Here is an 84,145-nt window from a genome sequence, read left to right as displayed (position 1 = left end):
GCCGCAGCGACCGCCGACGCGCAAGCCGAAGCGGCCACGCCCGCAGCTGCCCCCGTCGCCGAAGTGGTAGAGGCAGAAGCGACCCTTGCACCCGACGCCGAGGCCGAGCTGCAGCGCGAGCTGGCGCAGATCGAAGCCGAACGCGAAAGCCGCCGCGCCGAGCGCGAAGCGCGCCGTCAGCACATGAACAGCAACGATGTGGCCGAGGCCAGTGTCAGCCGCCTGTTCGACGCGACCGACAGCCGCCTGTCGACCGACGAAAACACCCGTCGTCGCGCCAATATCGAACATCTGAAAGCTGCCGTTGCGGCCCGTGCCGCCGAGGAACAACTGAACGGCCCGCAAGCGCCGCGCGATGATACCGGCCCCTATCGCGAAGATCTGGCCGAGGTTATGCGCCCGCGCCGGGTTCAGAATGATGGCCGCCGCCGGTCCGACCGCCCGGCCAGCGAACAGCCGCGCCAGACGCCGCTGGTTCTGGTCTCGGAACAGCGCGTGGACGAGGGCAACAACCAGCCCGCCCCGCGCGCCAGCGTCGTGCGCCCGCGCCGTATCACCCGTGGCAACACCGCTCTGGCCCGTGTGCAGCAGGACGATCTGGATGAAGATCAGGCCGCACCGCTGACCCTGGCCGCACAGAACCGCATCACCCGGATACCGGAGGCCGATGAAAACCTGTTCGATGCCGAGGACAATTTCCAGGAATTCCTGGACACGCATGACGCAACCGAGCTGGTGGACATTGCCGCCGCTGCCTGCGGATTTGCCGCACTCAAAAGCGATGGCCAGCTGTTCGGACGGGCCGAAGTGATCCGCCTGATTCAGAACGGAGCCAGCCCAAGCGCGTCACGGGAAGAGGCAATGCAAGCCTTTGGCGAGGTGCTGAATTCCGGTCACATCGAAAAGATAAGACGCGGCCATTTCCGCCTGACCGCGCAGTCGCCCTATTTCAACGGCTAAGCCGCCACCAATTGTAAGAGCTTCGCCCTGGCCCTAGTGGCCCGGGGTGTCGTCGTTTTCCGCGTCGGGGTCGGCCTGTCCTACGCCTTTGAACACGGCGCGGAACGGGATCGCCCACACGATGCCCAGGACCAGATAGATCCCCAGCTCCAGCAGGATCGAGGGCCGGTCAAACAGGCTCAGAAGAAACCAAGCCAGCCCGATATAAACCGGCAACCCGATCAGCAGGATGATCAGTGACCATCGACGGCGGGCTTTGTAGGACAGGGCCATCAGTCGGCAAACGGGTCGGTCACGAGAATCGTGTCGTCCCTCTCCGGGCTGGTGGACAAAAGTGCGACCGGGCACTGGATCAACTCCTCGACCCGGCGCACATATTTGATCGCGCCGGCAGGCAAATCGGCCCAGGACCGCGCCCCTTCGGTCGATTCTGACCAGCCAGGCATCTCTTCGTAGATCGGTTTGCATCGCGCCTGCTGATCAGCTGCGGTCGGCAGATAATCCAGAACTTCGCCGTCCAGCTCGTAGCCGGTGCAGATCTTCAGCGTTTCGAACCCATCCAGAACGTCCAGCTTGGTCAGTGATATGCCATTGATGCCGCTGGTGGCGCAGGTCTGACGCACAAGGCAGGCATCGAACCAGCCACAGCGGCGTTTGCGGCCCGTCGTGGTGCCAAATTCATGGCCGCGTTCGCCAAGACGCTGACCGTCATCATCCAGCAGTTCCGTCGGGAACGGCCCTTCGCCAACACGGGTGGTATAGGCCTTTACGATGCCCAGGACGAAATCAATCGCATTGGGGCCGATACCCACACCGGTGGCCGCCTGCCCGGCGATCACGTTCGAGGAGGTCACAAAGGGATAAGTGCCAAAGTCGATATCCAGCAGCGCGCCTTGCGCGCCTTCAAACAGGATCCGCTTACCAGCGCGGCGCTTTTCGTTCAGCACCTTCCACACCGGCGCGGCGAAGGGCAGGATCTGCGGCGCGATCTCTTTCAGGTCAGCGATAAGCGCATCGCGGTTCACCGGGTCGATGCCCAGACCACGACGAAGCGGGTCGTGATGCTGAAGCGCACGGTCGACCCGAGCGATCAAGGTCGCCTCATCCGCCAAGTCTGCCACGCGGATCGAACGGCGCCCGACCTTATCCTCGTATGCAGGGCCGATGCCGCGCCCGGTGGTGCCGATCTTGGTGCCCTTGCTGGCCGCTTCTTCACGGGCGCGGTCCAGCTCTCCGTGAATGGGCAGGATAAGCGGGGTATTTTCCGCGATCATCAGGGTTTCGGGTGTAATCTCTACCCCCTGGTCGCGCACGGTCGCGATCTCTTTCACAAGGTGCCACGGGTCCAGCACCACGCCGTTGCCGATGACCGACAGCTTGCCACCGCGTACCACACCCGAAGGCAGCGCGTGCAGTTTGTAGACCTTGGAATCGATAACCAGCGTATGGCCGGCATTGTGCCCGCCCTGGAACCGGGCGATCACATCGGCGCGCTCGCTCAGCCAGTCGACGATCTTGCCTTTGCCTTCGTCGCCCCATTGGGCGCCCACGACAACCACGTTGGCCATGTCCGAGGTTCCTTCCTGATCAAACCGTGGCGTGTATAGCGATGGCGTTAACGGGACGAAACAGGAAAGTGAGGCCCCAATGGACGCAGCTTGATGTGAAAGCTGCATATCGATTGCTCAAATAGGCCTAAACTTGCTGCACATGCACAATGAAGGCTCTTGCGGCGGCCTGTCGCATCCCATAAGTAGTCCGCAATGAACGCAAGGCCCGGGAAAGCTGCCATATGGAAAACGTCATCCTCGTCGTCCACCTGATCCTTGCCATCTGTCTGATCGGAGTCGTTCTGCTTCAACGGTCTGAAGGTGGCGGTCTTGGCATGGGCGGTGGTGGCGGTGGCGCTATGACCGGACGCCAGGCGGCAACGGCTCTGGGCAAGCTCACGTGGATCTTCGCGATCGCGTTCCTCGCGACCTCGATCACCCTGACGATCATCGCAGCGCAGAATTCATCGACCGGTTCGGTTCTTGACCGCATTGGCGCAGCCCCTGCCGAATCCACGGAAGACACCGTCGTTCCCACCCTTCCGGGTGAGGGTCCGCTGCTTCCGCCCGCTGAAACCGATGCGCCGCTGGTTCCGCCTCGCGCTGACTGACCTCAATAAATCTTGGGGTTACGGCCCTTATCTAAACATCATATAGCGGCCGGCTTGCCCTGCCCGTGCGAATCCTGTTATCCTCAAATCCCGTGGAATAGGGACTGAGCGACCGGGATTTGTCCTTTTTTGGGCAGCCGGTCCGGCACGGGGGATTGCACCACATGGCGCGATACATCTTCATCACCGGCGGGGTTGTGTCCTCGCTCGGGAAAGGTCTGGCTTCGGCGGCGCTTGGTTCGCTTCTTCAGGCCCGCGGCTTCACCGTCCGGTTGCGAAAGCTTGACCCCTATCTGAACGTCGATCCCGGCACGATGTCGCCCTTTGAACATGGCGAAGTGTTCGTGACCGATGACGGCGCTGAAACCGATCTCGACCTTGGCCATTACGAACGCTTCACCGGGGTTCCCGCCTGCAAGACCGATTCCGTCAGCTCGGGCCGAATCTATTCCAACGTTCTGGAAAAAGAGCGGCGTGGCGAATACCTGGGCAAAACCATCCAGGTGGTTCCGCACGTCACCAACGAGATCAAGGATTTCCTTGCCATTGGCGAAGACGACGTGGATTTCATGCTGTGCGAAATCGGCGGCACCGTGGGCGATATCGAGGGCCTGCCGTTTTTCGAAGCGATCCGCCAATTCAGCCATGACCAGCCCCGCGGGCAATGCATTTTCATGCACCTGACGCTGCTGCCCTATCTGGCCGCGTCGGGCGAGTTGAAGACCAAGCCGACCCAACACAGTGTCAAGGAACTGCAGTCGATCGGGATCGCGCCCGATGTGTTGGTCTGTCGGTCCGAACACCCAATTCCCGACAAGGAACGCGAAAAGATCGCGCTCTTCTGTAATGTCCGCAAAGAGGCGGTCGTGGCGGCCTATGACCTGAATTCGATCTACGAGGCCCCACTGGCCTATCATCGCGAAGGGCTGGATCAGGCGGTGCTGGACGCGTTCGGAATTTCCCCCGCCCCGCGCCCCGATCTGACGGTTTGGCACGATGTGGCGGACCGCATTCACAACACCGATGGTGAGGTGCGAGTCGCCATTGTTGGTAAATACGTGCAGCTTGAAGACGCCTACAAGTCGATCAAGGAGGCACTGACCCATGGCGGCATGGCCAACCGGGTGAAGGTCAAGGCAGAGTGGATTGACGCGGAGATCTTCGACCGTGAAGATCCGGTCCCCTATCTGGAAAGCTTTGACGCGATCCTCGTTCCCGGTGGATTTGGCGAGCGCGGAACCGAAGGCAAGATCAAGGCCGCGCAATTCGCCCGCGAACACAAGGTGCCCTATCTGGGCATCTGCCTGGGCATGCAAATGGCGGTGATCGAGGCGGCCCGCAACCTCGCCGATCTGGACGATGCAGGGTCGGAAGAGTTTGACCACGAATCCGGAAAGAAGCGCTTCACGCCAGTGGTTTATCACCTCAAAGAATGGGTGCAGGGAAACTACACCGTCAAACGCAAGGTCGATGACGACAAGGGCGGCACCATGCGGCTTGGCGCCTATGACGCGACGCTGAAAGAGGGTTCTCTGGTGTCGAAGGTTTATGGCTCCTGTGCCATCGAGGAGCGTCACCGCCACCGCTACGAGGTCGATATCAAGTATCGCGAGGCGCTTGAGGAGAAGGGGCTGATTTTTTCGGGCATGTCCCCCGACGGCGCGCTGCCAGAGATCGTCGAACACAAAGGCCACCCGTGGTTCATCGGCGTTCAGTTCCACCCCGAACTGAAGTCGAAACCGTTCGAACCACATCCGCTGTTTCGCGATTTCGTGCGCGCTGCGAAGGAAAACTCACGCCTCGTCTGACGCGCAGAAACCTGAAAAGAAACAAAAATTCATCCCCCGCCCGGATTTTCGGAGCGGGGGTAAACTTTTTCATTAACAATCATTGAACCGTACCCAGGCCCGGCGCGACCTATCCTTGAAAGCCATTTCAGCAGCTTCTCATCACCGCCATAGGCCATAACCGACCAAGGACTTTTATCATGACCAAAACCTTTACCCCCCTCGCCTCCGCCCTCGCTCTCGCCGCTGTTATGGCCGCTTCTTCGGCCCATGCGGATGCCACCAGCTTTGACGGCTTCTATGGCGGCCTCGCCATCAGCTCTGTCGGGCTCGACCCGAACTTTTCGGCCTCCTCGATCAGCAACGCCGTGGGCTATGACCTGTTCGCAGGGTACAACCATGCTCTGGACAGCAACTGGGTTGTCGGCGGCGAACTGAGCTTCGGTGCCTCCGGCGGTCACAATGTGTCCGGCGGGGCAACCATCGTTGATCTGGAAAACATGATGACGATCAGCGCCCGCGCTGGCTATGTCTTTGACAACACGATGATCTATGGCCGCTTGGGCTATCAGACCGGCGATCTCTCCATCTCGACCTCTGCTATCACGCCCGATCTGGACGGCGCTGTTTTCGGTTTGGGTGTCGAGCATATGTTCACCGACACGCTGTCTGGCCGCATCGAGCTGAGCCGCTCGGTTCTGGATCTGTCGGGCACAGGCGTTCCTGCCGGGGCAGAGCTTGACCGCACAGCCCTGTCGATCGGCGTCGCCTTTCATTTCTGATCACGGTTTTCCCTCGAACCGGCGGGCGGGTGCAGCAATGCCCCGCCCATTTTCTTTGGCTTGCATCCCTCACGGCTTTCTGGGCCAACTGATTGAACATTCCCCACGGAAAGGCCCGCCCGATGACTGCCCTGCCCTTCGCCACCTGCGATGTTTTCACCGACCGGCCCTATACCGGCAATCCGCTGGCCATCGTTGAGCAGGCCGATGCTTTGACCACAGAGCAAATGCAGACCATTGCGCGGGAGTTTAACCTCTCTGAAACCATTTTCGTGCAAACCCCGGATGATCCTGACCATACAGCCAAGGTGCGCATCTTTTTTCCGACGGCTGAGATTCCTTTTGCCGGTCACCCTACCATCGGCTGTGCGATTCATCTGGCAAAACAGCGCAACGCTGGTGCGGATTGGGACGATCTGATCACGTTGGAAGAAGTGGCGGGGCTGGTGCCTGTCACAGTGGCCTGTCGGAACGGTCAGATTCGCGCCGAATTCACCGCGCCGCAGCTGCCTGTGCCCCTTGGCGGCGATACCAGTACAGAGTTGATCGGCAAGGCGCTTGGGCTCTCTGCCGGGCAGATCGGCTATGGCAGCCATGTTCCGCGTGTCTGGAAGGCGGGGCCGGACTTCCTGTTCGTGCCGCTCGCAGGCCCACATGCGCTGGCCGCCGCCAAACCGGCAGGCGCAGCCTGGGCTGAGCTGTCGCGCAACACAAACGAATCGGTGTTTCTATATACGCCTGCGGGCGACCAGACCTTTCGAACCCGCATGTTCGCGCCGGACCATGGCGTGCCAGAGGATCCGGCCACCGGATCGGCCTCGGCCATCTTTGCGGCGCAGCTATTGGTGGGGGGCGATCTGGACCCGGATGGCACCACGGCCTTCACCCTCGTTCAGGGCGTCGAGATGGGCCGCCCTTCGGACATTGGACTAAGCGTCGATTGCGCGGCTGGAAAGATCACCGCCATACGCATCGCGGGAAGTGCCGTGCCGGTGATGTCCGGGCAGATCACCCCGCCGGACGCCTGACAGTTCGACCTTGGCAGCGCGGGTTTTGCGCCTTATCTCGAAAGGATGTTCGGAGAATTGCTGAAACGCCTCACGGCGACTGACCCCACCCGCCTGCCCGATCCCGATGCGCGTCTTGCCCTGGCCGCTTTGCTGGTACGGATCGCCCGCAGTGACGGATCTTATGATGCTGACGAGGTCGCGCATATCGACCGCGTACTGGCTGAACGCAACGGCATCGGCCCGTTCGAAGCTGCCAAGCTGCGCGCCGAAGCAGAAGCGTTGGAGGCAGAGGCGCCCGATACCGTCCGCTTTACCCGCGCCATCAAGGAGGCGGTTCCCTATGAAGACCGCGCCAGCGTAATCGAGGCATTATGGTCGGTGGTGTTGGCAGATGGCGTTCGTGACCACGAGGAAGACGCAATGCTGCGCCTGACCGCCAACCTTCTGGGCATCAATGACCGTGACAGCGCGCTGGCCCGCCAGCGGGTCGAAGCGCGGGGCTGAGCCAGTGCTGCGGGCGCTGCTGGCCGGTCTGGTGCTGGCTACGCCGCTGGATGCGCAGGGCATTGAAGCGGTGGACTACGACACCGTTCTGGCCGACGCCCAAAGACTGGTCACGTTCGAGATCCTGCCGCCCCGACCTGAACCGGGATACCCGCTCGATCACGGCATTGCCTTTGCCGGCGGCCGGATCGGCAGCGCCTTTGCCGGGCAGAGCCTTAGCGATGTGGACGGGTTCGACCGCTTGGGCGGCCCTCCGTCAGTGCCCTTATCGCTGATAACGGGACCGTCCGGGCAAGGGCTGTCGCTGGCCACGCATCGCGGCTTTGGCTCGCTTGCCATCTATCCCCTTGGTTCTGCTGGATTTCCCGCTTTGAACGCACGGGGTGAAGGCAGCGTAGCGATCCTGTTTGACGAAGATGTCTGTCAGGTTGGGCTGCGGGTTCATAGTGACTATCCCGATACGCTCGGCGCGAATGCTGCCCCACGCGGCGCAGTCACGCTGGCCGCTTTTGGCAGGGCGGGAGAGACGCTTGGCCAGATCAGTCTTGGATTGGCCTCTGGCATCACGTCCCACGGGCTGCGGAGCGTCGACAGCCTGTCGGCCATCGCCGGCTTGACTGTTGAGAACTCCGACCCCGGTGGCATTGCACTTGATGACCTTGCTTTCGGCCCCTGCGCACAGGCCCTAGGATGATGCCTATGCACGCCTCTCTGCCAATGTATGACCGCCCCGAAATGCGCGCCGAGACAGACCGTTTCTGGGCCCTGACCCGCGACGCCCTGCGCGATCGGGGTATTGCTGCTCCCGATGCGCTGACGCGAGAGTTCAACAGCCCATGGGAGCTTTGGCAATCACCCGATCTGCTTCTGTCCCAGACTTGCGGACTTCCCCTGCGCGCGGTTTTGCGTGACAAGGTGACGCTGGTTGCCACCCCCGATTTCGCCCTGCCCGGCTGTGCTACGGGCCACTACAATTCGGTGCTCATAACGCGTCCCGAGAACGCCGATACACCGATGGAAACACTGCTGCGGGGCCGAACCGTGATAAATGAAGGTCTGAGCCAATCAGGTTGGGGGGCACTTTGCCGATATGCTGACCGTCTCGGCATGATCCCGGCCAAACCAACACTCAGTGGCGGCCATGCCTTTTCCGCCCGTGCCGTGCTGGAGGGACATGCCGATCTTGCCGCCATTGACGCGCAGACTTGGCGACTGCTGCTGCGATATGAGCCGGACCTGCGCACGCTTGTGGAACGGGATCGTACCGTTCCCACCCCGGCGTTGCCGCTGATCACCGCGATTGGCTGCGATCCGGCCCCGCTGAACGCCGCTTTGGAAGACGCAATTGCTGCCCTGCCAGACGAGGACTGCAATACCCTTTGCCTCGCGGGCTTCACCCGCATTCCCCTGGACGATTACATGGCGCTGCCGGTGCCGCCAAATCCCGACGATCTGCCGCAATGACGGGCAAATACACGGGCGGACCCTAGGTCACCCGACAGATGCGCATTGCAATTGCGCAGTTTTTGCGCAGAAATCGCAGAGGTTCACAGGGAACAATAGCGTGACAGACCAAGCACCGCCCGTCATCGAAATCACGGGACTACACAAGAGTTTCGGAAATCTGCACGTTCTGAGGGGCGTCGACATGCGGGCCTGCGCGGGCGACGTGGTGTCTCTGATCGGATCATCGGGATCGGGCAAGTCGACCTTGTTGCGCTGCGCCAATCTGCTGGAGGACAGTCAGGATGGCCGCATCGTCTTCGAGGGCGAAGAGGTGCACTGGAAGGGCTCTGGCCCCAATCGCCATCCTGCCGATCGGGATCAGATCCGCCGCATCCGTACCAATCTCAGCATGGTGTTCCAGCAGTTCAACCTGTGGGCGCACATGACCATCCTTCAAAACGTGATGGAGGCGCCAGTCACCGTGCTTGGCCGTGACAAGGCCGAGGTGGAGAAAGACGCGCGGCTGTATCTCGAAAAGGTCGGCATTGGCGACAAATGCGACGCCTGGCCCGCACAGCTTTCGGGCGGTCAACAGCAGCGCGCGGCAATTGCCCGGGCGCTATGCATGCAGCCGCGGGCGCTGCTCTTTGACGAACCCACCTCCGCGCTGGACCCTGAACTTGAACAAGAGGTGGTAAAGGTCATCAAAGATCTTGCCGCGGAAGGCCGCACCATGATCCTTGTGACCCATGACATGCGGCTGGCCCGTGATGTATCGGACCATGTCGTGTTCCTGCATCAGGGCAAAATCGAAGAAGAAGGGCACCCGGAAGAGCTGTTTGGCAACCCCAAGACGGAACGCCTGCAACAATTCCTAAGCCACACCACGTCAATCTGACGTCAACAAACAACCAACTGGGAGTAAGACAATGAAAAAACTGGCATTTTCCGCCGCTATCCTGGCGCTGACAGCTGGCATGGCAATGGCTGACGGCCACGGCCGCACCATCCGCATGGGCACCGAAGGCGCCTACCCTCCGTATAACTTCATCAACGACAATGGCGAAGTTGACGGGTTCGAGCGGGTTCTGGGCGACGAGCTTTGCGCACGTGCCGGCCTGACCTGCGAGTGGGTCACCAATGACTGGGATTCGATCATCCCGAACCTGACCTCAGGCAACTACGACACCATCATCGCCGGCATGTCGATCACCGACGAGCGGGATGAGGTTATCGACTTCACCCAAGACTACATCCCGCCGACCCCGTCGATCTACGTGGCCCTGTCTGACGACGTGGACCTGGCAACCGGTGTGATTGCGGCGCAGGCCAACACCATCCAGTCGGGCTATATCGCGGAATCCGGCGCCACCTTGCTGGAATACGCCACCCCCGATGAAACCGTGGCCGCCGTGCGCAATGGCGAGGCAGACGCGGTCTTCGCCGATATCGACTTCCTGACCGACATCACCGACGAAGATGCAGAACTGATGGTCGTTGGTGACCCGGTGCCGCTTGGCGGTGGCGTGGGCATGGGCCTGCGGGAAACCGACGGCGAACTGCTTGAAATGTTCAACGCCGCCATCACCTCGATGAAGGAAGATGGCAGCCTGAACGCGCTGCTCGTTGAATGGTTCGGCGACGACATTCCGACCTACGAATAATCCGACCCCGGCGCGCGGCAGGCACGATCTGCCGCGCGCCAACCCTTGCGAGGTCCGATGTTCGAGTTTTGCGCCGACCCATCCACGCTGGACACGTTTCCATGGTTCGCCTGCTACCTGACGAACGGCGTCCACCTGCTGTTCTATCAAAGCTTCCTGACCGTGCTGACGCTGCTGGCCATCACCGCCCCCGTGGCGCTGGCCTTCGGCTTTGTGGGCGCGGCGGCCAGCCGATCGCATATCCTGCCGATCAGCTGGTTGGGCAAGCTCTACACCTCGATGGTGCGCGGCGTTCCGGACATCGCCTTTTTCCTGTTCTTCGTGATCGCACTGGATCAGGCACTGGAATGGATCAACCATCAGATCCAATGCCCCGACTGGGACGAACCCATCCGGCAGGGCGCGAATTTCATCGTCTGTCAGGCGGCGAAAATCCCCCTCAGTTCCGCCCCGCAATGGGTGCACGAGGTCTATAACTTCTTCATTGCGGTCTTCACCTTTTCGATCGTGTTCGGTGCGTTCGCCGCGAATGTGCTGTTCGGTGCCATGCGCGCCGTGCCGCGTGCGCAGCTGGAAACCGCCGAAGCCTATGGCATGACGCGCCGCCAGACCTTTTGGCGCATTCTCGTGCCGCAAATGTGGGTCTATGCGCTGCCGGGCCTGTCAAACCTGTGGATGATCCTGATAAAGGCCACGCCGCTGCTGTTCCTTCTGGGCGTCGAAGATATCGTTTACTGGGCGCGTGAACTTGGGGGCAGCCGCACGTCGCAGTTTGCCTACCCGCACCCCGACTGGCGGCTGTGGTACTTCCTCGCACTGCTGGTCTTCTATCTGGGCTTCACCCGCCTGTCAGAGATCGTTCTGGGGCGCATAACCCGCCGCCTCAGCCACGGACAGGCCACCGCAGGCGGTGAAGCACAAAGAAAGGCCGCGGCATGAGTTGCTGGGAAACCGTTCAGGCCTATGCCTTCCGCTCGCTCGGATATGGCGAACGGCTTTTGCCGCGCGGAGAGATCAGCCTATGCGAACAGGTGACGCTGATCGGCTCGGGCATGATCTGGAACATCTATTTCGGGGTGCTGGCTCTGTTCTTCGGTTTCTTTTTGGCCGTGACCCTGGCCGTGGCCAAGAACAGCCATCTGAAATGGGCGCGCAAACCGGCCGAATGGTTCATCTTTGTCTTTCGGGGATCTCCACTATTCATCCAGTTTTTCCTGGCCTATTTCGCGTTGGTGCGCCTGCCCGAAGAGATTGGCAGCCTCGATATCAGCTGGCTGACCGACCCGTTCGCAAAGGCGTGGCTCGGGGCTCTGATCGTTCTGTTCCTCAATACCGCCGCCTATGCCGGGGAAATTTTTTATGGCGCGCTCCGCTCGATCCCCAAGGGTGATCTGGAGGCTGCCGATGCTTATGGCATGTCGGGGTTCAAACGTTTCCGGCGCATCGTCTACCCGACCATGCTGCGGCTCGCCTGGCCCGCCTATACGAATGAGGCGATCTTCCTCTTTCATGCCACGACACTGGTCTATTTCTCGGGCTTTCCCGCGTTCCGCCAGCAAGGCGATGCACTGTACTACGCCAGCTATTTTGCCGACCGGACCTTCAACCCGTTCATTCCCTATCCGATCGTGGCCCTGTTCTTCATCGTGCTGACGCTGGTCGTGATCACCGTGTTCAGCCTGATCAACCGACGCCTTAACCGACACCTTCCCGCCGAACGCCGTGCCCGCGTGCGCTATCGGCCCAATCTGATCCGGTAAGCCCATGCGCATCGGCATCCTGCTGGCTGATGAATTTGACGACCCAACACAGGCCGCGATTGGCCCCTATCAGGGGCTTTTTGAACGGCTTCTGTCCGGACATGGGTTTACATATCATGCCTGGAAAGTCTCTGAGATGGAGCTTCCAGATAGCCCCGATGACGCGGAGGGCTGGCTGGTCACTGGGTCAAAAGCCGGGACTTATGAAGACCATCCGTGGATCACCCCATTGGAAGAGACGATCCGCAACATCCGCGCAAGCAGCAGGCCGCTTGTGGGCATTTGCTTTGGCCACCAGATTATCGCCCAAGCGCTTGGTGGACGGGTCGAAAAGTACGCAGGCGGTTGGTGCGTGGGACGCCATGTTTACCAGATCGACGGTCGCGACGTGCCGCTCAATGCCTGGCATCAGGATCAAGTCGTCGAACTGCCGCCCGACGGCCGTCGGCTTGGCCAGTCATCGTTTTGCGAAAACGCGGTGCTGGCCTATGGCGAAACTGTGCTGACCTATCAGCCCCATCCAGAATTCGACGCTGACGTGACCGGCCATTTCGCCCGGACGCTAAGGGGTGGCGCGGTCCCCGACGAAATACTGGACGCGGCCCAGTCCAAGCTGCATCAGCCGACCGACGGCGACCAGATCGGCCAGCAGATCGCCGCGCATTTCCTGCTTAACCGCAGGTAAATCTCACCATTTGCCCGCAGATTTCCGTCACTCATGCCGGTTCTGTCTTTGATCCGTTACGATTCCAATGTAAAGGAAATCGAAATGTAGATTTTCGAAAAGGTGAAATCATGACGCTCGCCCCCAATGTCTATGACGCCGAGCCGATCCCGGAAAGCGCCCGCGCTGAAGTGGAACGTCTGCTGCTGACGGGTGATCTTTTTCGCTACACCGCGCCTGAGGACGCACCGGTAAGCCTGCTCGAACGCGAATTCGCCGACATGATGGGAATGAAATACGCTCTGGCCGTGTCGTCCTGTTCGGCTGCGCTCTTTCTGTCGCTTTTGGGGCTCGGGCTGAAACCCGGCACCCGCGTGCTGATCCCCGCTTTCACCTTTGCAGCCGTTCCCTCCGCCGTGGTGCATGCCAATTGCCAGCCGGTGCTGGTCGAAGTTGGCGAGAACTACCGGGTGAACATCGAGGATTTCAAAGCCAAACTGACCGACGATATCGGCGCGGTGATCATCAGCCATATGCGCGGCCACACCTCTGACATGGACGCGATCATGGCGCTGTGCGATGCCGCAGGCATTCCCGTGGTCGAGGACGCTGCCCATTCGCTTGGCACAACCTGGCACGGGCGGAAAATTGGCACGATCGGGCGCGTCGGGTGTTTCAGCTTCCAATCCTATAAGCTGGTCAATTCCGGTGAGGGTGGCATTCTGATCACCGATGATGCCGATCTTGTTGCGCGCGCGGTGATCATGTCCGGGGCCTATGAACATAACTGGGCAAAGCACAAAGCGCCTGAAGGCGACAATACAGCCGAGCTCGCCGCCGCCTTTGCCCGCTGGCAGAACCAACTGCCGCTGTATAATCTGCGCCTGTCGAACCTGACAGCGGCGATTGTGCGCTCGCAGCTGCCAGAGGTCGCCCGGCGTGTCAGGGATGGCCGCGCCAATCATGACTATGTGGCGGGCCTGCTCAACAGCTCGCCTTGGCTTAGCGTGCCCCCAGCCCTTGCCCCTGAGGAACGGGCGCCGGACTCGATCCAGTTTAATCTTGTTGATTTCACCGATGATGCCGAGGCACGCGCCTTTGCCGATGCGGCGGCGGCCCGTGGGGTCAAGGTACAGATCTTTGGCTTATCGGCCGACAATGCGCGCGCCTTCTGGAATTGGCAATTCATCCCGGGCGATCAACCCGACTTACCGCAGACACGTGCCATGCTCATGCGCGCCTGCGATGTACGCCTGCCCGCGCGGCTGCAAAGGGACGATCTGGACTTCATTGCATCGGCTCTGCTCGCGGCAGCCGAAGACGTGAAGTCACATGCCCGCGCCTACGGGACCTGACAAAAACTTTTCAGGAAAAGTTTTGTGACACGGAAGATTTTTCCTGAAAAATCTTCCGGTTCGCAAAGCTGAAGGATTTTCGGGAAAATCCTTCTTTGGCCTCGGCTACAGCTTGGACAGCTTCGACTGAAGTTCCGCCAGTTGCTTCTTGATCTCTGACAGCTCATCCCCGGGTTCGCTGTCACCATCGTCATCCGATGCCGACGGCCCCGACCACTGACCTGAGATGCCCCCTGTCATAGCCTTCATAAAGGCCTCTTGCTGCGCGCGCATCGCCTCGAACCCTGGCATGCTGGCCATCGGATTCAATGCGGTCATGTTTTCAACCATCTTAGATTGCCCGTCCCGCAGCATCTCGAAGGACATGGCCAAAAACTCTGGCACCACGCTTTGCGCTTGTGTGGTGTAGCTGCGCACCAGATCGGTTAACACCCCGATCGGCAAGACGCTTTCCCCGCGGCTTTCATGTTCGGCAATGATCTGAAGCAGATACTGCCGCGTCAGGTCATCCCCCGATTTCAGGTCGACGATCTTCACCTCTCGGCCTTCGCGGATGAAACCCGCGATATCTTCAAGCGTCACATAGTCCGATGTCTCAGTATTATAGAGCCTGCGGCTGGCATAGCGCTTGATCAGTAGCGGTGCATTGGTGTCAGCCATAGCCATCTCCCTTGTCCCTTACACTGCATTGCAGCATGGAGAGCCTAGTAGGTTGCGCACAAAAAGCAATCACTTGCAGTCACAAAAGAAAAGGACGGGCCCGGGGCACGGGTCCGTCCTTCTGAAATTCGCGCGGAGTGGGAGGAAATCCGGGCGAAAATCTGGCTGGCGCCTTAGGCGGCAGCGGCAGCTTTCTTGGCAGCGGTAGTCACCTCGGCGGTGGCTTTCTTGACGGCTGCGGTGGCTTCTTCGGAAGCTTCCTTGCCGGCGGCCATCATCAGCTCGACGGTTTCCATCTGAACTTTCTTAGCGATCTCAGCGAAAGCAGCCAGGGTCTCGGCGGTCATTTCAGCCTGAGCGGAAGCGAAATCGGTCATCGCTTTGGTGTAGGCGGTCGGCTCGTCTTTGACCTTGGTCACGTCGCCAAGCTTGGACAGGGTGTCCTTGGTCCACTGGGTCGAAATCTCGGTCGACTTTTCAGCGGCTTCCAGAGCAACCTTGGAGAACTTCTCGCCCATTGCGGCGGAAGATTTGAAGGCGTCGTTATAGGCGGACATATCAACGGGGAAAGCAGCCATTGCTTCGTTGATGTATTTGGTGAAGTCGTTGGTCTTGGCCATCGGTTTATCTCCTGTTTGTCCCGCTTTGGGACGGTAGGGTTTGAATTCTGCGTCTGCGAAAGAATATGCATGCTGCGGCGCAGCAAATCAAGTCTTTTTCTGCACTGCAGCAAAAAATCCTCTAACCCTATGAAAATCAGCCTTTTGTCGTCACCAGAACATAGGTTCCGGGCGCATCCGCCAGGGTTTCATAGCCCGACTCACCCGGTTCGCGGGCGGGAACCTGCGCTCCGGACCGACGGCCAAGCCACTCTTCCCAGACCGGCCACCACGATCCTTCGTGGAACTCAGCGGCCTCCAGCCAATCATCGGCGGTGCCTTTGACCTTCGGATTCAGGAAGTGGCCGTATTTCTTCTTGGACGGCGGATTGATGATGCCGGCGATATGGCCCGACTCTGACATGATGAAGGTCTTGTCACGGCTGCCGAACTGCTCGAACCCGGCATAGCAGTTCTTCCAAGGTGCGATGTGATCGGTCTTGGTCCCCACGGAACAGACGGGCAGTTTGATATCCCGAATGCTGACTGTTTCGCCCAAGATCTTGAACCCACCCTCTGCCAGTTCATTGGCCTGGCACAAGTGACGCAGATATTGTTTGACCATTCGTCCCGGCAGATTGGTGCTGTCACCATTCCAATAGAGCAGATCGAAGGCAGGCGGCGCTTCGCCCATCATATAGCTGCGAACAGCGGGTCCGTAGACCAGATCGTTTGATCGCAGAAAGCTCATGGTCTTGGACATGAAGAAACTGTCCAAAATGCCCTTTTCCGTCACCTGCCGTTCAATGGCTTCGACGAAATCATCTTGCAGGAAGACCGTGAATTCCCCCTGATCGCTGAAATCGGTCAGCGTGGTAAAGAAGGTGGCGGATTTTATCGACTTGTCGCCGCGCTTTTGCATCAGCGCCAGGGTGGCCGACAGGGTCGTGCCCGCGATGCAGTAGCCCACGGCATTGACCTGCTTTTCGCCGGTGATCTCCTTGGCGACCTCAACAGCCCGCAAATAGCCTTCCTCGATATAGTCCTCCAACCCGACATCGGCATAGCTGGCATCGGGGTTGATCCAGCTCACCACGAACAGGGTGTAGCCCTGCTCGACAATCCAGCGGATCAGAGAGTTCTGGGGCTTGAGATCCATGATGTAGAACTTGTTGATCCAGGGCGGGAAGATCACCAAAGGGGTGCGGTGGACCGTCTCGGTCTTGGGCGCGTATTGGATAAGCTCCATCATCCGGTTGCGGAACACCACCTTGCCTTCTGCGGTGCCGATATTGCCCCCGACCTTGAAGGCATTGGGATCGGACAATGTCGGCAACAGCTCACCCTTGTTCGCCTCGATGTCGCGGACGAGGTTTTCCAGCCCGTCCACAAGACTCTGTCCATCCGTGTCGATGGCCTTTTGGAGCGCGTCCGGGTTGGTGGCGAGATAATTCGTAGGCGCAAACAGGTCGATGATCTGGCGGGAAAAGAACTCCACCCGGCTCTTTTCCTTGGGCGTCAGCCCCTCAAGTTCGGCCATGGATTGTTCGATGGCGTCCGAGTTCAGCTCATATTGCTTGCGGACGAATCGAAAATAGGGATGTGTGCGCCACATGGGGTTGGAGAAGCGCTTGTCCTTAGGGGCTTCCTCGTCATCTTCGGGCAGCTCGAACTGGCCTGACGCCAGCGCCTGCTGCGTTTCAATGAAGTTTTCTACCGCCTTGGACCAGTAGGCCACTTGCTGGCCCATCAGCTTGGTGGGGTTTGTCAGCATATCATTGAACAGCGCCGACCCAGCTTTAACATACAGATCCTGCCCTGGACCCGACATGCCGGGTTCAGTTGTCAGATCCTTCTTGCCAAGGGCGGCCACCATCCGTTTGGACAGCTCCTCCATCTTTGCAAGGTTCGCATTGAGGCGTTCAAGATTGTCCCCCATATCACCGTCTCCTTCGTCCGCGTGCTGTGCCATGACTTGATTTTGCCCTCTCAATGCTGCATGTGCATATAAGCCTTGCCAGGGTGAGGGGGCAAAGCGACGAAATGATCCGGGTCCGACTGGACCGGTCTTTGTCCAGTTTTGCAGGAGTCTTAACGCGATGAAACATCTTCTTACCTACGACATGATGGAATCGATCCGCGTGACCAACCAATGGCTTGGCTCCACCGCGAGAGCGATGTGCGGCTATCCCCAACTTGGGTTGATCCCGAATCCGATGATCAAGCTCACCGCCGCCTGGGGCGAGGTGATGGAGCGCAGCTTCGAACGCATGATCGCCAAGCCGGACTGGAACATTCACTCCATTCCTGGCACCGACGGGCGCGACCATCTGGTAGAGATCCAGACGGTGATGCCGCGCCCCTTTGGCGATCTGATCCGCTTCAAGGTGCAGGGCCGCGCGCCCACGGGCCGCAAGATACTGCTCGTCGCGCCCATGTCGGGCCACTACGCGACGCTTTTGCGGTCCACCGTGGTCAGCCTGCTGCCCGACTGTGATGTCTACATCACCGACTGGCACAATGCCCGCGATATCCCGGTCTCGGAAGGCAAGTTCGATATCGAGGACTATACGCTCTACCTCGTTGATTTCCTGCGTGAAATGGGGCCAGACACTCATGTTATCGCGGTTTGTCAACCTGCGCCCCTCGCGCTGGCCGCCACCGCCTATCTGGCCGAGGAAGACCCCGACGCACAGCCCCGCACGCTGACCCTGATCGGCGGCCCGATCGACCCGGATGCTGCCGCCACCGACGTCACCGATTTCGGCAATCGCATCACCATGGGCACGCTGGAACGCCACGTCGTTCAGCGCGTCGGCTTCAAGTACATGGGCGCTGGCCGCATGGTGTATCCCGGTCTTCAGCAGCTCAGCTCGTTCATGGCAATGAACGCGGAAAAGCACGCAAAGGCGTTTTCCAACCAGATCCTCGCCGTGGCCAAGGGCGAAGCGTCCGATCATGACAAGCACAACCGGTTCTACGACGAGTATCTTGCCGTGATGGACATGACGGCGGAATTCTACCTGTCCACCGTCGAGCGCATCTTCAAAGGACTGGAAATCGCACAGAATCGCTTCACCGTTGCGGGCAAAAAGGTCGATCTTGGCAAGATCACAACCGTTGCCGTGAAAACGGTCGAGGGCGGCAAGGACGATATCTCGGCCCCAGGTCAGTGTGTCGCTGCACTGCGGCTCTGCACCGGCCTGCCGGACTCCAAGAAAGCCAATTACCTGGAACCGAACGCGGGCCACTATGGCATCTTTGCCGGGAAAAGCTGGCGCACCAATATCCGCCCCTTGGTGTTGAACTTCATCGACGCCAATTGCGATGTGCCCAAAACCCCGGTAAGCGAAGCAACCGCCGCCGCGGAATAACCCCATGACGGCAGGCGCAGATATCTCCTTCGCCTGCCGCTGCGGCGCGGTGACCGGAACCCTTCATGATGTGCGCCCTTCCGAGGGCACCCATGTGGTCTGCCACTGCAACGCCTGTGCGCGGTCATTGGCCTTGTCTGGGCTGACAGAGGAGGCCACAGATGGCGTTGACCTGTGGCAAACCACCCCCGACCGCATCGACATAGCCACCGGCATCGATCATCTGGCGCCGGTTCGCCTGACGCCCAAGGGGATCTTTCGCTGGACTGCGCAGTGCTGCGATACGCCGATGTTCAATACCTTTGCCAGTCCGGGTATCCCGTTCACGGGTGTGCTGACCCGCAACCTGTCTGACCCTGCTCCGCTCGGACCCGTCATTGCCCATGGATTTGTCACCGGGCCTGACGGCAAGCAGCGCCACCAGAACGGCCACCGGGTCATATGGCGGATGCTGAAGCGCACGGTTGCCGCCAAGCTTGTCGGACGTGGCAAGCAAACACCGTTCTTCAAGGCTGATGGCAGCCCGATCGCCCCGGATAAGCTTGCACCGAAGGCTGGCTAACCCTCAGGTCGCCAACCACTGGTTCAGACACTCGGCCATCTGCTCGGGCTGTTCCAGCATCGGAATATGCCCTGCCTCTTCCAGCAGCACCATTCGCGCCTGCGGCAGCAGACCCGCCATGATTTCGTGGCGGCGCGGCGGAAACAGCCGATCATGCGCGCCACAAATGACAAGGGTCGGAACCATCAGGCGACGCAGCGTGCCCTGCTGATCGGGGCGTCGTTGCAACGCGCGGGATTGCGCCTGAAAACGATCCACCCCCGCCCGGGCTGCCATGTCAAGAATCGTGTCGATCACCGCAGCACGTCGCGCCCCCGGCGCAAGGGCAGCAGACGGCACCGCCTCGGCCATGGCGTGGTCCAGCCGCCCGGCCCGAGCCCGCGCAATCATCATGTCCCGCGTCGCCGCCACATTGGGCAATTCCGATAGGGCATCGGTTGCGATCAATGCCAACCGCGCCACCCTTTCCGGCGCTCGTCGCGCCAGCTCCATCGCCACCATGCCACCCAGTGAATGACCGACCAGCGCACACCGTTCCGGAAGGCTGTTCAGCACATGAGTGGCCATTTCTCGCACGCTATCCACACCGTCAAGCGACGCGACCTGAACCGACCTATGGAAAGACAGAGTTTCCAGCTGATTGCGGAATACCCGCGCGTCAGACATGAAACCGGGAATAAAAACAACGGGCTCCATTTACTCAACCCTATGAAAAATACCTACCCACCCTGCGCGCGCAGTGTCATGACGGTCTGTGCCGCATGTTGGGGCACCTGCACCCCCATGGCTGCCCAATGGCCATCGCAGAACCGAATGGCCTGCGCAAGATTGGCCGAAATCCCAGTGCCCGAAAGCTGCGCGATGCGCTGATCCCCGGCCCACAGCTCGCTTGGGCCGCCGGCCAGCAACGCGGTGATCAGCGGATCGCCCATGGAAATCACAACACCCCAATCACCAAGCATGTCGTTCCACTGAACCTGTGGAAACTGATACCCAAGACCGCCGATGGAAAAGATAATGTCCGACCGGCGTCCGGCGTCGGGTTGGCTCCAGTCAATCGGGCCGAGCGCCTCGGTCATCGAGACATGAATGATATAGGGATCATAGGGCCCGCCGCCCTCGCCATAGGACCAATCTGCGGTTGGGTAATGCCCGGCGCAATTGAAACTGATCGGTCCGCCATCAGTGCCGGTACCGGCAAAGAACCAGCCTTGTGAGAACTCGGACTCAATCCCCCAGTCCTGCGCCATAGAAGGCCCGGCAAGAGCCAGTGACATCAGCCCTATAGACACAGATTTGAGCAGGCTCATGAAATACCCCTGTCTGAAAATGACTTTTCAGCAGAGTTGCAGAGCCCCCTCTTCATGGCAACTGTTTTACATCTGCAAGGCCAGTCCAGCCGTGTCGAAGAAGTGGGTTCTGCCCTCTGAGAAGCAAAGTCCGACCTGATCGCCCACGCGAATGACTTCTTCACCATCGGCGCGAACAGTCAACTTGCCTGATGTGCCGCAATCGATCACCAGATAGTTGTCAGCGCCAAGATACTCAACAAGGTCGACCACGCCATCCAAATGACCGGTTCCCGGCTCTCCCAATTCGATGGCCTCGGGACGAATCCCAAGATTGACAGCGCCATCCGCGCCTTGTGCCGGTCCGCTGCGCCCATCCTGAATATGGAAAGCGCCCCCGCTGACCGTGCAGGGCAGGATGTTCATCTTGGGGCTGCCGATGAACTGCGCCACGAACAGATTTCCAGGCCGTTCATACAATTCCCTCGGGCTGCCCACCTGCTCGATCTTTCCCGCGCTCAGCACCACGATCCGGTCCGCCAGCGTCATGGCCTCGACCTGATCGTGGGTCACATAGATCATGGTGGAATCGAGCTGTTCATGCAGCTTGGCGATTTCGTACCGCATCTCGACCCGCAGCGCCGCGTCCAGATTGGATAGAGGTTCATCGAATAGAAACGCCGTGGGGTCACGCACGATGGATCTGCCGATGGCAACCCGCTGGCGCTGTCCGCCCGACAGGTCTTTTGGCCGGCGTTCCAGATACTCCTCCAGCCGCAGCGCACGGGCGGCCTCGGCCACTTTCTCTTCAATTTCTGCCTTTGGTGCGCCTGCGGTTTTCAGGGAAAACCCCATGTTTTCGGCCACCGACATATGCGGATAGAGTGCATAGCTCTGGAACACCATCGCCAGACCGCGTTTCGATGGCGGCTCTGCCGTGGCATCACGCCCGTCGATCATCACCTGACCCCGACTGGTTTCTTCCAGACCGGCGATCATCCGCAGCAAGGTCGATTTCCCGCAGCCCGACGGCCCCACGAAAATGACGAACTCCCCGTCATTGATCTCAAGATCCACACCCTTGATGACCTGAACGTCACCGTACCATTTCTCAACGGCATTCAACGTGATAGCGCCCATGGCTCACAGCTCCTCTGCATTGGGAGAGGCCCATCCGAGCCAGATTGCCGCCGTCCAGGTGAAGGTTCCTCCACCGGCAGGCGTTCCGTTATGTGGGTCGAAATATTCGGCAAATCCATGCTCGGAAATCAACCGAGCGGTGTCGCTGCGCACGCGCTCCGCCTCGGTTTTCAAGCCCGCTTCGGCCAACCCGACGCCCACCATCATGTTCATGACCCCCCAGACCGGCCCGCGCCAATAGCGCAGCCCCTCGAATTTCGGGCTCGTCGGGTCGTAGCTCGGCACCGAATAGGGGGCGGCGGCCAATATCCTGTGCAGGGTGTCCAGAGGCTGGCCATCGCGCAGCCCTCCCCACCAGCCAAGGAAAGAGGCATTGGTGACACAACCCGCCAGCCGTCCGGTCCGCAGGTTGCGGCTGTCGTAACAGGCGGTATCGGGATTCCACAATGTCTCGGCCCCGGCTTCCAACCGCGTGATCCAGCCGTCAATCTCTGTGCGGTCCTCGCCCAAGGCATCCGCGATCCGGGCCAGATCCCGGCAGGCCCGCATCAATGTAAAGGTCAGCGTCGGGTCGGCCACGCGGAACGGGCTCTCTGCCGCAATCGCCGCATCATCCCATTTGCGTTCGCGGCCAAACTGCACCAGCCAGATATAGCGATCGTAGTCGGCCTTTGTTGGCCGCATCTTGGGATCCACATGGCCCGTGTCTCGGCGGGTATAGGCGGCGACTCCCTCGGGTTCGAACCCTGCCATCGCCTCGTCCCAATCCGGTGCGTTGTCGCGCCCTGCTTCCCAAGGATGGCTGATCGCCACAGCGCCGGATTCCGCCCGTGCCGCGATGAACCATCGATGAAACGCCATCAGGCGCGGGAACATTCCCCGCAACCGCGCCATGCCCGCGCCCGGATCTTTTTGGTAGATCCGCCAGGCAAAGCTGGCTGCAACCGCGGGCTGGCTGATCCCCGAAGAGGCAACCCGGCCCTCACCTTTGCCGACAGCCCCGTCTGTGCCCCAGACATCCGCACCGGGAAAATAGCCCGGATCGGAAACGTGGAATTGGATATGCGGCACCATGCCGTTTTCCCACTGGCCCGCCATGAGGGTTTCCAGCTCAGTCCAGGCCCGGTCGATATCGAACGCGGCAAAGCCAAAAGCAGCAAAGGCGCTGTCCCAGTTCCATTGGTAGGGATAGAGCCCCGCCGTCGGCACGGTATACCCTCCGCGATCGTTCAGGCGCAGGATCCTGCGGGCCTCGGCATCCAGTTGATCAACCCGCTCTGTCGTCATATCGAACATACCCGTCATCCCTTGACCGACCCCGCGGTCAATCCGCGTGTCATGAATTTCTCCAGCCCCAGGAACAGGGCCATAACCGGCAGGGTGGCGATGACCGCCCCCGCCATAAGGTGCTGTCGCGGCACTTCCGAGCTGTTCAGCATCGCCACCCCGCGCGTCAGCGTGAAGCGTGACGGATCATCGAGCAGCATGAAGGCCAACAGGAACTCGTTCCACGCGATCATGAAAACATAGAGCGACACGCTCGCCAGCGCGGGCAACGACAGCGGCAGGGTGATCTTCCAGATCACTTTCAAGCGGCTTAGCCCGTCCATCAGGCCCGCTTCTTCAACCTCGGCAGGCAGCCCGCGGAAATAGCCCTGCAACATATAAAGCGCGACAGGGATCGTCGTGACCGGATAGATCATCACGATGCCCAGGATCGAGTTACGCAAACCCGTCATCGAGAAGACGATGTAGATCGGCAGCGCCAGCACGATCATCGGCACCATGTAGATCAGCAGGATCGACCGGCCCATGGTCTTCTGCCCCTTAAAGCGCAGTCGCGCGACCGCGTAGGCGCCGGGGATGCTGAAGGCCAGGGTAATGAACACCGTCAGCACCGAGACGAAAAAGCTGGTCCACATATAGCGGCCGAAATTGAAGTCTCGGAACAGCTCCACATAGGACCGGAAAAGGCCCCAGCCCTGGCTCAGGTCGATGGTGAAATCGAGTGGATTTGCAATCAATTCGCCCTGGCTTTTCAGGCTGGTCATCACCATCACGTAGAAAGGAATGGCCACAATCGCGGTGAAGAACACATAGCCAAACCCGGACAGAAACCGGATCTCAGCCTCTTCGAATTCATGCCGGGTCATCGCCCCTGCGGGGCTTTCGGCCAACATGGTGGAAAGCGGCCACCCCGTGAAAAGGCCGAACAGGGCCCCGGCCAACAGCTTCAGAGCAACTTCTGTGCCGTCCCCGAACAGGATCGGCGCCACAGGAGTGAACCCAAGCCCTACGCCCAGCGCGACCCCCAGAGCGACCAGCGCGGGCGCACCGGGTTGGCGAACACCAGCCAGACCCAGAACCGCGCCGCTGATCACAATGCCGAGCAGCCCCGGCCGAAAGGCACCGCCGGTCGTAAAGGACAGAAGAACCGAAACCGAGACCGAAATCACGAAGGCCCAGAGGATACCTATCTGCGGCCCGACGAAGGCCCCATGCCAAAGCCTGCTCATTGCGCCGCCTCCTTCAGATTTAGTGGAATGCTCCGGCGGGTGCCGCCACAGCCCGCGGATAGCGGTCCTGCGTATCCACGGGGGATGTATGGGGGGTGTACGCCCGGTGTACGGGCGGCAACGGCGGTTTCACGCCCGGAAAGCACACACGGATCGACGCCGAAAGCAGGAAAATAACCTGTCCTCATAGCCCCTCCTCCCGCGACATGAAGCGGAAGAAGCCCCAGGAAAATGCCAGCAGACACAACAGGATCACAACTGCCACAGCCGCGCCCGCGCCGATATTGGACAGCTCGAAGGCCTGCTCGTAGACATTGACCGTCAGCGTCCGCGTCCCGGCATTGCCGCCGGTCAGCAGGAAGATGTCGTCAAACTTGTTGAACGTCCAAATAAAGCGCAGCAAAAACAGTACGCTAAGGATGCCCATCAGTTGCGGCAGGCTGAGGTACCGGAACTTTTGAAAAGGGCTCGCCCCATCCATATCGGCAGCCTCGTACATATCCGTATCAATGGATTGCATCCGCGCGAGGATGAACAGGAAAGACAGTGGGAAATAGCGCCAGATCTCGAACACCGTCACCATGATCAGCGCCAGCGGGCGTTCCCCGAAGAAGTTGATGCTGCTCTCGGCCACGCCCATCTGCACCAAGAGCGCATTCACCGAGCCTGAGAACGGATCGAACAAAATCACCCACGAAAACGCCACCGCAATCACCGGCGCAACATAGGGGAACAAGAAGAACCCGCGCAGAATTCCCTGCCCCCGAAAGCTGCGGTTCAAGAGCAGTGCCGCAAACAGCCCGACGACAAGCGCACCGATTGTGCCCACGATGGTATAGAACATGGTCGCCCAGATCACCGCCCAGAAGTCTCGGCTATCAAACAAGCGGGCAAAGTTCTCGAAGGTGAATTCCGCATTGGTCAGGATGAAATCCGCTTCGCCAGTCAAAACCGGCTCGACATCGTCGACATCTGTTTCATTGTCGAAATAGTCTTGCGATACAGTGCCTTCGATCGCGATGGTTTCTCTCTGACCGCCGTCGAGATCGCCAAGATCGCAGAACAGGTCTGAACCGGACAAGGTGCAGCGCGGGTCAATCTCGCCCGGCATGAAGCCTAATGGCAATGCATCGCGCAGGGTAACTCCGGTGATCACCTCTTCGGGCGAGGAATTGCGGATCCGGAATTGCCATGTGGCGTCGTCGCCCGCGTCAGATGGGCGGCCTCGCATCTGTTCACTCGCAACCGGAGCAGGGGCGCGCAGGTCGGCCAGTTCCACCGGCTTCACGCTGATCCAGAAGATCGCGAGAAGCGGAAGGATCACCACCAACGCCACCGCCGAGAGGGTCGGCAACAGAAGGCCCCAGGCCAGTCGCGCTTCACGGCGCGCAAGGGGGCCGGTGCCCTTTGGGGGGACGGCAGAGGTCATTCATCCGCTCCGGTTAATAATAAGGAAAGGGGTGGCCCCGGTTGATTGAGGAAACCGGGGCCAGGAGGAAGCAGACCTATCAGAGGCCAGCTATTTCTTCGTTCATAAGCGCGACCGTCGCGGCGGCATCACGCTCGCCATCGATATATTCACGCACCAAGCGGTTGATGACCTGGCTGTTGATGATGCGGCTTGCCAGCGCCAGCTGGCCCTCTGCAACACCCCAACGCTGTGCGACATCCAGGCCGCCGACGATTTCGTCGATCATCTCCTGAGCGTAGAGCTCGCCAAGCGGTGCGCGGCGGTCGACGCCAACCTCAAGCTCGGCCCATGCATCTGCGAAGGCCGTGGGGTCTTCCGCAGTGCCGCGGCGGACCGGAAACTTGCCCTCGGGTGCGATGGCCAGCGTCGCGGTGTAGCCTTCGTTCATGGAGTATTCCACGAACTGCATCGCCGCATCGGTATCCGCATCAGCGGTGATCCCGAAGTAACGCACATCGCCCCAAGCTGCCCCATCGGGGTTCGAGGGACCAGCAAAGTTGGTCACGATGCCAGTCGCGGCAGCCAGATCCCGGCTGGTCGGATCATCGTTGATGGTGGGCGGGGCGCTGTCACGCAGACCGGCCAGTTCATCAAGGATAAAGGGCGACCAGATAATCATCGCCGCGCGGCCCGCGAAGTAAAGCTCGCGAGATTGCTGCCAGAAGAGTTCACCTTCCGGGCTTGCCTCCACGATGGCACGGTAGAATTCCAAAACCTCGGTGGTGGCGTCCACATCCAGTTCAGCAACACCGTCTTCGTCCACTGGCGACACGCCGTTGGCAAGGAAGACATGTTCCAGAACCTGGCTCATGAAGTTTTCGTCCACCTTGGTTGCGGCGACGAAGCCGAACATCTCTGGCGGATTGTGCAGAGCTTCGATGGCAGCCAGCACGTTTGCGTAGGTGTTGGGCGGCTCCAGCCCGTTTTCCGCAAACAGGTCGGCGCGATAGACGATCATCTGCGTCCAGCCATCCACCGGTACCGAGGCATAGCCGTCCGGCGTTGCAGCCATTTCCAGCGCGCCGGATGCGAAAGTCTCCATGCCGAGCACGTCGATCACATCAGATGCGGCGTCGGTGTCGAGAATGCCCGCCTCTGCCCAAGGCAGTGCGTATTGCAGCGGATGGTAGATCACGTCGGGCAGATCACCAGCCGCAAAGGCCGCCGTTGCGCGGGTGCCCAGATCGGATTCGGTGACCGGGATAACCTCCACTTCGATGCCGGTTTCTTCGGTGAAGTCCGCAGCCATTGCCTCTTGCCGGGCAAGACGTTCGGGTTGTTCTTCCGTGGTCCAGAAGCGGATCGTGTCCGCCCCGGCAGCGGCGCTGAGCGCCAGGGTCGAGGCAGCTGCCAGCAGCAAAGCCCGTCCTGTCTTGGTCATCAAAGTCATAGTTCACTCCCTTGGTTGGTCTCTTTCGCCGGGTTCACCCGGCACTCAGGTATTGGGTGCCCGTCCATCAGAACCGCGAGCGATCAGATGGGCCGGGACGGTTTCGCGTAGTTTGTCGGGGGCGGCCCCCCGGATCAGGGCAAACAGCATCTTTGCCAAACGCGCGCCTGCAGCGCGGGTATCGACCGCGTAAGTGGTCAGCGGAGGCGTTGCTGTGGCCGCCTCTGGAATGCCATCGTAGGACAGGACCGACAGGTCGCGACCGATGACAAGCCCCCGCGCCTCTGCTGCGCGGTAAACCCCAAGCGCTGCCAGATCCAATGCACAGACAATCGCCGTGGGTGGATTGGGCTGATCCAACAGCTCATGCCCCAGGGCCTCACCCGATGCGATGGTGGTTGCGCCGTCTCGGATCAGGTTGGCGTCAACCTGAAGGCCTGCTTTGGACAGCCCCTCTTTGAAACCGTCAAGGCGCAGCGTGGCGTAATTGTAGACTGTAAGACCGTTGATGAAGCCAATCCGCTGGTGTCCCATCCCCGCCATACGCAAGACCCCGTCCCGCATGGCATCTTCGCCCGAAATGTCGAACCAGGCACAGCCCTTGGGGTCACCTGTGCGGCCATAGAGCACAAACGGAACCTCCAATTTGCGCAGCAAGTCGATGCGCGCATCCTGGATCTTGGTACGTGGCAGGATGAACCCATCAACCTTCCGCTCCTCGACAAGTCGCGCCATTGTGGCGACCTCGTCTTCCTCGTCAAAGGCGGTGGCGACGGTCAGGGACCAGGCCTCTTCCGAAGCGGCGCGGCTGATCCCGTCGAGGAAATCGGTCAGGAAGGGCTTGTGTGCATTTCCCGGCCCCGCGTTCAGAACCAACCCAAGAGACCGGGACAGCCCGGTGCGGATCGCCTGCGCCTGCGCCATGGGCCGATACCCCATGCGCTCGGCCATGCGCGTTACCCTCAGGCGGGTCGCATCCGAGATATCAGGATAGCCATTGAGCGCCCGGCTGACCGTGCCCTTGGCAATCCCCAATTCCTGCGCCAGATCGTTGATCGTGACGCGGCCCCGATTGCCGGATTTGAACTGAACGACGGACATAGTTTTCCTTCTCCCGACTCAAACGCTCGGCTCCGAAACCGGTTTCGGCAAGGGGTTTTTCACCCCATCCACCGAAACCGCCCCGAAACAGGCGCTTGTCAGGGTAGGATTTCAGCCGTCCATTCGAGGATCGTTTCCGCCACTGGCGCGGTCATTGCGGGGCTCAGAATATCGCCCGCAATCACATGGAAATAAGGGTCAGCGCCGGTCTCGGGCAGGGTCTGTGGGGCCAGAGTCACAGGGCCGCCCCAGCCCGCGATAAACTCACGAGAGGCCGCTGCCGAAACCACCTGATCATTTTCTGAAAAAATCACCAGAACCGGTGCCGAAACACCGCTGTAGTCGCGGTTCCTTGCCTCTCGCATCAAGGTTCCAAGGCTTGTCAGGGCCCCGGTTCCATAGCGAGTCGTCCAGTAGCGACCATGGCCTTCGTTCAACGCCTCCCATGCTCGTTCCTCACCCGCCAAAAGCGGTACGAGACGGCGTGCAAAGGCCAGTTCGGTGATGGCGGCAGCGGGGTTCGCGACCCGGAAATTGGGCGACACCATTACCACGCCAGCCACGTTTTCAGCCATGTCGGGTTCCGTCATCGCGTAAGCCGCCAGCGTCGCACCTGTCGAGGTGCCCATGATCAGCACCCGTTCCCCGGCCATGCGTGCCAGATCGAGGAACAGCGCCGCGTCATCGGCCCATTCGCTTGCCGTAGACGCCGCCAGCGCATCACCATCGCGACCATGGCCAGACAGGCGCGCATAGATCAGGTTCGCGCCAAGTGCTTCGGCCACCGTGTCGGGAACCGGCCGGATTTCTTCAGATGTGGCCGAAAACCCGTGCAGGTAGAGGATCGACAGCGGCGTCTGTGTTTCGGGTGCACCGGCCCAGATCACCCGCGCCTCTGTACCGGGAGTAATGTCGGAAAAGGCCGCTTCTCGCGCCGCCAGCACCTCTGCGATGCCCCTGCCTTCAAGGGACGCAGGTGCGCCGCGTTCGATGCGTTCTCGCGGGCCAAGAAACAAAAGGCCAGCGGCAAGTGCAACCACCGCGATGGCAAGCAGGACGAGCCGTTTCAGAAATCTAAACATGGGTCAGAACATCCTCGATCGCCGCCTCGATGCGCGACAGGCAATAGTCATCGGAAAAGCGGTGATCGGCACCCTTCACCAGTTCCAGCCGGATATCCGGCCCCTCCACATGGGCAAGCAGGCGCAAGGCAACGGACATGTCCACATCCGCATCCGCCGTGCCTTGTAACAATCGCACGGGAGCATTGATCACAAGCGGGCTACGCAGGACCAGTTGATTGCGGCCATCCTCGATCATGCGTTTTGTGATGATGTAGGGCTCTCCATAGTCCGATGGCAAAGCAACCTGCCCTGTCGCAGCCATCTCGGCCTTCTGGGCATCAGACCAGCTGCCCCACATGCCGTCCTCGGTGAAATCGGGGGCAGCGGCGATACCCACCAGACCGGCCACCAGATCCGGGTGTTTTCGCGCAAAGAGCAGCGACTGCCAGCCACCCATGGACGATCCCACAAGGATTTGCGGGCCTTCGGTCAGCGTGATAATCGCGGCCTCGGCATCTTCGGCCCAATCGCCTATACACCCATCGGTGAACTGGCCAGAACTTTCGCCATGCCCGGAATAGTCAAACCGCAGAAAGGCCCGGCCCGTGCGCTTGGCCCAGGCCTCCAGATGCAGCGCCTTGCTGCCCTGCATGTCGGATTTCAGCCCGCCCAGAAACACCACGCCCGGTCCCGCGCCCGCGCTCTGGTGAAAGGCGATGGTGCGTCCCTGCCGTGTGGTCAGCGTCTGTGGGGTCATGGTCCGGTTGCCTCCTCTTTTTCCCATGGTTTTGCCCGTGGCACGGCTTGGGAACAAGAAATTATAGCCAGGCGCCCGAAAAATGGTGGCCTTTGATCGGGATGACATTGCGTCAAGCAAGGGCCTCCCCCGCCCTATTAACGTGGACAGACGGTGTTCAGGTGAATGGCAAGGGTACGGGATCAGGCCGGGCGGGTGCATCCACCCTTGACACAGGGCGCGCCAGGCGTCACCTCTGCCCCCCGAAACCATATACCCGCAACCGGGCGTTCCGTGGGCGCCAAACCGACGAGGAGCTTGTGCCAGATGGCCCAGATTTCCCTGACTTTCCCCGATGGCAATTCCCGTGACTACGCGGCTGGCGTGACGCCTGCCGATGTGGCCGCCGGCATTTCCAATTCCTTGGCCAAGAAGGCCATTTCCGCCACCGTGAACGGTGCCCATTGGGACATGCAATGGCCGATCGAGGACAATGCCTCCATCGCCATTCACACCATGCAGGACGACGCGCAGGCGCTGGAGCTGATCCGCCATGACTGCGCCCATATCATGGCCCGCGCCGTGCAGGAGATCTGGCCAGACGTGAAAGTCACCATCGGCCCGGTGATTGAAAACGGCTGGTACTACGATTTCGACCGGTCGGAGCCTTTCACCCCGGAAGACCTCGGCCAGATCGAAGCGAAGATGCGTGAGATCATCAACCGCCGCGATCCCGTGACCACCGAAATCTGGGATCGTGACCGCGCCGTGAAGTTCTATGAGGCCAATAACGAGCCCTACAAAGTGGAGCTGATCGAGGCCATTCCCGGCAACGAACCTCTGCGTATGTATTGGCACGGGCATTGGCAGGATCTGTGCCGAGGCCCGCATCTTCAGCATACCGGTCAGGTTCCGGCGGATGCCTTCAAACTGATGAACGTCGCGGGCGCCTATTGGCGCGGCGACAGCAAGCGCGCGATGTTGCAGCGCATCTACGGCGTCGCCTTCCGCAACAAGAACGATCTCAAGGCGCATCTGACGATGCTGGAGGAGGCCGCCAAGCGCGACCACCGCAAGCTTGGCCGCGAGATGAACCTCTTCCACATGCAGGAAGAAGCCCCCGGTCAGGTCTTCTGGCACCCCAATGGCTGGACCATCTACACCACGTTGCAGGACTACATGCGCCGCAAACAGCGCGCTGGCGGCTACCGCGAAATCAACACGCCTCAGGTCGTGGACCGCAAGCTGTGGGAAGCCTCTGGCCACTGGGAAAAGTACCAGCATCACATGTTCATTGTCGAAGTGGACGAAAGCCGCGACGGCGAGAATGACGATGCCAGCGCCAAAAACCGGGCCGAAACGCGGATCAATGCGCTCAAGCCGATGAACTGCCCCTGTCACGTTCAGGTATTCAACCAAGGTCAGAAAAGCTATCGCGACCTGCCCCTGCGACTGGCTGAATTCGGTTCCTGCGCGCGGTTCGAGCCGTCGGGTGCCCTGCATGGCATCATGCGGGTGCGTGGCTTTACCCAGGATGACGCGCACATCTTCTGCACCGAGGATCAGATCCAGGAAGAATGCGCCCGCTTCATCGACTTCCTGGCCAATGTCTATGCGGAACTTGGCTTCCCCGAATTTGAAATCCGCTTCGCCACCCGCCCCGAAAAGCGCGTGGGCAGCGATGAAAGCTGGGACTATGTCGAAGGCGCGCTGGAAAACGCGATCAAGGCCGTTGGCCGCAATTACACGCTGGAACCGGGCGACGGGGCGTTCTACGGACCCAAGCTCGACTTCTACCTGACCGACGCGATTGGCCGGGTCTGGCAATGCGGCACGTTCCAGGTGGACCCGAACCTGCCAGAGAGGCTGGATGCGAACTATACGGGTGAGGATGGGGCCAAGCACCGGCCCTTCATGCTGCACCGCGCCTGCCTTGGGTCGTTCGAACGCTTCATCGGCATCCTGATCGAGAACTGGGAAGGCAAGCTGCCCTTCTGGCTGGCCCCGCGCCAGGTGGTCGTGGCTTCCATCGTGTCCGAGGCCGATGAGTATGTGCAGGAGGTCGTCGCCGCCCTGACTGCGCAAGGTGTTCGGGCCGAGGCCGATATTCGCAACGAAAAGATCAACTACAAGGTCCGCGAGCACTCTGTGGGCAAGGTTCCGGTGATCCTCGCCATTGGCCGCAAAGAGGTGGAGGAGCGCACGGTTACGCTGCGCCGCCTTGGGGAAAAACAGACCTCGGTTCTGGGACTGAATGAGGTTGTGGCCTCTCTCGCCGCGGATGCGGTCGCGCCCGATCTCCGCTGATCTGTTATGTGATCAAACTCCAAGGCCGGTCCCGATAGGGGCCGGCCTTTTTCGTTGATCCAGATCATATCCTGCCGGAAGAAACACGGCATTAGTGAGTGAATGACAACGCCAAGCACCTTCTCTGATCGCAAAAGGACCATCCTCGTCACCGGCGGTGCCGGTTTCCTGGGGATCAACCTGATCCGGCACCTTCTGGCGCAGGGTCATTCCCTGCGCAGTTGGGATATCGCGCCCTTCACCTACCCGGAGGCGGACCTCATAGACGTTCTGCAAGGTGATATCCGCGACCAGACACTCCATGATCGCGCCTTCGACGGGGTCGATATCGTGGTGCACTGCGCCGCCGCTTTGCCCCTTGCAAGCCAAGAAGAGATTTATTCAACCAACGCCGATGGCACTCATTTGCTGCTGAAGTCGGCGCTGCGAAAGGGTATCGGGCGCTTCGTCCATATCTCTTCGACCGCGGTCTATGGCATCCCCGATCACCACCCGCTGGTGGAGGCCGACCCGATGCAGGGTGTGGGGCCCTATGGCGATTCCAAGGTGATGGCCGAACGGCTGTGCCGTCAATACCGCTCCGACGGCCTGGTGCTGCCGGTCCTCCGACCTAAAAGCTTCGTCGGGCCGGAACGGCTCGGGGCGTTTGAGCTGCTGTATGATTTCGCCTCCACAGGACATAACTTCCCTGTTTTGGGATCAGGGCAGAACCGCTATCAGCTCCTCGATGTGGATGATCTGAACGCGGCGATCTGTCTGACCGCTTTTGGCGAGGCCGACACGGTGAACGACACGTTCAACATTGGCGCGGCAGAGTTCGGCACCATGCGTGAGAGTTTTCAGGCGGTGCTGGACCGGGCGGGTTTTGGCAAGCATATCATCGGTTTTCCCGCAACGCCCGCCATCTGGACCCTGCGCGGGCTGGAGGCGGTGCATCTCTCGCCACTCTACAAATGGATCTATGAGACCGCGTCGAAGGACAGTTTCGTCAGCATCGACCGCGCCCGCGACAAGTTGGGCTACACCCCACGGTATTCCAACATCGACGCGCTGCTGCGCAACTTTGACTGGTATCTGGCGAACCGCGACCGGATCGCCAAGGGCGCGGGCGTCACGCACCGGGTGCCTTGGAAACGCGGCGCTTTGTCGGTGTTGCGCGCCGTGCTCTAGCGCTCAGAAGTGGCTCACTTCCTCATCCGGCCGTCCAGCCGCGATGGCCAGCAGGCCACCCAGACCACACAGCGCAATCGGGAACATGGTGAAAACACCAAAGCCAAAGGCATAATACATCCCCGCCGCCGACAGCAGCAGGAAGATCCCGCCCCACAGCGCCCGCGCCCGCGCCATGGCCCCACCAGCCAGTGCCAGAATGGGGGAAATGATACTGGCCGCCTTGATCAGATCGGGGTTTTCCACCTGGCTGGCAATGTCAGGCACCTCGCCGAATGTGTCGATAAAGGTCACGTAACCATAGCCGAAGAACCCGACGATCATTCCCAGAATGCCGCCTATGATTCCCAGAACGAGGGCTGCGTTGCGCATGAAGGCTCTCCGATACTGTCTTGCCTGTTCGGACCCCGAGATAGGCACGATCCGGCAGAGAGCCAAGCCCAAAGCACCACTTTCGGTTGAAACATTTCCCGGACCGTAGGTTACGGCAGGCAAAAATCCGTCACCTTCCCCTAGGAGGAATCTTTTATCCAATCCCCTGAATTCAATCGATAATCACACGTCTTGGCCCAATTAACCGGCCTCACGCCGCCCTGACAACAGGTCACGCACGCGTGGTTGACGGGCCTGTGACTGGCCAGTGATCGACCCGGCGACTTACCACTTTCCCATCACCCGATCGTCGGGTGGGACACGGAAATTATCAGTTTCAAGGGAGCTACCCAATGTCGACCCAAATCAAATCGCTGGCCCTGATGGGCGCCGTTGCCGCCGCGCTTGGTGCCGTTACCGCCACCTCCGCCTCGGCGCAGGCGATGGAAAAATGCTACGGCGTTTCGCTGGCCGGTGAGAACGGCTGCGCCGCTGGTCCCGGCACCACCTGCGCCGGTTCCTCCACCATCGATTATCAGGGCAACGCCTGGACGCTGGTCCCCGCCGGCACCTGCGCTGAGATCGAATTGCCCGACGGCCGCATGGGCGAATCCGAGGCCTCGCTGGAAGCCGACGGTTACATCGGCCTGGCCCGTGACCTTCCCGATGGTCTGGCCGAGGACGTTCTGGCCCAGTACCGCGATGTCATGATGATGGACGGCTGATCCAATCATGACCTGCCCCTGGCCACCAAGGGCCGGGGGTTTGTCTGCACAAGACCCAAGGGACACGCCATGTACGATCTCGCGCAGGATAACCGTTTGCCCAACCTTTCGGGCATCGGATACAAACCCCAGCATTTCCAATCGCTTATCTCCGCGCCCGGCGCAGTCAGCTGGTTGGAGATCCATGCAGAGAACTACATGGGCGATGGCGGCCGTCCGCTGGCACAGCTCCGCGCTTTGGCAGACCGCTTCCCGATTTCGGTCCACGGTGTGGGCCTCTCCATCGGTGGTGAAGGCCCGCTCGATCCCGATCACCTCTCCCGCCTCAAGCATCTTTGCGAGTGGCTGAACCCCGCCAGTTTCTCGGAACATCTCGCTTGGTCCACCCATGGCGACCACTACCTGAACGACCTGCTGCCCCTGCCCTATACCGAGGCCACATTGACCCGCGTCTGCGCCCATATCGATGAACTGCAAGAAGTTCTGGGGCGTCCGATGCTGCTGGAAAACCCCTCCACATACCTCGCCTTTGCCGAGTCCACGATGGATGAGGTCACGTTTCTTTCGGAAATCGCAAAGCGCACCGGCTGCGGGCTGCTCTTGGATGTGAACAATGTCTTCGTGTCCGCCACCAACCAGAACTGGGACCCGGTCGCCTATGTCGACGCGTTCCCACTGGCGCAGGTGGGTGAGATCCATCTGGGCGGCCATGATGAGGATGAAGACGAGCACGGCGCGCCGCTGCTGATCGACAGCCATGGGCGCGAAGTGGTCGATCCGGTCTGGACGCTCTACGCCCATACTATCGCCCGCGGCGGGGCCAAGCCCACGCTGGTAGAATGGGACAACAACGTCCCCGATTTCCCGGTGCTGGAGGCCGAGGCCGCCCGCGCCGCGGCGATCCTGCAAGTGGCTCTGGTGTGATCCGATGCAACAATCCGACTTCACCGCCGCAATCCTCGATCCCGCCGCCCCGGTCCCCGCCGGTATGGTTGACCCAAAGGGCCGCCCGGCGGGCAAACGCTTCAACGTCTACCGCAACAACCTTGCCGCCTCGCTGTCTGAGGCGCTGGAGACGGGCTTTCCGGTGCTCGCCAAGCTTCTGGGCGAGAAAAGCTTCAAGACGCTGGCGCTCATATTCTCTCGCACCCATCCGCCCACCAGCCGCGCCCTGTCACAATATGGGCAGGCGATGCCGGACTTTCTGGAAGGGTTTCAACCCCTTGCGGCCTACCCTTACCTCGCCGACATCGCCCGGCTGGAGCTGGCGATCCGCCGGTCTTACCACGCCGCCGATGCGGACCCGCTGAACACCGCTGGCCTGGACCCGGAAACGCTGATGGAACTGACCCCAACCCTCGCGCCCGCCACCCAGATCATCACGTCGCCCTATCCGATCCACGGGATCTGGCGCCGCAATACGCAACCCGATGCCCCCAAACCGCAGCCCGTGGCCGAAACCGTCATTGTCACGCGGCCCGACTTTGACCCGATCCCGCATCTGCTGCCCGCAGGTGGCATTGCCTTCGCTCAGGCGCTCGACGGGCGCACGACTATCGCCCTTGCGCTTGAGCGCGCCATCGAGGCCGCGCCGGGGCTCGACCTCGCCCCGCTCCTGACACTGTTCCTCACCTCCGGTGCGCTGACCAACCAGAAAGGACCCGACCAATGATGGCCCTCGTCTCCCTGCACAACCGTATCTTCACCGCGCTGGAAACCACCCTTGCGCCGATCCTGATGCCGACGCTTGCGCGCTTCGTCTTTGCCGCAACCCTGATGGTCTATTACTGGAATTCCGGACTGACCAAGCTTGGCGAGGGATTCACCGGCCTCTTCCAGCCCAATTTCAATGCCTATGTGCAGATCCTGCCCCGCATGTCCGAGGCCGTGGGCTATGACGCCAGCCAGCTTGGCACGTTCTGGCGGCTGGTGGTGGTCGCTGGCACCTGGGCCGAATTCATCCTTCCCGCGCTGATCGTGCTTGGCCTCTTCACCCGGCTGGCCTCACTTGGAATGATCGGCTTTGTCGTTGTGCAAAGCTATGTCGATATCGTCGGCCATGGGGTCAGTGCCGATGTAATCGGTGCATGGTTCGATGCGGGTTCCGATGCCCTGATCCTCGATCAGCGCGCCTTCTGGGTGTTCCTTCTGGCCTATATGGTGTTCCGGGGCGCCGGACCGGTGTCCGTTGACGCCGCCCTGCGCGCCCGCGCCTTGCCTCAGACCAGCGTGGCCTGAACATCCTTGCCCCAGCCTAAGTAGAGCGTCCCGTCATCCGCCCGGATCACGGGGCGCTTCATCAAGGCGGGGTTCGCGGCCAGCAGATCGGAAGGTGCGCCCTTGCGCTCCTCTTCCGACAAGCCACGCCATGTGGTCGACCGGGTATTGACCAGCGCATCCCCGAACGCGGCCAAAAACTCGGCCAGCTTATCCGCCCCCAAAGGCGCGGCCCGCACATCCACAAAATTTACCAGATGCCCCGCCCCTTCGAGTGTTTTCAGCGCCTTCCGGCAGGTATCGCAGGTTTTCAGACCGTAGAGTTCCATTCATGCCTCCTTGCCGTGCAACCCCATGACATTCCCATGACAGCCGCACGAAATTTCTTGCGTTTTTCTGAAATCACCCCATCTTTTCTGCCGTGACAACAGGTTTTCGCTGTCCCGCTCTCTAAAGGACGTCAGGCAGGGGTCGTCTGTCGGCACCACGCCGCCGCATCTCGTGGGTGGCACCAAGGAAGACTTGAGAAGGAAGAACGGACATGCCCACTGGCACCGTAAAATGGTTCAACACCACCAAAGGTTATGGCTTCATCGCGCCCGACGACGGCGGCAAGGATGTGTTTGTGCACATCTCGGCCGTGGAACGATCGGGGCTAACCGGCCTCGCCGATAACGAGAAAATCGGCTACGAGCTGCGCGAAGGCCGCGACGGCCGCGCCTCGGCGGTGGAGCTGCAAAAGCTCTGAACCATCCGGTGATCCGGAAAACGAAAGACGCCGCGAGGGGGACACCGCTCGCGGCGTTTTTTCATGGGGCGCGGAACGTCGTAGGGGCTACTCGCCGCGCCAGGAGGGGTCGAAATCGAGCAGAGTTTCCTGCCAGGCGTGCCAACGAGAACGGAAGTAACTCCAGCTAAGTTCATCATCTGCCCAGTGTTCCGGGCGCGCACGTTCAGGGACTTGCACCTTTCCATCAGCGAAAATATCTCCCCAATGGTCCCGCAACTGTGCAATGGTTGTTTCATTCACATACCTCACATCGGCACCTCGAAGAGTAGCCGCTGTGAGGTATGTGCACTCACTCATCTTCGCACCCCTGAAGTCAGCCCCCTGCATCTCCGCGCAAGTAAGGTCAGCCCCCAGAAGGTCTCCGGGCTGACCGGCAACGTCACTGTGTCACTCATTAACCACCCTCTCACGCATTGCGTTTTCCCTAACTCGCACCATATCCCCCATTATCCGGCCTTGGGGAGGGGCAATCGCCGCCAGCGCGCCTTGCGCTTCTCCTTTTGCGCCAGTAACGTGCCGCCGATTTCACGGGGGCGCACTCAGCTTTGGCCACCCGTGCCACGGACCAAAAAAGGACGCCCCAGAATGGAAGCCATCGGCAGCTTTATCCCGCTTATCCTGATCTTCGTGATCATGTATTTCCTGATGATCCGCCCGCAGCAGCAGCAGCGCAAGCAACATCAGGCGATGATCGAGGCCCTGCGCCGGGGCGATCAGGTGATCACCTCGGGCGGCTTCATCGGCAAGATCACCAAGGTCAAGGACGATGAGGAAATCGAGGTCGAATTGGCCGAAGGCGTCAAGGTCCGTGTCGTGCGCAGCACCATCGTGCGCGTTGTAAACAAGACCGAACCCGCAAGCGAATAATCAGACCTGAAGGCGCGACGATGCTCAATATCCCCCTCTGGAACCGGGTTCTGATCTGGGGCCTCGTCGCCCTCGGGCTCGCGTTTGCGATTCCCAATCTGTTCTACCCCCGGGTGGAACGCCATAACGACGCCGTTGCCGCCATCGAGGCCGGCCTCGCGACCGAGGAAGACGTGGCCGAAGACCTGGCGGGCTGGCCCGGCTTCCTGCCCTCCTCGCTTGTCAATCTCGGTCTCGACCTGCGCGGCGGCGCACATCTTTTGGCCGAGGTTCAGGTTGAAGACGTCTATGAGTCGCGGATGGATGCGCTCTGGCCTGCGGTTCGCGACATCCTGCGCGAAGAGCGTGAGACGGTCGGCACCATCCGCCGTCAGGACTCGCCCGCAGACGAGCTGCATGTGCGGATTTCCCAACCCGATGGAATGAACGCCGCACTGGCCGCCGTTCGAACGCTGTCCCAGCCGGTTAGCAGCGTAACAGCCGTTGGAGCGATGACGCTCGATATCCGGGCCGAGGGTGATACCATCATCGTCACCCTGTCCGAGGCCGAACGCGCCGCCACCAATGACCGCACCATGCGCCAGTCGATCGAGATCGTGCGCCGCCGCGTTGATGAGGTCGGCACCCGCGAACCCACCATTCAGCGGCAGGGCGAGCGGCGTATCCTGATCCAGGTGCCCGGCATCGGCAGCGCCGAGGAGCTGAAGCGACTGATCGGCACCACCGCACAGCTCACCTTCCATCCCGTCACCGGTCGCGGAAGCGAAGGCGATGTCGAAGCCGGATCCCGAGAGATCGTGGTGCCGGATGTGGAAGACGACTCCATCCTTTACCGGCTGGAACAATCCCCGGTTCTGTCGGGCGAGGATCTGTCGGATGCACAGCCTGCCTTTGACCAGAACGGCCAGCCGTCGGTCACGTTCCGTCTAACCACCTCGGGCGCGCAAACCTTCTGCCGCTACAGTCAGGAAAATGTCGGCGCACCCTTTGCCATCGTGCTGGATGACGAAGTGCTGTCCGCCCCAACCATCCGAGAGGCAATCTGCGGCGGCTCTGGCCAGATCAGCGGCAACTTCACCGTGGAGGAGTCGACCGAACTGGCGGTTCTGCTGCGCGCAGGCGCCCTGCCTGCCGAGATGAGCTTCCTCGAAGAACGCACCATCGGCCCGGAACTGGGCGCAGACAGCATCGCCGCAGGCGAAGTGGCGGCCATGGTTGCTGGCATTGCGGTGCTGATCTTCATGGTTGCAAGCTACGGCCTGTTCGGTGTCTTCGCGAATATCGCGCTGATCATCAACGTGGCGCTGATCTTTGGGCTGTTGTCGGCCATTGGGGCGACACTGACCTTGCCCGGTATCGCCGGGATCGTGCTGACCATCGGTATGGCCGTTGACGCCAACGTGCTGATTTTCGAGCGCATCCGAGAAGAGTTGAAAACGGCCAAAGGCCCGGCCCGGGCCATCGAGCTTGGCTACGAAAAAGCCCGCTCGGCGATCTATGACGCCAATATTACCACCTTCATCACGGCTGTGATCCTCTATGTCATGGGATCCGGTCCGGTGCGGGGTTTTGCCATCACCCTTGGGCTGGGGATCGTGACCTCGGTCTTTACCGCCATCTACGTTACCCGGCTTGTGATCCTGCTATGGTTCGAACGCCGTCGCCCCAAGAAAATCGAGGTGTAATCCGATGCGTCTGAAGCTTGTTCCGTCCGAGACGAACTGGAATTTCTTCCGCTTCGACACGATTACGCTTGGGGCGTCCTGCCTCGCCGTGATCGCCTCGATCGTGCTGTTTTTCGTCGTTGGCCTGAATTTCGGCATCGATTTCCGGGGCGGTACCACCATCCGGACCGATGCCCACTCCGCTGTCGATGTTGCGGCTTACCGAGAGGCCCTGCAAGAACTGAACCTTGGCGATATCTCCATCACCGAGGTCTTTGATCCGACCTTTGACGAAGATGAGCATGTGACGCTGATCAACGTGCAGGCCCAGGACGGCCAGGAATCGGTGACGGCTGAGACCATCGCCGCCATCGAGGCCGTTTTGCAGCAGGTCGATCCCACCATCACCTTCCCCTCGGTCGAGAGCGTCGGCCCAACCGTGTCGGGGGAACTGGTGCAGACCGCCATCATCGCAGTGGCGCTCGCGATAGGGGCGGTGCTTGTCTACATCTGGTTGCGCTTCGAATGGCAGTTTTCCCTTGGCGCGGTGGCGGCGCTTGTTCATGACGTGACGCTGACCATCGGTATCTTCTGCCTGCTTCAGATCCGCTTCGATCTGGCCATCATCGCGGCGCTGCTGACCATTGTCGGCTATTCGCTGAACGATACGGTGATTGTCTTTGACCGGGTCCGCGAGAACCTGCGCAAATACAAGAAGATGGAACTGAAAGACCTGCTGAATGTGTCGATCAACGACACGCTGAGCCGGACATTCATGACCTCGTTCACCACGCTGATTGCGCTGATCGCCCTGTTTGTACTTGGCGGCGACGTAATCCGTGGGTTCGTGTTCGCGATGATCTGGGGTATTATTGTCGGGACCTATAGCTCGGTCTTCGTGGCCTCGTCGCTGCTGATGCGCCTTGGGGTCAAGCGGGATTGGACCAAAACCGATGGCGGTGGTGGCGGCACTCAGTTTGCCAACATAGATGCCTGAGATCCTGGCCACAGCCCTGGAAACACCGGGGCTGGTCTGGCTTCTGCTGACCATCGCAGCCGCCGGAATTGTGCGCGGATTCACCGGCTTTGGAACGGCCCTGATCTTTGTCCCGGTGGCGGGCATCTTTCTGGAACCCGAGATCGTCATAGCCTTGATCACGCTGACCGGCGTGGCCAGCACCGCAGCCCTGCTGCCGCGGGCCTGGGGACAGGCGGACCGGCGCGAGGTGGGCACCATGGGGCTGGCGGCGCTCGTGACGGTGCCGCTTGGACTGTCGCTGCTGACCCAGCTGGACCGCGACGCTGTACGCTGGATCGTGGCTGGGGTGGCCATGATCACCCTGACAGCTTTGATCGCGGGCTGGCGCTATCGTGGGCAGGTTGCGCTTCCGGGACTTTTGGGCATCGGCGCAGCAGCAGGTGGGCTCGGCGGCCTGACCGGGCTGACCGGGCCTGCGGTCATCCTGTTCTATCTGGCCGGGCAAACCGGTGTGGCATCTGTCCGGGCCAACACGATCCTGTTCCTCGCCATGCTGGATGTGGTTGTTGTCGGCAATCTCTTGTTGCGCGGATCGGTGGGGTTCGGTGTGGTGGTTCTGGCGCTGCTCCTGTCGGTGCCCTACTTCCTGACCTCGCTGATGGGGCAGGCGCTGTTTGATCCGCGTCACGAAAAGCTTTATCGAGGGGCTGCCTACGGGGTGATCGGGGTGGCGCTGCTGACCGGGTTGCCGATCTGGGACTGAGAGGACGCGACAAGATGCAGTTGAACGAGATCAGCTTTGGTGAGGCGCGGCCGGTCGATGGCTATGGACCGGGGTTTTTTCGGGTTGGCGGAGAGGTCTTTCAGGGGCCGGTCCTGTGCCTGCCGGACGGTGTGCGCGCCTGGGGCGGGCTGACCGATACCGGCGCGCTAGTGGCGCTGGCCGGCGCGCTTGATGTGCTGCTGATCGGGACCGGCGCGGACATGAGCCCCCTGCCCGCCGATTTGCGCCGGGTGCTGGAGGCCGCTGAGCTGCCGCTGGAGCCGATGGGATCGCCCTCTGCTGCGCGGACCTATAACGTGTTGCTGGCCGAAGGCCGCCGCGTAGGCGCGGCGTTGCTGCCTGTCTGAGGGATTTCGCTGCGCGCTTCGCGCGCATCGACCCGCGCGCCCGGTTCGGGCGCGTTCCAGACGTCACGGGGCCGGGCCGCGCACAACGCTCTTGCAAGAGCGTTTCTGGGGCGCTGCCACCCCCGTCGCCTTCCAGCTCCCCCGAGACATTCGATCCAAGCTGAAAGCGTCAAGGCGTGAGCGCGCCAAGCACCATCACCCGCAGCTCTCGTTCCAGCTTGCGGCGCATGGCGTCCTCGAATTCCTGATGGTTCAGGGCATGTTCCACGAAGGATCCGGGACCGCGTATGATCTCTGCTGCGAAATATTCCTCGATCCGGCGGCTCGCCCCGCCAATCGCAAGACCGTTCACCGTGACTCCGTCGAGGGGGAAATGTTCATAGGCCAGCGCCGGGGCAAAGCCATCGTTGTTCTGGCCGTCCCCTGCCACGTCGAGCGTTTGGAAAAGACAGGGCGGCGCGCGTTCGAACATCGTGGCGGCGAAACCGATCGCATAGCCGATGGCCGTGGGAAACTCACCTGTGGTGCGCGGGGTGGTCTGCAGTTCTTCCACGATCTCCAGCACCTGCGCGCGCGAGGTGACCAAACGCCAATCCGAGATCACGTCCTGCTGAAACCGCCCCGACCATTCATAGATCGCCAACGCCACCGGGCCCGGACCGTTCAGAAGCGGGTCGAGCACTTCCGGCGCCAGCAGCGCCGCCGCCAATCCGTTGCGCTGGATCTGGTGCTCGGCCTCATCGACCGAGGCCGAGACATCAAGCGCCAGCAACAGCGCCAGCCTGCAGGTCTGCTGCGCGACAGCCGGACCCGAAAGCAGCGCCATCACAAGCGCCAGGAGGGCGGCTCGGATCACCAATGGCCGGTGCTTTCCATGCTGGCCCAGGGCTCTGCCGGGGGCAATGCCTCACCGTTTTGCAGAAACTCCACCGAGACATTGTCCGGCGAGCGTACGAAGGCCATGCGCCCTTCGCGGGGCGGACGATTGATCGTCACGCCATTGTCCATCAGGTGCTGGCACAGCTCGTAGATATTATCGACCCCATAGGCGAGATGCCCGAAATGGCGACTGTCCGAGGGCAGCCCCTCATCCCCATCCCAGTTATAGGTCAGCTCCAGTGGGCATTCGGGATGCTCTGGCGGGGCCATGAAGACATTGGTAAAGCGTCCAGCCTCGCTGTCATAGCGGCGGGTCTCGACGAGACCCAGAAGCGCATAGAAGGCCATGCTGGCCTCCAGATCCTTCACCCGGACCATGGTGTGGAGATATTTGAGTGCCATTCCGATTTCCCTGTTCGTTTCAGGGAATGGTAGCGCGGCTTGTGTCACTTGTCGCGTGGGGACCGCGATAAATTTCTCGTGGGGCGGGGCGAACCGGATGGGGCTTCAACTCGTCCCGCATGATGATCGTTACGGTCACGAAGCTGACATAGAGCAGCAGATACCACGACCCGAGCTTGCCGAGCGACACCATGTCGAACTGCCCCTGCCCCGCATAGGCCCATGTGCGCGTGACGGTGCCGATATTCTCGGCGATCCAGATGAAGACGGCCGCCAGCCCCGCGGCCACAGGCAACGGCATCCAGCGCGGGTCGGTGCCGGGGAAGAACCAGATGCGGGTGCGCCAAAACAGCAGCACCGTGGCCAGAAACAGCCCCACCCGGATATCGGGCAGGAAATGATGGGCGAAGAAATTGCCGTAGATCGCGCCCGCCAGCAGCACCGTGGTCCAGAAGGGCGGGTAAGGCGCGAACTCCATATGAAAGATGCGGATCACGCGGGCGATATAGCTGCCCACGCATGCATACATGAAGCCGGAAAAAAGCGGCACGCCGCCGATCTCGAAAATCCCCTGCTCCGGGTAATCCCATGATCCCTGCGCCAGCTTGAAGATTTCCATGATGGTGCCGGTGAGGTGGAAGAGCGCGATCACCTTCACCTCCTCCCACTCCTCCAGCCGCAGCCAGACAAACGCCACCTGCGTCACCACCGCAAACAGGAACAGCGCGTCGTATCGCGCCAGCGCCCATCCCTCCTGCCAGACCGCCTTGGTGCCGATGATCGCCACCAGGAACAGGATGCCGAACATCGCGGCCCATCCCTGTTTCAGGACGAACATTATGAATTCGGCCGCGTAAGGGTGCAACCTTGCCCGCGCCCAATCCCCCAAACGGCGTTCCAGAAAGGCGGTTCCGCGATCTGCCATGCTTAAAATGCCCCTTTATCTTGCGGTCCTGCGCCCCGGTGGGGCAAAATATGGGAAACGCGCGATTCCCCGAAGAAGAAAGAAAAACGATGCCGCTCAGCGACGATCAATTGGCCGATATCACCGCAGCCCGCGAAAATGCGCAACCCACTTTGCGCGCGGTGGCCCCGGGGATGGAAAAGCACCTCTACACCGCGCAGCCGGTTTTGGACCATGGCTTTGTGCGGGTGGTGGACTATATGGGCGACGATGCCGCCATCGTGCAGGCGGCCCGTGTCAGCTACGGCGCCGGAACGAAAAAAGCCCGCGATGACAGTGGCTTGATCCGCTACCTGATGCGCCACTGGCACTCCACCCCGTTTGAAATGTGCGAGGTCAAGCTGCATGTCAAACTGCCCGTTTTCGTGGCCCGCCAGTGGATTCGCCACCGCACGGCGAACGTCAACGAATATTCCGCCCGCTACTCGATCCTCGATCGCGAGTTCTACATCCCCGCCCCCGATGCGCTCGCCGCGCAGTCCGTGGTCAACAACCAGGGGCGCGGGGACGTGCTGCAGGGGGAGGAGGCCGAACGCGTCCTGCGCATCCTCAAGGACGATTCGACCCGCGCCTATGACAATTACCAGTCGATGCTGAGCCAGGACGGCCAGCAGGGCCTGGCGCGAGAGCTTGCGCGCATGAACCTGCCCGCCAATGTCTACACGCAATGGTATTGGAAGACCGACCTGCACAACCTCTTCCACTTCCTCCGCCTGCGCGCCGATTCCCATGCGCAGTATGAAATCCGCGTCTATGCGGAGGCGATTGCCGAGATGGTGCGGGACTGGGTCCCCGCCGCCTATGGCGCGTTCGAAGATTACCGGATGGGCGGGGTGAGCCTGAGCGGCAAGGGCGTCGAGGTGATCAGACGGCGGCTGGCCGGGGAAGCGGTGACGCAGGAGACCTCCGGCATGAGCGCCGGGGAATGGCGGGAGTTTGTGGAGGTGTTTGGGTGAGTAATAGGCCTTTGCTTGAAATCAGAAACCTGAAGTCGATACAACACCTAGAGTTTCCAATACCAAAATCCGGGACCTGGTTGTTGACCGGCGCAAATGGCGTAGGCAAATCTGCACTTCTGACTTGTCTTTATCGAATTAATTACAAAGATGCATTTAGAGATCACTTTCCATCCTCATCGATAAGTCGACGGTTGGTTAGCTTTGAAAATGCTCAGGTCTCGTATCAAGTCAACAAGAGCCGTGTGGCTTACAGGAGGAACAGGCATCGCTGGGTTCCACGTCCCAGGAGTCAGGCCTCGCTTCTAAGAAAAATTGGATTTAACGGCGTCGTGCACATTGGCGCTACAGCGGATCGGATTACACCCAAACCCGAAGACTTCAATCCAGCTCGGTCTCGCTCTGCCAATCAAAGAATAATTGACTTAGCAAATGAGGTTTTTAACACGAACCGATTCAGTAACCTTAGGGTTGTGAATGTGACACGTGGCGTAAACGAAGCATTTGTTATTAGGAAAGGTCATCAATCTCCATATGACTACTTTGGAGAAAAACTCCTGTCTGTTGGTGAGCTATGCGTATTGAAGTTGTTGAAGCGCGTTCTTGCTCTTCCATCTCAAAGCTTAATCCTAATAGATGAATTGGAGATTGCGTTACACCCCACGGCACAGGCTCGCCTTTTTTCAATCATTTCTAGATTAACCTCGGAGGGAAACCATACGGCTATTTTTTCGACGCACTCTGCTACATTGCTCAAGCTTTCCAAGCAAAATCAGATCTTGTGACTCAAGAAAGATGCCGAATCTCACTCGATCGTGATCGGGCCACAAAAATCTGTTGTTCTTGGTGCGATGGCTGGCAGCGAAGAGCGGGCAACAGACCGGATTTTCGTTGTTGAAGATGCGTCCGCAAGAGATTTCGTTGAAGCTGTATTTGAATGTGCGGCCGTTGATCTTCTTCCGGAAAAGCGCCCAAAGTATAAGGTAATAAGTGCTGGTAGCTGGACGTCTGCAATCGATTTGTTTCGCGCACTAAGAGCACAGAATGACACTATTTCAAGGGTCTCGCTACTTATGGATGGTGATGTCGAAGATACGATGCAGGAGCAGCGTCAAGTCAATCCGAATAATGAGCACGTATCTTTCTATTTTTCTGAGGGAGAAAGCAAGCTTGTCATTCCGTTCACTCCTGAGTGCTTTTTGGTGCTAATGGTTAGCCGGGACCGAGAAGCATATCTTAAGCATTTGCGTGGGGTTTGCGGTGATTTTCAAATTAACCTTCCTACCCAAATAGTTATTCCTCGGACAGACGGTAGGAGTGAGCGTGAACCGTGTAAGGCTTACTATAGGGCACTGTGTCGTGAATTGACGAATGCGGACATTTCTGACTGTTCGAGTAAGGTTTTTTCTGCGGCGATGCGTCTTGCAAAAGACCAGTATAGGAACGATTGGGGTCGCATTCGGATGCGGGTTCACTAGCAGATGTCAGAAGTCAATCACTAGATAGCAAACGTAGGATGGCCAAACTGCCCTCCCTACCACCCTCAATCCCCACCCCGCGCGGAGTAAAGGCGAAGCCGCCGCGCCATCGCCGACGCGCCCCCACGCGGAGGCGATTTGGCTGACACCTGCGCTGATGATTGAGGTCATCCGGGCTTGGCCGGGATAAAGCGCACCGTAGAGAGGCAGCATCGCCCCCGCGCGCGTCGTCGATGCCGCGGCTTACCCGGCCTCGGGGCTCCGCCCGGTCGTGGGCGCAGCTCCCCCGGAGCGTTTCTAGGTAGCCTGCTCACACCCGCGCGCGTCGTCGAGGGCGTTCCCCCTGTCACCCCCGCGCAGGCGGGGGCCTCCTCCTCCCCACCATCGCAACGAATTCTCTTCGCCCGCCCGCATCCCCGCGTTAATGTTTGTGCAAGTCAATCATGTGGAGGGACCATGAAGAAGCTACTGACCGCAACCGCCCTATCCGCCGCGCTGGCCAATCCGCTGGCTGCCAGCGGCTATGTCGAGCCGGTGCTCGAACCGCAGGTGATTGTCGAGGACACGTCCTCCAGCGCCGGGGGTATCCTTGTGCCTCTGCTGGCCCTCGTGATGTTCGCGCTCGCGATCAACGCGGGCGACGGGCAGACCGTCGCCATCAGCGATGCGCGGCTCAAGACCGATATCACCCCAGTGGGCACCGCCGCCAACGGGCTGACGCTCTATGAATACCGCTATGTCGGCTCGCCCACCGTGCATCGCGGTGTGATGGCGCAAGAGGTTCTGACCCATACGCCCGAGGCCGTGGTCACCCTGCCCGGCGGTTATCTGGCGGTGAACTACACGATGCTGGGTATCGAGCCCGCCATCGTCGCCCCCTGATCCGGCCAAATTTTTGCGACAGCCCCCCGCTGCCAGACCCGGCGCGGGGGGCTTTCTGTCTGTGCGGGGGCGTGTGAGGGTGGCGCCCCCCTCATTTCAGGGTTCAAACCCGCCCCGGTTTCGGGCATAGAACCTGCGAAACGCCCGCCGAAAGAGGCCCAAAATGCACGATATCCGCGCCATCCGCGACAACCCCGCAGCCTTTGATGCCGCCATGGCCCGCCGCGGCCTGCCTGCGCAATCGCCCGCCATTCTGGCGCTCGACGAAGAGCGCCGCGCCTGCATTTCCGCAGCCGAAAACGCGCAGGCCGAACGCAACGCCGCGTCCAAGGATGTAGGCCGGGCCAAGGCCTCTGGCGATGAGGCGGAATTTGAACGCCTGCGCGCGCTTGTTGCTGAAAAGAAAGACGAAATCGCGCGACTGGATGAAGATGCCAAGGCCAAGGACGCGGCGTTGAAGGCGCTGTTGGAGGCGCTGCCGAACTTGCCCCATGATGATGTGCCAGACGGGGCGGACGAGACCGACAACGTGGAGATCCGCCGTTGGGGCACGCCGAAGGAGTTCACGTTCGACCCCAAGGAGCATTACGAATTGGCCGCCACCCAGGACGGCATGGATTTCGAGACGGCGGCGAAGCTCTCTGGCTCCCGCTTCGTGATGCTGTCCGGGGGCGTCGCGCGCCTCCACCGGGCACTGGCGCAGTTTATGCTGGATATTCATACGGTTGAGAACGGGTTGACGGAAGTGAACCCGCCCGTTCTGGTGCTGTCGGAAACCATGTATGGCACCGGCCAGCTGCCGAAATTCGGCGAGGACAGCTATCAGACGCGTGAAGGCTGGTGGCTCATTCCAACCTCCGAAGTGCCGCTCACCAATATCGTTGCCGGTCACATCGTCGAGGAAAGCTACCTGCCCCGCCGCTACACCGCCCATTCGCTCTGCTTCCGATCGGAAGCCGGCAGCGCGGGCCGCGACACTGCGGGAATGCTGCGCCAGCACCAGTTCGAGAAGGTGGAGATGGTCTCGGTCACGCACCCCGATCTGTCCCGCGCAGAGCTGGATAGGATGACCGATTGCGCGCAAGGAATCCTTGAACGGCTGGGGCTTCCCTACCGCACCGTGGTGCTGTGCACCGGCGACATGGGCGCAGGCGCACGGCGAACCCATGATATCGAGGTCTGGCTGCCGGGTCAGAACACCTATCGCGAGATCAGCTCCTGTTCCGTCTGCGGCGACTACCAGGCGCGGCGGATGAATGCCCGGTTCCGGCCCGCAGGCGGCGGCAAGCCGGAGTTCGTCCACACGCTGAACGGCTCGGGCGTGGCCGTGGGCCGTTGCCTTATCGCTGTTCTGGAGAATGGCCAGCAAGAGGACGGTTCCGTTGACCTGCCAGAGGCGCTGCACCCCTACCTGGGCGGCAAAACCCGGCTGGCGGCGGATGGCACCCTTGTCTGATCCGACCGGCCCGGAAGACCGCGCCGACACAGCTCGGCTGAAGGCGATACTTCTGGTCTGCGCGGCGCTCGCCTTTGCGGTCGCCCCACTAATGAGCGAGCCTTTCACCGGGTGGTCCCCCGAAGACTTCCCGCGCGATGCATTGCCACAGCCGCTGCAACCGGCTGGCTATGCGTTCTCAATCTGGGGCGTCATCTATGCCTGGCTGGTATTGCACGCTGGCTTTGGGTTGATCAGGCGCGACACCGATGAGGGATGGGACGCAATGCGCTGGCCTCTCTTCCTGTCGCTCGCCATTGGCACGGGCTGGATCGGCGTTGCCTTGACCAGCCCGATCATGGCAACGCTCTTCATCTTCGTGATGCTTGTAGGCGCGGTTGTCGCAATGTTGCGTGCGCCGAAATCCCGCGACGGTTGGCTTACCGCTGGTCCCGTAGGGTTATATGCAGGATGGCTGACGGCTGCTGCCAGTGTTGCAGGCGCAACCAGCCTTGCCGGTTATTCTGTTATCACCCCGGACACGGCCAGCTATCTTGGGCTCGGGGTCGTCATTCTTATCGGCGGAACGCTTGCGACGCGGCATCCTCCGATCACCTACTATGTTGCTCTGGCTTGGGCGCTCATAGGCACGGCGATATCCAATGCGACAAGTCCGCAAGGTGATGTTGTCTTTACCGGTGCAATCGTATTGGCCCTTGCCGGCCTGCTATTGGCGATGATCCGGCAGGTCCGCTCGGAAGGCTGACTGATCTCTCGCCCCTTTACCGGGCCTGCCCCCTCAGCTAACAGGGCGTATAGGCAGGTTTTTCAGGGCGGGTCCATGCACATTCTCATCACCAACGACGACGGCATCAACGCCCCGGGCCTAAAGGTGATGGAAACCATCGCACGCGAGATCGCAGGCCCGGATGGTGAGGTCTGGATCGTGGCGCCTGCCTTCGAGCAATCGGGCGTTGGCCATTGCATCAGCTATGTGCACCCCACGATGATTTCCCGCCTCGGGGTCAATCGCTACGCGGCAGAAGGAACACCGGCCGATTGCGTCTTGGCGGGCCTTCATGACGTGATGAAGGACAGCCGCCCCGATCTGGTGCTATCGGGCGTTAACCGGGGCAACAATTCCGCCGAGAACGTGCTTTATTCCGGCACCATTGGTGCGGCGATGGAAGCGGCCCTGCAAGGCGTTCCGTCCATTGCGCTATCGCAGTATTTCGGGCCTGAAAACCTGCAGCTTGATGACCCGTTCGAAGCGGCCTTGCAGCACGGCGCCGAGACCATTCGCGCGCTGTTGGATCACGGCCACTGGGACGAAGAGGACTATCGCACGTTCTACAACGTGAATTTCCCACCCCTGCCTGGCAGCCAGGTCAAAGGCCGCCGCGTGGTTCGTCAGGGGTTTCGTCGGGGTACGCATTTTTCCGCACAGCCGCACACCGCGCCTAATGGCCGCCGTTTCCTGTGGATCACCGGCGGCAGCCAGCACAACCCGACCGCGCCTGACAGCGACGCGCAGGCCAATCTGGACGGGTTCATCTCGGTCACGCCGCTGCGCGCGGACCTGACCGCCCATGACGTTCTGGCCGATCTGAAAGCGCGACTTGAATGACCTGGGATGCCGAGCAAAAGATGCAGTTCCTGTTCCACCTTCGCCAGAAGGGGGTCACGGATTCGCGCACGCTCGGAGCTATGGAGAAGGTCGACCGCGGATTGTTCGTTAAAGGACATTTCGAAGATCGCGCCTATGACGACATGCCCCTGCCGATCAGTTCCGGCCAGACAATCAGCCAACCCTCTGTTGTTGGGATGATGACACAGGCGCTGAAGGTGGAGCCGCGCGACAAGGTGTTGGAGGTCGGAACCGGGTCTGGCTATCAGGCCGCGATCCTCAGCCATCTGGCGCGGCGCGTTTATACTGTTGACCGTCACCGCCGCCTGACGCGCGATTCAGAAAAGCTGTTTCATTCCCTGGGCTTGCACAACATCACCGTGATCACCGGCGATGGCAGCTTCGGGCTTCCCGAACAGGCACCCTTTGACCGGATCATCGTGACCGCCGCGGCCGAGGACCCGCCGGGGCCGCTGCTGGCACAACTGAAAGAGGGCGGCATCATGGTGCTGCCGGTCGGCCAGTCGGACGCGGTACAAAGCCTGATCAAAGTCACCAAAACAGCGCAGGGCCTGCACTATGATGAGCTCTGCCCGGTGCGCTTCGTTCCGCTGATCGAGGGCATGGCCCAGGACTAAACCGCCTATGGGCTGGAAACCTACGGCGATTCGCGTGTAAAACCCTGCGAAACCCGCAGGGCTTTTGCTGCGGCAAGACCCCGTTTCCAAGGGGGCCATAGTTTCAGATAGAATTGAGGTTGCAGAGCCGATGAAAAGATTTCCGCAGATCGCCCTTGGCCTGACCCTGCCGCTCTTGGCGGCATGTAACACGCCCGGCGGCTTCGACTTCGATTTCCGCAACAACGGGATCACGGCGGCCACACCCGCCACCGAGGCCGCCACCGCCAGCCGTCCCGAGCCCGACCAGTTCGGGCTGATCACCTATCCCACCTATCAGGTGGTGGTTGCCAACCGAGGGGACAGCCTAAGCACCGTCGCCAGCCGGATCGGCATGGATGCCGCCGAATTGGCAAGCTTTAACGGTAGAAACGAAGCTGATCCGCTGCGCGAAGGCGAGGTGTTGGCCCTGCCCCGCCGGATCACCCCGCCGGGGGCGTCGGCCAGCACGACTGACATCACCTCGATCGCGTCGGCGGCAATTGACCGTGCCGATGCGGATGCGCCTGCCGTGTCCACCGCGCCGGTTCTACAGGTGCAAGGCGGGGCCGAACCGGTCCGCCACCGTGTCGCACGGGGTGAGACCGCCTACTCCGTTTCGCGCCTGTATGGCGTCTCTGTGCGCGCCTTGGCGGAATGGAACGGGCTTGGACCAGAGCTGACCGTGCGCGAGGGGCAATTCCTGATCATCCCGATCGTGCTGGAAGCTGCATCGTCCTCGCCTGACGGCAACTCGCCGGGTGAGTCAGTGACCCCTGTGCCGCCCTCTGCCTCGGACCCGCTGCCCGAGAACATCACAACGGCTGAACTGCCCGAGGCCCCAGCCTTGGACGACCCGACCCCGACGCCGGAAGAAACGGCTGCTGCAAACTCGGAACCGCAGATGCAGCGCCCAGTGCCCGGCCAGATCCTGCGCCCCTACAGCGCCCGGAACGAAGGTATCGACCTCTCGGCCTCAGCCGGTACGCCGGTTCGTGCAGCGGCAGCGGGTGAAGTGGCGGCCATCACTCGCGACACCGATCAGGTGCCGATCCTGGTGCTGCGCCACCCTGGCAACCTGCTGACGGTATACGCCAATATCGATAATATTCGGGTGGAGCGCGGCGATACCGTCTCGCGCGGGCAGACCATCGCTGATGTGGGTGAGGGCGACCCGGCTTTCCTGCATTTCGAGGTGCGGCAAGGCTTTGAATCCGTCGATCCGACGCCCTACATAGAATAACGAAAAAGGGCGTCCCAGAGGCGCCCTTTTCTTTTCCCAGTCAAGCGGTTGGCGTCAAACTTTAACGCCCTTACGCCCCGCCAGATCGGTGAAATACTGCCAAGCCACCCGGCCCGATCGCGCCCCGCGCGTTGCCTGCCATTCAATGGCCTCGGCCCGCATCGTGGCGTCGTCGATCTGCACGCCAAAGGCATCGCAATAGCCCCGGATCATCGCCAGATACGCGTCCTGATCGCACGGGTGGAAGCCAAGCCAAAGACCGAAGCGATCCGACAGGGACACCTTTTCCTCAACCGCTTCCGACGGATTGATCGCGCTGGAGCGTTCATTTTCGATCATGTCGCGCGGCATCAGGTGGCGGCGGTTCGAGGTGGCGTAGAACAGCACGTTGTCCGGACGGCCTTCAACCCCGCCATCCAGCACCGCCTTGAGCGATTTGTAGTGCTGATCGTCATGGCTGAAGCTAAGATCATCGCAGAAGAGGATAATCCGCACCGGCGCCTTGCGCAGAATGGAAAGAAGCCGCCCGATAGAGGGCAGGTCTTCGCGTTGAACCTCAACCAGTTTCAGTTCAGGGAAATCTGCTTCAATCGCGCCATGCACTGCCTTGACGAGAGAGGATTTTCCCATCCCTCGCGATCCCCACAAAAGAGCGTTGTTGGCAGGCAGTCCATCGGCGAACTGGCGGGTGTTCTCCATCAGGATATCACGCGCCCGGTTGATCCCAAGAAGCAAAGACAAGTCAACGCGGTTGACCTGGGCCACTGGATCCAGCCGGTCCGGGTCCGCATGCCAGACAAAGGCTGTGGCTGCGGACCAGTCCGGTTCCGCAGCCGGCGCGGGGCGCAGACGTTCAAGGGCCTCGGCGATCCGCTTCAGGTCACCGTTTTCACTCATTTCGCGGGGTCCTCGGCCTCAGACTCAGCCGGGGTTTCAGGCTCTTCTTCAGCCGAAGAGTCATCCTCATCGTCATAATACCCGCTCTCGCGAAGCTCTTTCTCGCGCTTGCGCTCTACCAGCCTGACCAACTGGATCGAAATTTCGTATAGGCCATAGACCACAACGAAAAGGATCAGCTGTGTGATCACGTCGGGCGGCGTCACGAGGGCGGCCAGCACCAGAATGCCAACTACGGCGTATTTGCGGACATTCCCCAACCCCTCGGCAGAGACCAGCCCGGCCTTGCCCATCAGGGTCAACAGAACCGGCAACTGGAAGCAGATGCCAAAAGCGAAGATGAACTTGAGTTCCAGATCCAGTGACTCCTTCACCGAGCCAAGGAAGACGGTCTGAAGCTCATCATTGGTGCCGGGTTCAACACCGGACTCCATGCCGGTGATCAGCGACGTAAGAGCCGGGATCACATCGGAAAACCCGATAAAGAACCGCATCGCCAGCGGCGTCACCACGAAATGGGCGAATGCAGCACCGGCCAGGAACAGCAGCGGCGAGGCGATCAGGAAGGGCAGGAAAGCGTTCTTTTCGGTCTTGTACAGCCCCGGCGCCACGAAACGCCACATCTGGTAAGCAATAACCGGGAAGGCCAAGCCGAAGCCCATGACCACCGATACCCGGATCAGGGTAAAGAACTTCTCTTGTGGGGCGGTGAAGATCAAGCGTGGGTCTTCACCCCGTTCCAAGAGGATCGTCCGGATGGGCTGGAACAGGAACTCGAGGATCGGTTCGGCCACAGTGAAACAGGCCACCATAGCAATGACGAAGGCCAGCACCGACCAGATCAGCCGGGTCCGAAGCTCTGCCAGATGCTCGATTAGCGGGGCGGAGCTGTCTTCGATCTCATCTTTTTTCATGTGTCGGCGGTTCCGGTGCGGGGCTCTGCCCGTGGCAGATCATCTTGTGCAACGGCAGCAGCATCCTCTGCCGCCTCTACCGCAGCGCTCGCGCGGGCGGCCGCGCGTTCCTGCGCGGCAGCAACGCGTTCCTCGGCCTGCTTATGACGCTGTTGCGCCAGTTTTTCGGTCTCGGTGAGGGGCCGTTCAGGCTCTGACGCATCATCTCCGTCCAGCGCAGATCCTGCGGCCTTTCTCATCGCCTCCATCCCCATCTTGCGCGGGCTGGTGACCTTGCGCAGATCGCGGGTGATATCGGTTGCCTTCTTGAGATCCTTGGCCATTTCATCGAGGCCAGTTTCGCTGGCCGCCGCGTTCATCGTGGTTTGGAACTCTCTCGCCATACCGCGAATGCGCCCGGTCACCTGACCGAGCGTTCTGAACATCTTGGGAAGATCCTTGGGGCCCACGACGATCAACGCCACGATGCCCACGACCATCAGTTCCCACATGCCAATGTCAAACATGGCAGCCCCTCAGCCCGACTGTGCCAGCCCCACGCAGGGGATCAGGCGTTTTCACGATCACGTTCGGGGGTCACGTCGCGGGCTTCTTCGCCTGCGTCATTGGCCGCATTTTCGATTTCCTCGGTGCCGTCACGAACGCCGCGCTTGAACGCGGTGATGCCTTTGCCCACTTCGCCCATAAGACCTGCGATCTTGCCACGGCCAAACAGCACGAGGACAACAACCGCGATAAGCAGAAGGCCCGGCAGGCCAATATTGTTGAGCATTTCAGTCTCCCTTGTCCGGGGCGGCCATGACCCGCCTCCGTGAGTTTGTCTGCCATATACGTATGGATTCTGCGGGCGGGATCAAAGCCCCAATCTGCCTAATGCGGGCAGAAATCAGCCGAAAAATACAGCTGCAGACTGATTTACTTGGAAAAAACGAAACAGCGGTCGCGCCGGATGGTCAACCAAAGAGCCATTCCAGGCTTGGGAAGAAAGACAGCCGGGACGGTTGCCTTGAGAATCTGTTTGTTGAAATCCATGCGGAATTCCACAAGGCTTTCATGTCCCATGAACCTGGCTCGTTCGACCACACCGCGCGCAGGGGCACCATCCAGCGGAGTCGGGTTAGGCCCGCGTCCACCCCTGTCGAAGTCGATCTTCACATGCTGCGGGCGGAAGATAATCTCGACCTGGGTGCCGTCCGGATGGCCAGGGGCAAGGAACTGACCAAAGGCTGTGTCGGTCAGCGCGCCCTCGACAGTGCCAGTGATCACGTTGATATCGGAAAAAAACGCTGCGGCGTCACGGTCGCAAGGGGCGTTGTATATGTTGTAAGGTGCGCCCTGCTGAACGATCCGCCCCCCGCGCATCAGCGCGATCTGGTCGGCCATGCGCATCGCCTCTTCGGGCTCGTGAGTGACCAGAACGACGGCGGTGCCTTCTTCCTTTAGCAGTTCAAGCGTCTCATCGCGGATGCCGTCACGCAGGCGGTTGTCGAGTCCGGAGAAGGGCTCATCCATCAGCATCACACCGGGACGCGGCGCAAGCGCGCGGGCCAGCGCCACGCGCTGCTGCTCACCCCCCGACAGCATATGCGGGGCTTTGTCGGCGTAGCCTTTCAGATCGACACGCGTCAAAAGCTCTTGCACGCGCTTGGATTTTTCGGCCTTGGCGCCAGTCAGGCCAAAGGCAATGTTCTGGCCAACGCTGAGATGCGGGAACAGCGCGAAGTCCTGAAAGATCAGCCCTACGCCACGCGCCTCTGGTGGCAGGTGCAAAGACCCGTCTGCGAGCACTTTTCCATCCACACTGACCGTGCCTGCGCTTTGCCGCTCGATCCCCGCGATCACGCGCAAGGTTGTGGTCTTGCCGCAACCAGAGGGGCCCAGTAGGCACATCACCTCCCCCGGTGCAACCTGGAGCGACACGTCCCGCAACACCGTTCGGCCCGCGAAATCGCAGGTCAGGTTTTGTACGGCCAGTCTGGGGGGCTGCAACACGGGCGGCAATTCCGATCAATTGTCTCAGATTTGCAGCTATCAGCCCCGCAACCATGTTTCAAGCACCCGCCAAACGAGCGTCTTGACGAACTCCCTCTCATGGCGGGGAGGAAACGGGTTCATCTTTTGCTTCAACTTTTTGAGGAATCTACTTGGAATCCAAGTTTTAATCAAATTCATCCACAGGCTTATCCACAGGCGATCAATGACCCAGGAGGTCGTAGATCACGCCCACGATCGACCAGATGAGGCGCTGTGCCGAGGCAAGTTGCAATATCCCTGAATTTCTTACGTTTCGCAGGTATTTTGGTCGAAAAATCCCATATTTGATCAAATTATCTTGCAAAGACACTCAGCACTAGGCCCCAATGTCTCGATTTTGGATCAGATAGTGAATGTAAGTTGGGATTCTGGAATCTTTTCCAAGCCAGATCACGCAGAAATGCCTTTGGAGTCCGTGAATCTGGAATCTATTTTGCATGAAAGTAGGCAGTCCGTACCCGGATACTCCATTGATATCTCATCAGACTCCCGCTGTGGTCAGCTTATTTGAGTCAATTATACACCTACAGGATCGACCGCTGACTGCGCGTCGGTCACACCCACCACTCCAGGTGGTTGTTTTCTCTGGGAAAGACAGCCGTATCATACCCACAAAAGCGGGTTATCTTCTCAGTGAATCAAAGGATTACAGATCGAGTCTGAGTCTTCTCAGGCGCTCAGATCCTCGATTATGTGGTCTCTACAGCGTCGCATTTGTCGCGCCGCCGTCCAAAAGGATGTTCTGACCCACAATAAAGCCCGCGTATTGAGAACACAGGAACGCGCAGGTCGCGCCGAATTCCTCGGCCGTGCCATAGCGTCCGGCTGGAATCGTCGCGGCGCGGCGGTCCATGGCTTCTTCCAACGTCACCCCTGTCTGAGCGGCTACAGTCGTATCCAGCGACACTGCACGGTCCGTGGCGTGAATGCCCGGCAGCAGGTTGTTGATGATCACACCCTTACCTGCAACTTGCCGAGAGGTTCCCGCCACATAGCCTGTTAGCCCGGCGCGGGCCGAATTCGACAGGCCCAAAACCGCAATCGGTGCTTTCACGGATTGTGAGGTGATGTTCACCACCCTGCCCCATCCACGGTCCATCATGCCCGGCAACAGTGCCTTCATCAGCGCGATCGGGGTCAGCATGTTGGCGTCAAGCGCCTTGATGAAATCCTCGCGCTCCCAGTCCTGCCAAGACCCCGGCGGCGGGCCACCTGCGTTTGTCACCAGGATATCGACCTCTCCTGCCGCTTTCAGAACCTCCGCACGGCCCGCATCGGTGGTGATGTCAGCGGGTACGGTCACGACCTCTACCCCATAGGCTTCGCGGATCTCCGCCGCCGTCTGGTTCAGCGCCTCTGCACCGCGCGCATTCATCACCAGATTGACACCGTTGGCCGCCAGCATCGTAGCGCAGCCGCGCCCAAGGCCCTTGGACGAGGCGCAAACCAATGCCCGCTTGCCAGAAATTCCCAGATCCATGACCCTGTTCTCCACTGTTCATGTTTCGTTAACTATTGGCTTACCATGCTGATGCAGGCCCTGCCACCTTCTGTCCGCTTGACGGTTTGGCCAGCTCGCGGCTAACCGGAGCACAAAGGATATTGTTTTATGCCCCGTCGTACCGCTCAGTTCAGCTTCCCAACCTATACCGCCAGCGACCTGATCGTGCATTGGGGCGCCAATGAGGGTGATCCGATTGGCGGGGTGCAGGATGTTGTGGCCGGCGACAGCTATCGTTTGGCCCGCGATGCGCAGTCTCGCGCATTGGCGATCTGGGACGGGCCCAATGGAACCGAAGTGGCGGACGGGTCCGAGGTCGGGCAGCCCGGCGACGCGGTCGTGCTGGAGGTCTGCCACAGCCTAATGGCCCCCGACGGCACCTTCGTCGAGCTGCTGGTCCTGACCCTTTCGGGCGAGGACGAAACCGCGCGCCATTTCCTGCCGCTGGCTCCGATGACCCCGCGTGGCGAGTACGAACTCGTCGCCTCGGAACCCGCATTGGCCGCGCAACGGCTGGCAGATATTGCCAGCGTCAGCTTTATTGCAGGCACGCGGTTGACCATGGCCAACGGGCGTCAGGTTCCGGTTGAGGATCTGCGCGCTGGTGATCGCTTGCTTACCCGCGATCATGGCCCGCAAGAGATCCGCTGGATCGGTCAGCAGGTGCAGCGGGCCACAGGGGCACTTGCCCCGATCCGCATCCGCGAGGGCACGCTCAACGTTGCCAACGACCTGCGGCTCTTTCCCCATCACCGGCTGTTCATCTGGCAGCGCAAAGATGAGCTCGGGACTGGCCGCGCCGAAGTGCTGGTCAAGGCCGCGCATCTGGTCAATGACGATACTGTCGGGCGCGAAGAGGGCGGCTTTATTGAAAGCTATCAGATCCTCTTCGGCGCGCATGAGATCATCTATGCAGAGGGCGTGGCCGTCGAAAGCCTGCTGGTGACGCCCCAGACCCGTGCGGTATTGCCTGAACATGTGGCAACCGAGCAGACCGATGCCGACCGGCATTTGGCCTCTGACATCGAAGTGGACGACAAGGCGCTGAAAGAGGCCGGCGATCCGGCCGAGCGTCTGACCCGCGCCAGCCGCGGCAAACTGGACTGAACACTCCGCACAAGGCAGCGGCAAAGCGACCCTGATATATTGCCCGCGCGTCAAAGCACCCCATATGTTTTATAGAAAAGACAAGGGGGAGCTCATATGTCCAAGTCATTCGTCGTCGCAACGGACATGTCGCCACGCAGTGACCGCGCCATTCGCCGGGCCATCTGGTTGGCTGAACATCATGACGCAAGGCTGATCGTTTGCCACGTGGTGGATGATGCCGCCCCGCCCGAGATCGCCGCAAGCGCCCACGATGCCGCCGTTACCCTGTTGAACCAGTTCACCAAGAGCCTGTCAGACAAGGTTGATATCACAATTCACGCCCAGTACGGCGACCCAACGGCGGATATCCTGGCGCTGGTGGCGCAAAACGACCCCACCCTTCTGATCCTTGGCACGCACAGGCCCCGGCCCTTCCTTGATGCCGTGCGCGAAACCACCGCGCAGCGGCTGGTTCGTTTGACCGCTTGTCCTGTGCTGATGGTTTCTGATCGGGTGGATCACGCCTATGATCATGTGTTGGCCGCAACCGATTTCTCGCCCGCCTCCACCGCGGCCATAACTCTGGCCCTTCATTTGGCGCCTAAGGCGCAGATCACGCCGGTTCACGCATTTCATGTGCCCTATAGCGGGCTGATGACCTATGGCGGCCAGGATATGGATGAGATGACCGCCAGCTTCCGCCTGGAAGCGACCGAAGACGAGGCCCGCTGGCGCGATGAAATCGCCCTGCCCGATGCCTGCGGCCCGACCGTTATTGCGCCGGGCAGCGTCAGCCAGGTTCTGGCCGCACAACTGGCGGCAACGGGCGCCAGCCTGATCACCGCCGGTGCCCATGGCCGGGTCGGTCAGGGTCGCGCCCTGCTTGGCAGCGTGGCCGCTGATCTGCTGCGGCAGCCGCCCTGCGACGTGCTGATCGCACGGCCCGCCTGATCCCCGGATTTCCTTGCCAATTCCCATGGCTGCGCCTATACGCGCGGCCATGCTGGACACGCCCACAAACCGCCCCGAGCTTCCGCCCGAAATCGCCCGCCGCCGGACCTTTGCGATCATCTCGCATCCCGACGCTGGCAAGACGACGCTGACGGAAAAATTCCTCCTTTATGGTGGTGCCATCCAGATGGCCGGACAGGTGCGCGCCAAGGGAGAGGCGCGGCGCACACGGTCGGACTTTATGCAGATGGAAAAGGACAGGGGCATTTCGGTTTCAGCCTCGGCCATGTCCTTTGACTACGGCAAATACCGCTTCAACCTGGTGGACACGCCCGGTCACTCGGACTTTTCCGAGGACACCTATCGGACGCTGACCGCCGTTGACGCCGCGATCATGGTCATCGACGGGGCCAAGGGCGTGGAAAGCCAGACCCAGAAACTCTTCGAGGTCTGCCGTCTTCGCGATCTGCCGATCCTGACGTTCTGTAACAAGATGGACCGCGAAAGCCGTGACGTCTTTGATATCATTGACGAGATTCAGGAAAACCTTGCCATCGACGTAACGCCAGCGAGCTGGCCCATTGGCATGGGGCGCGACTTCCTGGGCTGCTATGACCTGTTGCGTGACCGGCTGGAACTGATGGATCGCGCCGACCGCAACAAGGTGGCGGAATCGATCAAGATCGAAGGTCTGGACGATCCGCTTCTGGAACAGCATATCCCCGCCGATCTGCTGGAGAAGCTGCGTGAAGAGGTGGAAATGGCGCGCGAGCTGCTGCCAGCCCTCGACAGGCAGAGCTTTCTTGAAGGCCATCTGACGCCCATTTGGTTCGGCTCGGCCATCAACAGCTTCGGCGTCAAGGAACTTATGGACGGCATCGCGGGCTATGGTCCCGAACCGCAGGTCCAGTCCGCCACCCCGCGCGAGGTTGCGCCGGAAGAGAAGAAAGTCACCGGCTTCGTTTTCAAGGTGCAGGCCAATATGGACCCCAAGCACCGCGACCGGGTAGCTTTTGTGCGGCTCGCCTCTGGCCATTTCCAGCGCGGCATGAAGATGACCCATGTGCGGTCCAAGAAACCGATGGCAATCTCTAGCCCGGTTCTGTTTCTGGCAAGCGACCGGGAATTGGCGGAGGAAGCATGGGCGGGCGACATCATCGGCATTCCGAACCACGGCCAATTGCGAATCGGGGACGCGCTGACCGAGGGCGAGGCGCTGCGCTTTACCGGCATCCCCTCCTTCGCGCCGGAACTGCTGCAAACCTGCCGCGCGGGTGATCCCCTCAAGGCCAAGCATCTGGACAAGGCGCTGATGCAATTCGCCGAGGAAGGCGCCGCCAAGGTCTTTAAGCCCACCTTCGGCTCGGGCTTTATCGTCGGCGTCGTCGGCGCGTTGCAATTTGAGGTGCTGGCCAGCCGGATCGAGCTGGAATACGGCCTGCCGGTGCGGTTTGAACCCACCCAGTTCACCTCGGCCCGATGGGTGCAGGGGGACCGTCAGGCGGTTGAGAAATTCGCGGCGGCCAACAAGCAGCACATGGCCACCGACAATGACGGTGACCCTGTGTTCCTGACCCGCCTGCAATGGGATATCGACCGCGTGGGCCGCGACTACCCGGATGTGAAGCTGACCGCGACCAAGGAAATGATGGTCTGATACGGGTTTGGAGTAACCGCTAACCCCCTGTTAATCATCTGTTTACTGTTTCCGGCGCATCTTGCTCGAATGTACCGGTATCTAGTGATTTGCGTGGGCCTCGCCGCCTGCGTCACTGCGGGCGGCGAGTTCGCTTCGCCTGTCACAGGGATTACCGGTACATACTCCCGCCAGGTCGTGATCTCGGACCAACCGCATTACGTGCTGTTTGGCCATGTGGTGTCTTTGATGGGCGCCGATGGCCGCCCGGTTTGGGCACTGGTCATCAGTTTTCGGCACAACCAGATGTCTTGGATCCGGGTCAATCAGGCCTGGCAGGATGGCCGCGAAATGCCCTTTCGTCGCCTCGATCGGCGGCTCGGCTGCACCCACGGCCATTGCCGCAATGACGCACTCGGGTTCATCGCCTTGGGCCCTGGCATGATCGAACGTGCCGCGCGTGATGGGCTCGACGCCCATTTGCTCGGCCCCTATGGCCGTATCGACATCCACGCCCCCGCCGCGCTTTTCAACGGCATGGCGGCCTCGCTACAACAGTCGCAACCGCCATAAACCCCGAAAACCACTCGGATTTGACCATTTCCGCGATTTGTTTTATGTGCTTTCGCAGCATCGCGACGCGCGCGATGTCCGAACCGCGGAGCGCGATGTGGCAGAAGCGCTCCATTCACATGACGCGGGCTCATGACCCCGCCAGACTGGACGCATATGACGAAATTCTCTGATCTCAACCTTAATCCCAAGGTTCTCAAGGCTGTGGAAGAGGCGGGTTATACCGAACCCACCCCGATCCAGGCCGGCGCTATCCCCCCTGCCCTCGAAGGCCGCGACGTTCTGGGGATCGCGCAAACTGGCACCGGCAAGACCGCCAGCTTTACATTGCCGATGATCACCGCGCTGGCCCGTGGTCGCGCCCGCGCCCGGATGCCGCGCAGCCTGGTGCTGTGCCCCACGCGCGAACTGGCCGCTCAGGTGGCTGAAAACTTCGACACCTATGCCAAATACGTGAAGCTGACCAAGGCACTGCTGATCGGCGGTGTCAGCTTCAAGGAACAGGACCAGTTGATCGACAAGGGCGTTGACGTGCTGATCGCCACCCCGGGCCGCCTGCTGGACCATTTCGAACGCGGCAAGCTGATCCTGTCGGATGTGAAAGTTATGGTGGTCGATGAGGCCGACCGGATGCTGGATATGGGCTTTATCCCCGATATCGAACGTATTTTCGGCCTGACGCCCTTCACCCGCCAGACACTGTTCTTCTCGGCCACCATGGCGCCGGAGATTGAGCGGATTACCAATACCTTCCTGTCAAACCCCGAACGGATCGAGGTTGCGCGCCAGTCCACGACCTCGGACACGATCACGCAGAAGCTGGTGGAGTTCAAACCCACCCGACGCGACCAGACCGCCAAGCAGAAACGCGAGATGCTGCGTGCCATCATCAATGGTGAGGGCGAGGCCTGCACCAACGCAATCATCTTCTGCAACCGCAAGGTGGATGTGGATATCGTCGCCAAGTCTTTGAAAAAGCATGGCTATAACGCCGAACCCATTCATGGCGACCTGGACCAATCGCACCGGACTCGGACCCTGGACGGGTTCCGCGACGGGTCGATCAAGTTTCTAGTTGCCTCTGATGTTGCGGCTCGTGGACTTGATATTCCGAATGTCAGTCACGTCTTCAACTACGACGTTCCGGGACATGCAGAGGACTATGTTCACCGCATTGGCCGCACTGGCCGTGCCGGACGCAAGGGCACGACCGTCATGATGGCGGTTCCTTCGGATGACAAGCTGCTGGCAGCGATCGAATCTCTGATCGGCCAACCCGTTCCACGCACCGAGGCACCTTGGCAGCCCCAGGACAGCAGCGGCAGCCGCCGCACCGCATCCGATGACGACACTGCACCGAGCGAGGACAAACCAAAGCGCAGCCGCACAAGAACGCGTGGCCGCAAAGCCGATGAAGCGCCCAAGGAACAACCGGTGGAGGATGTTCAGGTCGAAGCCCCCGCGGCCAAGCCAGAACGCGCGGACCCCCGCCGCCGACCGGAACCCCGGCAGAAATCTGGTGGTGGGCGTCGTGGCGGCAATCAGGTGGTCGGCATGGGCGATCATATGCCCGACTTCATTGCGCTGAGCTTTGCCGAACGCCGTGGAGAGGCTGCAAAGCCCTCTGAGGCGCAGGAAACCCCGGATGAGGATCAAGGCGGCGACGAGAACGAAACCGCTGCCTGATACCCCGTTCTTGCCCGAGCCATGCGGCTTTGCGATGCTGTCCTCGACTGAAGGAGGGCAGCACCGATGCCACATATCGAGATCAAGGTTCTGGAAGGTGTCTTCGATGCCGAAGAAAAGGCCCGGATCATCCGTGCGGTGATCAAGGCCTTCGGCGACGCCGCCGGGGGACGGATGTTCGAAAACACCTCGGCCAAGATCCAGGAATACCCAAGTGGCTCCTGGGGCGTGGGTGACAAGATCCTGACCACGGAAGTTGGGCTGTCAATCAAGACCGACAGCCGCTGAGGCATCCTAGTCGATCAACGCGTCCCCCCGTTGACCTGCCCGTTCGTGGTGAATGGGCTTTGAAACGAGTGGTTGTCTTGTTTTGTTGATTTTATAAGACTTGAAGCTCAATGTGTGTGTGGTTACCGTGTGTGGTTAAGCATATGCGGAGGGTTTCATGTCAGGACGTCCGGGGCAGTATTTGGAGAAAAGGCGCAGGCGCTATTATGCTGTCCTAGAGGTGCCGAAAGACCTGCGCAAAACACTCGGGAAGGCCCGTTTCATCCAAAGCCTGAAGACTGACAGTCTAGCCCTTGCAGAGCGCCTCAAGTGGCCCGTCATCAATGCATGGAAACTCCAAATCGAGAGGGCCAGAACCGGAAACGAAAGCACCCTAGCCCTGCTCGAAGAACTTGAACGAAAGTATGAGGGCGGGGAAAGCGGCTACGATCCAGAACATGGTCATTTCAAATTCACTAGCCAAGACCTTCAGTCGGACCACATGGGGCTGATGCTAGAGGCAGAGAATGTTCCAGAGCATGTGCGTCAAGCCGCAGGCGTGGTTCTCTCTGGCAAGAGCCTTCTCGCCAAGCACATTGAGCAATTTGCCAACCGGGGCAATGTTACCGACGAAGCCAAGGCTTCCCGCTTACGGATACTTAAAACCCTTGTCTCTCGCTTCCCATTTGCCGAAGACGTCAGAGTTCAAGACCTTGCCGAATGGGTGGAGGTGGAACTCATTGAAGGGCGAGGACTGGCAAGAGGAACGGTTAGAAACTACGCTGTTCAGTGGCGCAACTATTGGGAATGGCTCCAAACTCGTCACGGCCTGACTTTACAAAATCCATTCTCCAAGGGCCTGTTCTCAGACCTTCAGCAACTAGCGACAGCACCCGTTCAACGGCAAGTCTGGGAGCCGGAAGAATATTGGAACCTGCTTTCTAAACTGGATGAAGACGAACCGTTGCATGCCCTGATCCAAGTCGCTGCTCATACGGGGCTAAGGCGTCAGGCCATATTTTCACTGCGGATAGAAGACGTGCTTGAAGACCGGTTCTTAATCCAGAAGCGCAAGTTTGAGACTACCAGCAGGGAATTCCCCATTCATAGTGCCATACTGCCTCTGGTGGAGCGTCTGAAGGCCGCTAGCGATGGGGAATGGCTGTTCCCGGTCAATGGCGACGACGAACGCTTTGCGCACAACATGGGTGAACGGTTTAGGGTCTACAAAAACGGGCTTGGTTATCCGCCAGAGAAGACCTTTCATTCCTTCCGACATACCGTGGCCACCCAGCTTCACAAGGCCCAAGTCGCTCCGCATGTGGTGGACCTACTTCTGGGATGGAGCGTTAAGGGCGGTAGCACGGGCTTGAGGGTCTACACGAAGGCGGATTTTCCTGCCATGCAACAAGCCATTGAGAAGGTGAAGTATTGACACTTTCTTTTTAGCGAATACGGTTAGTAGACATGTGTTTGCGCGTTTAGAGGAAACGGGGGTAGGGATTTTGGAGCAGTTTATTCCACCAGTTCAATATCTGATAAGCCTCATTGTCTTTGGTACAATTTCCTTTGAGATCAAGCGTTGGTCCAATCAAATGAGTAGGGGTGGCCCGAGGGGGTCAAGCCAAGCCTTTGTGGCTTATGTGATGCTCGCTAGCACTATCACCACGCTCTTCAGTTTAACAATGATCGGTCTCACGTTCTGGTACGGAGGCTGGCAGGTCGCGGTTGGGCTAGCGGTTCTTGGATTTGTCGCAGGTATCGTCATCAGTGGTTTTCTTTCTCCGTTTCTATGGGGCGACTCTTTTGCTATCCGTATAATATGTGCGCTTGCTATTTGGCCTGTGGGATTCTGGGTGATCATGGAGTTTCGGCAGGCGTTCAGTTGACGGCCGAGACCTACACCCGAGTAGATGCAAGGCTCACGGTCGAGGCGCTGCTAGCGAAGGGCAACAAGACAGCGACAGTGCTGAAACGGTTCACCCCCCCCCCTCAAAACCGTATTGTTATAGGGGATTTCTTTGGAGAAGGCTTCTTCAGGTATGTTGCCAGAACAATTCACCGGTGGATGCGCGTGTGGAGCAATCCGATACAGGTCCGAAGGTGTTGCCCGCTACATGGGGAATTGCCATTGCCGTGATTGCCAGCAGGCTACTGGAAGCGCTTATTTTCCAGCAGTCCTGGTGAAACAGGAGGATTTCAAGCTCGAAAAAGGGAAGCCAAAATGGTTCGAGCGCCAAGCTGATCGCGGCCATGCTATGCTTCGTGGCTTCTGCTCTGCATGTGGGTCACCCCTGTTTCTGATCAACAAGGCAAGTGAGGGAGCGATGATCCTGTTTGCGGGTAGTTTGGATGATCCGAGCTGGTACGCGCCAAGCCGTGACATCTTCGTGAAGAGCGCTCAGCCTTGGGATCAAATGGACCCCAATCTCCCGAAGGCAGATGGAATGCCTGCCTGATTGTTCCAATTTAGCTGCTTTTCGGTATCGGTTGTAAGCCGACACTCGCGCATGGCGTAGCATTATTCAAAGTGGGCTCGGAGCCGACTTTCAATTCGATGCAGGGATGGGAAGCTAAAGAGTGCCTTCCGCCCGTGTAGCACCCCTCACAGCGCCTATGGGGGGGGCACTGCAGATGGAAAATCAGAGGGAACCATCAGACGGAAGACACCTCGACGGTAAGGAAGGTGCTGAGATGGTTCAACCCCCCTCAAAACCGGATTGTTATGGGGGATTTCTGAGGAGAAGACTTCTTCAGGTAGGGTCACCCCTCAAGGCCATCTTCCCTGCCCGTATCCTTGTTAGTATGACTGTTTCCCCGGTATCACCCCCCTGACACCACCCCTTGGTTCAGTCACATCCCCTGATCGCCTTGGGATCAGATGCACATGGACATGGAAGATCGTCTGCCCAGCGGCCTCGCCTGAGTTCACACCCACATTGAATCCTACAACCTCTGGGTCATACGACTGGATAGAGTCCTTCTGATCAGACAGCAGCGCATGGATGGCATTCAGTTCTGGTTGATAGAGATCGAAGTAGTCCGCAACATGCCTCTTGGGGATAATCAAGGTATGTAGGTCAGTCACGGGGAAGCCATCTCTGATTGCGTAAGCTAGCTCGTTCTCATCAAGAATCCGCTTGGAACCAATCTCACAGAACAGGCACCCTTCCTCTCGATCTTCGTAGCTGTCCAGAATCCCCCTGAAGTCTGTGTCGTCGTTGTCCCGCTTGTTGGTGTTGCAGGTCATACAGAGGGCTTGCAGGTTGCTTAGGTCATCTGATCCGCCCTTAGCCCTTGGGATGATGTGATCGACATGCAAGGCAATCTGGTCTTCGTGCGCCCCACACAACTCACAACGATACTTCGCCCGCTTCAGGACCTCGTAACGCATGGACCCCGGCACATAGCCGTCTGAGGGCCTCCTGTGGGCGTATAGGGCCTCCCCTCGCTGCTGGATGAAGTCGGACAGCCTTTGGTCGCAAAGGGCCGTCAGGGAGGCTCTCTGGGCGTCTGTCAGGCTGTCTGCATTCAGCCGATAACCAACAATCGACCGCCCTTCCTTGATCAGTTCTACAATGCCATTCTGAGTGAGGACCTTCCCAACCATGTTCTTTGTGCGGATGGCATAATACTCGACCTGCGACCGATCATGTTCCAGAAGTCCCTTGGCGATGTCTTCGACCGTTGCATGGCCACCGTTCTCCAACAAGACTTTCAGCATGGCTGGCTGATACACATGACTCATGCGCATCTGGTTCAGGATGTAGTCTTCAAGCTGGTCACTGGTCATTTGCTGAGTCATGTTGGCATCGTGCAGCACAGCAGACGGGATTTCCACCTCCATGAACCTCGTAGACCTAGATACCTACCTATCCTCAGATGACAGCCCAGAAAACTGTATGATGCTCTCTGACTTGGATGGGTTCATGCACGGGATTGCCTGTTCTCCTGTCCTGATCTCGGCAGATGAATGGGTGCCAGTCGCCCTTGGAGGTGATCCCAATGACGTGCCGTCTTGGGTGCTCAATGCAATCACACAACTCTACGTCAATATCGTCGAAGGGCTTTGTAGTGAGCCACCTGAGGTTGAACCCATCTTCTGGGAGGCCCAAGAAGGCCATGTGATCGCAATGGATTGGTGTGAAGGATTCATGGATGCTGTAGCCCTACGCCCCAAAGAGTGGCTGAGGCTCACCGAGAGCGGCACACATGGGTTTCTGATGACCCCGATCCTTTGCCACTTGATTGATGAAGACGGTAACTCAGTGTTGGGTATCCCGCAGGAGAAGTTGGACGAAAGCCTTGCTCTGGCCGCCGAGGACATCCCCTCTGCTGTGGTGGGCATTCATCAGTTCTGGGAACAAGACACGAAGACAGAGTAACCAAAGCAGTTATTGAGGTTTTCGGCCCCGACCTGCCGTTCAGTCCCTTGCCGATCGCCGCGGAGCAGCTTCACCAGACCGGCCATTCGTCCATCACGCAGCATTTTTGGAAGAAGAAGGTCGGCAGGGCGGACAAACCAGCCGATCGTTGCACGGGAAAAATAGGTGCCGCTTTAGTGCCCAACGACAGCTTTCGATAGCTTGACCAAAGTCAATGAGGCATCTCTTGTCTGAAGTTATTGTGCTTGACTGGCTGTGCGACGCTATGGTGGCGCAGGGCTAGACAAAGAAATGGGATGGAGCACAGGCACCGATGAAAAATTCGACTGGTCTATATCGGCTCGAATTGATTGGCGCCGCCATAATGGTTCCTCTCGGGTCCGTGATGCATTTCGCGTTCGCCTGGACCGGATATTGGACGCCTTTCGCACTAGTAGCGGCGGTAAATGAGTCTATTTGGGAACACCTGAAGCTTGCATTCTGGCCGGGTGTCATGTGGGCGCTCCTCATGCCCCTTCCGCCGCATCTGAGCAGGTTCGTGGTGTTGTCCGCAAAGGGTATAAGTCTGACAATCACTGCGATCCTGATCGTCATGGTTTTCACGTCATACATGGCAATATTGGGGCGTAACTTGCTGGTTATCGACATAGGTACGTTCGTCGTCGCAATTTGCGTTGGCCAGATAGTTTCAGCAATTCTGATGGCGAGAAGCCGCAATCTTGGGGCTTTCATCCTCTGGCCGGGGTTTGCCATCCTGGCGCTTCAGTTGCTCGCCTACAGTCTTTTGACCTACTTTCCACCCGACCATTGGCTATTCATTGAGGCACACTCAGGTCTCAGGGGTATCCCGCCTAGCTAAAGCACCTTGCGAGACTTGAGAGCTCTAACGTGAAAACGACCATACCAAGAATTTCAGTTTCGCACTGCCTAGAAACGAAGGCCGCCAGTTCGCACTTAGGTCCTCGGGCTACTAGCGCCGCTTAGGACGCCTGATTACCACCGGTTGGCCCTGCACTGCCTCGCGCCAACCCATGTAAAGCCCAGACCCCAGGATCAAGGCGATACCGGCCCAGGCCCAGGCATCCGGCCATTCGCCAAACACTACAAAGCCCCAAAAAATAGAAAGTGGCAAAGCAAGGTATTCAAATGGAGCGGCCAGTCCAGCCTCGCACAGCCGGTAGGCCTGTGAAATCAGGAACCCGCCCACCGTCGAAGCCAGGCCTAGGAGAACAAGGAATTTGTAGTCTGTTCTCAGTGGCATGACCCATTCGCGCAGCAGGAAATCCATGGAGGTGCTGTCACCGGGCGCAAATCGCCCATCGCTGAACATGATCCCCATCGCCACGCTCACCACGATAAAGGTTAGCTGGATGTACAATGTCATGGTAAGCGCGCTTTCTGCCATACCAATCTTGCGCGTGAGTGTGTGCAGCGCGGCATAACCAAAGGCCGCCGCTACCGGCAACAGCGCCGCCAACTGAAAACTCTCGGCGCCGGGCTGGATAATCAAGACCACACCGACCAACCCCACTGCGATGGCCGCCCAACGGTGCGCTCCCACTGTTTCCTTCAGAAAAATCACCGCAAATATCGTAATCGCCAGTGGCGAAACGAAAAAGAGCGCCGTTGCCTCGGCAATCGGCAGGGAAGACAGGCCCAGGAAAAAGGCCATATTGGCAAAGACCACGCACATCCCGCGAAGGATATGCAGCCCAAGCCGCTGCGTGTGCAATTGGTGAAAACCGCCCATTAGAGGCATCATCACCGCCAATAGAAAGATCAGCCCGATAGTTGCCCGGATCATCACGATCTGGTGCAGCGCATATTCACCCGACAGGAATTTTATCGTAGCGTCATTGACGGTAAAAAAGAACGACGCGCCCAAGGCCGAGCCGATCCCGATTAGGTTCTGGGTGTTCTTCTCCATGCCGAGCCTCCACCTTCACGAAACTGTGCCCGTGCGCGACGGTCTGTCTTATTCGCGACAAATCCAGTGAGCTATTGGGGAAGTCCCTGTTTAACCAGCGGAACCGAGCCCGCACCCGGGGTTGGGGCTCAGATGCACTATGCTCTAAGGTCTACCTCGGGCTCTCTGCGGACCTCGGAGGCGGCGCAGCATCTGCACGATCTGCCTCACTCGCCCTGGTCAAGGACGGCCCAGACCTGCCGTTTGTTGGTAGCCCCGATGCAGTCCTGCAGTTTCGCATTGCGGCCATTCGTGCGTTTTGCAGCATTTTCGTTACCCGGATGATCGCAGCGCCAGACCTTCCGAAGGTTCGACGTCGCGGTCCGAACAATAACTTCCTGCGCTCTACCGGTCGTTGCAGTGATTGAGATGCTGCACGATGCACAAGCGGTAGGTATGACAGTCAACGCCGCAGCGTCGAGTCGTGGAGTTCAAAGGAAGGTCTGGGTGCAGTCGCGTCCGTCCAGACTCAGGCAAATGCTAGATCGTCCTCGACTATCTCCTCTTCCTCGGAAACATCATCGACGAAATCTGCCTCGTAGCTCAACGCCGCCATCAGTTCGCTACCTTCGTCCACCTCATCCAAGGCCCCGTTCGCAATCGCTTCGTCGTACGTAGCAATCATGTCGTCGGCGTCTTCGAAGCCGCCTTCCGGCGCGTCGATGCGGAATAGCTCCTGCGGAATTTCCAGGCCGTTCCCATCGATCGTGAGCTGATAGAAGATGACGGATTCAACCTGCGTGATGTTGTAGTCCTCATCGTCCCCGAACTGGCTATCGTAGAAATTCACATAATTCTCGAATGTGCCCTCTTCTCCTTCCGGCAGATTTTCCTCGCGCACGAACACCCCGTTCTCGATACCGCCGTTGTCGCCAATCTCGATTCCAAAGCCCACTTTGTCGAAAGTCGGATCATCTTCTGGTTCTTCCGGTTCGTCGGAAACTGCTTTGATGGAACCTTCGGGCGTTGTCGTCGACGTGGCCCGGATACCGAAAACATCAATTTCGTCCAGGCTTTCAATATCCAAACCAACGGTCAGAGTTTCACCGCTGGACACATAAGTGGCCTTATCCGTCCCCTCCGGGCCGAGTCCGGGACGGCTTAGCTGCTCAGCGCTGTCCCACTGCACGTCTTCACCGTCGAGCCGGGCGCCGTTCATGTTAAGCGGTCCACCCAAACTCTCGCTGTCCCCCGAGAAATCATCGTCACCAAAATAAATCGCATTCACATCCATGGCGCCTTCATCGACAGTGATATCTGCCATGAAGTTTCCCGGGTTGTCGGGGTCCTCGTAGACGACGACGGTGTAGGACAGTCCCTCTTCTTGGTAGGTAAAGGTTTTGGGCATGCGATGTTCCTCCGATATTGACCAGCATCTCTGCAATCAAGCCCGCCATGCCAGTCGATATGGCCGTGGTTAGCGCGGCGAACCATATTTTCGCCACAAATCTATCGACTTTTTGCCTTTGTTTGAAATGATTTGCGATTGGAATAGGGAAACACACTGTTTCGGCCTTGGTCTTGCGCCAGCGGCGCGAGAGGACATGTAACATCGATTTTGCCCAGAGGGCCGAATGACCACTTTTCTCAATCTGAAGAAACGCCCGCGCGGGTGCAGCGAATGCACACTTTCCGCCCATGCCCCCCGGATGACCATCATCAACGGTTCCAGGTGATCCACCCCAAAGGGTAAATTGGAAGCCAGAGGGCACAGGGACTTTTCGTACACTAATACCTTCCGGCTCCCTTCCCTTAAGGGGATGATAGTCTATTCATGAATCAGTATATTTTACTTATAGGAACAAGGACATAAGGAAGAGTTAATCATTCTATAAGGGATCATCCTCTATCAGATCGAAGTCTTCTTCCACTTCCATGAACCAGTCTTGAACAGTGCCCTTCTGGGATGAAAGATGGCTACCCGGATAAATAGTTGGCTCAGTCCTATCCAAGCTCTCTGCGTCGAGGGTGGGTGCAGCACCTAACTTGGACAACATCACAGTCTGAAGCATCTTAACCACCTGAGGCTCATCATTCCTTTTACAGATCAGACAATCATGGACAGGGTAGGTCACGACAGGAAGATCCGCGCCAAGTAGTCGATCCATACACTCCAGAACCAACTCACTTTCCCAGTACATGAGTTCCCCGGCCCTGCCCTTAACTTGGTGTAGAAACGGAAAGGCCCTCAAGATGTCCGATGTGTAGTCTGCAACCTTCGCCTTCTTGGGGAGCCCAAACTGTTCCTTCAGAGAGATGACTGTCCCATTCTCATTCTTCTTGTCGCCTTGCGGGAACCGGGTGAGTGCATCGGGTTTTGACAGCATCGTGGACACCAGTCGCTTGGCAAGGCCTCTGAGACGGGGCTCTCTTTGAACGAACTTGATGTCAGAGTAAGGATCAGAAGACAGGGGTTCGGTGTAGCCTGACAGACGGGACGCAAGAAAAAGATATGAGGCTTTGATGTCGATCTCCGCGACAGGTTCCCCATCAACTGTGAAGCTCAGTCTTTCGTCAGCCTTCCGTCCCTGCCATCCTCCATAGACCCGGCCACCACTATCAAGACGACCATCATTGAAAATCCGCTGGCAACGGGTCCACTCGGCTCCATCCGGGGCCTTAAGGGGGTGGGTCTTCATTCCATCAAGGATACGGCGCATCTGGGCCAGCGGGGCCTCAACCTCGTGACCGAACCTTCTCAGGCTGATCCTCTCGCCCTTGGGCTTCTTACCGGATCGTGTGCGGTAATCTGGCTTTGCATCCCTGACTTCGATTGGCGGCACTTGATCATGTTGCTTGAAGCGTAACCAGTCAGGGGCAAGGTTCTTATCAATTTTGTAGATAGCAGCTCGGGCATTGTTCCCGCCAAAACGGGGCCTTCGGACGCAATACATGAGCCCATGCTTCTCGAAGGCATCTTTGACCGGAACAGCAATGTCTCTCCCATATGGACCATGGGCAAGGCCACCACGAGCAGTTGGCCAGCAGATGAAGCCAAAGGAAGAAGTCCGGACTGCGATGAGAACATCCGACAGGCACAGAATGATCTTCTCGCTGCTGGTTTTGCGTTTTGCAGGAAGGATTCCGAGGGTTGCTCCCAGCTCTTCCACGTATTGTAGAGTTTGTTCATCCTTGGGTTCCCAAAGCGGGACAACAAAAGCCTCCCCTTCGTCTACCTGGAAATTTTGGGTACTCAGATTTGTGGAATCTGAGGGAAAGTTCCCATCAGGCATTTTTTACTCCTTTCTGGAAGTAAGATAAATTTTACTTTTTATAATATAATCAGACACTTATGGCCTTTTGCGCAGATAGGGGCGACAAGCGGCGGTGTCAAGGGGCTCAAGGTTTTTTGCTTATTATCAATGACTTAGGATGGAGGGCCATTTGAGCCGGAATCTGCTTGGACATCAGTGGCTTGGCTGTCATTTTGAGTTACATAAATATGAATTGAATCAGTTACTTGAGTGATGGTAAGGTTCCCACAAATACCACCCAGCGCGCTCGGCAATCGCCTTAATTTCCATGTGGGGATGAGCTTTTCCTACGCGGGGATGACGGATTAATCCAACGTGTGGGTTGCTGACGGCAAAAAGGGATTCATCCGAGCAATCTGACAAAAAGTGAGCCATTGCGAATCATTACATTGTTTCATATGTTCATATCATACAATGTAAGGAACTACCAAAATGGCTGAAGGGCGCTTCATTTCATACCTGAGGGTCAGCACCGACAAGCAAGGGAAGTCCGGTCTCGGGCTTGAGGCTCAACGTAAGGCTGTGACTGACTACCTCAATGGTGGCGACTGGGAACTAACCGCCGAACTGGTGGAAGTCGAAAGCGGAAAGAAGGCCAACCGCCCCAAGCTGGAAGAAGCCATTGCTCTCTGTCAGGCATACGACGCCACTCTGCTTGTAGCTAAGTTCGACCGTCTTTCGCGTGATGCACATTTCCTGCTTGGTCTTCAGAAGGCTGGCATCCGTTTCGTCGCGGCTGACAACCCTCAAGCCAATGACCTTACAGTCGGTATTCTGGCCCTTGTGGCTCAGCAGGAGCGAGAAGCCATTTCTCAACGAACAAAGGCAGCACTGGCAGCAGCAAAGGCACGTGGGCAACAGCTGGGGGCATACCACAAGGGCGACAAGACCCTGTTTATTGGTAGGACCGGAACCCCAGAGGATGTAGCCAAGGCCCGAGAGGCTCGTTCCGCCAAGGCAGACATGAAGGCCAGTCGCCTCAAGCTGATCATCGACAGGATTGACCCAGAGCGTTCCCTGTCCCTCTCTGAGCTTGCCAGACGGCTGAACGAGGATCGTATTGCAACACCCTCAGGTAGGGGCAAGTGGCAGGCAGTGACCGTCTCTCGCGTTCTCAGCAGGCTTCACAGCACCACCTAGTAAATGGGACCCTCTCGATTCCCAGGAGGGAAATCCCCCACGGCTGGTATCCCACTTGATCCATAACTGCCAAAAATTGCACTGCTCTAATTGGTTCTGGTCTAGTCGCACTGCTCGCGTTCGAACGCAATTCTCAATACTTCAATCTCCGCAACGGACATATTTTGAGCTTGCTGTTGAAGTTCTTCGGGCAGTTCGCTTATCGCGGCAAGTCTCAATAGCTCCAACCTCTCCATGCGGGCGTCTTCGGGTAGCATCCCCTCGTCAATCGTCTGAAGGTCTAGGTTCAATCTGGACACTTGCGCCCGTATTAACCGGAGTTCCGCTTGATCGTAGTCATCCATGCCCTCTGGGGGCACCGCTCCAAATCGTTCAAAATAATCACTACAAACTGAATTGGTTAGGGCAGAGAACCTGTCTCTAGAATACCAATCTCGGCAGGTTTGAAGCGTTTCAGATCGCGTGGCATTAGCTGCAATCTCAAGGTTACGTTCAGTAACATCTTCCAAAGCCATTAGTTCATTCAGTCGAAGTTGCAGGGGAGCTAGCTCCTCAAGAATTTGGCACCTTGCTGCCTGCAATGCTTCCTCCTCTGCCCTAATTGCTGCCTGCAATGCTCCCTCTTCTGCCTGTTGCTCGGCAAGGCGCGCCACTCGCGGGAGTTCTAATTGCTCGACCTCATCAGCGGTTAGGAAGCCACGACTAGGCATGTAGAACTCATACTCCACGCCAAAGACCTCGGTTAAACACCGTTCAGCTTCCGTCCTTACTTGGGCGGGAACTCTTTCCCACTCGAGTATCTCTTCAGCGAGTCCGCGTGCCGCCTCCGTGTCTCCGCCTTCAAGGGCAGCTGTGCACTCGCGAACCGTCACGAACGACTGGGCAGTTGAAGGGGTTCCGATTGCAATAATTGTTGCGGTCAGCAAGGCTTGGCCGATGCACTTCATGTTTAGCAACCCTCTCCAATCACCACGGCAGTACCCGACGCCACAAGCATAACCATAGTGTTTCCACCAGAACCAATCTGAGTGTAGTCGAGGTCCACCCCCACCACGGCATTGGCACCTACTCTGTGGGCCTCTTTCTTCAGTTCGTACAGGACTGTCTCTCGGGCGTCTCTCATGGTCTTTTGAACCGCCTCTGAACGCCCACCGACAATATTTCGGACACTGGCGAACATGTCCTTGAAAAGGTTCATCCCGTAGGCGCATTCGGCTGTGATGATGGTGATGCGTTCTTGGATGTTGATGTCAGGCTGCATCTCGGTAGTTACGAGGACCTTTCGAACTTGATTGCGCAACTCCGCAGCTGCTTCCACTTCACGATCTCTGCTATCGCTAGTCAGTACAACATCGGGTTTAAGACCTCTCATGCTCTCGGGGTTAATCTGACCCATCAGGTGTCTGGAATGGCATGAGTTGCACCTGTCGTTTGTCAGAGAGTTCCCCACATTCAACTCGACACCACAATCAACACAAACTGCCATCTATGACCCTCCTAAATGCCAAGCAGTGTTCACGGACAGAGATCGATTGGCAAGGGGAAGCAGCTTGGTATAGCTCGGTCGTCAGTCTACCGGGCCTTAGGTCAGTCCTAACTGGTCAGTCTTACTCGGGGGTCCTGCTAGAAATTCGTGGGACCCTCTGGATTCCCCAGCAGGATTCGCCCCCCGTCGGGTATGCCACCTGAGCCATAACTACCAAAATTGAGCGGAGCGTGTGTGGTTACCGTGTGTGGTTGAGCGGTGCATAGACTCAATTTTATCAATATTTATCAGTCGATCAGCGCATCCCCGCGTTTGCCTGCCCGTTCGTGGTGAATGGGCAGCGTGCGCCCATAAAGCTGCCGTGTGCGTTCCGGGGCACCGACCATGCCAGGCTCTTCGACATAAGAGAAGATCGCCACATAGCGCCGCCGCGTGCCCCTCAGCGGCGCAACCCGGTGCAGGGAATAGCGACCCTTGAACAGTTGCAGATCACCGGGTTCCATGTGCAGCACCTTGACCCGATCTGATGTGCCGCTCAGAACGCGCGACACCTCATCGAAATTTTCATCCTTCTCGCGGATCATCGGCGCGTATTCAAAGGCACCGCCAGCTTCGGCGTTCTGGATGGCCAGCGTCACGGTGTAGTTGTTGGTATCGAAATGCCAGGGGAAGCCATTGCCCTCCTCGGCCATATTCACGATCACGTCGGCCAGCGGGTCCGCGTAGCGGAAGAACCGCGTTTCCTGAAGACAATCGCGGATGAAGTCATCAAACCCCGCGCTGTCATGGATCACACGCAGCGGGCCGGTCTTGGGGAAGTTATCTGCCGGTATGAAGGCGTTCGAGCGGTCGAAGAACTGACGCCGAGGGTCGTCTTCCGGCAGGTCGGGATTGTCCGCTGTGAAATAGGCATTGGTGCGGTTGTAGCTTCGGTGGCCCTGATCGGCGACGCTGTCAGCCTCGTCGGTCAGCGCAGCAACTCCTGCCTGCGTAAGGAAGCCCTTGATCACTGCGCAGCCATCCTGCGCCAGATCGGCCCGCACCTTGGCCAAAAGCGCATCGCGTGCGGGGCCGTCCTTATGAATGGGGTAGCGTTCCCGGTCGATCAAGTCATCTGCAAGCCACATGGTCCTCTCCCTTGCTGCTTGAAACAGCAAAGGTCAGGGACCGGGCATCGGTCTAACCGGAAATCGACACGAATTGCGTCGTGTTCAGCCTGCCATCAGCCGTGAAATGATGGTCGTGACCTCTGGCTTTCGCCCGATCTCAGACACGCAGACCTGCCGGACGACGCGTTTCACCTCGTCCTCCAACTTGTCGTCATGCATCACCATCTTGTGGGTCAGACGGGGCAGCATTTCACTCAGCTGATCCTCGATCATGTCGGACAGGCTTTCATTGCCGACCATTTCCGGCAAGCCGCGCAGTTCGACCCAGCAATCCTCCAGCGGCTCGTCTTCCTCGTCGATGATCAGGGCGACGACAACCAGACCGTTCAGCGCCAGTTTCATCCGGTCCCGCACAACGCCATCCAGTGCCCCGATGATCCGCGATCCATCCAGATAGGCGCGTGTCACATCCACATGTTCTACGACGCCGGGCTTGTTGCCCGACAGCTCCACCATGGACCCATTGGGGGCCAAAACTGGGGTAATACCGCCCTCCGCACCAACCCGGCAATGTTCGCGCAGGTGGCGGTGTTCACCGTGGTTGGGCACCAGGATCTGCGGTTTCAGCAGCCCGTGCATACGCTGCAGGTCCGGACGGTTGGCGTGGCCAGAGACGTGGTAGAACCCGCTCTGTTCATCGACGATCTCAACCCCAATCTCAGACAGCGCGTTCTGGATGCGGCCGACCGACACTTCGTTGCCGGGGATCGTTTTGGAGGAAAACAGGAACGTGTCGCCCTCTTTCAGCTCATGGCCCAGATAGCGCCCGCGCGACAGCGCCGCCGAGGCCGCGCGCCGTTCGCCCTGGCTGCCCGTCACGATCAGCATCAGGTTTTCACGCGGTACCTGTGTGGCTTCCTCGGGGCTGATCGTGGCCGGGAAATCCGTCAGAACACCCGCCTTGACCGCGACAGAGACCATGCGCTTCATTGCCCGCCCCATCAGGCAGACAGAGCGGCCAGCGGCTTTGCCAGCCTCGGCCAGCGTCTTCACCCGTGCGATGTTGGAGGCGAAGGTGGTCGCCACAACCATGCCGCGGGCCTCGGCCACCAGCTTGGTGATCGGCTCTGGCAAATCACTTTCGCTACGGCCGGCGTGGCGCGAAAACACATTTGTGGAATCGCAGATCAGGGCCCGCACGCCTGCCTTGCCAATCTCTTCCCACATCTCGGGGTCAAACGGCTCTCCCACGCGCGGGTTGGGGTCGATCTTGAAGTCACCCGAATGCACAACGCGGCCTTCGGGGCTATCGATCACCAAGGCGGATGCTTCAGGGATGGAGTGTGACGTTGGCGCAAAGCCCACGGTAAAGGAGCCCGCCTGCACGGTTTCCGGCCAGACCGGGGCAACCTGCACCATGGTCGGATCCTGCCCTGCCTCTTCCATCTTGCGGGAGGCAATGGCGGCGGTAAAGGGCCGCGCATAGACCGGCACTTTGCGGAAATGGCGGTAGAGATGGCCAAGCGCGCCCACATGGTCTTCATGTGCGTGGGTGATGAAGATACCGTCCAGCCGGTCCGCGCGTTCCGCGATCCAGGCGATGTCGGGCAGGATCAGGTCCACGCCAGGTGTGCCATCCATATCGGGGAAGCTGACGCCCACATCGACGAGGATGAAACGCTCATCCCCCTGCGGCCCATAGCCATAGAGGTAGCAATTCATCCCGATCTCCCCCGCGCCGCCGAGGGGAAGATAGATCAGTCGAGAAGCGGAGGTCATATTTGCCCGTTATCCTTGTTGTATTTGTGGATCACGGTCAGCCCGTGGATCGTCAGGTCGTCTTCGATCAGGTCAAATAGCACATCCCCCTGAGAGAACAATGGCGCAAGCCCGCCAGTGCCGATGATCCGCATGGGTTTCTCGTATTCCGCACAGATCCGTTCACAGATCCCGCGCACAAGCCCAACATAGCCCCAGAAGATACCCGATTGCATACAGGCCACGGTGTTGGTGCCGATTACGGCCTGCGGCTTGGTCACGTCCACATGGGGCAGCGCGGCAGCGGCGTGGTGCAGCGCCTCAAGGCTGAGGTTGACACCGGGTGCGATGACCCCGCCCACATAGGCCCCGTCATTGGCGACAACGTCAAAAGTGGTGGCGGTGCCGAAGTCCACGACAATAAGGTCTCCCCCGTGCCGGTCGAAGGCGGCAGCGGTGTTCACCAGCCTGTCTGGCCCCACCTGTGTACCCGCATCGACGCGCGGCGGGACTGGCAGCAGGCAGTCGGGCTTGCCCACAACCAGTGGACGGCACTCGAAATAGCGGTCGCACAGAACCCGCAGGTTGAACACGACGCGCGGCACGGTGGACGAAATGATGCAATCGGTGATCGTCACGTCCAATTTCTTGTGCGCCATCAAGGTCGACAACCAGACGAAATACTGGTCCGCCGTGCGTTGATGTTCGGTCGTGGTGCGGAAGGTCGCAAGGATCTGCCGGCCGTCCCAGATAGAGAAAACAGTGTTGGTGTTGCCGGTGTCGATGGCCAGAAGCATGGGCGTTCCCCCTCCGTGGTCAGAAAAAGATGTCAGCAGCCGGAATCGCCCGCTGCCCTTTGGGCGTTGTCAGGATCAGGTTACCGGCTTCATCGATGGTCTCAAAGCGGCCAGTGATGCTCTCGGCAGTTGTGCGGGCTGTAATCGTCTCTCCTAGGCGCGCAGCACCCTGCAACCAGGCTGTCCGGATCGGGGCGAACCCGTAGGTGGTGAACTGGGTCTCGTAACGATCATAGGATGCGGCCAGCAGGTCGAGAAACTCTTCTGGGCTGACACGGACACCGGTTTCGGACAGCAAGCTGACCGGCGGCACTGCACCGGGCTCCACCTGATCGGCACCGGGCGCGGCCACCAGGTTCACACCGATCCCGATGATGAGATGCGTGACACCCTGCCCCGCCCCGACGCTCTCCAGCAGGATGCCTGCGACCTTACCGCCGTTCAGCAGCACGTCATTAGGCCATTTGAGCTTGAACGCCTCGACCCGGCCTGTCGCCGCGACAAACGCATCGCGCAGGGCGAGGGCTGCCACGAAACTGCGAAGGGCCACCTTGTCCGGCGCTTCCTTCGGTTGCAGCACCAATGATGCGAAGAAATTGCCCTTGGGCGAGGACCAGGCCCGGCCCCTGCGGCCATGACCTGCTGTCTGCTCGAGCGCCAGAACCCATTCCGGCCCCGCCAGAGAGGGCGCGATCCGTGCGCCCTCTGCCATGGTACTGTCCACGGAGTGCAGAACCCTGCGGCCGACGCCCTCGGGCCAGCCAGACATGTCTTAGCGGACCAGTGTCGCGGCTGCTGCCTCGGCCAGACCATCCACACCGAAGAGGTTGAACACCCCAAGCAGCATGACCGCGGCAGCGGCCATCAAACCGGCATAGGCGATCGGGCTCATCTTGCCGTCGATGCCTTCGCGCTCTTCGCCGAAATACATGAAGTAGACGATGCGCAGGTAGTAGAAGGCACCAATCACCGACGCGACCACACCGAGGATCGCCACCAGGTTCAGCCCCGCGTCCACGGCGGCAAGAAGCACCGCGTATTTCCCGAAGAAGCCCACCATCGGCGGCACACCGGCAAGGCTGAACATCAGCACGAGTATCGCCAATGCCTTGATCGGCTCTTTGGTCGAGAACGCGTTCAGAGACGAAATGTTGGTGATGTGGCGACCATCCTTCTGCATCGACAGGATGAAAGCGAAGGTGCCGACGTTCATCGTCACATAGATCGCCATATAGATCAGCATCGCACTGACGCCCTGTTCGGTGCCAGCCGCCAGCCCCATCAGGGCAAAGCCCATATGAGAGATCGAGGAATACGCCATCAGGCGCTTGATGTCGGTCTGGCCGATTGCGGCAATGGCACCAAGGAACATAGACAGCACGGCCAGAAGGGCGATGATCTGCTGCCACTCGGCGACAACGCTGCCGAACGCATCATGGGCCAGACGGGCCAACAGACCCATGGCCGCCATCTTTGGCGCGGTCGCAAAGAAGGCCGTGACCGGCGTGGGCGAGCCTTCGTAAACATCGGGTGTCCACATGTGGAACGGCGCGGCAGAGACCTTGAAGGCCAGGCCTGCAACCATGAATGCCAGGCCAAAGATCAGGCCAAGCGATGCGCCGCCCTCAACCGCCGCGACGATCCCCGCGAAATCAGCAGTGCCCGCAAAGCCATAGGTCAGCGAGGCACCGTAGAGCAGAATACCCGAGGAGAGCGCCCCGAGAACGAAGTACTTCAGGCCCGCTTCTGTCGAGCGCACGCTGTCACGGCGCATGGCAGCCACGACGTAGAGCGACAGGGATTGCAGTTCGAGACCCATATAAAGCGTCATCAGGTTGCCCGAGGACACCATCACCATCATGCCGACCGTCGCAAGAACGATCAGCATTGGATATTCGAAGCGAAGGAGATCATCGCGCTGCATGAAATCCTTGCCGATCAGCAGGATTGCAGCCGCCGACAGCAGGATCACTACCTTGGCGAAACGGGCAAAGCCATCGTTAATGAACATGCCGTCGAAGGCCACCTGGGTGCCCTCGCCCGTGAGGCCGATATAGATGCCCATCAGCGCCAGCAGCGCGGCGGTCAACCAGACCAGAAGCGGAGCCATGCCATCCTTGGAGGTGTAGACCGCTGCGATCAGCCCCACCATCGCGAAGACGGACAGGACGATTTCGGGCAGGAGAATGGCGATATCGGACGCAAACATCTCGGGACCTCAGTGGCTGACGGCGACGGCCGTGTCGGACAGGGTCTGTCCGACGGCCACGTCGTAATGGTGGACAAGGTTCTCGACCGCAGGGCCGATCACGTCGAGCGCGAGGCTCGGGTAGACACCCAAAAGCAGGGTCATCACGATGAGCGGCGCAAAAATCATCCGTTCACGCGGGGTCATGTCGGTAATAGACTTCAGGCTTTCCTTGATCAGGTCGCCAAAGACCACACGGCGATAGAGCCACAGCGCATAGGCCGCCGACAGGATCACACCGGTTGCGGCGAAGACCGCCACCCAGGTGTTGACCTGGAAGACACCCATCAGGACCAGGAATTCGCCAACGAACCCGCTGGTGCCCGGCAAGCCGACATTGGCCATGGTGAACAGCATGAAGACCAGTGCATAGGCAGGCATCCGGTTCACGAGGCCGCCATAAGCGTCGATGTCGCGGGTGTGCATCCGGTCATAGATAACACCTACGCAGAGGAAGAGAGCGCCGGACACGAAACCGTGGCTGATCATCTGGAAGATGGCGCCGTCGATGCCCTGCTGGTTTGCCGCGAAGACGCCCATGGTCACGTAACCCATATGGGCAACCGAGGAATAGGCGATCAGCTTCTTCATATCCTCCTGCACCATCGCAACGAGCGAGGTGTAGATGATGGCAATAACCGACAGCCACATCACGAACTCGCTCATCAGGTCGGATGCAATGGGGAACATCGGCAAGCTGAAGCGCAGGAAGCCATAGCCGCCCATCTTCAACAGGATCGCCGCCAGAACGACCGAGCCCGCCGTGGGGGCCTGAACGTGGGCATCGGGCAACCAGGTATGCACCGGCCACATCGGCATCTTCACCGCGAAGCTGGCGAAGAAGGCGATCCACAGGATCGTTTGCAGACCACCGACGATGTGCCAGCCCATGATCGAGATCGTCTCAGAGCTGAACTGATGGGTCAGAAGCGTCGGGATATCCGTCGTGCCCGCATCCACATACATCGCGATCATCGCGACCAGCATCAGCACCGAGCCGAGGAAGGTGTAGAGGAAGAACTTGAACGCGGCATAGATGCGGTTCTTGCCGCCCCAGATACCGATGATCAGGAACATCGGGATCAGGCCCGCCTCGAAGAACAGGTAGAAGAGAACCAGGTCCAGCGCCACGAAGACGCCGATCATCAGGCTTTCCAGAACCAGCAGCGCGATCATGTATTCCTTGACGCGATGCTCCACCTCCCAGCACGACCAGATGACCAGCGGCATCAGGAAGGTGGTCAGCAGGACAAACAGCACCGAGATGCCGTCGACGCCGACCTTGTAGGTCAGGCCAAGCAGCCATTCGCGCTCTTCCTGCAACTGGAAGCCGGTATTGGCCGGATCGAACTTCGTCAGGATGAACAGCGATACAATGAAGGTTGCCACAGTCGCGACCAAGGCAACGCGTTTAGCGCCAAGCTGCGCGGCTGCGTCGTTGCCCCGAAGAGCGACCGCCATGATCAAGGCGGCGACGAACGGCAGGAAGGTTACAATGGAAAGAAGACTTTGTTCCATGTCTCTGCTCTCAGCCCCCGAAGCTCAAGGTTGCGATGGTAATCAGCACTGCGATGCCCAGAACCATCGCGAAGGCATAGTGGAAGAGGTAACCGGACTGCGCCCGGCCCGCGAGGCGGGTGAAGAAGGGAATGATCCCCATGGCCAGTCCGTTGATGCCGCCGTCGATGATGCTGCCATCGCCGCGCTTCCAAAGG

Annotated in this window: 88 protein-coding genes and 1 pseudogene (1 of these 89 running past the window's edge); 49 read left to right on the top strand and 40 right to left on the bottom strand. The window is 59.6% G+C overall.

Going from position 1 to position 84,145, the window contains the following annotated elements; all coding sequences use genetic code 11:
• Window positions 1-960, top strand: a pseudogene (locus ACROHD_RS04880) (hypothetical protein); the annotation flags it as partial.
• 33 nt (window positions 961-993) lie between these two features.
• Here the strand turns inward: ACROHD_RS04880 and ACROHD_RS04875 are convergent.
• Together ACROHD_RS04875 and ACROHD_RS04870 are read right to left on the bottom strand one after the other, a co-directional pair.
• Window positions 994-1,233, bottom strand: a complete 240-nt coding sequence (locus tag ACROHD_RS04875; protein WP_432676225.1) for a DUF2842 domain-containing protein — start codon at window positions 1,231-1,233, stop codon at window positions 994-996.
• Window positions 1,233-2,528: an adenylosuccinate synthase gene (locus tag ACROHD_RS04870; RefSeq protein WP_432676224.1), complete on the bottom strand. Its 1,296-nt coding sequence runs from the start codon at window positions 2,526-2,528 to the stop codon at window positions 1,233-1,235. Before ACROHD_RS04870 ends, ACROHD_RS04875 begins: the two co-directional genes overlap by 1 nt.
• 224 nt (window positions 2,529-2,752) lie before the next feature.
• Here ACROHD_RS04870 and secG point away from each other — a divergent pair, with 224 nt between their 5' ends.
• From secG to ACROHD_RS04805, 13 genes are all read left to right on the top strand, one after another.
• A complete protein-coding gene (gene secG, locus ACROHD_RS04865; protein WP_432676223.1) occupies window positions 2,753-3,121 on the top strand; it encodes a preprotein translocase subunit SecG in 369 nt (122 codons plus the stop codon).
• A 164-nt stretch (window positions 3,122-3,285) separates the two neighbouring features.
• Window positions 3,286-4,929 carry a CTP synthase gene (gene pyrG / locus ACROHD_RS04860; RefSeq protein WP_432676222.1) on the top strand — a complete coding sequence of 548 codons (1,644 nt, stop codon included), beginning with the start codon at window positions 3,286-3,288 and terminating at the stop codon, window positions 4,927-4,929.
• 179 nt (window positions 4,930-5,108) lie between these two features.
• Complete coding sequence (locus tag ACROHD_RS04855) at window positions 5,109-5,690, top strand: outer membrane protein (protein ID WP_432676221.1); 582 nt, start codon at window positions 5,109-5,111, stop codon at window positions 5,688-5,690.
• Window positions 5,691-5,812: 122 nt separating this feature from the next.
• Entirely contained in the window at window positions 5,813-6,718 is a 906-nt protein-coding gene (locus ACROHD_RS04850) for a PhzF family phenazine biosynthesis protein (protein ID WP_432676220.1), read from the top strand.
• Between the two features lie 45 nt (window positions 6,719-6,763).
• Window positions 6,764-7,204: a tellurite resistance TerB family protein gene (locus ACROHD_RS04845; protein WP_432676219.1), complete on the top strand. Its 441-nt coding sequence runs from the start codon at window positions 6,764-6,766 to the stop codon at window positions 7,202-7,204.
• The gene (locus ACROHD_RS04840; protein ID WP_432676218.1) at window positions 7,155-7,898 is read left to right on the top strand and encodes a hypothetical protein; all 744 of its coding nucleotides are present in this window, start codon (window positions 7,155-7,157) and stop codon (window positions 7,896-7,898) included. The genes ACROHD_RS04845 and ACROHD_RS04840 overlap by 50 nt, the downstream gene beginning before the upstream one ends.
• A gap of 5 nt (window positions 7,899-7,903) precedes the next feature.
• Complete coding sequence (locus ACROHD_RS04835; protein ID WP_432676217.1) at window positions 7,904-8,668, top strand: phosphate/phosphite/phosphonate ABC transporter substrate-binding protein; 765 nt, start codon at window positions 7,904-7,906, stop codon at window positions 8,666-8,668.
• Between the two features lie 100 nt (window positions 8,669-8,768).
• The gene (locus tag ACROHD_RS04830; protein ID WP_432676216.1) at window positions 8,769-9,548 is read left to right on the top strand and encodes an ABC transporter ATP-binding protein; all 780 of its coding nucleotides are present in this window, start codon (window positions 8,769-8,771) and stop codon (window positions 9,546-9,548) included.
• A gap of 31 nt (window positions 9,549-9,579) precedes the next feature.
• The gene (locus ACROHD_RS04825) at window positions 9,580-10,314 is read left to right on the top strand and encodes a transporter substrate-binding domain-containing protein (RefSeq protein WP_432676215.1); all 735 of its coding nucleotides are present in this window, start codon (window positions 9,580-9,582) and stop codon (window positions 10,312-10,314) included.
• A gap of 57 nt (window positions 10,315-10,371) precedes the next feature.
• Window positions 10,372-11,253, top strand: a complete 882-nt coding sequence (locus ACROHD_RS04820) for an ABC transporter permease (protein WP_432676214.1) — start codon at window positions 10,372-10,374, stop codon at window positions 11,251-11,253.
• Window positions 11,250-12,074 (top strand): ABC transporter permease, encoded by an 825-nt coding sequence (locus ACROHD_RS04815; RefSeq protein WP_432676213.1) that lies wholly within the window; start codon window positions 11,250-11,252, stop codon window positions 12,072-12,074. Before ACROHD_RS04820 ends, ACROHD_RS04815 begins: the two co-directional genes overlap by 4 nt.
• Window positions 12,075-12,078: 4 nt before the next feature.
• Complete coding sequence (locus tag ACROHD_RS04810) at window positions 12,079-12,759, top strand: type 1 glutamine amidotransferase (protein WP_432676212.1); 681 nt, start codon at window positions 12,079-12,081, stop codon at window positions 12,757-12,759.
• Between the two features lie 110 nt (window positions 12,760-12,869).
• Window positions 12,870-14,093, top strand: coding sequence for a DegT/DnrJ/EryC1/StrS family aminotransferase (locus ACROHD_RS04805; RefSeq protein ID WP_432676211.1), 1,224 nt, complete (start codon window positions 12,870-12,872; stop codon window positions 14,091-14,093).
• A gap of 105 nt (window positions 14,094-14,198) precedes the next feature.
• Here the strand turns inward: ACROHD_RS04805 and phaR are convergent, their stop codons facing one another.
• The 3 genes from phaR to ACROHD_RS04790 form a co-directional block, all read right to left on the bottom strand.
• Window positions 14,199-14,753, bottom strand: a complete 555-nt coding sequence (gene phaR, locus ACROHD_RS04800) for a polyhydroxyalkanoate synthesis repressor PhaR (RefSeq protein WP_432676210.1) — start codon at window positions 14,751-14,753, stop codon at window positions 14,199-14,201.
• Between the two features lie 173 nt (window positions 14,754-14,926).
• Window positions 14,927-15,373, bottom strand: a complete 447-nt coding sequence (locus tag ACROHD_RS04795) for a Phasin (RefSeq protein ID WP_432676209.1) — start codon at window positions 15,371-15,373, stop codon at window positions 14,927-14,929.
• A 136-nt stretch (window positions 15,374-15,509) separates the two neighbouring features.
• Complete coding sequence (locus tag ACROHD_RS04790) at window positions 15,510-17,291, bottom strand: PHA/PHB synthase family protein (RefSeq protein WP_432676208.1); 1,782 nt, start codon at window positions 17,289-17,291, stop codon at window positions 15,510-15,512.
• Between the two features lie 160 nt (window positions 17,292-17,451).
• On the opposite strand from ACROHD_RS04790, the gene phaZ reads away from it, so the two are divergent.
• Both phaZ and ACROHD_RS04780 read left to right on the top strand, forming a co-directional pair.
• Complete coding sequence (gene phaZ, locus ACROHD_RS04785; RefSeq protein ID WP_432676207.1) at window positions 17,452-18,726, top strand: polyhydroxyalkanoate depolymerase; 1,275 nt, start codon at window positions 17,452-17,454, stop codon at window positions 18,724-18,726.
• 4 nt (window positions 18,727-18,730) lie between these two features.
• Window positions 18,731-19,288, top strand: a complete 558-nt coding sequence (locus ACROHD_RS04780) for a DUF6151 family protein (RefSeq protein WP_432676206.1) — start codon at window positions 18,731-18,733, stop codon at window positions 19,286-19,288.
• A gap of 3 nt (window positions 19,289-19,291) precedes the next feature.
• Here the strand turns inward: ACROHD_RS04780 and ACROHD_RS04775 are convergent, their stop codons facing one another.
• The 10 genes from ACROHD_RS04775 to ACROHD_RS04730 form a co-directional block, all read right to left on the bottom strand.
• Window positions 19,292-19,984: an alpha/beta fold hydrolase gene (locus ACROHD_RS04775; protein ID WP_432676205.1), complete on the bottom strand. Its 693-nt coding sequence runs from the start codon at window positions 19,982-19,984 to the stop codon at window positions 19,292-19,294.
• A gap of 23 nt (window positions 19,985-20,007) precedes the next feature.
• A complete protein-coding gene (locus tag ACROHD_RS04770) occupies window positions 20,008-20,598 on the bottom strand; it encodes a hypothetical protein (RefSeq protein WP_432676204.1) in 591 nt (196 codons plus the stop codon).
• A 66-nt stretch (window positions 20,599-20,664) separates the two neighbouring features.
• Window positions 20,665-21,717 carry an ABC transporter ATP-binding protein gene (locus ACROHD_RS04765; protein WP_432676203.1) on the bottom strand — a complete coding sequence of 351 codons (1,053 nt, stop codon included), beginning with the start codon at window positions 21,715-21,717 and terminating at the stop codon, window positions 20,665-20,667.
• Between the two features lie 3 nt (window positions 21,718-21,720).
• On the bottom strand, window positions 21,721-23,022 hold the full coding sequence (locus ACROHD_RS04760; protein ID WP_432676202.1) for an MGH1-like glycoside hydrolase domain-containing protein: 1,302 nt from the start codon (window positions 23,020-23,022) through the stop codon (window positions 21,721-21,723).
• Window positions 23,019-24,233 carry a carbohydrate ABC transporter permease gene (locus tag ACROHD_RS04755; protein WP_432676201.1) on the bottom strand — a complete coding sequence of 405 codons (1,215 nt, stop codon included), beginning with the start codon at window positions 24,231-24,233 and terminating at the stop codon, window positions 23,019-23,021. The genes ACROHD_RS04760 and ACROHD_RS04755 overlap by 4 nt, the downstream gene beginning before the upstream one ends.
• 184 nt (window positions 24,234-24,417) lie before the next feature.
• On the bottom strand, window positions 24,418-25,662 hold the full coding sequence (locus ACROHD_RS04750) for a sugar ABC transporter permease (protein ID WP_432676200.1): 1,245 nt from the start codon (window positions 25,660-25,662) through the stop codon (window positions 24,418-24,420).
• A 79-nt stretch (window positions 25,663-25,741) separates the two neighbouring features.
• Window positions 25,742-27,085, bottom strand: a complete 1,344-nt coding sequence (locus ACROHD_RS04745) for an ABC transporter substrate-binding protein (protein ID WP_432676235.1) — start codon at window positions 27,083-27,085, stop codon at window positions 25,742-25,744.
• 54 nt (window positions 27,086-27,139) lie between these two features.
• Window positions 27,140-28,195 (bottom strand): LacI family DNA-binding transcriptional regulator, encoded by a 1,056-nt coding sequence (locus tag ACROHD_RS04740; protein WP_432676199.1) that lies wholly within the window; start codon window positions 28,193-28,195, stop codon window positions 27,140-27,142.
• Between the two features lie 98 nt (window positions 28,196-28,293).
• Window positions 28,294-29,277, bottom strand: a complete 984-nt coding sequence (locus ACROHD_RS04735) for an alpha/beta hydrolase (RefSeq protein WP_432676198.1) — start codon at window positions 29,275-29,277, stop codon at window positions 28,294-28,296.
• On the bottom strand, window positions 29,270-30,016 hold the full coding sequence (locus tag ACROHD_RS04730) for an alpha/beta hydrolase (protein ID WP_432676197.1): 747 nt from the start codon (window positions 30,014-30,016) through the stop codon (window positions 29,270-29,272). The genes ACROHD_RS04735 and ACROHD_RS04730 overlap by 8 nt, the downstream gene beginning before the upstream one ends.
• Before the next feature lie 306 nt (window positions 30,017-30,322).
• Here ACROHD_RS04730 and thrS point away from each other — a divergent pair, with 306 nt between their 5' ends.
• Entirely contained in the window at window positions 30,323-32,302 is a 1,980-nt protein-coding gene (gene thrS, locus ACROHD_RS04725) for a threonine--tRNA ligase (RefSeq protein ID WP_432676196.1), read from the top strand.
• A gap of 102 nt (window positions 32,303-32,404) precedes the next feature.
• Window positions 32,405-33,472 carry an NAD-dependent epimerase/dehydratase family protein gene (locus tag ACROHD_RS04720; RefSeq protein WP_432676195.1) on the top strand — a complete coding sequence of 356 codons (1,068 nt, stop codon included), beginning with the start codon at window positions 32,405-32,407 and terminating at the stop codon, window positions 33,470-33,472.
• 3 nt (window positions 33,473-33,475) lie between these two features.
• Here the strand turns inward: ACROHD_RS04720 and ACROHD_RS04715 are convergent, their stop codons facing one another.
• A complete protein-coding gene (locus ACROHD_RS04715) occupies window positions 33,476-33,844 on the bottom strand; it encodes a hypothetical protein (protein ID WP_432676194.1) in 369 nt (122 codons plus the stop codon).
• A 353-nt stretch (window positions 33,845-34,197) separates the two neighbouring features.
• Here ACROHD_RS04715 and ACROHD_RS04710 point away from each other — a divergent pair, with 353 nt between their 5' ends.
• From ACROHD_RS04710 to ACROHD_RS04695, 4 genes are all read left to right on the top strand, one after another.
• On the top strand, window positions 34,198-34,569 hold the full coding sequence (locus ACROHD_RS04710; protein WP_432676193.1) for a BufA1 family periplasmic bufferin-type metallophore: 372 nt from the start codon (window positions 34,198-34,200) through the stop codon (window positions 34,567-34,569).
• Between the two features lie 69 nt (window positions 34,570-34,638).
• Window positions 34,639-35,493 carry an MNIO family bufferin maturase gene (gene bufB / locus ACROHD_RS04705; RefSeq protein WP_432676192.1) on the top strand — a complete coding sequence of 285 codons (855 nt, stop codon included), beginning with the start codon at window positions 34,639-34,641 and terminating at the stop codon, window positions 35,491-35,493.
• Window positions 35,494-35,497: 4 nt separating this feature from the next.
• Window positions 35,498-36,241: an HvfC/BufC N-terminal domain-containing protein gene (locus tag ACROHD_RS04700; RefSeq protein ID WP_432676191.1), complete on the top strand. Its 744-nt coding sequence runs from the start codon at window positions 35,498-35,500 to the stop codon at window positions 36,239-36,241.
• On the top strand, window positions 36,238-36,807 hold the full coding sequence (locus ACROHD_RS04695) for a DoxX family protein (RefSeq protein WP_432676190.1): 570 nt from the start codon (window positions 36,238-36,240) through the stop codon (window positions 36,805-36,807). Before ACROHD_RS04700 ends, ACROHD_RS04695 begins: the two co-directional genes overlap by 4 nt.
• Here ACROHD_RS04695 and ACROHD_RS04690 read toward each other — a convergent pair.
• The gene (locus ACROHD_RS04690) at window positions 36,789-37,115 is read right to left on the bottom strand and encodes an arsenate reductase family protein (protein ID WP_432676189.1); all 327 of its coding nucleotides are present in this window, start codon (window positions 37,113-37,115) and stop codon (window positions 36,789-36,791) included. The genes ACROHD_RS04695 and ACROHD_RS04690 overlap by 19 nt on opposite strands.
• Window positions 37,116-37,327: 212 nt before the next feature.
• Between ACROHD_RS04690 and ACROHD_RS04685 the strand changes: the two genes are divergently transcribed.
• On the top strand, window positions 37,328-37,534 hold the full coding sequence (locus tag ACROHD_RS04685; RefSeq protein WP_071688420.1) for a cold-shock protein: 207 nt from the start codon (window positions 37,328-37,330) through the stop codon (window positions 37,532-37,534).
• Between the two features lie 87 nt (window positions 37,535-37,621).
• On the opposite strand, the gene ACROHD_RS04680 is transcribed toward ACROHD_RS04685, so the two are convergent.
• Complete coding sequence (locus ACROHD_RS04680) at window positions 37,622-37,930, bottom strand: pentapeptide repeat-containing protein (protein ID WP_432676234.1); 309 nt, start codon at window positions 37,928-37,930, stop codon at window positions 37,622-37,624.
• Between the two features lie 231 nt (window positions 37,931-38,161).
• On the opposite strand from ACROHD_RS04680, the gene yajC reads away from it, so the two are divergent.
• From yajC to ACROHD_RS04655, 5 genes are read left to right on the top strand one after another with little or no spacing between them, the layout of a single operon-like run.
• On the top strand, window positions 38,162-38,443 hold the full coding sequence (gene yajC, locus ACROHD_RS04675; RefSeq protein WP_432676188.1) for a preprotein translocase subunit YajC: 282 nt from the start codon (window positions 38,162-38,164) through the stop codon (window positions 38,441-38,443).
• Window positions 38,444-38,463: 20 nt separating this feature from the next.
• Window positions 38,464-40,128: a protein translocase subunit SecD gene (secD, locus tag ACROHD_RS04670; RefSeq protein ID WP_432676187.1), complete on the top strand. Its 1,665-nt coding sequence runs from the start codon at window positions 38,464-38,466 to the stop codon at window positions 40,126-40,128.
• Between the two features lie 4 nt (window positions 40,129-40,132).
• Window positions 40,133-41,104 (top strand): protein translocase subunit SecF, encoded by a 972-nt coding sequence (secF, locus tag ACROHD_RS04665; RefSeq protein ID WP_432676186.1) that lies wholly within the window; start codon window positions 40,133-40,135, stop codon window positions 41,102-41,104.
• Complete coding sequence (locus tag ACROHD_RS04660) at window positions 41,097-41,849, top strand: TSUP family transporter (RefSeq protein WP_432676185.1); 753 nt, start codon at window positions 41,097-41,099, stop codon at window positions 41,847-41,849. The genes secF and ACROHD_RS04660 overlap by 8 nt, the downstream gene beginning before the upstream one ends.
• Before the next feature lie 14 nt (window positions 41,850-41,863).
• On the top strand, window positions 41,864-42,217 hold the full coding sequence (locus ACROHD_RS04655; RefSeq protein ID WP_432676184.1) for an Mth938-like domain-containing protein: 354 nt from the start codon (window positions 41,864-41,866) through the stop codon (window positions 42,215-42,217).
• 169 nt (window positions 42,218-42,386) lie between these two features.
• Here ACROHD_RS04655 and ACROHD_RS04650 read toward each other — a convergent pair whose 3' ends face one another.
• The 3 genes from ACROHD_RS04650 to ACROHD_RS04640 are packed head-to-tail and all read right to left on the bottom strand — an operon-like array spanning window position 42,387 to window position 44,423.
• Complete coding sequence (locus tag ACROHD_RS04650; protein ID WP_432676183.1) at window positions 42,387-43,073, bottom strand: DUF1194 domain-containing protein; 687 nt, start codon at window positions 43,071-43,073, stop codon at window positions 42,387-42,389.
• Window positions 43,070-43,498 carry a VOC family protein gene (locus ACROHD_RS04645; RefSeq protein ID WP_432676182.1) on the bottom strand — a complete coding sequence of 143 codons (429 nt, stop codon included), beginning with the start codon at window positions 43,496-43,498 and terminating at the stop codon, window positions 43,070-43,072. Before ACROHD_RS04645 ends, ACROHD_RS04650 begins: the two co-directional genes overlap by 4 nt.
• 19 nt (window positions 43,499-43,517) lie before the next feature.
• Window positions 43,518-44,423, bottom strand: coding sequence for a DUF817 domain-containing protein (locus tag ACROHD_RS04640; protein ID WP_432676181.1), 906 nt, complete (start codon window positions 44,421-44,423; stop codon window positions 43,518-43,520).
• Window positions 44,424-44,512: 89 nt separating this feature from the next.
• On the opposite strand from ACROHD_RS04640, the gene thyX reads away from it, so the two are divergent.
• The 9 genes from thyX (at window position 44,513) to ACROHD_RS04595 (ending at window position 52,739) form a co-directional block, all read left to right on the top strand.
• On the top strand, window positions 44,513-45,418 hold the full coding sequence (thyX, locus tag ACROHD_RS04635) for an FAD-dependent thymidylate synthase (protein WP_432676180.1): 906 nt from the start codon (window positions 44,513-44,515) through the stop codon (window positions 45,416-45,418).
• Complete coding sequence (locus ACROHD_RS04630; RefSeq protein WP_432676179.1) at window positions 45,388-46,203, top strand: AAA family ATPase; 816 nt, start codon at window positions 45,388-45,390, stop codon at window positions 46,201-46,203. The genes thyX and ACROHD_RS04630 overlap by 31 nt, the downstream gene beginning before the upstream one ends.
• A 30-nt stretch (window positions 46,204-46,233) precedes the next feature.
• Window positions 46,234-46,896: a hypothetical protein gene (locus ACROHD_RS04625; protein ID WP_432676178.1), complete on the top strand. Its 663-nt coding sequence runs from the start codon at window positions 46,234-46,236 to the stop codon at window positions 46,894-46,896.
• Between the two features lie 456 nt (window positions 46,897-47,352).
• The gene (locus ACROHD_RS04620; protein WP_432676177.1) at window positions 47,353-47,778 is read left to right on the top strand and encodes a tail fiber domain-containing protein; all 426 of its coding nucleotides are present in this window, start codon (window positions 47,353-47,355) and stop codon (window positions 47,776-47,778) included.
• A 163-nt stretch (window positions 47,779-47,941) separates the two neighbouring features.
• On the top strand, window positions 47,942-49,234 hold the full coding sequence (gene serS / locus ACROHD_RS04615) for a serine--tRNA ligase (protein ID WP_432676176.1): 1,293 nt from the start codon (window positions 47,942-47,944) through the stop codon (window positions 49,232-49,234).
• Window positions 49,227-49,979: a TspO-related membrane protein gene (locus tag ACROHD_RS04610; protein WP_432676175.1), complete on the top strand. Its 753-nt coding sequence runs from the start codon at window positions 49,227-49,229 to the stop codon at window positions 49,977-49,979. The genes serS and ACROHD_RS04610 overlap by 8 nt, the downstream gene beginning before the upstream one ends.
• 75 nt (window positions 49,980-50,054) lie before the next feature.
• Complete coding sequence (gene surE, locus ACROHD_RS04605; protein ID WP_432676174.1) at window positions 50,055-50,840, top strand: 5'/3'-nucleotidase SurE; 786 nt, start codon at window positions 50,055-50,057, stop codon at window positions 50,838-50,840.
• On the top strand, window positions 50,837-51,478 hold the full coding sequence (locus ACROHD_RS04600; protein WP_432676173.1) for a protein-L-isoaspartate(D-aspartate) O-methyltransferase: 642 nt from the start codon (window positions 50,837-50,839) through the stop codon (window positions 51,476-51,478). The genes surE and ACROHD_RS04600 overlap by 4 nt, the downstream gene beginning before the upstream one ends.
• 130 nt (window positions 51,479-51,608) lie before the next feature.
• Complete coding sequence (locus ACROHD_RS04595) at window positions 51,609-52,739, top strand: peptidoglycan DD-metalloendopeptidase family protein (protein ID WP_432676172.1); 1,131 nt, start codon at window positions 51,609-51,611, stop codon at window positions 52,737-52,739.
• Between the two features lie 54 nt (window positions 52,740-52,793).
• Here ACROHD_RS04595 and ACROHD_RS04590 read toward each other — a convergent pair whose 3' ends face one another.
• From ACROHD_RS04590 to ACROHD_RS04565, 6 genes are all read right to left on the bottom strand, one after another.
• Window positions 52,794-53,636: an ATP-binding protein gene (locus ACROHD_RS04590; protein WP_432676171.1), complete on the bottom strand. Its 843-nt coding sequence runs from the start codon at window positions 53,634-53,636 to the stop codon at window positions 52,794-52,796.
• Window positions 53,633-54,550: a twin-arginine translocase subunit TatC gene (gene tatC, locus ACROHD_RS04585; RefSeq protein ID WP_432676170.1), complete on the bottom strand. Its 918-nt coding sequence runs from the start codon at window positions 54,548-54,550 to the stop codon at window positions 53,633-53,635. The genes ACROHD_RS04590 and tatC overlap by 4 nt, the downstream gene beginning before the upstream one ends.
• The gene (gene tatB / locus ACROHD_RS04580; protein WP_432676169.1) at window positions 54,547-55,056 is read right to left on the bottom strand and encodes a Sec-independent protein translocase protein TatB; all 510 of its coding nucleotides are present in this window, start codon (window positions 55,054-55,056) and stop codon (window positions 54,547-54,549) included. Before tatB ends, tatC begins: the two co-directional genes overlap by 4 nt.
• Window positions 55,057-55,097: 41 nt before the next feature.
• Window positions 55,098-55,322, bottom strand: coding sequence for a twin-arginine translocase TatA/TatE family subunit (locus tag ACROHD_RS04575; RefSeq protein WP_432676168.1), 225 nt, complete (start codon window positions 55,320-55,322; stop codon window positions 55,098-55,100).
• Window positions 55,323-55,465: 143 nt separating this feature from the next.
• Window positions 55,466-56,539: an ABC transporter ATP-binding protein gene (locus ACROHD_RS04570; RefSeq protein WP_432676167.1), complete on the bottom strand. Its 1,074-nt coding sequence runs from the start codon at window positions 56,537-56,539 to the stop codon at window positions 55,466-55,468.
• Window positions 56,540-57,284: 745 nt separating this feature from the next.
• Window positions 57,285-58,064 carry an SDR family oxidoreductase gene (locus ACROHD_RS04565; protein ID WP_432676166.1) on the bottom strand — a complete coding sequence of 260 codons (780 nt, stop codon included), beginning with the start codon at window positions 58,062-58,064 and terminating at the stop codon, window positions 57,285-57,287.
• A 129-nt stretch (window positions 58,065-58,193) separates the two neighbouring features.
• On the opposite strand from ACROHD_RS04565, the gene ACROHD_RS04560 reads away from it, so the two are divergent.
• The 9 genes from ACROHD_RS04560 to ACROHD_RS04515 all read left to right on the top strand — a co-directional run bounded on the left by ACROHD_RS04560 (window position 58,194) and on the right by ACROHD_RS04515 (window position 66,746).
• Window positions 58,194-59,192, top strand: coding sequence for a Hint domain-containing protein (locus ACROHD_RS04560; RefSeq protein ID WP_432676165.1), 999 nt, complete (start codon window positions 58,194-58,196; stop codon window positions 59,190-59,192).
• A 96-nt stretch (window positions 59,193-59,288) separates the two neighbouring features.
• Window positions 59,289-60,125, top strand: a complete 837-nt coding sequence (locus ACROHD_RS04555) for a universal stress protein (RefSeq protein WP_432676164.1) — start codon at window positions 59,289-59,291, stop codon at window positions 60,123-60,125.
• 49 nt (window positions 60,126-60,174) lie between these two features.
• Window positions 60,175-61,782: a peptide chain release factor 3 gene (locus ACROHD_RS04550; protein ID WP_432676233.1), complete on the top strand. Its 1,608-nt coding sequence runs from the start codon at window positions 60,175-60,177 to the stop codon at window positions 61,780-61,782.
• Window positions 61,783-61,851: 69 nt separating this feature from the next.
• The gene (locus tag ACROHD_RS04545) at window positions 61,852-62,334 is read left to right on the top strand and encodes a hypothetical protein (protein WP_432676163.1); all 483 of its coding nucleotides are present in this window, start codon (window positions 61,852-61,854) and stop codon (window positions 62,332-62,334) included.
• Between the two features lie 156 nt (window positions 62,335-62,490).
• The gene (locus ACROHD_RS04540; RefSeq protein ID WP_432676232.1) at window positions 62,491-64,020 is read left to right on the top strand and encodes a DEAD/DEAH box helicase; all 1,530 of its coding nucleotides are present in this window, start codon (window positions 62,491-62,493) and stop codon (window positions 64,018-64,020) included.
• A gap of 66 nt (window positions 64,021-64,086) precedes the next feature.
• The gene (locus ACROHD_RS04535; protein WP_432676162.1) at window positions 64,087-64,308 is read left to right on the top strand and encodes a tautomerase family protein; all 222 of its coding nucleotides are present in this window, start codon (window positions 64,087-64,089) and stop codon (window positions 64,306-64,308) included.
• A gap of 157 nt (window positions 64,309-64,465) precedes the next feature.
• Window positions 64,466-65,722 carry a tyrosine-type recombinase/integrase gene (locus ACROHD_RS04530; protein ID WP_432676161.1) on the top strand — a complete coding sequence of 419 codons (1,257 nt, stop codon included), beginning with the start codon at window positions 64,466-64,468 and terminating at the stop codon, window positions 65,720-65,722.
• 34 nt (window positions 65,723-65,756) lie between these two features.
• On the top strand, window positions 65,757-66,176 hold the full coding sequence (locus tag ACROHD_RS04525; RefSeq protein ID WP_432676160.1) for a hypothetical protein: 420 nt from the start codon (window positions 65,757-65,759) through the stop codon (window positions 66,174-66,176).
• Between the two features lie 153 nt (window positions 66,177-66,329).
• The gene (locus ACROHD_RS04515; protein ID WP_490166573.1) at window positions 66,330-66,746 is read left to right on the top strand and encodes a GFA family protein; all 417 of its coding nucleotides are present in this window, start codon (window positions 66,330-66,332) and stop codon (window positions 66,744-66,746) included.
• 341 nt (window positions 66,747-67,087) lie between these two features.
• Here the strand turns inward: ACROHD_RS04515 and ACROHD_RS04510 are convergent, their stop codons facing one another.
• Window positions 67,088-68,134: an HIT domain-containing protein gene (locus ACROHD_RS04510; RefSeq protein WP_432676159.1), complete on the bottom strand. Its 1,047-nt coding sequence runs from the start codon at window positions 68,132-68,134 to the stop codon at window positions 67,088-67,090.
• Here ACROHD_RS04510 and ACROHD_RS04505 point away from each other — a divergent pair.
• Window positions 68,133-68,672, top strand: coding sequence for a YecA/YgfB family protein (locus ACROHD_RS04505; protein WP_432676158.1), 540 nt, complete (start codon window positions 68,133-68,135; stop codon window positions 68,670-68,672). The two genes, ACROHD_RS04510 and ACROHD_RS04505, sit on opposite strands and share 2 nt — an antisense overlap.
• A 313-nt stretch (window positions 68,673-68,985) precedes the next feature.
• Window positions 68,986-69,531, top strand: coding sequence for a DUF6512 family protein (locus tag ACROHD_RS04500; RefSeq protein WP_432676157.1), 546 nt, complete (start codon window positions 68,986-68,988; stop codon window positions 69,529-69,531).
• A gap of 111 nt (window positions 69,532-69,642) precedes the next feature.
• Here ACROHD_RS04500 and ACROHD_RS04495 read toward each other — a convergent pair whose 3' ends face one another.
• The 3 genes from ACROHD_RS04495 to ACROHD_RS04485 form a co-directional block, all read right to left on the bottom strand.
• On the bottom strand, window positions 69,643-70,599 hold the full coding sequence (locus ACROHD_RS04495) for a DMT family transporter (protein WP_432676156.1): 957 nt from the start codon (window positions 70,597-70,599) through the stop codon (window positions 69,643-69,645).
• Between the two features lie 508 nt (window positions 70,600-71,107).
• The gene (locus ACROHD_RS04490) at window positions 71,108-71,986 is read right to left on the bottom strand and encodes a hypothetical protein (RefSeq protein ID WP_432676155.1); all 879 of its coding nucleotides are present in this window, start codon (window positions 71,984-71,986) and stop codon (window positions 71,108-71,110) included.
• A 481-nt stretch (window positions 71,987-72,467) separates the two neighbouring features.
• Window positions 72,468-73,871 carry a hypothetical protein gene (locus ACROHD_RS04485; protein WP_432676154.1) on the bottom strand — a complete coding sequence of 468 codons (1,404 nt, stop codon included), beginning with the start codon at window positions 73,869-73,871 and terminating at the stop codon, window positions 72,468-72,470.
• Window positions 73,872-74,324: 453 nt separating this feature from the next.
• Between ACROHD_RS04485 and ACROHD_RS04480 the strand changes: the two genes are divergently transcribed.
• Window positions 74,325-75,032: a recombinase family protein gene (locus tag ACROHD_RS04480; protein ID WP_432676153.1), complete on the top strand. Its 708-nt coding sequence runs from the start codon at window positions 74,325-74,327 to the stop codon at window positions 75,030-75,032.
• Between the two features lie 101 nt (window positions 75,033-75,133).
• On the opposite strand, the gene ACROHD_RS04475 is transcribed toward ACROHD_RS04480, so the two are convergent.
• The 9 genes from ACROHD_RS04475 to nuoL all read right to left on the bottom strand — a co-directional run.
• Complete coding sequence (locus ACROHD_RS04475; RefSeq protein WP_432676152.1) at window positions 75,134-75,979, bottom strand: hypothetical protein; 846 nt, start codon at window positions 75,977-75,979, stop codon at window positions 75,134-75,136.
• 2 nt (window positions 75,980-75,981) lie between these two features.
• Window positions 75,982-76,428: a YbjQ family protein gene (locus tag ACROHD_RS04470; RefSeq protein WP_432676151.1), complete on the bottom strand. Its 447-nt coding sequence runs from the start codon at window positions 76,426-76,428 to the stop codon at window positions 75,982-75,984.
• 377 nt (window positions 76,429-76,805) lie between these two features.
• Window positions 76,806-77,645, bottom strand: a complete 840-nt coding sequence (locus tag ACROHD_RS04465; protein ID WP_432676150.1) for a HalD/BesD family halogenase — start codon at window positions 77,643-77,645, stop codon at window positions 76,806-76,808.
• Between the two features lie 84 nt (window positions 77,646-77,729).
• On the bottom strand, window positions 77,730-79,406 hold the full coding sequence (locus ACROHD_RS04460) for a ribonuclease J (RefSeq protein ID WP_432676149.1): 1,677 nt from the start codon (window positions 79,404-79,406) through the stop codon (window positions 77,730-77,732).
• Complete coding sequence (locus tag ACROHD_RS04455) at window positions 79,403-80,182, bottom strand: type III pantothenate kinase (RefSeq protein ID WP_432676148.1); 780 nt, start codon at window positions 80,180-80,182, stop codon at window positions 79,403-79,405. Before ACROHD_RS04455 ends, ACROHD_RS04460 begins: the two co-directional genes overlap by 4 nt.
• A gap of 19 nt (window positions 80,183-80,201) precedes the next feature.
• Window positions 80,202-80,951 (bottom strand): biotin--[acetyl-CoA-carboxylase] ligase, encoded by a 750-nt coding sequence (locus tag ACROHD_RS04450; protein WP_432676147.1) that lies wholly within the window; start codon window positions 80,949-80,951, stop codon window positions 80,202-80,204.
• Between the two features lie 3 nt (window positions 80,952-80,954).
• The gene (nuoN, locus tag ACROHD_RS04445; protein ID WP_432676146.1) at window positions 80,955-82,391 is read right to left on the bottom strand and encodes an NADH-quinone oxidoreductase subunit NuoN; all 1,437 of its coding nucleotides are present in this window, start codon (window positions 82,389-82,391) and stop codon (window positions 80,955-80,957) included.
• Window positions 82,392-82,400: 9 nt separating this feature from the next.
• On the bottom strand, window positions 82,401-83,948 hold the full coding sequence (locus tag ACROHD_RS04440) for an NADH-quinone oxidoreductase subunit M (RefSeq protein WP_432676145.1): 1,548 nt from the start codon (window positions 83,946-83,948) through the stop codon (window positions 82,401-82,403).
• A gap of 10 nt (window positions 83,949-83,958) precedes the next feature.
• Window positions 83,959-84,145, bottom strand: the 3' end of a protein-coding gene (nuoL, locus tag ACROHD_RS04435; protein ID WP_432676144.1) for an NADH-quinone oxidoreductase subunit L. It continues 2,006 nt past the right edge of the window; only the last 187 of its 2,193 coding nucleotides appear in the window; its start codon lies beyond the right edge, outside the window; the stop codon is at window positions 83,959-83,961.

This window comes from Nioella aestuarii (assembly GCF_050896395.1).
Lineage (GTDB): Bacteria > Pseudomonadota > Alphaproteobacteria > Rhodobacterales > Rhodobacteraceae > Nioella > Nioella aestuarii.
The sequence above is the reverse complement of the archived record's forward strand: the minus strand, read 5'-3'. Positions and strand labels throughout refer to the sequence as shown.

Excerpts from the sequence above, each read along its gene's own strand:
- ACROHD_RS04875 (WP_432676225.1), bottom strand. The coding sequence starts at position 1,233 with ATGGCCCTGTCCTACAAAGCCCGCCGTCGATGGTCACTGATCATCCTG.
- ACROHD_RS04870 (WP_432676224.1), bottom strand. The coding sequence starts at position 2,528 with ATGGCCAACGTGGTTGTCGTGGGCGCCCAATGGGGCGACGAAGGCAAA.
- secG (WP_432676223.1), top strand. The coding sequence starts at position 2,753 with ATGGAAAACGTCATCCTCGTCGTCCACCTGATCCTTGCCATCTGTCTG.
- pyrG (WP_432676222.1), top strand. The coding sequence starts at position 3,286 with ATGGCGCGATACATCTTCATCACCGGCGGGGTTGTGTCCTCGCTCGGG.
- ACROHD_RS04855 (WP_432676221.1), top strand. The coding sequence starts at position 5,109 with ATGACCAAAACCTTTACCCCCCTCGCCTCCGCCCTCGCTCTCGCCGCT.
- ACROHD_RS04850 (WP_432676220.1), top strand. The coding sequence starts at position 5,813 with ATGACTGCCCTGCCCTTCGCCACCTGCGATGTTTTCACCGACCGGCCC.
- ACROHD_RS04845 (WP_432676219.1), top strand. The coding sequence starts at position 6,764 with ATGTTCGGAGAATTGCTGAAACGCCTCACGGCGACTGACCCCACCCGC.
- ACROHD_RS04840 (WP_432676218.1), top strand. The coding sequence starts at position 7,155 with ATGACCGTGACAGCGCGCTGGCCCGCCAGCGGGTCGAAGCGCGGGGCT.
- ACROHD_RS04835 (WP_432676217.1), top strand. The coding sequence starts at position 7,904 with ATGCACGCCTCTCTGCCAATGTATGACCGCCCCGAAATGCGCGCCGAG.
- ACROHD_RS04825 (WP_432676215.1), top strand. The coding sequence starts at position 9,580 with ATGAAAAAACTGGCATTTTCCGCCGCTATCCTGGCGCTGACAGCTGGC.
- ACROHD_RS04820 (WP_432676214.1), top strand. The coding sequence starts at position 10,372 with ATGTTCGAGTTTTGCGCCGACCCATCCACGCTGGACACGTTTCCATGG.
- ACROHD_RS04815 (WP_432676213.1), top strand. The coding sequence starts at position 11,250 with ATGAGTTGCTGGGAAACCGTTCAGGCCTATGCCTTCCGCTCGCTCGGA.
- ACROHD_RS04810 (WP_432676212.1), top strand. The coding sequence starts at position 12,079 with ATGCGCATCGGCATCCTGCTGGCTGATGAATTTGACGACCCAACACAG.
- ACROHD_RS04805 (WP_432676211.1), top strand. The coding sequence starts at position 12,870 with ATGACGCTCGCCCCCAATGTCTATGACGCCGAGCCGATCCCGGAAAGC.
- phaR (WP_432676210.1), bottom strand. The coding sequence starts at position 14,753 with ATGGCTGACACCAATGCACCGCTACTGATCAAGCGCTATGCCAGCCGC.
- ACROHD_RS04795 (WP_432676209.1), bottom strand. The coding sequence starts at position 15,373 with ATGGCCAAGACCAACGACTTCACCAAATACATCAACGAAGCAATGGCT.
- ACROHD_RS04790 (WP_432676208.1), bottom strand. The coding sequence starts at position 17,291 with ATGGGGGACAATCTTGAACGCCTCAATGCGAACCTTGCAAAGATGGAG.
- phaZ (WP_432676207.1), top strand. The coding sequence starts at position 17,452 with ATGAAACATCTTCTTACCTACGACATGATGGAATCGATCCGCGTGACC.
- ACROHD_RS04780 (WP_432676206.1), top strand. The coding sequence starts at position 18,731 with ATGACGGCAGGCGCAGATATCTCCTTCGCCTGCCGCTGCGGCGCGGTG.
- ACROHD_RS04775 (WP_432676205.1), bottom strand. The coding sequence starts at position 19,984 with ATGGAGCCCGTTGTTTTTATTCCCGGTTTCATGTCTGACGCGCGGGTA.
- ACROHD_RS04770 (WP_432676204.1), bottom strand. The coding sequence starts at position 20,598 with ATGAGCCTGCTCAAATCTGTGTCTATAGGGCTGATGTCACTGGCTCTT.
- ACROHD_RS04765 (WP_432676203.1), bottom strand. The coding sequence starts at position 21,717 with ATGGGCGCTATCACGTTGAATGCCGTTGAGAAATGGTACGGTGACGTT.
- ACROHD_RS04760 (WP_432676202.1), bottom strand. The coding sequence starts at position 23,022 with ATGACGGGTATGTTCGATATGACGACAGAGCGGGTTGATCAACTGGAT.
- ACROHD_RS04755 (WP_432676201.1), bottom strand. The coding sequence starts at position 24,233 with ATGAGCAGGCTTTGGCATGGGGCCTTCGTCGGGCCGCAGATAGGTATC.
- ACROHD_RS04750 (WP_432676200.1), bottom strand. The coding sequence starts at position 25,662 with ATGACCTCTGCCGTCCCCCCAAAGGGCACCGGCCCCCTTGCGCGCCGT.
- ACROHD_RS04745 (WP_432676235.1), bottom strand. The coding sequence starts at position 27,085 with ATGACCAAGACAGGACGGGCTTTGCTGCTGGCAGCTGCCTCGACCCTG.
- ACROHD_RS04740 (WP_432676199.1), bottom strand. The coding sequence starts at position 28,195 with ATGTCCGTCGTTCAGTTCAAATCCGGCAATCGGGGCCGCGTCACGATC.
- ACROHD_RS04735 (WP_432676198.1), bottom strand. The coding sequence starts at position 29,277 with ATGTTTAGATTTCTGAAACGGCTCGTCCTGCTTGCCATCGCGGTGGTT.
- ACROHD_RS04730 (WP_432676197.1), bottom strand. The coding sequence starts at position 30,016 with ATGACCCCACAGACGCTGACCACACGGCAGGGACGCACCATCGCCTTT.
- thrS (WP_432676196.1), top strand. The coding sequence starts at position 30,323 with ATGGCCCAGATTTCCCTGACTTTCCCCGATGGCAATTCCCGTGACTAC.
- ACROHD_RS04720 (WP_432676195.1), top strand. The coding sequence starts at position 32,405 with ATGACAACGCCAAGCACCTTCTCTGATCGCAAAAGGACCATCCTCGTC.
- ACROHD_RS04715 (WP_432676194.1), bottom strand. The coding sequence starts at position 33,844 with ATGCGCAACGCAGCCCTCGTTCTGGGAATCATAGGCGGCATTCTGGGA.
- ACROHD_RS04710 (WP_432676193.1), top strand. The coding sequence starts at position 34,198 with ATGTCGACCCAAATCAAATCGCTGGCCCTGATGGGCGCCGTTGCCGCC.
- bufB (WP_432676192.1), top strand. The coding sequence starts at position 34,639 with ATGTACGATCTCGCGCAGGATAACCGTTTGCCCAACCTTTCGGGCATC.
- ACROHD_RS04700 (WP_432676191.1), top strand. The coding sequence starts at position 35,498 with ATGCAACAATCCGACTTCACCGCCGCAATCCTCGATCCCGCCGCCCCG.
- ACROHD_RS04695 (WP_432676190.1), top strand. The coding sequence starts at position 36,238 with ATGATGGCCCTCGTCTCCCTGCACAACCGTATCTTCACCGCGCTGGAA.
- ACROHD_RS04690 (WP_432676189.1), bottom strand. The coding sequence starts at position 37,115 with ATGGAACTCTACGGTCTGAAAACCTGCGATACCTGCCGGAAGGCGCTG.
- ACROHD_RS04685 (WP_071688420.1), top strand. The coding sequence starts at position 37,328 with ATGCCCACTGGCACCGTAAAATGGTTCAACACCACCAAAGGTTATGGC.
- yajC (WP_432676188.1), top strand. The coding sequence starts at position 38,162 with ATGGAAGCCATCGGCAGCTTTATCCCGCTTATCCTGATCTTCGTGATC.
- secD (WP_432676187.1), top strand. The coding sequence starts at position 38,464 with ATGCTCAATATCCCCCTCTGGAACCGGGTTCTGATCTGGGGCCTCGTC.
- secF (WP_432676186.1), top strand. The coding sequence starts at position 40,133 with ATGCGTCTGAAGCTTGTTCCGTCCGAGACGAACTGGAATTTCTTCCGC.
- ACROHD_RS04660 (WP_432676185.1), top strand. The coding sequence starts at position 41,097 with ATGCCTGAGATCCTGGCCACAGCCCTGGAAACACCGGGGCTGGTCTGG.
- ACROHD_RS04655 (WP_432676184.1), top strand. The coding sequence starts at position 41,864 with ATGCAGTTGAACGAGATCAGCTTTGGTGAGGCGCGGCCGGTCGATGGC.
- ACROHD_RS04645 (WP_432676182.1), bottom strand. The coding sequence starts at position 43,498 with ATGGCACTCAAATATCTCCACACCATGGTCCGGGTGAAGGATCTGGAG.
- ACROHD_RS04640 (WP_432676181.1), bottom strand. The coding sequence starts at position 44,423 with ATGGCAGATCGCGGAACCGCCTTTCTGGAACGCCGTTTGGGGGATTGG.
- thyX (WP_432676180.1), top strand. The coding sequence starts at position 44,513 with ATGCCGCTCAGCGACGATCAATTGGCCGATATCACCGCAGCCCGCGAA.
- ACROHD_RS04630 (WP_432676179.1), top strand. The coding sequence starts at position 45,388 with ATGGCGGGAGTTTGTGGAGGTGTTTGGGTGAGTAATAGGCCTTTGCTT.
- ACROHD_RS04620 (WP_432676177.1), top strand. The coding sequence starts at position 47,353 with ATGAAGAAGCTACTGACCGCAACCGCCCTATCCGCCGCGCTGGCCAAT.
- serS (WP_432676176.1), top strand. The coding sequence starts at position 47,942 with ATGCACGATATCCGCGCCATCCGCGACAACCCCGCAGCCTTTGATGCC.
- surE (WP_432676174.1), top strand. The coding sequence starts at position 50,055 with ATGCACATTCTCATCACCAACGACGACGGCATCAACGCCCCGGGCCTA.
- ACROHD_RS04600 (WP_432676173.1), top strand. The coding sequence starts at position 50,837 with ATGACCTGGGATGCCGAGCAAAAGATGCAGTTCCTGTTCCACCTTCGC.
- ACROHD_RS04595 (WP_432676172.1), top strand. The coding sequence starts at position 51,609 with ATGAAAAGATTTCCGCAGATCGCCCTTGGCCTGACCCTGCCGCTCTTG.
- ACROHD_RS04590 (WP_432676171.1), bottom strand. The coding sequence starts at position 53,636 with ATGAGTGAAAACGGTGACCTGAAGCGGATCGCCGAGGCCCTTGAACGT.
- tatC (WP_432676170.1), bottom strand. The coding sequence starts at position 54,550 with ATGAAAAAAGATGAGATCGAAGACAGCTCCGCCCCGCTAATCGAGCAT.
- tatB (WP_432676169.1), bottom strand. The coding sequence starts at position 55,056 with ATGTTTGACATTGGCATGTGGGAACTGATGGTCGTGGGCATCGTGGCG.
- ACROHD_RS04575 (WP_432676168.1), bottom strand. The coding sequence starts at position 55,322 with ATGCTCAACAATATTGGCCTGCCGGGCCTTCTGCTTATCGCGGTTGTT.
- ACROHD_RS04565 (WP_432676166.1), bottom strand. The coding sequence starts at position 58,064 with ATGGATCTGGGAATTTCTGGCAAGCGGGCATTGGTTTGCGCCTCGTCC.
- ACROHD_RS04560 (WP_432676165.1), top strand. The coding sequence starts at position 58,194 with ATGCCCCGTCGTACCGCTCAGTTCAGCTTCCCAACCTATACCGCCAGC.
- ACROHD_RS04555 (WP_432676164.1), top strand. The coding sequence starts at position 59,289 with ATGTCCAAGTCATTCGTCGTCGCAACGGACATGTCGCCACGCAGTGAC.
- ACROHD_RS04550 (WP_432676233.1), top strand. The coding sequence starts at position 60,175 with ATGCTGGACACGCCCACAAACCGCCCCGAGCTTCCGCCCGAAATCGCC.
- ACROHD_RS04545 (WP_432676163.1), top strand. The coding sequence starts at position 61,852 with ATGTACCGGTATCTAGTGATTTGCGTGGGCCTCGCCGCCTGCGTCACT.
- ACROHD_RS04540 (WP_432676232.1), top strand. The coding sequence starts at position 62,491 with ATGACGAAATTCTCTGATCTCAACCTTAATCCCAAGGTTCTCAAGGCT.
- ACROHD_RS04535 (WP_432676162.1), top strand. The coding sequence starts at position 64,087 with ATGCCACATATCGAGATCAAGGTTCTGGAAGGTGTCTTCGATGCCGAA.
- ACROHD_RS04530 (WP_432676161.1), top strand. The coding sequence starts at position 64,466 with ATGTCAGGACGTCCGGGGCAGTATTTGGAGAAAAGGCGCAGGCGCTAT.
- ACROHD_RS04515 (WP_490166573.1), top strand. The coding sequence starts at position 66,330 with ATGTTGCCAGAACAATTCACCGGTGGATGCGCGTGTGGAGCAATCCGA.
- ACROHD_RS04505 (WP_432676158.1), top strand. The coding sequence starts at position 68,133 with ATGAACCTCGTAGACCTAGATACCTACCTATCCTCAGATGACAGCCCA.
- ACROHD_RS04510 (WP_432676159.1), bottom strand. The coding sequence starts at position 68,134 with ATGGAGGTGGAAATCCCGTCTGCTGTGCTGCACGATGCCAACATGACT.
- ACROHD_RS04500 (WP_432676157.1), top strand. The coding sequence starts at position 68,986 with ATGAAAAATTCGACTGGTCTATATCGGCTCGAATTGATTGGCGCCGCC.
- ACROHD_RS04495 (WP_432676156.1), bottom strand. The coding sequence starts at position 70,599 with ATGGAGAAGAACACCCAGAACCTAATCGGGATCGGCTCGGCCTTGGGC.
- ACROHD_RS04490 (WP_432676155.1), bottom strand. The coding sequence starts at position 71,986 with ATGCCCAAAACCTTTACCTACCAAGAAGAGGGACTGTCCTACACCGTC.
- ACROHD_RS04485 (WP_432676154.1), bottom strand. The coding sequence starts at position 73,871 with ATGCCTGATGGGAACTTTCCCTCAGATTCCACAAATCTGAGTACCCAA.
- ACROHD_RS04480 (WP_432676153.1), top strand. The coding sequence starts at position 74,325 with ATGGCTGAAGGGCGCTTCATTTCATACCTGAGGGTCAGCACCGACAAG.
- ACROHD_RS04475 (WP_432676152.1), bottom strand. The coding sequence starts at position 75,979 with ATGAAGTGCATCGGCCAAGCCTTGCTGACCGCAACAATTATTGCAATC.
- ACROHD_RS04470 (WP_432676151.1), bottom strand. The coding sequence starts at position 76,428 with ATGGGTCAGATTAACCCCGAGAGCATGAGAGGTCTTAAACCCGATGTT.
- ACROHD_RS04465 (WP_432676150.1), bottom strand. The coding sequence starts at position 77,645 with ATGTGGCTTGCAGATGACTTGATCGACCGGGAACGCTACCCCATTCAT.
- ACROHD_RS04460 (WP_432676149.1), bottom strand. The coding sequence starts at position 79,406 with ATGACCTCCGCTTCTCGACTGATCTATCTTCCCCTCGGCGGCGCGGGG.
- ACROHD_RS04455 (WP_432676148.1), bottom strand. The coding sequence starts at position 80,182 with ATGCTTCTGGCCATCGACACCGGCAACACCAACACTGTTTTCTCTATC.
- ACROHD_RS04450 (WP_432676147.1), bottom strand. The coding sequence starts at position 80,951 with ATGTCTGGCTGGCCCGAGGGCGTCGGCCGCAGGGTTCTGCACTCCGTG.
- nuoN (WP_432676146.1), bottom strand. The coding sequence starts at position 82,391 with ATGTTTGCGTCCGATATCGCCATTCTCCTGCCCGAAATCGTCCTGTCC.
- ACROHD_RS04440 (WP_432676145.1), bottom strand. The coding sequence starts at position 83,948 with ATGGAACAAAGTCTTCTTTCCATTGTAACCTTCCTGCCGTTCGTCGCC.